This window comes from Methylorubrum salsuginis, from assembly GCF_900114375.1.
Classification (GTDB): Bacteria; Pseudomonadota; Alphaproteobacteria; order Rhizobiales; family Beijerinckiaceae; genus Methylobacterium; species Methylobacterium salsuginis.
The window spans coordinates 1-112060 of sequence record NZ_FOSV01000012.1 but is presented as its reverse complement, the minus strand read 5'-3'; the positions used below and the strand labels follow the sequence as shown (position 1 = coordinate 112060).

Here is a 112060-nt window from a genome sequence, read left to right as displayed (position 1 = left end):
CGGCCTTGAAGCGCGGATCGTCGATGTCGAGGGTGATCGGGAAGGTCTGCTTCGAGATCTCCGAGGTGATGCGGAAGACCTTGAAGTCGTACTCGCTCGGATCGACGCCGAGCGCCTTGTGGAAGGCGGGGCGGCAATGGTCGCGCACGTACATCGTCGCGTAGACGGCGAGCAGGAAGAAGCGGATCCAGTAGCGGTTGACGCCCGAGGTCAGCTTCGGGTTGGCCCGCATGAGGAGCGCGAAGGCCTCGCCGTGGCGGAACTCGTCGTTGCACCACTTCTCGAACCACTTGAAGATCGGATGGATGCGCCGGTCGGGATTGCGCTCCAACTCGCGATAGATGGTGATGTAGCGCGCATAGCCGATTTTTTCGGACAAATACGTCGCGTAAAAAATGAACTTGGGCTTGAAGAATGTGTACTTCTTGGCCTTCGTCAAAAACCCTAAGTCCACGCCAATACCAAAGTCCTTGAGCGTGTCGTTGATGAAGCCGGCGTGGCGCGCCTCGTCACGGCTCATGAAGCCGAACAGCTCCTTGATGTCCTTGTTCTTGGCGCGCTTCCTCATCTCGGCATAGAGCACGCAGCCGGAGAACTCCGCGGTGATCGACGAGACGAGGAAGTCCAGGAACTCCTTCCGCAATTCGGGATCGAGATGCGACAGGTCGCAATCGAATTCCTCGTTGCGGACGAAGTGGCGCTTGTTCGGGTCGGAGCGCAGCTCCTCGATCAGGATGTCCCACTCCTTGCGCACCGGCTCGACGTCGGTGCGGTCGAGTTCCTCGAAATCCGTCGTGTAGAAGCGCGGGCTAAGGAAGGTGGTCTCCTGGGCGGCCTTGGTCGATTCGTTGACCGGATGGCGCGGGACCGGGGTGCCCGCCGGGGGCTGGACGTTGGCGTTCACAGCGACCTCCGTTCGGAAAAGCTCACCTCGTAGAGCTCGGTCAGCTCGAGATGGGCGATCAGCTTGGTCCAAGCCCGCTCCAGGCGGCCGGCGCGGGTGACGGTGGCGGTGCGGCGCACGGTGAGGCGCTCGCCGTAGGGCACCTCGGTGGGTGCGTCGTGGACCTGCACCTCGTCGCCGGGCTCGATGTCGAATCCGGCATCCAGAGTCACGTGGGCGTGCAGGCTTTCGGGCGTCTGCTCGATCTCGACGGTGCAGGGCACCTCGACGATTCGCTTGCCGATCCAGGTCATGGACGGCCCTCCCCTATTTCGTTTCGTTGCCGGGCAGGAGGCGGGCGAAGGCGGCGGCGTTGGTGGCGCCGAAAGCCTCCAGCGCGACATGGCGCCCGGTGGCCGCATCCTCCAACGCCAGGGTGCCGTTGTCGAATCGTGTGAGCGTGAAGGGCTGCTCCGGTCCGAGCCCCTCGCGCTGCCGGGCCTGCGCCAGACCCCGCAGCGTCCCGCGCATGAAACCGCCCTCGCCCGGGTTGATGCGGGCGACGAGCCGGTTGTCCGCGGCACCCATCAGCTCGACCGCGCCGTCCGGCCGGTCCTCGGCGCGAAAGCCCAGGCTCGCGACCGGGCGGCCGGGGGGCAGTTCGGTGAGGCCGACGCCCTCCCGGCGACCGACGAACACCGCCAGCATCACGACGCCGAGCAGCGCGCCGATGCCGATCACGGCGAGCGACTGGGGCGAGCGGCGCGGGGGCGGCGGGCTCGACGGGCGACGGGCGGGGAGTTCGACGGGCATGGCTCACGCTCCTCGATGTCAGCCGGCGGCTGCGAGACGGCCCGATTGCGGGGTGTGGCGCGGACGCTCGCTCGGCACGGCCAAGACGCCTTCCGCGATCCGCGGACCTCGGGCGGCGAGCGCGCCGGCGAGCGTTTCGGCGACCGCGCGGGCGTCGGGCACCGAGCGCAGCATCGGCTCGGGGCGGCTCACGCGCCAGGGCCGGGCATGGGGCCACAGATGCAGGTAGGCGATCCGCTCGCCCGCCGGCAGTTGCAGCGGGATGTCGCCGCTGCCGTCGCCGAAGAGATGCAGACCCGCGCCCTCGATCTGGGCATGGGGGAGATTGAGCGTGATCGGCAGGGCGATGCCGACATGCATGACCACGCGCCGGTCGGTGACCGTGTAGACGGTCGTGCGGTGCACGAGCCAGGCCAGCACGGTCAGCAGCGCGATGCCGCCCACCCCGATCAGCAGCGTCGGTGCGACGACGCTGAGGGCGCTCACCATGCCGCCCTGCGCCGCGGCGGCGATGCCGAACAGCGTCGCGGTGCCGGCGAACCACGCCACCACCGGCCGGAGATGGAAGACCTGCACCAGCACGCCGCGCCAGGTCGGCGCGCCGCGCCACAGGATGCGTTCGCCCGCAGGCAAGGGGCCGGGCATCCCGCGCAGGGTGCCCTCGGGGAGGAATTCCGACTCGCTCACAGCAGCGGCTCCGCACGGGCGGGCGTGGCGTAGAGGGTGCCGGCGCCGAAATAGGCCATGATCCGCTCCTCCTCGAGGAGCGTCACCGAATCCGGGTCCTTGTGGTCGGGGATGTCGGCGAACTGCGCCGCCAGCAGCGCCTCGGTCGTGACCGTCTTGGTGAACAGGCTGGTGGAGCAGAAGGTCGCCGGCATCAGCACCCGGCGCCCGCCCGCACCGAGCTCGACCTCGTAGTAGCGCACGAAGGATTCACCGCGATCGACCCAGAGGTCCGTGACGGTGCCGGCGACGTTGCGGTCGGCGCCCAGCACCGACATGCCGATGGGGTTCGGCCCGGCCTCGTGCACCACGAAGGTGTCGGCGACGCGCAGCGGCACGATGCGGTAATGGCCGTCCCAAGTGCGGTCGTGCTCGTCGTGGCGCGGCGTCCACGAGCCGGGACCGACGCCCGCCTGCAGGGAGGTGTCGGTGCGGAAATAGGGCGCGCCGGGCCAGGGCTCGCGCTTGGCCGCCGGGATGCCGGTCTCGTAGGCGACGTCGGTGCGCGGCGCGTACATGGTGTGGCCGCTCGACAGGGGGAACGCCTTGGGCGTCGGGATCAGCACCGGATCGTAGGCCTTGAGGCGGCCGGCGGCCTCGTTCTCGAGGGGGTAGCCCTCACGGCGGTCCTCGCGGCGCAGGTAGAACACCAGCCCCGCGAAGAAGAGCCAGAACGCGTAGAGCGTGACCTGTGCGACGTCGATGTAACCGGTGATCTCGCCTCTGGGCATGACGCGCCTCCGATCAGGTGGGACGGTTGACGAGGGGGTCGAAGGTGCGCGCGCGTCCCTCGTCCGGGCGCGCGGGGTCGGCGGAATCGATGCGAACCAGCGGGCCGATCGCCACCAGGGTTGCGAACAGCAGCGCGATCTCGACGTGGTAGACGATGAGGTAGCCGATGGCCGGCTCGTTCATGCCCTCGCCGAGCACGCCGGATTGCGCCACCGCCGCGCCGACATCGCGCAGGATGCCGCTCGCCGCGATGGCCGCGCCGGCGGCGGTGGCCTGCACCGCGCCCCAGGCACCGAGCGCGAGGCCGGTATCCTCGGGCGTCGCCTTGGCCATCGACGCGGTGAGCGTGCCGTGGGCGAACAGGCCGCCGCCGATGCCGATCAGGGTCACGCCCGCGGCGAACAGCCGGGCCGAGGCCAGGGGGGCGGCGAAGATCACCGCCGAGAAGGCCAGGATGCCGATGACCGAGCCCACGGCCGCGACGCGGTAGGGATCGCCGCCGCGGGCGAGCCAGCGCGCCGCCGCGACGAGCCCGAGGCCGCCGCCCGCCGCGAGCATGGCGGTGAGCGCGGTGGTCTGGCCGACGCTGAGATTGAGGATCTGCCCGCCATAGGGTTCGAGCAGGATGTCCTGCATGGAGAAGCCGGCGGTGCCGAGACCGATGGCGACGAGGCGGCGCCGCGCCGTCGGCTCGCCGGCATAGCCGTGCCAGGATTCGGCAAAAGTCGGGCGCGGGGCGTCGCGAGCGGTCAGCGCCGAATTGCGCGGCTCCTGCTTCCACAGGGCGATGCCGTTGAGCACGATGGTGACCAGCGCCGCGCCCTGGATCACCTGGATCAGCCGGATGGCGGAGAAGTTGGCGAGCGCGAGGCCGAACAGCAGCGCGCTGCCCATCATGCCGACGAGCAGCATGGCGCAGAGCAGGGCCACCACCTTCGGCCGGGCATGGGCGGGCGCGAGGTCGGTGGCGAGCGCAAGTCCGACGGTTTGGGTGGTGTGAAGGCCCGCGCCCACGAGCAGGAAGGCGAGCGCGGCGGCGACATGCCCGACCCAGGCCGGGCCGGTGGTGTCGCCCGACAGGATCAGCAGGGCGAACGGCATGATCGCCAGCCCGCCGAATTGCAGCAGCGTGCCGAACCAGATGTAGGGCACCCGCCGCCAGCCCAGCACCGAGCGGTGCGTGTCGGAGCGGAAGCCGACGAGGGCGCGCAAGGGGGCGAACAGCAGCGGCAGGGACAGCATCACCGCCACGATCCAGGCCGGGACCGCCAACTCGACGATCATGACACGGTTGAGCGTGCCGATCAGCAGCACGGCGGCCATGCCGACCGTGACCTGAAACAGCGACAGCCGCATCAGCCGCCCGAGCGGCAGCTCCTTCGTCGCGGCGTCGGCGAAGGGAAGGATCGCCGGGCCGAGGCGCAGGAGGGCCTGCGTGAGGGCGAGGCCGGATTTCATCGGCGCTCCCCGGCGGGGGAGGATCGGCCGTTCGTCAGCTCGATCGCGTTCGACAGATAGAAGCCGCTGTTGATGCGCCGGGTGCGGCCGACGGCGAAGCGCTCCAGCGCCGGCGCGCGCGCGATCCGGCGGCGCAGGCCGCCCTCGGTGATCGGGACGATGGCCGGCGCCCGGTCGGCTTTCGGAAAAAGCTTCCCGGCGGCGTGCATCAGCGTCAGCAGCGCGGTGCGGGGCGCCACCGTGAAAACCACGCTGCCGTCGGTGCGCGCGCCGAGTTCGGCCAAGGCGCGAACGATGTCGGCGGGCTGATAGTGGATCAGCGAGTCCATCGCGACGACGTGGTCGAAGCGGCCGAGCCCGGCATCGAGCATGTCGCCGACGCGGAAATCGATGGAGCCGGCGCCCGCGATCTCCGGCAGGCGCTCGCGGGCAAGCCCGATCAGGGTCGGCGAGACGTCGATGGCCGTCACCGTGGCGCCGCGGCGCGCCGCTTCCACCGCCAGCGCGCCGGTGCCGCAGCCGGCGTCGAGGAGGCGCAGGCCGGTCATGTCGGCCGGCAGCCAGTCGAGGAGCGTCGCCCGCATGGCGTCGCGCCCGGCCCGGACGGTCGCGCGGATCTTCGAGACCGGGGCGTCGGAGGTCAGCCGCGACCACGCCTCGACCGCGGTGCGGTCGAAATAGGTCTCAAGCTGCGAGCGGCGGGTGACGTAGCTGCTCATCAATCGAATCCCAAAAATTCGAACAGGTCGCGGTCCTTCATCGGCACCGCCTCGCAGGGGTCTTCCCCGGCCCAGAGCGTCTCGGCGAGCCGCATGTACTCGTCGGTGACGGCCCGCAGCTCGGGCGAATCCTCCATCTCGAACAGGGTCGACTTCTTGAGGCGCGAGCGGCGCACCACGTCGAGATCGGGAAAATGGGCCAGGCGGCGCAGGCCCACCGCCTCGTTGAAGCGGTCGATCTCGTCGGTCTTGGCCGAGCGGTTGGCGATGACGCCGCCGAGCCGCACGCCGTAATTCTTCGACTTGGCGTGGATCGCCGCGACGATGCGGTTCATCGCGAAGATCGAATCGAAGTCGTTGGCGGTGACGATGAGCGCGCGATCCGCGTGCTGGAGCGGCGAGGCGAAGCCGCCGCAGACCACGTCGCCGAGCACGTCGAACACGACGACGTCGGTGTCCTCCAGCAGGTGGTGCTCCTTCAGGAGCTTCACCGTCTGGCCGACGACGTAGCCGCCGCAGCCGGTGCCCGCGGGCGGCCCGCCGGCCTCGACGCACATGACGCCGTTATAGCCCTCGACCACGTAATCCTCGGGCCGCAGCTCCTCGGAATGGAAGTTCACCGATTCGAGGGCGTCGATGACGGTCGGCGCGAGGCGCTTCGTCAGGGTGAAGGTCGAATCGTGCTTCGGATCGCAGCCGATCTGAAGGACGCGTTTTCCCAGCCTCGAGAAGGCGACCGAGAGGTTCGACGAAGTCGTGGACTTGCCGATGCCGCCCTTGCCGTAGACCGCAAAAACCTTCGCGGTCTCGATCTTGTCGGTCGGGTCGAGGGCGACCTGGACGCTGCCCTCCTCGCGGCGCAGCGGCACGGGATTCCGGATGGCGATGTTCATGCCGCGACTCCTGCGGTGATACCGGGTGTCACGCCTTCGAGCCGGTCTTCCAGCTCCTCCTCGGCGCGGTCGAGCGCGTCGCGGGTGGCGGCGTCGGGGGTCCAGAAGCCCCGGCGATGGGCTTCGATCAGGCGGCTCGCCACCTTGGCGCAGGCCGTGGGATTCAGCGCCGCCATGCGCTCGCGCATGGCCGGGTCGAGCACGTAGGTCTCGGTGATGCGCTCGTAGATCCAGGGCTGCACGGCGCCGGCGGTGGCCGACCAGCCGACCGTGTTGGTCAGCGTCGCCTCGATCTGGCGCACGCCCTCGTAGCCGTGGCCGAGCAGGCCCTCGTACCATTTCGGGTTGAGCATGCGGGTGCGCGTCTCCAGCGCCACCTGCTCGTCGAGGGACCGCACCCGGCCCTCGCCCCGCGTCTGGTCGCTGATATAGACCGGCACCGCCGTGCCGCGGGCACGGGCCACCGCGCGGCTCACGCCGCCGAGACCGTCGAAGTAGTGATCGACGCTCGTCACGCCGAGTTCGACCGAGTCGAGGTTCTGATAGGCGAGATCGACCTTGGCGAGGACCGCCCGCATCAGCTCGCGCTGCGGCGCCGGGCGGCCGTTGCGGCCGTAGGCGAAGGACTTGCGCTTCGAGAACGTCTCGCAGAGTTCGTCCGCATCGTCCCAGCGGCCCGACTCGACGAGGTGGTTGACGTTGGCGCCGTAAGCGCCCTCGGCGTTGGAGAACACGCGGAGCGCCGCGGTTTCCATGTCGCAGCCCTGCTCGGCCTGGATCGCCAGGGCGTGCTTGCGCACGAAGTTTTTGTCTTCGGGCTCATCGGCGGTGGCCGCGAGATAGCTGGCCTCCGCGAGCAGCTTCGTTTGAAGCGGCAGCAAATCCCGAAAAATGCCGGAGAGGGTGACGACCGCGTCGATGCGGGGACGGCCCAGGGTTTCGAGCGGGATCAGTTCGGCACCGGCGAGCCGGCCGTAACCGTCGAAGCGGGGGGCGGCACCGATCAGTGCGAGCGCCTGGGCGATGGGGCCGCCCTCGCTCTTGAGGTTGTCGGTGCCCCACAGGACGATGGCGACGCTCTCCGGCAGGGGCTGCCCCTCGGAGGTGTAGCGCTCCAGCACGCGGGCGACCTGCCGGGCGCCGTCGGCCACCGCGAAGGCGGAGGGCAGGCGGTAGGGGTCGAAGCCGTGCAGGTTGCGCCCCGTCGGCAGGATCGCCGGGTTGCGCAACAGGTCGCCGCCGGCCACCGGGGGCACGAAGCGGCCGTCCAGCGCCCGCAGCAGCGCCGGAATCTCGTGGTCGCGCGACAGTTCGCGGTCGATGCGGGCAAGATCGGCGAAGGCGGCGCGGCCGGTCTCGTCGAGGGGCAGGCCCGCGGCCGTCAGCGCCTCGTTGAAGGCCGCGCCCGCGATCAGCCGCTCGATGCCGGCGCGCGCGGGCTTGAGGCCGTGCGAGGCCTCCGCCAGGGCGGTGAGCAGATCGATGCGCTCTTCCGCCGGCATCGCCTCGCCGACGACGTGGAGGCCGTGCGGGATCAGGGTCTGTTCCAGTTCCGCGAGCGCGGCTGCGAGCGCGCCGACCTGAGCAGCCACGTCGCCGTGCCACGCCGGCTCGGCCGCGGTGAGGTCGAGGGCGGCGCCCTGCGACTGGATCACCTCGGCGAGCGTCGCCCGCTCAGCGACGGCCTCCGGCTCCAGGGCGCGCCAGCGCTCGACCGAGGCCTTGAGATCGATCAGCCCGCGATAGAGGCCGGCGGCGGCGAGACTGGGCGTGAGGTAGCTCACCAGCGTCGCGGCGGAGCGGCGCTTGGCCAGCGTCCCCTCGGACGGGTTGTTGGCGGCGTAGAGATAGACGTTCGGCAGCGCGCCGATCAGCCGCTCGGGCCAGCAGCGCTCGGACAGGCCGGTCTGCTTGCCGGGCATGAATTCGAGCGCGCCGTGGGTGCCGAAATGCAGCACCGCGTCGGCGCAGAAATCCTCGCGCAGGTAGCGGTAGAACGCGCTGAAGGCATGCGTCGGCGCGAAGCCGTGCTCGAACAGCAGCCGCATCGGGTCGCCCTCGTAGCCGAAGGCGGGCTGCACCCCGACGAAGACGTTTCCGAGTTGGACGCCGAGCACGAGGAGGTCGGCGCCGTTGCTCTGGTGGCGGCCCGGCGCCGGCCCCCACTGCGCTTCGATCTCGGCGAGATGCGGCTCGCGGCGGACATGGTCCTCGGCCGAGATGCGGGCGTGGACGTTGGCCTGCGTGCCGAAGCGGGCGGCGTTGCCGTTCAGAATCTTGTCGCGGAGCGCATCGATGCTGTCGGGCACCTCGACGGCGTAGCCGTCGGCGGCGAGCCCCTTCAGGGTGTTGAGGAGCGAGGCGTAGACCGAGAGGAACGCGGCGGTGCCGGTGGCACCGGCATTCGGCGGAAAGTTGAACAGGACGATGGCGAGCCGTCGCTCGGCTTTCGCTCTGCGCCGCAGCGCCACCATGCGCTCGACCCGCTCGGCGAGCCGCGCGGCGCGCTCGGGATGGACGCGCATGTCGCGGGCGTTGTCCGGGCCCGAGGCCGAGGAGCGGCCGCCGAACACCATCGGCGCGGTGGCACCGTCGAGTTCGGGGATCGCGACCATCATGGTCGCCTCGACCGGCGAGAGGCCGCGGTCCCCCTCCTGCCATTGCTCGATGGTCTGGAATTCGAGGGCCTGCGCCGCGAGGTAGGGCACGTCGAGGCGGGCCAGCAGACCTTCAGCGGCCGCCGCGTCGTTGTAGGCGGGACCGCCGACGAGCGAGAAGCCGGTGAGCGAGACCAGCGCGTCGATTGCCGGCCGCCCGTCGCGCATGAAAAAGGCTTCGACCGCCGGGCGGTTGTCGAGCCCCGCGGCGAAAGCCGGCACCACCGAGAGGCCGCGGGCCTCGAGCGCGGCGATGACGCCGTCGTAGTGCGCGGTGTTTCCTGCGAGCACGTAGGAGCGCATCAGCAGCAGGCCGACCCGGCCCTTCGCGCCCGGCACCGTCGGCAGGCGCGAAACCGCCTCGCCGAAGCGGCCGGTCATGCGCGGGTGATACAGCCCGGTCTCGGGGTAGTGCTGCGGCGCGGGCGCGGCGGCGATCTCGCGCCAGACCGCACGGGGGCCGGCGGCGTAGCGCTGCACGAGGAAGCGCACGAGGCCGGCCACGTTCTCGTCGGAGCCGGCGAGCCAGTATTGCAGCGTCAGGAAATAGGCCCGCACGTCCTGGGCCGAGCCGGGGATGAAGCGCAGGATCTGCGGGAGCTTGCGCACCAAAGCTATCTGGCGGGCGGCGTTGCCCTCCGCACCCGGCTTGCCACGCAGCTTCTTGAGGAAATCCAGCGCCGAGCGCTTGGCACCGCTCATGTCGAAGCGATTCAACCGCGTCGTGCGAACAACCTCGGCGGCCGAGAGGCAGCCGACCATGGCGTCGCAATGCGGGCGGCGCGCGAGCAAAGCAGGCAGGATCGCGCGGACGTGCTCGTCGAGGAAAAGCATGGCCGAGACGATGATGTCGGCCCGGGCGATCTCCTCGCGGCAGGCGGCGAGCGCGGCCGGATCGGTCTCCCACTCCGCGGCGGCGTGGAAGCTGAGGGTCAGCCCCGGCATGTCCTGCGCGAGACGCAGGCGTGCCCGCTCCACCGCGCTCGCCAAGTGATTGTCGAGCGTGACGATGGCGATGCGGATGTCGGGCCTAGCGGCCGAAATGCGCTTTGGCATCGTACAGGGTCTCGAGGGTGATGAGCGGGAGCTGCCGCTCGCGGGCGAAACGCTCGGTGTTGGCGCGGGCCTTTCCGCGCACGAAGAACGGGATTTTTTTCAACTCTTTCTCGGCGTCCGGACTCCAGGGCGCCGGGGTGGGAAGTGGCGTGAGCGTGACCTGTGCGGCCTCGACGACGATCGGAGCGGGCGCCGGGGCGAGCGGTGAAGCCTCCGGCACCCGCCCCATGGCGGCCGGGCCTGCACTCGTGCGACCGAGATGCGAGGGGGCGGCGCCATCGTGGAACTCGGGGTCCTCGCGGAACATCCCGAGCAGGTGCTCCTCCAGGCCCATCATCAGCGGATGGACCAGAGTATCGAACAGGACGTTGGCGCCCTCGAAGCCCATCTGCGGCGAGTGGCGGGCCGGGAAGTCCTGCACGTGGACCGGGGCCGAGATCACCGCGCAGGGGATGCCCAGCCGCTTGGCGACGTGGCGCTCCATCTGCGTGCCGAGCACGAGTTCGGGCTGCGCCGCCTGGATCGCGGCTTCCACGTCGAGATAGTCGTCGGCGATGATCGCCTCAATGCCGAGGGAGGCGGCCTCGGCCCGGACCTCGCGGGCGAATTCGCGGCTATAGGTGCCGAGCCCGACGACGCGGAAGCCGAGTTCCTTGGCCGCCACGCGGGCGATGCCGAGCGCGTGGGTGGCGTCGCCGAAGATGAAGACGCGCTTGTCGGTGAGATAGGTCGAATCGACCGAGCGCGAGTACCAGGGCAGCCGCGAGGGCACGCCCGCCAGCACCGGGCCCGGATCGACGCCGGCGAGCGCGGCCACCGCCTCGACGAAACGGGTGGTCGCGCCGACGCCGATGGGCACGATGTCGATGAAGGGCTGGCGAAACGTCTTTTCGAGGTGCTGCGCCGCCGCGCGGGCAATCTCGGGATAGAGCACGACGTTGAAATCGGCCTCGCGCAGCCGTCCGAGATCGGCCGGGCTGGCGCCGAGCGGGGCCACCACGTTCACGTCGATCCCGAGGGCTTCGAGAATCTTTCTGATTTCGATCAGGTCGTCGCGGTGGCGGAAACCCAGCGCGGTCGGTCCGAGGATATTGCAGAGCGGGCGGCGGCCCTCGCGGGGGCTGCGCTCGACCGCGGGGCCGGAAAGGGCGCGGACCAACCGGTAGAAGGTTTCGGAGGCGCCCCAGTTCTCCTTCTTCTGGTAGGCCGGCAGTTCCAGCGGGATCACCGGGATCGGCAGGGCCAGCGCCTTGGCGAGCCCGCCCGGATCGTCCTGGATCAGTTCCGCCGTGCAGGAGGCACCGACGATCATCGCCTGCGGCTGGAAGCGGGCATGGGCCTGCGCCACCGCATCCTTAAACAGCAGCGCGGTGTCGCCGCCGAGGTCGCGCGCCTGGAAGGTGGTGTAGGTGACGGGCGGGCGCTTCTCGCGCCGCTCGATCATGGTGAAGAGCAGATCGGCATAGGTGTCGCCCTGGGGGGCGTGCAGCACGTAGTGCAGCCCCTCCATCGCGGTGGCGACCCGCATGGCGCCGATATGCGGCGGTCCCTCGTAGGTCCAGACGGTGAGTTGCATCGCTACACCTCGAGCTTCGCGCGGCGGTGGAGCGGGCGGGCGAACAATTCGGCGAGGTCGCCGGCTTGGTCGTAGCCCTGGATCGGGGTGAACAGCAGCTCGATCGACCACTTGGTCGAGAGCCCTTCCGCTTCGAGCGGATTGGCGAGGCCGAGCCCGCAGACGGTGAGGTCGGGCCGCGCCTCCCGACAGCGGTCGAGCCCGTCGTCGAGGCTCTGGCCCTCGACGATGGCCGTGCCGGCGGGCAGCAACTCCAGCTCGGCGGCCAGATGCGCGCGGTGCAGGTAGGGCGTTCCGACCTCGACGAGATCGGCGCCGACCTCGCGGGCGAGGAAGCGCGCCAGCGGCACTTCGAGCTGCGAATCGGGGAAGAAAAACACCCGCTTGCCGGACAGCCGCTCGCGGTAGCGCTCGAGCGCCCGGTCGGCCCGCGCGCGGCCCGGCGCGGTCACCGCCTCGAACCGGGCCGGATCGACACCGAAGGCCTCGGCGGCAGCCTTGAGCCAGAGGGTGGTGCCCTCGGCGCCCAGCGGGAACGGGGCCGGGATGCGCCGCGCGCCGCGCTCGTCGAGCGCCCGCGCCGTCGCCGTCAGGAACGGCTGGGCCAGCAGGTAGGGCGTGCCGCGGGCGACCGCCGGCATCTCGCCCGAGCGCCGCGCCGGCAGGAAGCGGGCCTGGATGCCGAGTTCCGAGAACAGCCGCCCGAACTGATCCTCGACCACGTCGGCGAGCGCGCCGACGACCAACAGCTCGTTCGAGGCGGCTTCCACCTGCGGCAGGCCGGGCACCAGGGCGTCGAGGCAGGCATCCTCGCCCTCCGTGAAGGTCGTCTCGATGCCCGAACCCGAATAGTTCAGCACGCGCACGGCCGGCGAGAGCCGCTGCGACAGTCGGAGGGCTGCCCGCGACAGGTCGAGCTTGATCACCTCGGACGGGCAGGAGCCGACGAGGAACAGCAGCTTGATGTCCGGGCGCCGCTCGATCAGCCGGGTCACGACCCGGTCGAGTTCCTCGTTCATGTCGGCGAGGCCGGCCAGATCGCGCTCGTCGATGATCGCGGTGGCGAAGCGCGGCTCGGCGAAGATCATCACGCCCGCCGCCGACTGGATCAGGTGGGCGCAGGTGCGCGAGCCGACCACGAGGAAGAACGCGTCCTGAATCTTGCGGTGCAGCCAGACGATGCCGGTGAGGCCGCAGAAGACGGCGCGCTGGCCGCGCTCGACCCGGATGTCGGGGCCGCAATCGGCGGCGGTGACGGGCGCGTGAGCGTTCATCGGGCGCCCTCCCCGACGAGCGCCATCGCGGTCGGCGATTCGAGACGGGCCGCCCGCAGCTTCAGGAGGAACTGCCCGGCATTGATCAGGTAGGTGCCGTAGGCGGCGAGCGCGAGGACGAGCAGGCCGTGCGTGTCGAGCACGCCGAAGGTCAGCGCCGCGAGATAGGCCGTGTGCAGCGCCAGCACGAGCATGCTGAACACGTCCTCCCAGTAGAAGGCCGGGGCGAACAGGTAGCGGCCGAACACGGCCTTCTCCCAGATCGAGCCCGTGACCATGATGGCGTAGAGGACCAGCGTCTTGATCACGATCGAGACGTGGGCGGCTTCCGCGCCGGCGCCGGTCGCCAGCGTCCGCACCACCAGGGCGACGCTGACCAGGAAAACCAGGAATTGCAGCGGGGCGAGCAGGCCCTGGACGAGGGTCCACGGGGAAGCGTCACGCCGGCTGCGCTCTTCGCTCGTGTAGAGTGGTCTCTGCTGGCCCTGGCGTTGCCGCATGGCGTCCGCCTCCGCTCTGCCTCGGACCCCGTCTGTGCAGGGCCTCGTCCCGAACGAAACCTAGGCCCAGCCCCGCAGAAGTGTCAATCCAGCTTGACGCTCCGGCGCGCTGACAATTGTTGGCATTGTATTCATTCGAAGGCATTGCCAACGCACGGAAGAGGCGTATCGTGAAGCCGAACACGTCCGATAAAGGGGCGCGACAGGGCATCCTGCACTAACCTGCTTGATCCGCTGCTGCCTGGGGAGAGACCCATGGGAGGCTGGAGGCATTTCGGCGAGCGCCTGGAGGTGCCTTCCGCGGCGCGGGAATGCGGCGTGGCGGAAGAGACGCTTCCGGCCTCCGCCTTCGACATCCAGCCCGATGCCGAGCGCATGCGCCGCCGGCTGGCCGGTGTCGTCGAGGCCGAGATCCTGCCTCGGCTGATGCTGGTCCACCGGGGCCGCATGGCCCCGTCGCCCGCGACCCAGGACCGCCAACCCAGCCCGGACGACATCGCTCGGCTCTGCGACCTGCTTCTGTCGCGCACCGATGGCGACCTCACCCTCCACCTGCTCCGCTTCCTCGACGAGGGCCTCTCGCTCGAAAGCGTGCTGGTCGAACTTCTGACGCCCGCCGCGCGCCATATCGGGCGCCTTTGGGAAGACGATGCCTGCGACTTCATCGAGGTCACGGTGGCGCTCGGGCGGCTCCAGGCCGTCGCCCGCGACCTGTGCGCCCGATACGGCGACGACCACGTGGAGCCGCGTGGGCGCAGCATCCTGATGCTGCCCTGCCCCGGCGAGACCCACGTGTTCTGCCTCGCGGTGCTGGCCGGCATCTTTCGCGAGTCGGGCTGGGACGTCACCACGGCCGGACAGGAAGCCGGCGTCGATCCGGCCGAGCTCGTCGCCGGCGAATGGTTCGACGTGGTCGGCCTGACGCTGTCCTGCGACGTACTTTTCCCCAGGCTTTCGCAAACCATCGCGGCGTTGCGCCAAGCTTCGCGCAATCCGTCTCTGCGAATCCTCGTCGGCGGACCGTATTTCGTGCGCCATCCCGACCACGTGAGTGTCGTCGGCGCCGACGCGACCGCCGAGGATGGGCGCCTCGCCCCCTTGATTTCCGAAAGCTTGCTTGAAATGCGGTCCCGAGCCTGTTGAAAGGACCTCTTTTCGCGCCATCACGAAGTGGTGATCTTGAGCAGCTTGGCGAGCCATCCCCCGCAGCGGCCCTCTCCGGCCCTGCAACAGGCGGCCGGCCTCCTCGACAGCGAGGCGGCCGGGCTCCTGCTTGCGGCCACGAGCGACATCTCGCTGATCGTCGGCGAGGACGGGGTGATCCAGGAGACCGCCGCCGGGGCGCTCGATCTCGAATCGGAGGACATCGCCTCCTGGCGCGGGCGCCCGTGGGTCGACACCGTCACCGTCGAGAGCCGGCCGAAGATCGACGCCCTGCTGCGTGACGCCGCCGCCGGGACGATGACCCGCTGGCGTCAGGTCAACCATCCCTCCCGCAACGGCCCGGACGTGCCCATCCGCTACGCGGGCCTGCGCCCGCGCCAGGGCGGGCCGATCATCGTCGTGGGGCAGGATCTGCGGGCGCTGGCCGGGCTGCAGCGGCGGCTCGCCGACACGCAGCAGGCGCTGGAGCGCGACTACGACCGGCTGCGCGCCGCCGAAACCCGCTACAAGCTTCTGTTCCAGCTCTCCGGCGAGCCGGTGCTGGTGGCCGATGCCGGAACGCGGCGCGTCACCGAGGCGAACCCCGCCGCCGCGCGCCTTCTCGGGCGGCCGCAGAAGCGCATCCTCGGGCAGGACGTCGCCGACCTGTTCGAGGTCTCGACCACCCGCGACATCGCCGTTCTGTTCGCGGGGCTTCGCAACGCGGGCCAGGCCGCCGATCTCGTCGTCCGACTCAGCGGGGGGCGCGGCGAGGCACGGCTCTCGGCCTCGCTGTTTCGCGGCGAAGGCTCCACCTCGATCCTGCTGCGCCTCTCGCCCCTGGCCTCGGCGCAGGCCGGCCAGCACGCGGTCGATGGCGGCGCCCTCGACGTGATTCGGCGGATGCCGGAAGCCTTCGTCGTGACCGATCCGGGCCGGCGCATCCTCACCGCCAACACCGCCTTCCTCGACCTCGTGCAGCTCGCCACCGAGGAGCAGGTGCGCGGCCAGACCATCGACCGCTGGCTCGGGCGCGAGGAAACCGAAGCGCTCGCCCTGTTCGCGACGCTCCGCGAGCACGGCTCCGTGCGCCATTTCTCCACGGTGATGCGGGGCCAATACGGGTCCGTCGAGGATGTTGAGGTCGCCGCCGTCTCGGCGCCGACGGCCGAGCAGCCCTGCCTCGGCTTCACGATCCGGGCGACGCCGCGCCGGGCCGCCCCGGTCCATGCCGGCGGGCACGATCTGCCCCGCTCCGTCGAGCAGATGACCGAACTCGTCGGCCGCGTCTCGATGAAGGCGCTGGTGCGCGAGACCACCGACCTGATCGAGAAGCTGTGCATCGAGGCGGCGCTCCGCATCACCCGGGACAACCGCGCTTCGGCCGCCGAGATGCTGGGGCTCAGCCGCCAGGGCCTCTACGCCAAGATGCGTCGCTACGGCATCGGCGACCTCGACGCCGGCGATCCGGAGCTGACCGCCGACCGCGAACCGTAGGGCGCGTCCGTAGAATTATGTTGCGTGCCGGCAAACCAAGCAGGTGTCAAGCAAAGTTGACGACCTTGGTGTAAAGTTCGCTTGACATAGGCGGGCGCGAATCCGAAGCTCCCAGCATGGCCACGCCCGCACCCAGCGCTGTCGTCGAGCTTCTCAAGCCGATCACGTGGTTCGCGCCGATGTGGGCCTTCGCCTGCGGCGTCGTATCGTCGGGTCAGGCGCCCTCGGGGCAATGGCCGGTGATCGCCGCGGGGGTTGTGCTCGCGGGGCCTCTCGTTTGCGCCACCAGTCAGGCGGCCAACGATTGGTTCGACCGCCACGTCGACGCCATCAACGAGCCGGACCGGCCGATTCCCTCCGGGCGCATCCCCGGCCGTTGGGGGTTGTACCTCGCGGCGGGCTGGACGGTGCTGTCGCTCCTCGTCGCGGCGATGCTCGGGCCGTGGATCCTCGGCGCCGCCCTGTTCGGCCTCGTGCTGGCCTGGATCTATTCCGCGCCGCCGATCCGGCTCAAGCGCAACGGCTGGTGGGGCAACGCCGCCTGCGGGCTTTGCTACGAGGGCCTGCCCTGGTTCACCGGTGCGGCCGTGATGGCCGCCGCGATGCCGGACAGCCGCGTCGTGGCGATCGCGCTCCTCTACGCCATCGGCGCCCACGGCATCATGACCCTCAACGACTTCAAGTCGATCGAGGGGGACCGGGCGCTCGGTCTGCGCTCCATTCCCGTCCAGATGGGTCCCCGCTACGCCGCCCTGTTCGCCTGCCTCGTGATGGCGCTGCCGCAGACCGTCGTGGTCTCGCTGCTGCTGAATTGGGACCGTCCCTGGCACGCCGGCGCCGTCGGCCTGCTGCTCGCCGGCCAGCTCGCCCTGATGGCCCGCTTCCTCAAGGACCCGCGGGAGCGCGCCGCCTGGTACAACGGCACCGGCACGACCCTCTACGTGGTCGGGATGCTGGTGGCGGCTTTCGCCCTGCGGCCCCTCGTGCAAGGCATCGGGCCATGAGCAGAGCCCCCGCCGCCGCCCGCCCGTCTTCGTACTCCTGGCTCCAGATCGTCCGCCTCGGCCTCGTCCAGACGGCTCTGGGTGCCGTCGTCGTGCTGATGACCTCGACGATCAACCGGGTGATGGTGGTGGAGCTGGCGCTGCCCGCGATGGTGCCGGGCGCCCTGGTGGCGCTCCACTACGCCGCTCAGGTGCTGCGCCCGCGCTGGGGCTACGGCTCGGATGTCGGGGGGCGGCGCACGAGCTGGATCGTCGGCGGCATGGCCGCGCTCTGCCTCGGCGGCTTCGGCGCCGCGGTCGCCACGGCCCTAGCCGCGACGTCGTTGACGGCCGGGCTGACGCTCGCGGTCGCCTCCTTCCTCCTCGTCGGCATGGGGGCGGGCGCGGCCGGCACCAATCTCCTCGTCCTGCTCGCCACCGGCGTCGAATCGAGCCGGCGGGGCGCGGCGGCGACCATCGTCTGGGTGATGATGATCGCGGGTTTCGCGGTCACCGCCCCGCTCGCGGGCCATTTCCTCGATCCGTTCTCGGGGCTCCGGCTGATGGCGGTCTCGGGGACGGTCTCGGCCATCGCCTTCACGGTGGCGGCACTCGCGGTGGTCGGGCTCGAACCGCGCCGCCCTCCGTCGAGCGCGCCGCAAACGCCCAGAAAGCCGTTCCGAGAGGTGCTGACACAAGTCCTCGCGGAGCCTGCGGCGCGGCGCTTCACGCTGTTCATCTTCGTCTCGATGCTCGCCTACAGCGCGCAGGAATTGATCCTCGAACCCTATGCCGGCCTCGTCTTCGCGATGACGCCCGGCGCCACCACCAAGCTCGCCGGGCTCCAGCACGGCGGCGTTCTGGCCGGCATGCTGTTCGTGGCCGGCATCACCGTCTTCATCGGCGGGCCGATTCTCGGTTCGCTCAAGCTCTGGACGGCCATCGGCTGCGGGCTCTCGGCGCTGGCGCTGGCGGCCATCGCCCTCGGCGGCCCGATCGGGCCCGACTTTCCGCTCCGGGCCGCGGTCGGAGCCCTCGGCTTCGGCAACGGCGTCTACGCGGTCGCCGCCATCGGCTCGATGATGGCGCTGGCGGGCCGCGGCGGCGAGGCCGAGCGCGGCACCCGCATGGGTGTCTGGGGCGCGGCCCAAGGCGTCGCCTTCGGCGCGGGCGGCTTCTTGGGAACACTGGCGGTCGATTGCGCCCGGCTCGTCGCGAGCGAGCCCGTCTATGCCTACGCCGCGGTCTTCGCCTGCGAGGCGGTTCTCTTCGTCGTCGCCCTGCTGATCGCGCTCCGGGTCGAGCACGCCTCCGTCGGGCGGCGCATCAACCCGCTGGCGCAGGCGGCCTCCTTCCAGCTCAATCCCGGATTCGACGCGAGGTAGCCCCATGACCCACCACGGCGCTCCCGAGACCTTCGACGTCGTGGTGGTGGGCGGCGGCCCCGCAGGCGCCACCGCGGCGACCGATCTGGCCCGCGCCGGCCGCCGCGTGCTGCTCCTCGACCGGGCGGGCCGGATCAAGCCCTGCGGCGGCGCGATCCCGCCGCGCCTGATCCGCGACTTCGCGATCCCCGACGATCTGCTGCTCGCGCGCATCCGCAGCGCCCGGATGATCGCGCCGAGCGCGCGCCACGTCGACATGCCGGTGGGCGACGGCTTCGTCGGCATGGTCGACCGGGCCCAGTTCGATCCCTGGCTGCGCGACCGCGCCCGGCTCGCCGGGGCGGCGTGCCGCGACGGCCTGTTCGAGCGCATCACCCGCGCGGAGACCGGCCTTGCTACGGTGCATTTCCGCGAGGGCAAGGACGGGCCGGAGACGCAGGTGAAGACCCGCCTCGTCATCGGCGCCGATGGCGCCGGCTCGCCGGTCGGCCGGGCCGAGATTCCGGGCCATGCTAAGATGCGGCAGGTCTTCGCCTATCACGAGATCGTCCGCAGCCCCCCGGCTGAGACCCATGACGGCACGCGCTGCGACGTCTACTATCAGGGCCGCCTCTCACCGGATTTCTACGCCTGGATCTTCCCCCACGGCGACACGATGAGCATCGGCACCGGCAGCATGCGGAAAGGGTTCTCGCTGCGCTCGGCGATCCGGGATCTCCGCGCCTCGACCGGTCTCGACGCCTGCGAGACGGTGCGCCGCGAGGGCGCGCCGATCCCGCTGAAACCCCTGAAGCGCTGGGACAACGGCCGCGACGTGCTGCTGGCGGGCGACGCGGCGGGCGTGGTCGCCCCGGCCTCGGGCGAGGGCATCTATTACGCGATGCTCGGCGGGCGGCTTTCGGCGGAAGCGGCGGAAAGCTTCCTTGCCACCGGCGACGCCAAGGCCCTGACCATGGCCCGCAAAAAGTTCATGCGGCTGCACGGGCGCGTGTTCTGGATCCTCGGGATGATGCAGTGGGTCTGGTACCGCAGCGACGGGCTGCGGGAGCGCTTCGTCTCGATCTGCAAGGACAAGGACGTCCAGCAACTCACCTGGGACGCCTACATGAACAAGGAACTGGTCCGCGCCAAACCGGCCGCGCACGCAAAAATCTTCTTCAAGGATCTGGCCCACCTGTTCCGCTGGGTCTCGCCGTGACGGAACTGCTCGCGGGCGATTGGGGCCCGCCGCTCGTCACCGCCTTCGCGGCCCTCGTCGTTGCCGTCGCCGGCGGAATGGCGACGCGCACCGACGCTTGGTACTTCGCGCTGCGCTTCCCCGCCTGGAAGCCGCCGGACTGGGCCTTCGGCCCGATCTGGACCGTCATCATCGTGCTGACGGCCACGTCCGCGGTCATGGCCTGGAACGCCGACGCGGATCCGGCCGCCCGCGCCCGGCTGGTGGTGGCGTTCGCGGTCAACAGCGTCCTCAACATCGCCTGGAGCTGGATCTTCTTCCGCCTGCGCCGGCCGGACTGGGCGCTCGCCGAAGTCGGCCTGCTATGGCTCTCCATCGTCGCGCTGGCGCTCACCGTCAGCCAAGCGTCGCTCGTCGCGGGATTGCTGAACCTGCCCTACCTCGCCTGGGTCAGCGTCGCGGCCTGCCTCAACCTCACCATCGTGCGGCTCAACCCGCCCGCCAGGGGGACTTGGGATGGGGCGTGAGATGGCCGAATGGTTCGCCAGCGGGCGCATCGTCGATGTCATCGTGTCCCTGGTGGCGCTCGAAGCGCTGCTGCTCGTGGGCGTGCGGCTGCGGTTCGGCCGTGGCCCCAGGCCCGCCGCGCTGCTCTCGAACCTCGCCTCGGGCGCGGCGCTGATGCTGGCGGTGCGGGCGGCGCTCACCGGCGCGGACTGGCCCGTCGTGGCGGCGTGGCTCCTTGCCGCGCTTTTTGCCCATCTTACGGAAATGATGATCAGATTTCGTTGAATCATCCCGCGCGGGACGGGCGGGCGTGTGTGCGAGGACTGGAACAACCGGGGCTTTGTCGCGTTGCGAGCCCGTTCCACGAACAAGAATAAGACCAAACGGGTCCGGGGTCGTCACCTTTCGGGAGACCGGGTTTATGACACGACGTACCGCACGCGGCTCCGCTTGGCTCGCCCTGGCCGCCCTGTTCACGGCCGGGCCGGCGCTGGCCCAAGGCTCCGATGCGGATCTGATCAAGCGCGGCCAATACCTCGCGACGAGCGGCGATTGCGTCGCCTGCCACACCGCGCCGGGCGGCAAACCCTATGCCGGCAATTACGGCCTCAACACCCCGATCGGCCTCATCTTCACGCCGAACCTCACGCCGGACCCCGAGACCGGCATCGGCAAGTGGAGCTACGAGACCTTCGAGAAGGCGTTCCGCCACGGCATCGGCGACGAAGGCGAATACCTGTATCCGGCCTTCCCGTTCGCTTGGTACACCAAGGTCAGCGACGAGGACACCAAGGCGATCTTCGCCTTCCTCAAGTCGCTCGATCCGGTAAACGAGAAGCGGAAGGAGAGCCAGATCCCCTTCCCGTTCAACATCCGCACCGCGCTGATCACGTGGCGCACCGCCTTCTTCTCGGAAGGCCGCTTCAAGCCCGATCCGAACGCGAGCGCCGAGGTCAATCGCGGCGCCTACCTCGTCGAGGGGCTCGGCCACTGCGGCATGTGCCACAACGAGAATAAGATCGTCGGCAATTCGAGCCTCGCGGGCAAGCTCGGCGGCGGCGTCATCGACGGGTGGTATGCCCCCAACATCACGCCGGACGGCCACCAGGGCATCGGCGCGTGGAAGGACGAGGAGGTCGTCACCTACCTCAAGACCGGCACGGCCCCGGGCAACCGCCCCGGCGTCGCCGCGGGTCCGATGCGCCAAGCCATCGAGGAATCGACCTCGAAGATGACCGACGCCGACCTCAAAGCGATCGTCGCTTACTTGCGCACGGTGCCGGCCAAGGAGACCTACAAGGCCAAGGACCTCCAGGCCTTCAACCAGCCCGGTGCGCCGGGGGCGGACGTCTACCTTACCTATTGCTCGTCCTGCCACCGGCCCGACGGCACGGGCGTACCGGGCGCGATCCCGGCGCTCGCCGGCAACACCTCGGTGCAGTCGGAAGGGCCGCAGACGGTGCTGCGGGTGATCTATGGCGGGCTCGCCGCGCAGAGCGGCCTCGCGCCGATGCCGGCGATCGGCCAGGACATGACCGAGCAGCAGGTGCGTGACGTGACCGACTACATCCGCAATTCCTGGGGCAACAAGGCGCCGGTGATGAATTCGGGCAGCGCCGTCTCCGAGGCCAAGGCCGCCACGCAGACCATGCTGTCGGGCACCGCGCCCTGCGACGCGATCGCGGATGAGGGGGTCAAGAAGGCGATCGAGAGCAACAACATCGTCGCCGACCTGAAAGGCCTGACCTCCGTCGACTTCATCCCCAAGCTCGTCACCATCGTGCCGAAGGTGAAGTCGGGCGCACCCAAGGCCAGCGACGACGACATCGTCAACGGCCTCACCACCGCCTATTGTCAGGCGGCCCGCGACGAGCCCGGCGAGCCCAAGCTGAGCTGGGCAGCCCGGATCGGGTCCTTCGCCAACCTGACCTACAGCCAGCTCAAGCATCCGGAGAAGCAGGCGAGCGCGACGCCCGGCCAGCCGCCGGCCACCGGCGCCAGCCCGATGAAGCCGCAATAGGCTCTCGTCGAGGGGAGCGATCGGCTCCGGAAAAGTTCGGATCGGGCGGAGACTCAACGGGTCTCCGCCCGATTCGTTTGGGGCACCCCCACGGGACAAGGCGGAACCGCCGGACACCGTTTCAGCGCAGCCGTGCGGGCGATGCATGGACGGCACCGGAACGCCGGCTTGGCCGATGCGTTCGAACCGGCAACGACCGTCTCTCGGGGGCGGCGCGCCGCCCCGCAACGGGACCGCCGCCGCGGGGGGCGGCCTGCTGACGGGAGTGCGTGCGATGCGAATCGGGATGATCGGCCTCGGCCGGATGGGCGGCAACATCGTCCGCCGCCTTCTGCGGGACGGCCACGAAGCCGTGGTGTTCGACCGCGATCCGGCGGCCGTGAAAGCGCTGGCCGACGAGGGCGCGACGCCCGCCGACAGCCTGGACGATCTGGTCCGAAAACTCGACGCCCCCCGCACCGCCTGGGTGATGCTCCCGGCAGGGCCCATCACCGAAGAGACGGTGGGCAAGCTCGGCGGACTGATGCAGGCCGACGACTGCATCATCGACGGTGGCAACTCCTTCTATCAGGACGACGTGCGCCGGGCCCGCGACCTCGACGCCAAGGGCATCCACTACGTCGATGTCGGCACCTCCGGCGGCGTCTGGGGGCTGGAGCGCGGCTATTGCATGATGATCGGCGGCCACAAGGAGGCCGTCGACCGGCTCGACCCGATCTTCCGCACCCTGGCGCCAGGGCTGGGCGACATCCCCCGCACCGTCGGCCGCGACGGGCGCGATCCGCGCGCCGAACTCGGCTACATCCATGCGGGACCGAGCGGGGCCGGTCACTTCGTCAAGATGATCCACAACGGCATCGAGTACGGCCTGATGCAGGCCTATGCCGAGGGCTTCGACATCCTCAAGCACGCCAATTCCGAGCAGGTACCGGAGGAGCGCCGCTTCGATCTCAATCTCGGCGACATCGCCGAGGTGTGGCGGCGCGGCAGCGTGGTCTCGTCCTGGCTGCTCGATCTGACCGCGACGGCGCTCGCGGGCAGCGAGATGCTCGAGGAGTATTCGGGCTACGTCGAGGATTCCGGCGAGGGCCGCTGGACCATCAACGCCGCCGTCGAGGAGGCGGTGCCGGCCACCGTCCTGTCGAGCGCACTCTACCGCCGCTTCCGCTCCCGCGAGGAGGCGAGCTACGCCGACAAGCTGCTCTCGGCGATGCGGCAGGGGTTCGGCGGGCACAAGGAGCCGCCGCGCCGGGGCCCGACGCCGTGATCGCCCTTCCGGCCAACACGCAGTTGATGCCCGATGCCGAGGCCACCGCCCGCGCGGCGGCCGAGCATCTCATCGACATGGTGACGACCAGCGCGGGCGAGCGCGCCGCCGTGTGTCTTTCCGGCGGCTCGACGCCCAAGCGCCTCTACGCGCTGCTCGCCTCCCCCGGCTTCGTCGAAAGGGTGCCGTGGGAGCGGGTGCACTGGTTCTTCGGCGACGACCGGGTCGTGCCGTGGAACGATCCCCTCAGCAACGTCCGCATGGTCCGCGAAGCGTTCGGCCACGCCTCACCCGTGCCGCCGACCCACTTGCATTTCATGCCCTCCGACGAGGGCGCGCAGGCCGGTGCCCACGCCTACGAGGCGACGCTGAAGGACTTTTACGGCGCCGACCGGCTCGATCCGGCCCGCCCCCTGTTCGACCTCGTCCTGCTCGGCCTCGGCAGCGACGGCCACACCGCCTCGCTGTTTCCGGGCAAGTCCGCCTTGCAGGAGCGCGAAGCCTGGGTGGCCCCGGTGGCGGAAGCCGGGATGGAACCCTTCGTGCCCCGCATCACCCTCACCTTCCCGACCTTGGCTTCTGCCCGCTCGGTGCTGTTCCTCGTCAACGGCGCGGGCAAGCGCGATCCGCTGACACGACTCGCTTCCGGCGAAGAACTCCCGGCGGCACGCGCGACCAGCGCCGGCAGCCTGACCTGGTTCATCGACCGCGAGGCGGCGGACGCCTGATGGCGCCGACGCGGTCGAGACGGAAGACGGCAGATCATCCGCTTTCCCGCGCAAAGACTGCGATCGCGACGGCAAAAGGTTGCCCTCGCCGCAATTTCGCCGCAGCCTTTTCCGGTGTGTTAAGGTCGTGGCCGACGGAGCGGGAGGGGGTGTCGTGTCGGGAAGTGAGTTCGTCGTCGAGCCGGATCGGTGGTCGCTGACGCGGCGCCAGACCTCTGCGGTGCGCGGCCCTCTCAAGATCCTGCCGCACCGTCGCACCCTGCCGCTCTGGCCGCTCGGCCTCGGTGTCGCCGGCCTGTCCCTGGCGCTCGCCTTCACCCTGGCCTCTCGCCCGGCCCCGGCCCCCGCTCCCGCCGAACCCGCTCCATCGTCGAGAGTCGAGGCGCTGCCGATGCCGCGTGTGGTGGGCGCGGCCCAAGTTCCGGTTCCGGTCGCCGTCCCCTCTCCGACGGAAACCCCGACCGCGGAGCCGCGGGTGACGGCCGAGGCGGCGACGCCGCCTTCACCCGCTCCGCAGCCCGCAGCCCCGGCTCTGGATGTCGGCCAGATCCCTGTGCTGCAACTCGACGCCGCCGCCTTCGAGGCACCGCTCGTCCCCGAGACGACGCCGCGCGGGCCGGCCAAGCCGCCCGCGCGCCACCCCGCGCCCCACCTCGCCGGCCAGCCTTGAGGCCGATCCTTTCGCCTCGTCACCGATGGGCCGTAGGTTCCCTCCCTGAGATCCGCACGGCAAACGATTGAAGCGTTCAGACCGATCGTGGATCGCCGCGCCGCTCAAGCGAGGCGGACTTCGAGGATGGCGGTCGCGGTCGCATCCGGAACAACGAACGGGAAGCATCCGCCCGAAAGGTGGGACCCGGCTTTCGGAAAAAGCCGATTTGGCCCCGCAGCCTAGCGAACTTTCGAAAAGAACGCGCCGTTCTGCGAAACGCTCTCGCCGTCCGGCTCCAGCGCTTGCCAGCGGGTCAGCAATCCGGCGCCATCGGCCCGCGAGAGCGTGAACAGCGGCTCGCCCGGCTTGTAGACCGCCACCCCGTATTTGTTGACCGTGCGGCCGTCCTCGTAGCGGTGGAAGTTCACCGTGAGGTTCGGGCCCTCGGCCCTCGTCTGGCAGACGATCCGCTCGTCGGTCTGGAAGCCGCGGGCCGTGAACAGGCAACCGCCGCGGGCCCCTGCCGGACCGAGGGCGAGTTCGTAGGTGACGTGGACGGAGGAGCCGCCTTCGGTGAGGCCGGCATCGTGCTCGTAGCGGTAGCGTCCCTGCCACTCCGGGGCCATCGCCTGGGCCGGCAGCGTCGCCAGCAGCGGCATGGCCGCGAGGCAAGCCTGGATTGTCGTGATCCGCAAAAGCGCCTCCCTGGTGCCGGGACCATGACCAGGGACGGCCGCACACGCAACCGGCACGCCGTGTTGAATATCGTATACGGGAGGTGGTGCCGGTTCAGCGGATCGCATCGGCTTTTCGGAACGCCGGAGGCCGCCGTGCGAGGGGATTCGCGAGTCCGCTTGCATCGAGCCGCGCGGGCCGTCATATACGGCGTCGGGAGGTTGGCGAGGGACGTTTCACTCGCCAACCGGGTCAGGTCCGGAAGGAAGCAGCCCTAACGAGACCGAGCGGGTCTTTGTCCAGCCTCCCACCTTCGCCGCCTCCGCGTCCCGCGGGGGCTTGGCGGCCGGCCTTCCCAAAAATCCGATTGGCGGCATGGACGAGACGCACGGCACGCTCCCCGACGCGCCGGGCCTGCCCGGCATGCCCGCTTCTGCCGCGCCCTACCGGGTGCTGGCGCGCAAATACCGCCCCCAGACCTTCGACGACCTGATCGGCCAGGGCGCCATGGTGCGCACGCTGGCCAATGCGTTCGCGGCCAACCGTATCCCCCAGGCCTGGATGCTCACCGGCGTGCGCGGCGTCGGCAAGACCACGACCGCCCGCATCCTGGCCCGCGGCCTCAACTACGTCCGCGACGGCCATCCCGATACGGGGCCGACCGTGTCGATGCCCGAACTCGGGCGCCATTGCCGGGCGATCATGGAATCCCGGCACATGGACGTGCTGGAGATGGACGCCGCCTCGCATACCGGCATCGACGACGTGCGCGGCATCATCGACGGCATCCGCTATTCGCCCACGGAGGCCCGCTACAAGGTCTACATCGTCGACGAGGTCCACATGCTCTCGGAGAAGGCGTTCAACGCCTTCCTGAAGACGCTGGAGGAGCCGCCGCCCCATGCCAAATTCGTGTTCGCGACGACCGAGATCCGGAAAGTGCCGGTCACGATCCTGTCGCGCTGCCAGCGGTTCGACCTGCGTCGGGTCGAGGCCGAGACGCTCTCGGCCCATCTGAAGAAGATCTGCGCGGCGGAAGGCGTGAACGCCGAGGCCGAGGCGCTCGCCGCCGTCACCCGGGCGGCGGAAGGCTCGGTGCGCGACGCGCTCTCGTTGCTCGATCAGGCCATCGCCCACGGTGCCGGCACGGTGAGCGCGCAAAGCGTGCGCGACATGCTGGGGCTCGCCGACCGCGCCCGCATCGTCGATCTGTTCGAGGCGGTGATGCGCGGCGACGTGCCCGCCGCCTTCGCCGAGTTGCGGGCGCAATACGATGCCGGCGCCGACCCGGCGGTGGTGCTCTCGGATCTCGCCGGCTTCACGCATCTCGTCACCCGCCTGAAGATCGTGCCGGACGCCGCCGCCGACCCGACCCTGAGCGAGGCCGAGCGGGTGCGCGGTGGAGAGTTCGCCGCGCGTCTGCCGGTGCGGGCCCTGTCGCGGGCGTGGCAGATTCTGCTGAAAGCGCTCCCCGAGGTGCAGGCCGCGCCCCGGCCGCTGCCGGCGGCCGAGATGGTCATCGTGCGCCTCGCCTACGCCGCCGACCTGCCGACACCGGACGAGGCGCTGCGCCGTCTGCGCAGCGACGAGTCTTCTTCTTCCGTCGGCTCAGGCCCGCAGGGCTCCGGCGGCTCGTTCTCCGGCGGCTCGGGCGCGCGGGGCTCCGCGGCGCTCGCCCGCGAGAGCGCGCCGCTTGCCGCATCGCCGGCCCCCGCGCTTCCGCGCCCGGTGCTCGCCTCGGCCAACCCTGCCCCGGAAGCCGCCCGCCCGACGGCCGCCGCAGCGCCCCCCGGCCCGCGGCTCGGGCGGTTCGAGGACGTGGTGGCCCAGGCCGAAGCGCGGCGCGACATCGCCCTGAAGGTGGCGCTGGAGCGCGACGTCCATCTCGTGCGTTTCGAGGAGGGTCGGATCGAGTTCCGCCTCGCCGCCGGCGGCCGGCCGAGCCTCGCCAACGACCTCGCCCGGGCGCTCGACGAGTGGACCGGCCGGCGCTGGATCGTGGCGCTCTCGAAGGACGAGGGCGGGCCGACCCTGGAGCAGACCTCCCGGGCCGCCGAGCAGACCCGTCACGACAACGCCGCCGCCCATCCGCTGGTGCGGGAGGTGATGGCGCGCTTCCCCGGCGCGCAGATCGTCGACGTGCGCGACAAGGCGGCGGCCGATGTGGGCCCCGCGACGGGCGTAGCGGCCGCCACCGGCCCGGTCGAGGCGGTGCCCGAGGAGCCCGAGGACGAGGCGTAGCCCTGGCGGCAGCGCACCGCGGCACCTAAGTCAGAGAGCGACATTCTTCCAAAAATACGACCGGAGCGGACCCGTCATGCGCGACCTCATGGGCATCATGAAGCAGGCCCAGGCCATGCAGGAGAAGATGGCTTCGCTCCAAACCGAGCTCGATTCGGTCGAGGTCCGCGGCGCCTTGGGGGGCGACGCCGTGAGCGTGCGGATGACCGCCAAGGGACAGGTGCTCGGCGTCACGATCGACCCGAGCCTGATGATCGCCGACGAGCGCGAGATCCTCGAAGACCTGATCGTCGCCGCCTGCAACGACGCCCGCGCCAAAGCCGAGGCGACCGCGCAGGAGCGCATGGCCGAACTGACCAAGGGCCTGCCGCTGCCGCCCGGCATGAAGCTGCCGTTTTAAGGGCAGGCCGAGGGCAGCTTTCCCCAGCCTCGGCGACCGGAATCCAAACCATGTTAAGGCGTGGGCGCGCGCTTGGCGGCATGGTCCGCTCCGCCGGGCCGACCTTGCCCCCCATTGCGGTCCGGCAGGTCCCGTCGGCCTGAATCCTGGCCGGCGGGACCGTCCTTGCGGACTCTTGCGGATGCCCGTCCGTCGCGAGCCAAGCCCTGCCCGCCGAGAGGAGCGGCAGGGCTTCGTTTTTTTAGTCTCAGGCCGCGATCGGAGCCGCCACCGGCTCGGCGGCGCGCACGTCGGCATCGACGTGGCTCTCGAAGCGCTTGAAGTTCTCGCGGAACATCGTGACCAGCCGGGTCGCCGTCTCGGCGAAGGCAGTCTTGTTGGTCCAGGTCTCGACCGGCGAGAGCACCTGCGCCTCGACGCCCGGCACCTCCACCGGCACCGCGAAGCCGAAATACGGGTCGCGGCGGAATTCGACCTGCGACAGCGACCCGTCCAGCGCCGCCGACAGCAGGCGGCGCGTCACCCGGATCGGCATGCGCCGCCCGGTGCCGACCCCGCCGCCGGTCCAGCCGGTGTTGACGAGCCAGCAATCGACGCCGTGCTCGGCGATCAGGTCGCGCAGCAGGTTGCCGTAGACGCTCGGATGGCGCGGCATGAACGGCGCCCCGAAGCAGGTAGAGAAGGTCGCCTCCGGCGCGGTGAGCCCGCGCTCGGTGCCGGCCACCTTAGCGGTGTAGCCCGACAGGAAATGGTACATCGCCTCGGCGCCCGAGAGCTTGGCGATCGGCGGCATCACGCCGAAGGCGTCGCAGGTCAGCATCACGATGTTCTTCGGATGGCCCGCCCGGCCCGTGGCGCTGGCATTGGCGATGAAGTCGAGCGGATAGGCGCAGCGGGTGTTCTCGGTGAGCGAGGCGTCGTCGAAATCCGGCGCGCGGGTCTGCGGATCGATCACCACGTTCTCCATCACCGTGCCGAAGCGTTCGGTGGTGGCGTAGATCTCCGGCTCGGCATTGCGCGAGAGGCGGATGGTCTTGGCGTAGCAGCCGCCCTCGAAGTTGAAGATGCCGTCCTTGCCCCAGCCGTGCTCGTCGTCGCCGATCAGTTTTCGCGATGAATCGTTCGAGAGCGTCGTCTTGCCGGTGCCCGAGAGGCCGAAGAACAGGGCCGAGTCGCCCGTCTCGTCGAGCGCCGCGTTGGCCGAGCAGTGCATCGGCATCACGCCCGCGCCGGGGAGCACGTAGTTCAGGTACGTGAAGACCGACTTCTTCATCTCGCCGGCATAGGCCGAGCCGCCGATCAGCACGATCTTCTGGGCGAAATCGATGGCGATCACGGTCTTGGAGCGGCAGCCGTGGCGGGCCGGGTCGGCCTGGAAGCTCGGCAGGTCGATGATGGTCAGTTCAGGCACGTAAGAGGCCAGCGCGTCGCGCTCGGGCCGGATCAGCAGGTTGCGGATGAACAGCGAATGCCACGCGAACTCGGTGTAGACGCGGGCGCGCACTCGGTGGGCCGGATCGGCGCCGCCGAAGAGGTCCTGGGCGAACAGCTCCTTGCCTTTCGCGTGGGCGCGAAAATCTTCCAACAGGGTGGTGAACTGCTCGCGGGTGATCGAGCCGTTGTTGTCCCACCAGATCTCGTTCTCGGTGGTGGCGTCGCGGACCACGTACTTGTCCTTGGGCGAGCGGCCGGTGTGGCTGCCGGTGGTGGCCACCAGCGCGCCGCCGCGAGCGAGCTGCGCCTCGCCGCGCTTCAGCGATTCCTCATAGAGGCGCGGCGCCTCGAGGTTCCAGTGCACCGCCTTGAGGTCGGTGAGGCCGATCGCCTCCGGGCCGTGGGCCGCGTTGAACTCGCCGATATGGGTCACGGTCTGTCTCCTGGAGCGGCCCTGATCGCGGTCGACGGCGCCGTTGCCGGTGCCGGAAGTCTCGTCTCGCGGGGCCGTCCGTGCGGTCGTTCAGGGCCGCCGCACGCCGGTTCGCCGGCCCGCCCCTGCAAATGGGCCGATCACCGGCTTGGCCGTCAACTAAACTTTAGGTCAGAACCAAATTTTTCTTGTGTCCAGGCCTCGGCACGGCAGATCCGTCCTGTGGCTTCGCCGAACGGGCAAAACCGGCCGAGAAGGATTATGTGAGGGTCGGCGCCCGCCGCTTTTCCTCGGACACCTTCGAAGCACCGCATGCCCCAAGCCGTCGCCGGCCCGGAGATCGAGCGCCTGATCCAGCTTCTCGGGCGCATGCCGGGCCTCGGCCCCCGCTCGGCCCGGCGAGCCGCGTTGCAGCTGATCAAGAAGCGCGAGACGCTTCTGGCGCCGCTGGCCGACGCCATGCGGGTCGCCGCCGAGCGGATCGTCGTCTGCCAGTCTTGCGGCAACGTCGATACCCGCGATCCCTGCACGATCTGCGCCGATCACAGCCGCGACCCGACCCTGCTGGTCGTGGTCGAGGACGTGTCCGACCTCTGGGCGCTGGAGCGCTCCGGCGCGGTCAAGGCCCGCTACCATGTCCTCGGGGGCGTGCTCTCGGCACTGGACGGCGTGCGCCCGGAGCACCTGAACATCGCACGCCTCGTCGAGCGGGCGGCCGAACCGGAGGTGAAGGAGATCATCCTGGCGCTCAACGCCACCGTCGATGGCCAGACCACGGCGCATTACGTCACCGAATCGCTCAAACCCCTCGGGCTCACGATCACGCGGCTCGCCCACGGCGTGCCGGTGGGCGGCGAACTCGATTATCTCGACGAGGGCACGCTCACGGCGGCGATCCGCAGCCGCACCGCCTTCTGACGGTCATTTGACCGCCCCCGCGCCGCCGCCTATCTGCGGAAGGGCGCACCGCTTTTCCCGTTCCCGACCCCGACCGAGCCCATGACCGTCCGCCCCCTCGTCATCCTACCCGACGCGCAGCTTCGCCTCGTCTCCGAGCCGGTCACCGCGGTGACGGACGAGATCCGGACGCTCGCCGCCGACATGATCGAGACGATGTACGACGCCCCCGGCGTCGGGCTCGCGGCGGTGCAGATCGGCGTGCTGAAGCGCGTCGTTACCATCGACGCCTCGAAGGACGAGAACGCCAAGAACCCGACCGTCTATCTCAACCCGGAGATCGTCTGGTCGTCGGAAGAGAAGCGGGTCTACGACGAGGGCTGCCTGTCGATCCCCGACTTCTACGGCGAGGTCGAGCGGCCGGACCGCGTGCGGGTGCGCTACATGAATCTCGACGGCGCGACCGTGGAGCAGGAGGCCGACGGGCTGCTGGCCACCTGCCTCCAGCACGAGATCGACCATCTCAACGGCGTGCTGTTCATCGACCACCTCTCGAAGCTCAAGCGCGACCGGGTGATGAAGAAGTTCGTCAAGGCCGCCAAGCGCGACGCGGCTTAGGGTTTTACCGATGCGCGTCGTCTTCATGGGCACGCCGGACTTCGCCGTGCCGACGCTGGCGCGCCTCCACGCCGACGGGCACGCGATCGTCGCGGTCTACACCCGCGCGCCTGCCAAGGCCGGACGCGGCATGGCTTTGCGGCCCTCCCCGGTCCATGCCCGCGCCGAGGGCTTGGGCCTACCGGTGCTGACGCCCGCGACGCTCAAAAGCGACGAGGCCGCCGAGACGTTTGCCGCACACGGGGCGGATGTGGCGGTCGTCGTCGCCTACGGGATGCTGCTCCCCCAACGCATCCTCGACCTGCCGCGCCACGGCTGCCTCAACCTCCACGGCTCGCTTCTGCCGCGCTGGCGCGGTGCGGCGCCGATCCAGCGGGCCGTGATGGCCGGCGACTCGATGAGCGGCGTCGGGGTGATGCGGATGGAAGCCGGGCTCGATACCGGCCCCGTGGCGACGGAAGCGCGGGTGCCGATCCCGGAGGGCATGACCGCGGGCGAGTTGCACGATGCGCTGATGCCGGTGGGCGCCGACCTGATGGGGCAGGCCCTGACCCGGCTCGAGGCCGAGGGCCTCACCTTCCTGCCGCAGGCTGCCGACGGGGTGGTCTACGCCCACAAGATCACCAACGAGGAAGCCCGTATCGACTGGTCGCGGCCCGCCGCGGAGGTGGCGCGCCACATCAACGGGTTGTCGCCTTTCCCGGGCGCGTACTTTGAGGCCGATCTCGGCAAGGGCGTGGAGCGGGTGAAGGTCTTGCGCGCGCTCGCTGCCGAAGGTTTTTTCGGGGTTCCGGGCACGCTGCTCGACGCAGCCTGCACCGTTGCCTGCGGGTCGGGCGCGGTGCGCCTGCTCGAACTGCGCCGGGCCGGCAAGGGCGGCGTTGCCAGCGGCGAGGAGTTTTTACGCGGGGCTCGGCTGCAAGTCGGGGCGACCTTCGCGTGAAGACCGCGCGGCCCTTCCCTCCCCCCTCCGCGGGAGAGGGTGGCCCCCGAAGGGGGTCGGGAGAGGGGAGCGACGGCGCCGCTTGGCCTCAATCGACAGTGAAATCTCCGGCACCGTCGCTCCCCTCTCCCGCCTGCTCCGCAGGCACCCTCCCCCGCGGAGGGGGGAGGGTTATGGCGGCGCGGCACCTCTGACATGCCCCGCTACAAACTGGTCATCGAATACGACGGCGCGCCGTTCTGCGGCTGGCAGCGTCAGGCCGACGATCCGACGGTGCAGGCCGCCATCGAAACCGCCGTGCAACGCTTCTCCGGCGAGGCGGCGCGGCTCACCTGTGCGGGACGCACCGATGCCGGCGTCCACGCGATCCATCAGGTCGCCCATCTCGATCTCGCCAAGGACTGGCGCACCGACACCGTGCGCGATGCGTTGAACGCCCATCTGCGCCCGCAGCCGATCTCGGTGATCTCGGCCGAGGTGGTGCCGGAGACGTTCGACGCGCGCCACTCGGCGATCCGGCGACACTACCGCTACCGCATCCTCAACCGCCGCAGCCCGGCGGCGCTGACCCGCGCCCATGTCTGGCACGTGCCCTGGCCCCTCGATGCCGACCTGATGCACGCCGCCGCGCAGCGCCTCATCGGCCGCCACGACTTTTCGGCGTTCCGCGCCGCGGAGTGCCAAGCGAAAAGCCCGGTGCGGACCCTCGAACAGCTCGACGTCACCCGCGCGCGGATGGGCCTCTTCGAGGAAATCGTGATCGCGACCGCGGCCCGCTCGTTCCTGCACCATCAGGTCCGCGCCATGGCCGGCACGCTGATGCTCGCGGGCTGCGGGCGCCTGTCGGCCGACGATGTGGCGGAAATTCTGGCCACAAGGGCCAAGCACCGCTGCGGCCCGCTGGCGCCGGCCTGCGGACTGACGTTCGTCGGCGTCGATTACGGCTGACTCATTCGAGCGGTCTCACGGACGCGCGCCTAAATCACGCAATTTGAGGTTGACAGAGATATAACTTCAGATGCTAATCCGATGCATATTTGCATTGGGAGCATATTTCATGTCTTTCGAAACCGTTCCCTTGGTGATCGCGTGTGCCTTGAGTCTCCTGCCGCCAATCGTATTCGTTGGCATCCGTCAGGCCGTAAAAATCAACCGACAAGAGATCGTTCGTGACCTTGCTGCAATTTTCTCGATCCCAGCATCCAAAGACGAAAACCTGATACCGTCGTTCGAATTCGTCAAATACAAATACTTTTTCCACAGACTGGGAAGCTCCGAAAAAGATACGCCCCGCGACCATTCCTATTCTTCTTGGATATTGGGCGCGATACCGCTCGTCCTGCTTCTGTTTGTAGTTTCATACTTGGTCGCCGTCATCATATGGCCCGTCGTTGCCCAAGGTGTCTTCGGCCTTGCTATCGCAGTGGAAGCCAATCGCTTCGGTACCGGGCTGGGATCGACGTGGATTTGGAGTCTCTGCTCCGCATTTGCCGGCGGATATGTTTTCATGATCCGCAGCTTCTATCGAGCCATCAACAACTTCGATTTGAGCCCTCTCTCTTTTGCCGGGGCGTGCAACAATCTACTGGTTGGAATCGTCGGCGCCGAAATACTATCTCATGTTTTGATATTACCCATTATGCAGGGCGCAAATTTCGAAGCCGGATCCATATTTCCCATAGTGCTTTTGTCGTTCGCTATCGGATATCTACCGGAGAGCGCGACACGCACGATTCTCTGGCGCAGCGATCTCATCAATTTCAAGCGCGAAAACCGCGATATTTACAAACAGTCCTTTACGACGCCGATTGAAATCATCGATGGTATCGACACGGAAATCCGTGATCGCTTGGCAGACTATCATATCAGCTCGACACAGAACTTGGCGACCGCCAATCCCTTGATGCTTTTCGTCGAAACCCCCTTCGGCGTCTATCAGATCATGGACTGGGTGGCACAGGCACAGCTCTGCTGCTCGGTCGGCCCGAACGCCCTGACGAAGTTTTGGAAGCTGGGCATCCGCACTCTATTCGATCTCGAAAGGATAGCCCTCGATGCAGACTGCTACGACGAGCATCTTCTAAGTAAGATTGGCGACATACTCATCGGATCCCCATCGCGCCCGAGCGATGCAATGCCGGAAACTCCGGACGATATGTCTTCGACACGCACCGAAAGCACGATCATTGCCAATATTGTCGTCCGACTTGACGACCCGCACGTTCATCGCCTCAGGCAAATTTACATCAAGGTTGGCGATCGGCTTGGCATGGAGAATCGGCGCTTCCGCTACAGGAATCGAAAATTTTCGGGACGCTGCGACCAACCCGAATGCCCGATGGCGCCTATTTGGGGGAGTTGAAATACGCAACGAGCACACGCTCGTAAATCCGCGTCAACCGGTCGAGGTCCTCCACCGCCACCCGCTCGTCCACCTCGTGCATGGTTTGCCCGACGAGGCCGAACTCGATCACCGGGCAGGCATCCTTGATGAAGCGGGCATCCGAGGTGCCGCCCGTGGTCGAGAGCGCCGGGCGCCGGCCGGTCTCGGCCTGGATCGCGTCGGCGGCGAGATCCACGAAGGCGTCGGGCTTCGTCAGGAAGGCGGGCGAGTTCGAGGGCTGGAGGTCGAGGCTGAAGCGCACGGCGTCGCCCGCGGCCTCTTCCAGCCGGCGGCGAATTTCGTCGCCCAGCGTCTGCGCGGTCCATTCGTCGTTGAAGCGCACGTTGAACACGGCCCGCGCAGTGGCCGGGATCACGTTGGTGGCCGGGTTGCCGACATCGATCGTCGTGAATTCGAGGTTCGAGGCATCGAAATGCGCGGTGCCACCGTCGAGCGGCGCGGCCAGCAGCGCCGAGGCGAGCCGCAGCAGGCCGGGGATCGGATTGTCGGCCCGGTGCGGATAGGCGACGTGGCCCTGGCGCCCGTGCACCGTGATGCGCCCGGTGAGCGAGCCGCGCCGGCCGATCTTGATCATGTCGCCGAGCGCGTCCGGGTTGGTGGGCTCGCCGAGCAGGCAATGGTCGAACCGCTCGCCCCGCTCGCGCGCCCAGTCCAGCAGCTTGACGGTGCCGTTGACCGCCGGCCCCTCTTCGTCGCCCGTGATCAGGAAGGCGATGGAGCCGCCGAATGCAGGTCCGCGCGCCTCGAGGAAACGGAGCGTCGCCGCCAGCATGCAGGCGATGCCGCCCTTCATGTCCACGGCACCGCGGCCGTAGAGCATCCCGTCGGCGACCACGCCGGAAAACGGGTCGTGCGTCCAGGCAATCGCCTCGCCCGGCGGCACCACGTCGGTATGGCCGGCAAAGAGCAGGACGGGCGAGCCGGTGCCGATGCGGGCGTAAAGGTTTTGGATGTCCGGCGTGCCGGGCTCGGAAAAAACCGGGCGCTCGACCGTGAAGCCGGCTTCCGTGAGGATACGGGCGAGGAAGGACAGCGCGCCGCCCTCCTCCGGGGTGACCGAGGGGCAGCGGATCAGCGCCTGGGCGAGGGCGAGGGGGGCGGTGTCGGACATACGGGCCGATCTCGTGCGGGCTATCGGGCTGGCGCGGGGGCTCCCCTCCCTTGCGGGGAGGGGTGGGTGTGGTGCCGGATAGGGCCCGGTGATCCATCCTGAACCACCCCACCCTCGGTCCCCCCCCGCAAGGGGGAGAAAGAGCGTCGGTTCATCCCCATGCCGTAGGGCAAACCTGATGGCCGATGCAACGCCGCTTCCGCCGCGCGCGCCTCACGCTTACATGGCCCCCATGGCTCTCTCGTCGGACGAACTCGAACGCTATGCCCGCCACATCGTCCTGCGGGAGGTCGGCGGGCCGGGACAGGCGCGGCTGAAGGCGGCGCGCGTGCTCGTGATCGGGGCGGGCGGCCTTGGGGCACCGCTGATCCAGTATCTCGCCGCCGCCGGCATCGGCACGATCGGAATCGTCGACGACGACGCGGTCTCGCTGTCGAATCTGCAACGGCAGGTCATCCACGGTACGCCGGATGTCGGGCGACCCAAGGTCGAGAGCGCGGCGGATGCGGTCGCCCGGCTCAACCCGCATGTGCGCGTGGTGATGCATCCGTGCCGGATCACGCCGGAGAACGCCGCCGGACTGATGGCGGCCTACGACCTCGTCGCCGACGGCTCGGACAATTTTTCGACGCGCTACGCCGTCTCGGATGCGTGCTTCCACGCGAAAAAGCCGTTGGTGACGGCGGCGCTCGGCGCGTTCGACGGCTCCCTCACCACGATCCGCGCCCACGAGACCGGCCCCACGGGCGAGCCGAACCCGACCTATCGCTGCCTGTTCCCGAACCCGCCGCCGCCCGGCACGGTCGCGCCCTGCGCCGAGGCCGGGGTGCTCGGGGCGCTCGCCGGCGTCATGGGCTCGCTGATGGCGATGGAGGTGATCCGCGCGGTGGCCGATTTCGGCGAGCCGCTGGTCGGGCGCCTCTTGATGGTGGACGCCCGCTCGATGCGGTTCGAAACGTTGGGCTATGCCTGGGACCCGGACAACCCGTTGAACGGCGTCACGACAGACCCGGCAGCTTCAGGCCCGAGCCGCCCTCCGGCCGAATCTCCTGCTCCTGGGCATTGAGGCAGCACTTCTTGAATTTTTTCCCCGAGCCGCAGGGGCAGGGATCGTTGCGGCCGACATCCTTGTAGGGGTTCGTGACCGGCTGGCCGTAGGATTCCTCGGTCCAGTCGAGCGCCACGACCGGATCGTCCAGGGTGCCGTAGCCGTCGCCGAACTCGGACAGGTCCGGCGGCTCGGCGCTGGCTTGGCGCAGCGCCTTGCGGAACCACGCCGCATCGCTGAACTCGTCGGTGAGGCGCCCGTCGCGGCGCGCCGCCTCGGCCTTCGGCGCAAGGTCGGTCAGCCCGAGATAGGCGATCGCCTCCTCCCAGCCGACCCAGGCCATGTCGCCCTCGACCGCGGCCTGGGCGGCGTCGAACCGCAAGAGGAGAGTGCGGGCGTCGTCCAGCGGCAGGCGGCCCTGGCGCGTCAGGAAGGCGAACGCCTTGAAGCCCTCGTAGCGCAGGAAGCCGTCGGCGGCGCTGTCGAGGATCAGCGCGTGGAGCGGAGCGGGATCGCCGTCGAACACGCTCGCGAGGATCGGCGCCGTGGTGATGGTGGCGGCGTCGCCCAAGAGCGAATCGACCGTGTCGCCGTCCTGCCGCAGCAGCCGCATCAACGGCTGATAGACCCGCGTGTCGCGGGCCGCCGCCAGGGCATGCAGGCCCCAGAACAGCAGGTTGGCCTCGTTGTCGCTCACCGTGTCGGGCGCCTGCGCCGCGGTGGCGAGAACCCGCAGCACGGGCTCGGCCACCGTCTCCGGTTCTGCCAACGCCCGGCGCAGGGCCTGCTTCGGCATATGATCGGCGACCGAGAGTTGCTCGACCAGATCGGCGTCCATCGCGGCTCTCCCTCGATCACTTTCGTCGGGCGTCACGCGCGCAGCGTGGCCCCGGTCTTCTTGCCCACCTCGGCGACGATCTTGGCGCTCACCGCCTCGATCTCCGCATCGGTCAAGGTGCGCTCCGTCGGCTGGAGCCGCACCGCGACGGCGACCGACTTCGAGCCCTCCGGGATGCCGATGCCCTCGTAGAGGTCGAACACGTCGATTGCAGCGATCAGCTTGCGCTCGGCGCCCTGAGCCGCCTTGAGGATGTCGGCGGAGGAGACATCGCGGGCGACCACGAAGGCGAAGTCGCGGGAGATCGCCTGAAGGCCGGAGAGCGTCAGCGCGGGCTTGGCCTTGGTCGGGCGCTGGCGCGGCAGCGGCAGAGCGTCGAGGACGATCTCGAAGGCGACCTGAGTCCCCTTCAGGTCCATCGCCTTGAGAAGGCGCGGATGCAGCTCGCCGAAATGACCCACCACGTTCTTGGGTCCGAACTGGAGCGTGCCCGAGCGGCCGGGATGCAGCCAGGCGGGGCCGCCGGCCACCACCTGCAGCCCGCCGGTCGGCACGCCGAGCGCCGTCAGCAGCGCCAGCGCGTCGGCCTTGGCCTCGAACGCATCGACGGGCGCCGCCGCGCCGGCCCAGTGGCGTCCGCCGCCGCCATGGCGGGCGGTGCCGCGGCGGATGCCGGCGGCGCGGACCGACTGGCCCTCGGGCTCGTCGCTGGCGAAGCACTGGCCGACCTCGAACAAGGCGACGTCGGCGAAGCCCCGGTCGGCGTTGCGCTGGGCGGCGCGCAGCAGGCCGGGCACGAGGCTCGGGCGCATGTCCGAGAGGTCGGCGGCGATCGGGTTGGCGAGCGCCAGATCGCCCCCGCCGCCGCCGAACAGCCGCGCATCCTCGGCGGCGATGAACGAGTAGGTCACCGCCTCCATCAGGCCGCGGCTCGCCAAGGCACGACGGGCGAGCCGGGTGCGCCGCTGCAGCACGGTGAGCATCGGCTCGTGCGCCACCGTCTCGACGCGGGGCAAGGGCTTGGGCTCGATCCGGTCGAGGCCGGCGATGCGGACGATCTCCTCGACGAGATCGGCCTTGCCCTCGACATCGGCGCGCCAGGACGGCGGCAGCACCTTCACGCGGTCGCCGGAGCCGGCGACGTGGAAGCCGAGCGTCTCCAGCGTCACCTTCATCTCGGCGCGCGACAGCTCGATGCCGGCGAGCCGCCGCACCTCGGTCCAGGGAAAGTCGATGACCTGGGAGAGTTCCGGCACCTCGCCCGCGATGGTCGCTTGCGTCGGCGTACCGCCGCACAAATCCATCACGAGGCGGGTGGCGAGATCGAGCCCCGGCAGGGCGAAGGCCGGATCGACGCCGCGCTCGAAGCGGTAGCGGGCATCCGTGATGATGCCGAGCCGCCGCCCGGTGCGGGCGATGTTGCGCGGATCCCAGAGCGCGGATTCGATGAGCACGTCGGTGGTGCCCTCGTCGCAGCCCGAGGCCTGACCGCCCATGATGCCGCCGATCGACTCGACGCCGTTGCCGTCGGCGATCACGATCGCGTCGTCGTCGAGCCGATAGGTCTTGCCGTCGAGCGCGACGAGACTCTCGCCGTCCTCGGCCCGGCGCACCACAAGGCCGCCCGCGACCTTGTTGGCGTCGAACACGTGGAGCGGACGACCACGGTCGAAGGTGAGGTAGTTGGTGATGTCGACGAGCGCGTTGATCGGGCGCAGGCCGATGGCGCGCAGCCGCTTCTGCATCCACTCGGGCGAGGGGCCGTTCCTGACGCCGCGCACGAGGCGGAGCGCGAAGAGCGGGCACAGACCCTTGTCGTGTGCGTCGAACCGGAGCGTCACCTCGGTCGGGCAGGCGCCTTCGCCACGGACCGGCGGCAACGGCTCGCGCTTGAGGGTCCCGATGCCGGTGGCGGCGAGATCGCGGGCGATGCCGTGGATCGAGGCGCAATCGGCGCGGTTCGGCGTCAGGTTGATCTCGATCACCGGATCGTCGAGTCCGGCCCACACGGCGTAGGGCGTCCCCACCGGCGCGTCCTGCGGCAGGTCGAGGATGCCGTCATGGTCCTCGCTCAGGCCGAGTTCCGCGCCCGAGCAGAGCATGCCGCGGCTCTCGACGCCGCGGATCGTGCCGACCGACAGGGTGATGTCCTTGCCCGGCACGTAGGTGCCGGGCGGCGCGAACACCGAGAGCATGCCGGCGCGCGCGTTCGGCGCCCCGCACACCACCTGCAACGGCTGCCCGTCGCCCGCATCGACCTGACAGACGCGCAGGCGGTCGGCATTCGGGTGCTGCTCGGCGGAGACCACCCGCGCGATCACGTAGGGCTTGAGCGCGGCGGCCTTGTCCTCGATGCCCTCGACCTCGAGACCGATGCGCGTGAGCGTCTCGGCGATCGTGTCGAGCGAAGCCTCGGTGTCGAGGTGGTCCTTGAGCCAGGAGAGGGTGAATTTCATCTCAGAACATCCTCGCGGCCGCCGGGGCGCGCCGAGCCGGGATCGAAAATCGTTGCGATGGGGTCAGGCCGTCAGCCCGCCGACAAGGCTCGGCACGTCGATCGGCCGGAAGCCGTAATGGTCGAGCCAGCGCACGTCCGCCTCGAAGAACGGGCGCAGGTCCGGCATGCCGTATTTGAGCATGGCGAGGCGATCGATGCCCATGCCGAAGGCGAAGCCCTGCACCTGATCCGGATCGAGCCCGCCGTTGCGCAGCACGTTCGGGTGGACCATGCCGCAGCCCAGCACCTCCAGCCAGTCGGTGCCCTCGCCGAAGCGCAGCTCGCCGCCTTTGCGCGAGCATTGGATGTCGACCTCGGCCGACGGCTCGGTGAAGGGGAAGAACGAGGGGCGGAAGCGCATCGTCACGCTGTCGACCTCGAAGAAGGCGCGGCAGAACGATTCCAGCACCCATTTCAGGTTGGCGATGTTGGCCGAGCGGTCGATGACGAGGCCCTCGACCTGATGGAACATCGGCGTGTGGGTCTGGTCGGAATCGTGCCGGTAGGTGCGGCCGGGCATGATCACGCGGATCGGCGGCTGCTTGGCCCGCATGGTCCGCACCTGCACCGGCGAGGTGTGGGTGCGCAGCAGCTTGCGCTTCCCGCTCCGGTCGGGCCGCAGAAAGAACGTGTCGTGCATCTCGCGGGCCGGATGGCCCTCGGGGAAGTTGAGCGCGGTGAAGTTCAGCTCGTCCGTCTCGATGTCGGGCCCTTCCGCCACCGAGAAGCCGAGATCGGCGAAGATCGCGGTGATCTCCTCGATCACTTGGCTGATCGGGTGAATGCGCCCGCGGGTCTCCGGAGACTCGCGCAGGGGGAGCGTCACGTCGATCCGCTCGGCGGCGAGGCGCGCGTCGAGGGCGGCCTCGGCCAGGGTCTCGCGCTTGGCGAGAATCGCGCCCTGCACCCGGTCGCGCAGGCCGTTGATGAGGGGACCGCGCTCACGCCTCTCGTCCGGCGTCATCGCGCCCAGCGTCTTGAGCAGCTCGGAGACGCTGCCCTTCTTGCCGAGCGCGGCGACGCGCAGGGCTTCGAGGGCCGCCTCGTCACCGGCCTGCTCGACCTGGCCGAGGAGGTCGCGTTCGAGAGCGTCGAGATCCATCACGCTTCACTGTCCCTGAATGCGGCCGCAATGCAGCCTTCCTGGGCCGCGGGCCGCTTGTTTCGCGTTGCCCGCGATCCCGCAAGGGGCCGCCAGCGCCCTTGGTGCCAAAACGAAAAGGCGCGGCGCTCATGGAAGCGCCGCGCCTTGGATGGAAGGGTCGCGTTCCGCCTTGTGAAAGGCGGTCTGCGGATCAGGCGGCCTTCGGCAGGGCCGACTTCGCCTTCTCGACGACGGCGGCGAAGGCGGCCGGCTCGTGGATGGCTAGTTCGGACAGGGCCTTGCGGTCCACCTCGATGCCGGACTGAGCCAGCGCGTTGATGAAGCGGGAATAGGTCAGGCCGTGCTCGCGGACGGCGGCGTTGAGGCGCTGGATCCAGAGGGCGCGGAAGGTGCGCTTCTTGTTCTTCCGGTCGCGGTAGGCGTACTGGAGACCCTTCTCCACTGCCTGCTTGGCGATGCGGATCGTATTCTTACGCCGGCCGTAATAGCCCTTAGCGGCCTTCAGGACTTTCTTGTGCTTTGCGTGACTGGTCACGCCGCGCTTGACGCGGGCCATGGGAGATCTCCTCGGATTCTAGAAAGACAGATTCGGCTGAACGTGAAGGCTTACCGCTGGTTCGGCAGGAAGTACTTCTTCACGTTGGCGGCATCGCCCTCGAACAGGGTCGTGGTGCCGCGCAGGTTGCGGATCTGCTTCGTGGTCCGCTTGATCATCCCGTGGCGCTTGCCGGCCTGGGCGTACATCACCTTGCCGGTGCCGGTGATCTTGAAGCGCTTCTTGGCGCCCGATTTCGTCTTCAGCTTGGGCATTTGGCTCTCCTGACGCAACGACGATCCGGCCGGAGAGCCGGTGCCTTGCGCTGTGATGCTGCTGGAGCAACGGGAACCGCCACGGCAGCCCTAATCGGCCGGGCGGTTCGACGCGGGCGGCTTATGACAGAAACCGTTTCCGGTTTCAATCGATCGGTTTGCGGGCAACCGATGCGCCCCGCCGACGCTTATCGCCGGTCAAGGCTTTGTTCGCCGACGGGCGCGAAGACTGTGGAAAGCCGGCATTCGGTGGGGTTGCAAAGAATCCCTGTCGCGCCATGGGCCGGGCGGAACCATAAACCTTGGCTGTCGGTTTCGTTCATGTCCCGCTCAGACCGCGTCGTCCATTACTCTCTCCAACATCCCATACCCGGTCACAGGAGACGTCTTCGTGCGCATTGCCCAGGTAGCCCCGCTCGCGGAAGCTGTTCCTCCGAAGTTCTACGGCGGCACCGAGCGCGTCGTGTCGTGGATCACGGAAGAATTGGTCCGCCAGGGCCATGACGTGACCTTGTTCGCCAGCGGCGATTCGCAGACTTCGGCCAAGCTCGCGGCCTGTCACCCGGAGGGCCTGCGCCTTCTCGGCTACCGCGACCACACCGCTGGCCACCTCGCCATGCTGCACCACGTGCATCGCCGGGCGCACGAGTTCGACGTGATCCACTTCCACATCGATCTCTTGCAGTACCCGATGTTCGAAGATCTGTACCACAAGTGCCTGACGACCATGCACGGTCGCCTCGACGTGCCGGACTTCATGCCGGTCTATAACACCTTCACCGGCATGCCGCTGGTCTCGATCTCGGACAACCAGCGCGAGCCGATGCCGGAGAACTCCAACTGGCTGGCCACGATCCATCACGGCCTGCCGAAGGAGAACTGCCCGTTCTATCCGGAAGCCAAGGGCGGTTATCTTGCCTTCCTCGGCCGCATCTCGCCCGAGAAGCGCCCCGACCGCGCGATCGAGATGGCGATCCGCTCCGGCACGCCGTTGAAGATCGCCGCCAAGGTCGACAAGGCTGATCAGGATTACTGGGACGAGAAGATCGAGCCGATGATCCACCACCCGCTGGTGGAGTATATCGGTGAGATCAACGAGGAGCAGAAGAAGGACTTCCTCGGCAACGCCCTGGCGCTCGCCTTCCCGATCGACTGGCCGGAGCCCTTCGGCCTGGTGATGATCGAGGCGATGTCGGCCGGTACCCCGGTGATCGCCTTCGGCAACGGCTCGGTCCCCGAGGTGATCAAGGACGGCGTGTCGGGCTACATCGTCAACTCGATGGACGAGGCGGTCGAGGCCTGCCGCAAGGTGCGTGATCTGCCGCGCACCGGCGTCCGCAGCCACTTCGAAGGCCGCTTCACCGCCGAGGTGATGGTCCGCAAGTACGTCTCGGCCTACGAGCAGCTGCTGGCCGGCCAAGCCAACGTCATCAAGATGCCGTCGGCGGGCGCCTTCTCGCCCCAGTACGGCGAGCTGAACGGCAAGGCCGGCGCGCCGCTCCACGTCGCCGCGATGCCCGCCTAAAAAGCCGGACCGAAAAGCTTTGGCCGGGCCCCTCGCCGGGGCCGGCCCGGCGCCTAACTGAACGATCCTCACCGCACCGCCGGTCGTGCCACACGACCGGCGGTTTTCGATTCGAAGGTCCGGACCTTGCGAGGATACGGACCCGAGAACTCGCACGGATCATCGGCAGGAGGCGCTTCGCATGGCGGCACAGGACGACGCGGCAAAGGCCAGGCACGCCGAACACGAGAGCAGACAGGCGGCGAAGGCGGGCTTTCAGGACGCGGACGAGGCGCTGCCCCAGTACCATATCGAGGCCCAGGCCTCGCTCGTCGAGCGCCCCCTGCGCGCGCTCAAATACGGCGAGGCCTTCGCCGTCCTCGACAGCTACGGCGACATCGGCTGGTATCCCGGCGCCGACGGCCTCTACTTCCAGGACACGCGCTACCTCTCGCGCCTCGCGCTGACCGTCGAGGACGAGCGGCCGATGATGCTGTCCTCGGCGATGCAGGACGACAACGGCGCGCTGTCGGTCGATCTGACCACGCCGGACATCCGGCTGGATGCGGGCGACGAGACGTCGATCCCGCGCGAGCTGATCGCGCTGGAGCGCACCAAGTTCCTGTTCAAGGGCACCTGCTACGACCGGATCGGCCTGCGCAATTACGACACCCGCCGCCGGAAGCTCCGCATCGGGGTAACCTTCGACGCCGATTTCCGCGATCTGTTCGAGGTGCGCGGCTCGGACCGGCTGAAGCGCGGCAAGCGTACGGTGGAGCGGCGCTCGGACACCGAGGTGCAGTTCCGCTACGCCGGCCTCGACGACATCGTGCGCACCACCTCGGTGCATCTGGGCCCCAAGCCTCACCTGCTGGAGCCCGGCAAGGCCGAGTTCGTGGTCGAACTCGCGCCCGGCGCCCATACCTCGCTGTTCATCCGCGTCGCGTTCGAATCGCACCGCGCCTTCACCAAGGCGCCGGGCCCCGAGAAGGCCGGTGAAGCCGCTGCTGCGGCGCTCTCGCGGGCCGCGGGTAGCCTCGCCGACCGGCCGGACCGCTCCCTAAGCGAGGGCCGCATCTTCGCCCGCGCCTATCGCGACAACCGCCGCGATCTCCGCGGGCTCACGGCGGGCATCACCACGATCATCTCCTCGAACGACCAGTTCAACGAGGGCCTCTGCCGCGCCACCGCCGACCTCTACATGCTGGCGACCCGCACGCAGGAGGGCGTCTATCCCTTCGCCGGCATCCCCTGGTACTCGACCGTGTTCGGGCGCGACGGGATCATCACGGCGATGATGGCGCTTTGGATCGACCCGAATTTCGGCAAGGGCGTGCTGCGCTTCCTCGCGGCGACCCAGGCCAAAGAGGTCGATCCGGCCGCCGACGCCCAGCCCGGCAAGGTCCTGCACGAGACCCGGCGCGGCGAAATGGCGATGCTCGGCGAGGTGCCGTTCCGCCACTATTACGGCACCATCGACGGCACGCCGCTCTTCGTGATGCTGGCGGCGCAGTATCACGAGGTGACGGGCGACCTCGACACGATCCGTTCGATCTGGCCCCAGTTGAAGCTCTCGCTCGACTGGATCGACCAATACGGTGACCGCGACGGCGACGGCTTCGTGGAATATGCCCGCGAGACCGAGCAGGGCTTGGCGAACCAGGGCTGGAAGGACAGCCACGATTCGATCTTTCACGCCGACGGCGCCATGGCCAAGGGCCCGATCGCGCTGTGCGAGGTGCAGGGCTACGTCTATGCGGCCAAGCAGGGCGCGGCGAAGCTCGCGCGACTGCTGGGCGAGGACGATCTGGCGACCCGCCTCACGGCGGACGCCGAAAAACTGCAAAAAAAGTTCGACGAGGCCTTCTGGTGCGAGGAGATCGGCACCTACGCGCTGGCGCTCGACGGCGCGAAGCGTCCCTGCGTCGTGCGCTCCTCCAACACCGGCCACGCCCTGTTCACCGGCATCGCCCTGCCGGAGCGGGCGGCGCAGGTGGCGGCGCAACTTCTGTCGAAGGAGGGCTTCAACGGTTGGGGCATCCGCACCGTCGCCAAGGGCGAGGCGCGCTACAATCCGATGTCGTATCACAACGGCTCGATCTGGCCGCACGACAACGCGATCTGTGCCATGGGGCTCGCCCGCTACGGACTGAAGGACGAAGCCGCGCGGGTGTTCGAGGGCATGTTCGACACCAGCCTCTACTACGACCAGAAGCGGCTGCCGGAACTGTTCTGCGGCTTCATGCGGCGGCGCCAGCGCGGGCCGGTGAGCTATCCGGTCGCCTGCTCGCCGCAGGCCTGGGCGGCAGCGGCCCCCTTCGCCTTCCTGGCGGCAAGCCTCGGCTTGGAGCTCGACCACGCTCGCAACCGCATCCGCTTCCGCAACCCGGTGCTGCCGAAATTCCTGGAAGCGGTTGAGCTGTTCAACCTCAAGCTCGGAGCCTCGCGGGCCGATATCCGCCTGCACCGCCACGGCCACGACGTGACGGTGGCGGTGACCCGCCGCGTCGGAGACGTGCAGATCTCGATGCTGAAATAGTTTTTTTGGCCTTAAGCCGCTTCGCCTCCCCGGCGGGGCGGCCACACTCCGCCGTCATTCCGGGGCCGCGAAGCGGAACCCGGAATCCACCCGTGACGGGGGATGCCCGACTGCAGACGGACCGTCGCGGCCGGTCGTGGATTCCGGGTTCTCGCCTGCGGCGAACCCCGGAATGACGGGGTGTCGCGAGACATAAAAAATGCGCCGCCCCCTTTCAGGGACAGCGCATTGGTCCGACCGGGCCGGACGAATCTCTTTTAGCGGGGTGCCAGGATCATGATCATCTGGCGGCCTTCGAGCATCGGCTCGCTCTCGACCTTCGCGATCTCGGCCGTCTCGACCTTGACCCGCTCGAGCAGACGCAGACCGATGTCCTGGTGGGCCATCTCGCGACCGCGGAAGCGCAGGGTGACCTTCACCTTGTCGCCTTCCTCGAAGAAGCGGTGCACCGCCTTCATCTTCACGTCGTAATCGTGCTTGTCGATGCCGGGGCGGAGCTTGATCTCCTTGACCTCGACGGTCTTCTGGCGCTTGCGAGCCTCGTTCTGCTTCTTCTGCTCGTTGAAGCGGAAGCGCCCGTAATCGAGGAACTTGCAGACGGGGGGGACCGAATTCGGGGCGATCTCCACGAGATCGAGGCCGATTTCCTCGGCCATCGCCAGGGCATCGAAGAAGGGCACGACGCCCTTGTTCTGGCCGTCCTGGTCGATGAGCTGGACGTCGCGGACGCCGCGGATGTCCCGGTTGGCGCGCGGCCCGTCCTTCTGCGGGGCCGGCATGGCTCTCATTGGTCTGCGAATGGCTTGGTTCTCCTGTATCAACGACGAAACGGCAGCCTGAAGACCCCGCATCGAGCGAGCCCCGGCCACCGATCGATCCGGCTCGGCCGGACGGCACTAACTTGGCAAATCTTCTTGGCAAGTCAACTCATGGGAGCGCGTTCGGTTCAACCGCCTCATCCGTTCCCGCGACCCAGAAGACCGGAATAGACGCCGAGCGTCGCCGAAATCATCCGATCCAGCGAGAAATGCGCCTCGACATGGGCCTGCGCCCGGCGGCTCATCGCCTCCCGGGCACTCGCCCGCAGGGTCAGCGCCTCGGCCAGGGCGTCGGCGAGGGCGGCCACGTCGCCCGCCGGCACCCGCCAGCCGGTGCGCTGGCCCGGATCGACATCGGGCGGGGCCAGAACGGTCTCGGGGACGGCGCCGAGATCAGAGACCACCACGGGAATGCCGAGCGCCTGCGCCTCCACCGCCGAGCGGCCGAACGCCTCGGGCTCGACGGAGGGCACCGCCACCACGGAGGCGGCGCGGAAGGCGGCGGGCATGTCGGTGCAATGCCCGGTCCGCCGCACGATGCCGGTGAGGCCGCGCGCCTCGATCAGGGCGTCGAGTTCGCGCTCGTAATTCGTGCGGCCCTGTGGGTCGCCCGCCAGAACCACGGCGAGGTCGGCGAGCCCGAGATCGCGCATGCGGGCGGCGGCCTCGATCAGCACGCGCTGGCCCTTCCAGGCGGTGAGGCGGGCGGCGAGCAGCACCACCCGCTCGTGCGGGGCGACCCCCCAGGCCCGGCGCAGGGCCTCGACGCGGGCCGGTGCGACCGCCGACGGTGTAAAGGCCGAGAGATCGGTACCGCGGTGGATCACCACGATCCGGTCGCCCGCCTGCTCGGGATGCGCCCGGCGGATCAGGTCGGCGGTGTAGTGCGAGTTGGCGATGACGACATCGCCCCGCGCCATCACCGAATTGTAGAGCAGCTTGACGCTGGTACGGCCCGAATAGCTGCCGTGATAGGTCGTCACGAACGGAATCTTGAGTCGCCGCGCGGCTCCGAGCGCGACCCAGGCGGGGGCGCGGGAACGGGCGTGGAGGATCTGCACGCCCTCGCGGCGGCAGAGCCGCGCGAGGCGCTCGACGTTGAGCGCCATGGCGAGCGGGTTCTTCGTGTTGGCCGGAAACGGCACCCAGATGCCGCCCTTGGCCTGCAACTCGCCGACGAGCCGCCCGCCCTCGGTGGCGACCAGCGCCCGGGCGCCCGCCTCGGTCAAGGCGGCGGCGACATCGACGGTGGTGCGCTCGGCGCCCCCCGCTTCGAGGGCCGGGATGATCTGCAGCACCGTGGCGCCGGCGAGCGGCGACGGCTCGCCCGACTGCACCGGGCCCCCGGACAAGCCGACCCCGTTCATCGCCGGCCCCGCGGCCGCGGGAGGGTCGCTCGATACGCACTCATCCCTTAAGAATCCTCCAAGCGCTTTACGGTTCGGTAAACGCCATCTCACCGGACTTTCTCGAATTGCGAGGTTTTTCGCGGTCGTGACGATAACGCCCCCCTCCCCCGCCGACCTGCCCGTCACCCGTCTGAGCATCGGCGGCGAGCGGCCCCGCCAGCTCGCCCTGCGGATCCGCGAGGGCGAAGGCCCGGCGGTGGTCTGGCTCGGCGGCTTCCGCTCCGACATGCGCGCCACCAAGGCCGCCGCCCTCGATGCCTGGGCGGCCGACACGGGCCGGCGCATGGTGCGATTCGATTATTCAGGCCACGGCGAGTCCGACGGGCGCTTCGAGGACGGCACGATCTCCGACTGGCTCGCCGACGCGGAAGCCGTGATCGCGGCCCATGCGGGCGAGCGCCCGATCCTCGTCGGCTCGTCCATGGGCGGCTGGATCGCCTGCCTCGCGGCGCGCAACCGGGCGCGGCAGGGCGGGCGCATCGGCGGCATGGTGCTGATCGCCCCGGCCCTCGATTTCACCGAGGAACTGATGTGGGCCTCGTTCACGCCGGAGATCCGGGAGACGCTCGCCCGCGACGGCGTCTGGTATCGCCCGACCGATTACGCCTCCGAGCCGGACCCGATCCGCATGGCGCTGATCGAGGACGGGCGGCGCCATCTGCTGCTCGGCGAGAACCTCGAACCGGGCGGCCCGGTCCACATCCTGCAGGGGATGCGCGACCCGGACGTGCCCTATGCCCACGCGCTCCGCATCCTCGAACGCCTGCCGGCCGAGGGCACGCGCCTCACCCTCGTGAAGGATGCCGACCACCGGCTGTCGCGCCCTCAGGACATCGAGTTGCTGGTCCGCACCGTCGAGGCGATGGCGCGAGAAGCGTGAGCGACCGTCTCGAGCTCGGGTCATCGGCTGACCACCGCCGTCATTCCGGGGCTGCGCAGCGGAACCCGTAATGACGGGCGTTCAGGATTGAAGGGTGCCCTCCCCCCGGCTCACGCCGGAAGAACGACGACCTTCGTCTTCACCGGCGTCCGCGAATACAAATGAATCATGTCCTGGCTGAGCAGGCCGACGCAGCCGCTGGTGATGCCGGAGCCGATCGATTCGGGGTCGCTGCTCGCGTAGATCGTGTAGAGCGTGTAGGCGCCGTTCTGGTAGAGGTGGAGCGTACGGGCGCCCAGCGGGTTGTCGAGGCCGCCGGGCATGCCGCGAGCGTATTTCGCCGCCTCGGGCTGGCGCTTGATCATTTCCTTGGGCGGGGTCCAGGTCGCCCATTCGGATTTGCGGCCGACATAGGCGTCGCCGCTCCAAAGGAACCCGTCGCGCCCGACATTGGCGCCGTAGCGGGTCGCCACGCCGTCGCCCTCGATCCGGTAGACGTAGTACTGGCCGGGATCGACCACGATGGTGCCCGGCACCTCCTTGGAGGCGTATGGGACCGTCCGGCGATAGTATTTCGGGTTGACCTTCTTGATGTCGACCGCGGGGATCGCGAACTTCTCGTCCGGCATCGGCCCGTAGATCGTCGCCGCCTCGGCCATCAGCGCACTGTCGGCCGTGACGCAGCCACCGAGGCTGAGGGCACCGAGACCGGCAGCGGACCCGGCCAGGAACCCGCGGCGGCTGAGAAAGGGGGCCCGAGGCGCGAAGCCGCCGAGCGCGGCGTCCTTACGATCGATCGTCATGATCCCGGACCTTTCGTGTCCTGCCATCCGCCGTGACCCGAAACGGCCAAGCTTGGATTGTCAAGACACACTCCGTCCGAAAACCGTATCCGCCGCGATGTCCGGCCCGAGCCTCGTCCCGGATATCGATTCCGGGACCCTTGAGGTCGTTGTGCCGCATCGGCTTTTGCCGAAAGCCGGTTCCCATCTTCCGGGCCGTTGCTCTCGATTCTTGTGCCGCATCGGCTTTCCCCGAAAGCCGGTTCCCACCTTTCGGGCCGATGCTCTAGCGCCGCCGACGTCGGTGGCGCGAGCGGGGCGCGTCGGAGTCGGCCTCGGCGACACTCCCGCTGTCATCGACGGTGCCGACGGTGAAGGCCGCATTCATCCGGCCGTTGCGGCGGCTGTATCGGCTGCGGCGGCCGCGCCGCCCCTCCTGCACCTCCGGCTCCTCGACCGCGGGGATTCCGGGAATCGTCGCCGTGGACGCGACCGGCGCGGGCGCGCTCAGAGCGGAGGAACCGTCGCCGCCGCCGACATTGCGGGCTGGCGGGCCGAACATCGCGAGGCACTGGTTGTAGGCGAGGTCGTTCTTGAGCCGCTCGCACTCCGCCATCGAGCGCGGCGCGCCCTGCGCCGCGGCCGGGCCGACGAGGGCCAGCAGGCAAGCGGCCGAAAGGAGCGGTGAGCGGAACGGAGGGCGCATGATGCGGCGGGCGACCCTGGGTGAAGCGGCGGGAAAGCTTGAGCGTGGCAGGCGTCAGGCCTTCTCGCCGGGGAGTGCGGCGAAAAAAGGTGCGCGCCGCGTCCCTCCCGCGTCGCCCGTTAGAATTAATTTTTCGTTTCTTCCGCGTTCGCGCCGGCCGCACGCCGAGAGCCGCATCAGACCCAATTGCATCGGGCCGGCTGCTCCCGTTCCTCGCTTTGCCGTGCCTTCTCTCGACGAATCGGTGTCCGCTTCGTCGGACTGCACCTTGTCCCAAGCGGCACGCAACAGGACCGATGGTGCTGTTGCGTGCATCCGGCGGACGCCCGCCGCCCCGCCGTCGCGGGGGCCATCGGCGATGCGTCGGGATCAGCGCCGGTTGGTCTTAGCTGTCCGGCCGTTCCATCCACCGGATCAGCGGCATCAGCGGGAAGATCCAGGCGATGCCGAGGATGCAGTAGGCGACCGTCTGGATCGCCGGATGCGCCTCGGCGATCCGGCTGTCGGCCAGCGCCATGGCGAGCGGCGCGTAGACGATCACGAAGGCCAGGATGCCGAAGGTGCCGAGGAAGGTGCGCGTGCGGCGGCGCATGGGTGCGGGGTACCGTGTCGTTCGAGGTGGCCGTCGGTGGTACCGGCCAGGAGCGCAGGCCGCAACGCCGGGATGCTGCGTCAAACCGGGCCCCGATCATCCGCCGCGTTGCGCCCCGCCCACCGCTTCCCGTAAGGCACGGGCCGTATCCGGCCGTTCCGGCGAGAACCCGCAAAAGATCATGCGACTGTCCCAAGCCTCGTCCGACCTCGCTGCCGCGCCCGTGAAGGCGCGCCCCGGCCAGCGCGCGGTCCGCGCCTGGCTCTACCTGCTGGCGGCCCTGGTGGTCGCGATGGTCGCCGTCGGCGGCGCGACGCGGATGACGGGCTCAGGGCTCTCGATCACCGAGTGGCGGCCCGTGACCGGCGTGGTGCCGCCGCTGAGCGAGGCCGATTGGGCGGCGGAGTTCGGCAAGTACCGCGACACGCCGCAATTCCGCATCCTCAACCAGGGCATCGCGCTGTCCGACTTCAAGACGCTCTACTGGTGGGAATGGGGCCACCGCTTGCTCGGACGCGTAGTCGGCCTCGTGTTCTTCCTGCCGTTCCTGTTCTTCTGGGCCCGCGGCTTCCTTTCGCGCCGCCTGCTCCTCGGGCTCCTCGGCCTGGGCGTGCTGGGCGGACTCCAGGGCGCCATCGGCTGGATCATGGTCGCCTCGGGGCTCCAGCCGGGCATGACCGCGGTGGCCCCGCTCAAGCTCGCCCTGCACCTCACCACCGCGAGCCTGATCCTCACCGGCCTCGTCTGGCTCGCGGCCGGTACGCGGCCCGGCGCGCTCGATCCCGCTCCCGGCCCGGTGCGGGCGCTGGCCTGCCTGCTGCCGGCCCTGGTGCTGATGCAGATCTGGCTGGGCGGGCTGGTGGCCGGCTCCAAGGCCGGGCTCGTCCACAACACATGGCCGGACATGGACGGCGTGTTCGTGCCCCCGGCGCAGGCCCTGTTCGCCCAGGTGCCCTGGATCGAGAACTTCGTCGACAACCTCACCCTGGTGCAGCTCAACCACCGCCTGTTTGCCTATCTCGTCGTGCTGGTGGCCGTGATCCATGCCGTCGATGCCGTGCGCCGCTCGGCCGGGTCCGCCGCGGGTCGCGCCATCGGCGTGGCGGCGCTGGCAACGGCACAGATGGGTCTCGGCATCGTCACCCTGCTGCTGCAGGTGCCGCTCTGGGCCGGGCTCGCCCATCAGGTCTTCGCCATGGCGGTTCTGGTGATGGCGACCGTCCACGCCCGGCTGAGCCTCGGCACCGTCTCGACCCCGGCCCCGGTCGCGCCCGAGCCGGTCGTCCCGATCGGCTTCGAGGCCCTGGCCGGGCGCTGAACCGGTGGCGCGGCAGCGCCCGCGCCTCCGGCCCTGCGGGACGCTGTGGGGCACCTGCGAGCGGCACGACACCCTGCCCGGCTGGCGCCGGCTGGCCCGGGCGGATTTCCACCCGCTCGCCGGCGAGGCCCCCTGGGGTCTCTTCGCTCGGGACGGGAGCCTCCTCGGCGGTGGGCGGCCGCCCGCCCCCGGCCTGCGACTGGCCGAACCGGAGCCGGTCGCGGCCGGACCGCTGCTCTACGTGGGCCTGCTGGCCCTCCATTACGGGCACTTCCTGATCAACACCCTGCCTCATCTCTGGCCGCTGGTCGGCTGGACCGGCGCCCGGCCGAAGCTGCTCTGCCACGCCTGGCCGGGGAGCTGGGACCGCGCGCCGTTCCTGAACGACATCCTCGGACGGCTCGGCTACGGCCTCGACGATCTCGTCACCTTCGAGCGCCCGGTGCGCCTCGCCGACGTGCTGGTGCCGGAGCCGGCGCTGCGCGAGCAGGCGGGCGTCCACGCCGTCTACGGCGATCTTTGCCGCGGTATCGGCGAAGGTTTCTGGCGCCCGGATGAGGTCGATACCGTCGCGCGCCCGGCCTATCTCGCGAAGACGCGCCTCACCGCGGGCATCACCCGCCTGGTCAACGAGGAGGAGATCGCCGACGAGCTGGAACGCTGCGGCGTCGACATCGTCCATCCCGAGACCCTCGACCTGCCGGCGCAGGTCCGCCTGCTGTCGTCGCGGCGGGTCATCCTCGGCACGGTGGGCTCGGCCTTCCACACCACCGTCTTCGCGGCCCCGGGCCGGCGCCTCGTCGGCCTGAATTGGCAACCGGCGCTCAACGCCAACTTCGCGCTGCTCGACGGCCTCAATCGCAGCCAAGCGCGCTATTTCCACGCCCCCGGCACGCTCTACCCCGACCGCGGCGCCTTCGAGGTGGCCTGGGCGGTGCCCGATCCACGGGGCATCGCCCGCGAGATGCTGGCGCGGGCCGAAGAGCTCGACCGCGGCGTTCGATCCTGAGACGGATGCGCCGCCTCGCCTTGGCTCGAAACCTGCTGCGCCGTCGGCGGCGGTTCACGAAGCCGTCCCGATCCTGCCCCAGGCCAGCACGGCAATGCAACATGAACAGCCTCTCTTCTTGCATCGCACAAGGTGGGAACAGTCGTTATTCGTTCACGACTCGCATGCGACACTGAGGAAGACACTTGGGGATACGTATTTTTCGGATGGAACGACTCGTGACTTGAAGACTTGAGACACACCAACACGGGAGCAGAGGATGTTCGTGGCAGAGGACGGCCGGCCCCTGGCCCTGACCTGGAACTATACGCCGAGCGAGATGCGCGCGGACGGCGCGGTCCACGTCGCGGGCGTCGTGCTCGGTGTTCTCGGCGCGGTCTGCCTGATCGTGACCGCGGCCCTGACCCATCTCGGCTGGTTGGAGCGGGCCTCTCTGCTGATCTACGCCACCGCGATGGTGGCGATGCTCGGCGCATCCGCCGCCTACAACATGTGGCCGATCTCGCCGCGCAAATGGATCCTGCGCCGCTTCGACCACGCCTTCATCTACCTGATGATCGCCGGCACCTACACGCCGGTCGTGGCGCTGGTCGGCTCGGGTCTCGTGGCCTGGAGCCTGCTCGCCCTGGTCTGGACCGTGGCGCTCGCCGGCATCGCCATCAAGATCCTGATGCCGGGCCGCTGGGACCGGGTCTCGATCGTGCTCTACCTGATGCTCGGCTGGAGCGGCGTGCTGGCCTACGAATCGGTGATCTCGGGGCTCAGCCCCTCGGCCTTCTGGCTGCTCGCCACTGGCGGCCTGCTCTATTCGGTCGGCGTTGTGTTCCACGTCTGGCGCAGCCTGCCGTTCCAGAACGCCATCTGGCACGGCTTCGTACTCGCCGCCACCGCGTGCCATTATGGCACGATCATCACCAGCGTGCTCGCCGCCGGCGCGTGACCTCGCGGGCCGCCGGCTCCCGAGCGCGTTACGCGCTGCCGGGCCCGCAGCCCTCGCCGATCGTGTCGGAGGCGCGCTCCACCGCGCCGATCGCGTCGAGCAGGTGCTGGACGCTGCGCTCCACCTCCAAAGCCGGGCGGTCCATGGCGGCGGCCCGTTCCACCAGCCCTTCGAGCTGATCGAGGATGCCCAGAAGATCGCTCGCCACGGCGGCGGCGTCGCTGGCGGCGCGGGAGCGCGCGGCGGATTGGGGTCTGCGGAAGGGGACGACCGTGCTCATCGAGAGTCTGTGTCGCGGATGGAGGGCCTTCGCGCCACCCCGGAACCCGTGTCCATCCACATTTGCGACCCGGCGACGGGCATCGACACGGGAATTGGTGAGTTTTGGGTGAGGCACTTCTCCGGGATGCGCCGCAAACCGGCAAGGATCGAGGCAGGTGTCCCGCCTTTCGCGACTTCCGGTAAAATCGAACACTCCGATTTGCCTGTTTGTCGGTACGGATTGACAAGGATGGCGCGGCGGCAGAGGTTGGAATCGTTCCGAGGGGGGCCCTAACCGGGCTGAGAGTGGGCAACACGCCCTGACCCTTGAACCTGATCCGGTTCGTACCGGCGGAGGGACGGGAACCTGTGGCCGGCGCGCGAGGCGTCGGCCTTCCGCACCATCGTCGGGACCAACGGGTCGCCTCCCACGCCAGGAGCGACAGCGATGAACGCACCCGTCCGTCCCAAAGACTTCCCCCAAGGCAATCCCGCCAGCGTGACCACCGGGCCGATCCAGGGCTCGTGCAAGGTCTACGACGCGGTCCCCGGCCATCCCGACATCCGTGTACCCTACCGCGAAATCGGCTTGTCCGATCCCAAGGAGGCACCGGTGCGGGTCTACGACCCGTCCGGCCCCTACACCGAGACCGATGCCGGCATCGATCTGGAGAAGGGCCTGCCGACGGCCCGCGAGCCCTGGATCGCGAAGCGCGGCTACGCGGCGGTGAAGCCCCGAGAGGTCAAGCCCGAGGACAACGGCTTCGCCTCGGCCGACAAGCTCGTCGCCCCCTGCCCGGCCGAGCGCACGATCCGCCGCGCGGAAGCGGGCCAGATGGTGACGCAATACGAGTTCGCGAAAGCCGGCATCGTCACCGAGGAGATGATCTACGTCGCGCACCGCGAGAACGCGTGCCGCGCCGAGATGCTGAAGACGGCGGAAGCCGCGCTCGCCGACGGCCAGAACTTCGGCGCCTCGATCCCGCCCTTCATCACGCCCGAATTCGTGCGCGACGAGATCGCCCGCGGCCGGGCCATCATCCCGGCCAACATCAACCACCTCGAACTCGAGCCGATGGCGATCGGCCGCAATTTCCTGGTGAAGATCAACGCCAACATCGGCAACTCGGCCGTCACCTCCTCGGCGGCGGAAGAGGTCGAGAAGCTGGTCTGGTCGATCCGCTGGGGCGCGGACACCGTCATGGACCTCTCGACCGGCCGCAACATCCACAACATCCGCTCGTGGATCGTGCGCAACTCCCCCGTGCCGATCGGGACCGTGCCGATCTATCAGGCGCTGGAGAAGGTCGGCGGCGATCCGCTCAAGCTCGATTGGGAGGTCTTCAAGGACACCCTCATCGAGCAGGCCGAGCAGGGCATCGACTACTTCACCATCCATGCGGGCGTGCGGCTGGCCCATGTGCCGCTCACTGCGCGGCGCACCACCGGCATCGTCTCGCGCGGCGGCTCGATCATGGCGCGCTGGTGCCTCGCCGGGCACCGCGAATCGTTCCTCTACGAGCGGTTCGACGAGATCTGCGACATCATGCGGGCCTACGACGTGTCGTTCTCGCTCGGCGACGGCCTGCGCCCCGGCTCGATCGCGGATGCCAACGACGCGGCCCAGTTCGCCGAGTTGGAGACGCTCGGCGAGCTCACCCAGATCGCCTGGGAGAAGGGCTGCCAGACCATGATTGAGGGCCCAGGCCACGTGCCGATGCACAAGATCAAGGTCAACATGGAGAAGCAGTTGCGCGAATGCGGCGAGGCGCCGTTCTATACGCTCGGCCCGCTGACGACCGACATCGCGCCCGGCTACGATCACATCACGTCGGGCATCGGCGCGGCGATGATCGGCTGGTTCGGCTGCGCCATGCTCTGCTACGTCACGCCGAAGGAGCATCTGGGGCTCCCCAACCGCGACGACGTGAAGACCGGCGTCATCACCTACAAGATCGCGGCGCATGCCGCCGACCTCGCCAAGGGCCACCCCGCCGCGCAGCTGCGCGACGACGCGCTGTCCCGCGCCCGGTTCGACTTCCGCTGGGAGGACCAGTTCAACCTCTCGCTGGACCCGGACACGGCCCGCTCGTTCCACGACGAGACCCTGCCGAAGGACGCCCACAAGGTCGCCCATTTCTGCTCGATGTGCGGGCCGAAATTCTGCTCGATGAAGATCACGCAGGACCTGCGCGCCGACGTGCTCGCCATGGAGGAGGCCGGCATCGTGCTGGGCGAGGCCAAGCCCCTCTCCGAGGAGGAGCGCAAGGCCGGCATGGAAGCGAAGTCGCAGGAGTTCTTGGCCGAGGGCGGCAAGCTCTACGTCGAAGCGGCGGAATGAGCGTTCGGGGGCGGCCGGATCAGCCCGGCCGCCTCCTTTCATCGCCGCGAAGATTCGATCGAATTGTTGGTGAAATCTTCACACGTCATCGACTCCGTCCCATGGCAGCGGGGGACAAGAGGCGTTTCTTAACACTCCGCTTATCGCCCGCGCGGTGTTCTGGGGTTCATGGTTCGTCCCTGAACTCGAAAAGGACATCAGCCATGGACGCGATCCGTCCAGCACCGCCGACGCCGCCCGTTGCGCAGGCCTCCGGCATCACCCCGATCCGCCCCGTGGCGGGCCCGTCGAACGGCCCCGATTCCCGGGTGCTCGACCCGGCGGTCTCCATCGACGTGCGTCCCGAGGCGAGCGAGGCCAAGCCGGCCCAGCCCGAGCAGCGCGCCTATGTGCGCGATCAGGACAGCGCCTCCCTCGTCTTCCGCGTCACGGACCCGAAGACCGGAGACGTGGTGATGCAGATCCCGACGGAAGTGGTCCTACGGGCCCGCGCCTATGCCCGCGAGACCACCACGGCCTTCAGCGGCGAGCGCCTCGTCAAGACGGCGTGACGCCATCGAGCGTGCGTGTGCCGCGTCACGAGCCGGACCGTGGCGGCATCCGGCCTCCGGGAGCACGCCTTGACTCTGCGGACCTTGCGCCAATCTTCGGCGTCGAGCGGGGCCATGCCCCACCCTGGACAGCCGGACCCGACGCCATGCGCCTGCCGATTCTCGCCACCTGCCTTTCCGCCGTCGTCACCGTGGCGGCCCTGGGGCCGGCGGACGCCGCCAAGCGCAAGGTGCAGGTGCCGAACCGCTACGACGGGCGCTGGAGCATCGAGGTCGTCACCCAGGACGGCCCGTGCGACCGGGCCTACCGCTACGGCGTCCAGATCCAGCGGGGCGAGGCGGTCTATGGCGGCGGCGAGGTCAACATCCAGGGCCGGGTGTCGCCGAACGGCGCGGTGCGCGGCATCATCTCCCGCGGCCAGGATGCGGCTCAGGTGACCGGTCGCCTCACGCCCGGCGGCAGCGGCTCGGGCACGTGGCAGACGGTCGGCAACGGCCTCGTCAGCTGCAGCGGAAGCTGGAACGCCATGCGCCGGGGCTGAGCCGCCCCTGTGGCGGCGGAGAGACAACCGAACTTTGTGTCGCGCTGCGGCACGAAGACGGCCCAGGTGCCCTAGATCTGTCGGTTTGTTCAGCGAAGAATGCGGGCGTTCGACACCGGTTCGAGACGCCCCATGAAAGCCGTGCTGCTCTGCGGTCTTGCCGTCGCCCTCGCCACCTCAGCGGCAGAGGCGCGCCCCGCCCGCCAGCACGTGCCCGGCACACCTCACGCCGTGCTGGCCCCCCTCGAAGAGGCGGCCACCGCCTGCTTCGCCGAGACGGTGCTCTCCAACCCGAGAGCGATGCGCTTTGCCCGTGAGGCTCGCTGGTTCGAGGCCGCCGGCGTCATCGGCTTCCTCTGCCGCCCCGAGGTGCAGCGCATGGCGGTCGCCCACGATCAGCTCTACGGCCGCGGCACCGGCGAGCGCTTCTTCAAGGGCGCCTATGCCCGCCATCTCGACAAGCAGCTCGCCGCCCGGCTGCAGCCGCTGCTGGAGCCGAAATCCGTCGCCAGCGCCGAACCTCCGGCGGAAAAGGCGGCCTTGACGGACGTCACCGAGACCGGATCGACCCCCGACGAGCATTGACGCCGGCTGTCGTGAGGGAGGGCGGCCCGCCTGCGCCGTGATCGTCGCCCGGTTTCCACCGAGGACGGCGGTCTGCGGCCCCACGCGGCGAGGGGCCGTCGATGCGATCGGTCGGAGGGGTCGAGCGCATCGCAGGGCCGCGCCCGCGGCCCGGTGAGGCCCAACCGGCGTCGGCGCTATTTCAGATGCGCGAAGTACACGTCGCCCGCGGCGCGCTTCAGTTCGGCGCCGGCTTCCCGCCCGATCGCGGCGGCGTCGGCAGCGGCGCCCTCGCGATGGACCGCCCAATGGCGTGAGCCGTCCGGCAGGAACAGCAGGCCGTCGAGGCTGATGCGATCCCCCTGCACCTGGGCCAGCGCGGCGATCGGCGTGCGGCAGGAGCCGTCGAGTTCGGCGAGCAGGCCCCGCTCCGCGTCGAGGGCCGTCGTGGTCGTGGAACAGGCGACCGGCGCCAGCAGCGCGCGGATCGCCTCGTCCCCCGCCCGACACTCGATGCCGAGCGCACCCTGGGCCACGGCGGGAAGCATCTCCTCGACGGAGAGGACGGAGCGGGCCACGCTCTCCATGCCGAGCCGCTGCAGGCCCGCGAGCGCCAGCAGCGTCGCGTCGCACTCCCCCGCCTCCAGCTTGCGCATGCGGGTGTTGGCGTTGCCGCGCAGGGGAACGATCGTCAGATCCGGCCGATGCATCAGCACCTGCGCCCCGCGGCGCAGCGACGAGGTGCCGACCCGCGATCCCGCCGGCAGATCCGCGAGGCAAGTGGCCGCGCCCGCCGTGAGAAACGCGTCGCGCGGGTCGTCCCGCTCCAGGATGCAGGCGATGACGAGACCGTCCGGCAGCCAGGTCTCCACGTCCTTCATGGAATGGACCGCGACATCGATCGCGTCGGCGAACAGCGCCTGCTCCAGTTCCTTGGTGAACAGACCCTTGCCGCCGATCTCGGAGAGCGGGCGGTCGAGGATGCGGTCGGCCACCGTCGAGACGACGACGATCTCGGTCTCCAGGCCGGGATTGGCCGCAACGATCCGGTCACGGACCATTCCGGTCTGCGCCAGCGCCATGGGGCTGCCGCGGGTTCCGATTCGCAAGGGACGTACGCTCATCCTTCGCCTCTAGCCGAGACTGCGCCCCCCGTCACGCGGGCGCGTGCGACTCCTCCCCGTCTCCCCGAAATCCTGTCCGTCTCCCTGAAGTCCTGCGGCCCGTGCAACCGCCCCATGCCTCCGGCCCTCCGGCAAAGGTTCCCGGCAAAATCTTCGAACCACCGGGTAGACAGCCGTCCCGGGCGTTGCTAGTAGCCCGTCACCGCAGGGGATTGGTGGCCCGGCGGGACGGCTTCGGAAGCGAAGCCGAGGGGCGCATAGCTCAGTTGGTAGAGCAGCTGACTCTTAATCAGCGGGTCCTAGGTTCGAACCCTAGTGCGCCCACCAAACACTCCTCAGATGCCGATCGGTCAGACCCCCTCCTTAGCGGAGTCGTTGGGTCGCGAGCGCATCTCCTGACATCCCGTTCTTCATCGGTAGGGCTGGTGACGGCGCCTGCCGGCCATGCGGCCGACTTTGGCATTCAGCCTGTTGCGATTGCTGTGCTGAAGGTGCGGCGGGCCCGACCCGTGATGGTCGCCGACGCCCGCCACCGGCCCCTTCGAGAGGCCGATCCGCAGCAGGCATGAGCGTGTGGGAATCGGTGTCGCCCGGCAAGCGCCGCCGTTCCTCCGACCGACGCATCGGCGTGGATGCCCCCTACGGCCCACGGCGGCGCGCTCGTCGTACTGGCCCGGCCTATCGATACCCGGCACGAAGCTCTGAGCGTTGCCGGGGGCGGCTTGGCCGCAATGCGCCGAGGAACGCTCGGACATCGAACAAGATGCCGCCGCGACGACGGTCATCCCGAAGTCGCCCACCGAGACGACGGCGCCGTTACGGCTCTCGGGGGGCCGGCTGCCGTTCTGGTTGGGTCGCAACCTCTGCCGCGAGGCTCCGGGTCCGCAGGAAGGCGATGAGGTCCGCCCGGTCGAGCGCGTCGGGCAGCCCCGAAAAGTGCATGCTCGTGCCCGGCACCATCGCGGCCGGCGCGGTGAGCCAAGCGTCCATACGCTCCGGCGTCCAGACGCCGCCGAGGGACCGGAGCGAGGCGGTGTAGCCGAACCGTCGGCTGTTTCCGGCGACGGGCTTGCCCATCACGTCGAACAGGCCCGGACCGTTCCGGTCGCCCGCGCCCCGCTCGATCGTGTGGCAGGCGGCGCAGCGGCCGAACAGGCGCCCGCCCCGCTCGGCATCCGCCACCCGCATGAGGTCGTCGAAACGCGGCGCCTCGCCGAGGGACCGGCGACGCTCGCCGCCCTCGTCGGAGCACGCGCCGAGGAAGACGGCGAGCGTTGGCAACAGGAGGGGGAACAGGGGCGGCAGCCGGTGGATCATGGGTCCGAACCTCATAGCCGCCTCGGGTTCGAAACGCATGCGCCCCGGTGTCGATGCGCACGCCGGATGCGGTACGCCCCGCCTCTCGTTCTGCTAGAAGCGCCCTGTCCTCGACGAAATGCCCGCAAAACCGCCGATTCCGGCGGCGAGCGGGGTTGCGCGAGGCGTTGCGACCCCGATGGATGACGGCGCCGCCCGGAAAAGGCGGCGCCCGGACCCGCGAGCCTCGTTCTTTGCCCTCAGCCTCGACGCCTCAGCTGCTCGTCGCGCTCGCCGCGATCCTGCCCTTCCTCGGCAGCCTCGTGGCGGTTTGCCTGCCGGGCTCGGCGCGCAACGCGGCCGCCACGGTGGCGGGGGGCGTGATGCTGGTGAGCCTCGCCTGCGTGGCCAGCCTCTATCCGCTGATCGGCGACACCCCCGTCACCGTGGCGGTAGACTGGCTGCCGACGCTGGGCGTCCGCCTGATCCTGCGGCTCGACCGCTTGGCGTGGCTCTTCGCCATGCTGGTGCTCGGCATCGGCGCGCTGGTGGTGCTCTATGCCCGCTACTACATGGCCGCCGCCGATCCGGTGCCGCGGCTGTTCTGCTACTTCCTCGCCTTCGTCGGTGCGATGCTCGGCATCGTGCTCTCGGGCAACCTGATCCAGCTCGTCGTCTTCTGGGAGCTGACCTCGGTCGTCTCGTTCCTGCTGATCGGCTATTGGTCGGACAACGCCTCCGCCCGCGACGGCGCCCGCATGGCGCTCACCGTCACCGCCGCCGGCGGCCTGTGCCTGCTCGTCGGCATGATCCTGATCGGCCGGATCGTCGGCAGCTACGATCTCGACACGGTGCTGGCGTCGGGCGACGCGATCCGCAACAGCCCGCTCTACTTGCCCGCGCTGATCCTCGTGCTCGCCGGCGCGCTCACCAAGTCGGCGCAGTTCCCGTTCCATATCTGGCTGCCCCGCGCCATGGCGGCGCCGACGCCGATCAGCGCCTACCTCCACTCCGCCACCATGGTGAAGGCCGGCATCTTCCTGATGATCCGGCTCTGGCCGGTCCTGGCCGGCACCGAGGCCTGGTACTGGATCGTCGGCGGGCTGGGCATGGCGACGATGCTGGTCGGCGCGTGGTCGGCGATCTTCCAGCACGACCTGAAGGGCCTGCTCGCCTACTCGACCATCAGCCATCTCGGCCTGATCACGCTGCTGCTCGGGCTCGATTCGCCGCTCGCCGTGGTCGCCGCGATCTTCCACGTCGTGAACCACGCGACCTTCAAGGCCTCGCTGTTCATGGCGGCCGGCATCATCGACCACGAGACCGGCACCCGCGACATGCGCCGCCTCTCGGGCCTGTGGCGGGCGATGCCTTACACCGCGACGCTCGCCATGGTGGCCGCCGCCGCGATGGCCGGCGTGCCGCTGCTCAACGGCTTCCTGTCGAAGGAGATGTTCCTGTCGGAGGCCGTCGACAACGCCGGCGACCACCCGCTCCACTTGGCGCTCCCCGTGCTGGCGACGGTGGCCTCCGCGTTCACCATGCTCTACTCGCTGCGCTTCATCCGCCAGACCTTCTTCGGGCCGCCCCCGCACGACCTGCCGCACGCACCGCACGAGCCGGTGCGCTGGATGCGCATCCCGATCGAAGCCTTGGTGCTCACCTGCATTGCCATCGGCCTCGTGCCGAACCTCACCATCGGCCCGGTTCTGGCGGGCGCGGTGCGGGCGGTGCTGGGCGAGCGCACCCCCGATTACAGCCTCGCCATCTGGCACGGCTTCAACGCGCCGCTCGCCATGAGCGTCGCGGCCCTCGTCGGCGGCGTGGCGCTCTATTTCGTCTTCGGCAAGCGCATCAACACCAATCCCCGCGGCGGCCCCTGGCTGATGGACCGGCTCGACGGCGGCTGGCTGTTCGAGCGCTCGATGACCGGCCTCGTGCGCGGCGCCCGCTGGCTGGAAGCGCGTCTCGGCACCGAGCGGCTCCAGCCGCAACTGCGCATCCTGTTCCTGACGGCACTGACGGCGGCCCTCGCCGCGGGCGCTGCCCGCGGGCTCGACCTGACGGCGCCGGGGCGCCTCACCCCCTTCGATCCGGCCTTCGCCCTGATGTGGCTGGTGGGTGCGGCCTGCGCCATCGGCGCGGCGGAACGGGCGAAGTACCACCGGCTCTCGGCGGCGATCTTCGTGGGCGGCGCCGGCCTCGTCAGCAGCCTCACCTTCCTCTGGCTGTCGGCCCCCGACCTCGCGGTGACACAGATCCTCGTCGAGATCGTCACCACCGTGATGCTGCTGCTAGGGCTGCGCTGGTTGCCGAAGCGCGACGAGGCGATTCCCGTTCCGGCCTCGGAGGAGGCACGGGGCAGGCGCCGCCGCCTGATCGATCTCTGCATCGCCGGCCTCGTCGGCTTCGGCCTCGCCGGGCTCGCCTATGCCGTGATGACCCGTCCGGCGGTGGACGGCATCAGCCGCTGGTTCGTCGAGGAGGCCTATCCGCAGGCGGGCGGGCGCAACGTCGTCAACGTGCTGCTGGTCGATTTCCGCGCCTTCGACACGCTCGGCGAGATCTGCGTGCTCGGCGTCGTCGGCCTCACGGTGTTCGCCCTGCTGCGCCGGTTCCGCCCCGCCCCCGACAGCCTGGAGCGCCCGGCGCAACAGGTCCGCTACGACGCCTATGACCACGCCCGCGAGGGCCGCGAGCCCGGCCACACCACCGCCGACGCATTGCTCGTGCCCCGCGTGGTGACGACGTGGCTGTTCCCGTTCATCGTGCTCCTCGCGCTGCACCTGTTCCTGCGCGGCCACGACCTGCCTGGAGGCGGCTTCGCGGCGGGCATCGCCATGACGGTCGCCTTCATGCTGCAATACATGGCGAACGGCGCCCAATGGGTGGAAGAGCGCCTGCGCATCCAGCCGATCGCCTGGATCGGCGCCGGCATGCTGATCGCGGTGCTGGCGGGGGCGGGCTCCTGGCTGTTCGGGCGCCCCTACCTCACCGCCTTCTTCACCTATTGGAAGCCGCCGGTGCTCGGGAAGGTGCCGGTGGCGAGCGCGCTGGTGTTCGATCTCGGCATCATGGTCCTCGTCGTCGGCGCCAGCGCCCTGATGCTGGTGGCGCTGGCCCACCAGTCGCTGCGCCGCACCCGCGCCGCGGAAGCCGAGGCCGAAGCGAGAGCGGATGCCGGGAAGGAGCCCGCCTGATGGAGTTCGTCCTGTCGGCCGGGATCGGCATCTTCGCCGCCTCCGGCGTGTGGCTGATGCTGCGCCCGCGCACCTTCCAAGTCGTGCTGGGCCTCTCGCTGCTGAGCTACGCCGTCAACCTGTTCATCTTCGCCATGGGCCGCCTCACCGTCGGCGCGCCGCCGGTGCTCGGCGCCATACCGGAGATCGTCTCCGTCGACGATCCGGTGCCTCAGGCGCTGGTGCTCACCGCTCTCGTCATCGGCTTCGCGCTCACCGCCCTGTTCCTCGTCGTCCTGCTGGCCGCCCGCGGCGTCACCGGCAGCGACCACGTCGACGGCCACGAGCCGCATCGCGCGGAACCGCATCCGGGAAACCCCCATCCATGACCGGCCCCGTCGCCATCACACAGGCGAGCACGTGGTCCGACCACCTCGTCGTCCTGCCGATCGTGCTGCCGATCGCGGTCGCGGGCGCGATGTTCCTGATGGACGAGCGCCGCCGCGAGCTGAAGGCGGGCTTGAGCCTCGTCACGATGCTGGTGCTGCTCGGCATCGCCCTCGTCCTCCTCGGCCGCGCGAGCGAGGCGGCGGACGTCTACCGCCTCGGCAACTGGGCCGCGCCCTACGGCATCGTGCTGGTGGCCGACCGGCTCTCGGCGATGATGCTGGTGCTCGCCGCGATCCTCGGCCTCTGCGCCCTCGTCTTCTCCTTCGCCCGCTGGGGCCGGGCGGGTCCACGCTTCCACGGCCTGTTTTTGCTGCTGGTGATGGGCGTGAACGGCGCCTTCCTCACCGGCGACCTGTTCAACCTGTTCGTGTTCTTCGAGGTGATGCTGGCGGCTTCCTACGGCCTCGTCCTGCACGGCTCGGGCGAGACGCGCATCCGCGCCGGCCTCGGCTACATCGCGGTCAACCTCGTCGCCTCGCTGTTCTTCCTCGTCGGCGTCAGCCTGATTTACGGCACGACCGGCACCCTCAACATGGCCGATCTCGCCCGGCGCCTCGCGGCGCCTCACTTAAGCGAACTCGGCCTGTTCGAGGTCGGCTGCGCCGTGCTCGGGCTTGCCTTCCTGATCAAGTGCAGCGCGTGGCCCCTCGGTTTCTGGCTGCCGACCACCTATGCGGCGGCCAGCGCCCCGGCCGCGGCGATCCTCGCCATCCTCAGCAAGGTCGGCGTCTACGTCGTGGTGCGCCTCAGCCTGCTGCTGTTCGGCGAGGGGCTGTCGGCCGGCTTCGGCCAGACGATCCTGTTCGCCGCGGGGCTCGCCACCATCGCCTTCGGCACCGTGGGCATCCTGGCGGCGCGCGATCTGACCCGCGCGGCGGGCTACGCCGTGATGATCTCGTCCGGCACGGTGCTGGCCGCCCTCGGGACGGGAAGCGAGCGGGCCTTGTCGGGGGCGCTCTACTACCTCGTCGGCTCGACGCTGGCCGCCGGCGCCCTGTTCCTCCTGGCCGAAATCCTCCAGCGCGGCCGCGACCCGGCGGAAGCCGGAAAACCGGTCTTCGCCGACGAGTACCGCGACCCGTTCGACGATCCCGAGGCGACCGAGGTCGGCCGGGCGATCCCCTCGGCGGTGGCGATTCTCGGCATCGGTTTCCTGGTCGCGACGCTGATGCTGGCGGGCGTCCCCCCGCTGGCCGGCTTCGTGGGCAAGCTCGCGATCTTCTCCGGGCTGACCGGCGGGGCGATGACGGCCTCGACCTGGGGGCTGATCGCGGCGCTGACGCTGTCGAGCTTCGGCACGCTGATGCCGCTCGTGCGGCTCGGCATCTTCAGCCTGTGGGTGCCGAGCGACGACCCCGCGCCGGTCCTGCGCGCCCCCGAACTTTTGGGAATTGCCGGCCTGCTCCTCACCTGCATGGCGCTCGCCCTGTGGGGCGGCCCGGTATTGGCCTATGCCGACGCCACCGTGGCGTGGCTGTCCCAGCCGCAGGACTACGTCCGGGCCGTGCTCGGCGAAGGAGGTGTCCGGTGAGCCGCCTTCTGCCCCATCCGCTGCTCTCGTTGGCCCTGACGCTGACATGGCTGCTGCTCAACGCGCCGCCGACCCCCGGCAACGTCCTCCTGGCCCTCGCCGTCGGCCTCGCGGTGCCGGCGGTGATGCGGGCGCTGGAACCCCGCCCCGTGCGGCTGCGCGCGCCCTCCGCCATCGCCCGGCTGATCGGCATCTTCCTCTACGACATGGTCCGCTCGAACATCGACGTGGCCCGCGTCGTCCTCAATCCCCGTCCGTGCGAGCGCCGCACCGGCTTCATCACCGTGCCGCTGGAACTGCGCGAGCCCGCCGGCCTCACGGTGCTGGCGGTGATCCTCACGGCGACCCCCGGCACGCTCTGGGTGCAGTACGATTCCGACACCGGCTGCCTGCTCCTACACGTCCTCGACTTCACCGAGGACAGCGACTGGGAGGCTCGGATCAAGGACCGCTACGAGCGCCCCCTTCTGGAAATCTTTGCGGGAGTTTCGGCATGACCAGCGTGACGATCCTCGATTGGGGCCTCGGCCTCGCCCAGGGCATGCTGGTCCTGGCGATGGCGCTCGCCGCGTGGCGGATGCTGCGCGGCCCCCGCGCCCAGGACCGGATCCTCGGTCTCGATACGTTCTACCTCAACGGCATGCTGGCGATCGTCGTCCACGGCATGCGCACCGGCAGCGGCCTGTATTTCGAGGCGGCGCTGATCATCGGCATGATCGGTTTCACCGCCACCGTAGCCCTGGCGAAGTTCCTGATGCAGGGCGAGGTGATCCAGTGAACGGCGCCGAACTCCCGATCTGGGCCGCTTGCCTCGTCGTGCTGCTGACGGTCACCGGCGCAGGCTTCGCGCTCGTCGGCGCGCTCGGCCTGATCCGCCTGAAGACCTTCTACGAGCGCGTCCACGCCCCATCGCTCGGCGCGACGCTGGGGATGGCCCTGATCCTGTGCGGCTCGATGCTGCTGCTCTCGCTGATCGAGGACCGCCTCGTCCTGCGCGATGCGCTGATCGGCCTGTTCTTCACCGTGACGACCCCGGTGACGCTCCTACTGCTGGCCCGCACCGCCGCCCACCGCGACCGCTTCGAGGGCAATCCTGACGCGCCGCCGGAGGTTTGAGGCGTCACACGCTCTCGTAGACGAACCGCCCTCCCCCCGCGGGCGCCCGCTCGAGCCGCTCCATCCCCAGCGTCATGTCCCGCCGCCCGGCCTCCCACCGGTCCCGGATCGACGACGGCGAGAAGTCGAAGCTCTTGGCCGCCAGCTGGTCCGCCCCGGCCTTGTAGGTGACGTGCAGCAGCCGCACCGCGGGCCCGTCCGGCTCCAAGCGCTCCCGTAGCGCGTATTCCCGCGCGAGCCCGGCGATGGCCCGCCGCCCGGCGCTGGCAAAGATCAGATCGTTGGCCCGCTCCAGCACCGCATCGAGGGATTGGGGCCGCGGCGCGCTCAGGCTGAACAGGTCTGAGGCGATGCACAGCAGGTCGCGCTCCGGCTCGGGCGCGAACAGCGGATCGAGCGGCAGGTTGTTGGTATAGCCTGCATCGCACAGCAGCCGCCCCTCCACCTCGACCGGCGGGAAGGCCGGCAGGATCGCCGCGCTCGCCAGGATGTGCTCGGGCACGACCCGTTGGCGCTGGGTGTCGAAAAACACCTCCTCCCCGGTCGTGACGTCGACGGCGCCGACCGTCAGCCGGGTCTCGCCGCCGTTCAGCCGCTCGAAATCGACGAGGCGGTTCAGCGTGGCGCGCAGCGGCGCGTGGTCGAACAGCGCGACGTCGTTCGGCATCCACGGCAGCGCCGACCACAGGCCGGGCAACCGGTGCCGGAAGATCGCCGGTCGGCCCCAGGCCAGCGCCAGCAGGGCGTGCAGGGCATTGGAATATTGCCGCGGCTTGAGCATCGGCTCGCCGCTCAGGCCCGTGTGCTGGGTCGCCTCGTCCCAGAACTCCCGCAGCCGCGCCACGCGCCGCTCCGGCGGGTTGCCCACAATGATCGCGGCGGTGATCGCCCCCATCGAGGCGCCGACCAGCCAGCCCGGACGAAGCCCGCGCGCCTCCACCACCTCGAACACGCCGGCATGATACGCCCCGAGCGCGTTGCCGCCGCTGAGAACGAGCGCGACGTCGCGCAGGCGTGGGATGTCGTGCATGCGAAGCGTCGTGCCTTCCGTGGGCGGGGTCGCGACGGGGAAGGCCGTGAGGACGCTCGAGGTTTCCCAGGGCTCTGCCCTGGACCCGCGAAAGGACTTGTCCTTTCGAAACCCGAACTCTCGATCTGGACGATTGTGGACTGAGGTAAAGACCCTCTAAGTCCTTGCCACCTTTGGTCTCTCGCCGAGCGAGGAACCTGGTGGAGCTGAGGGGATTCGAACCCCTGACCTCCGCAGTGCGATTGCGGCGCTCTCCCATCTGAGCTACAGCCCCGTCCCGAGGCGGGTGCCTTTTAGGCTTGTCCGCTTCGCTCTGTCAATTCCGGAAATGACCCGCGAGCCCCGCGCATCCCGCGCCGGGTCGGAACGCGGGCGGCGAGGACCGGTACAGCCCGCATGAACGCCCTTCTCTGGCTCATCAACACCGTCATCCAGCTCTACATCTACATCCTCATCGCGAGTGCCGTGCTGAGTTGGCTCGTGGCGTTCAACGTCGTGAACGTGCGCAATCCGATCGTCTCGCAGATCGGCGAATTCCTCTACCGGGTCACCGAGCCGGTGCTGCGGCCGATCCGCAACCTCCTGCCCAACCTCGGCGGCGTCGACATCTCGCCGATCATCCTGATCCTGCTGCTGCTGTTCGTGCAGAAGCTCATCACCGACCTCTACATCCAGATGGTCCTCTGACCGCTCGGCTGGGAATCGGCCCGAGCGTGGCATTGCGCTGCGCCCGGACCCGTTGCTAGAGCGTCAGTCCGAAGGGTGGTCGCTGGCCGCAAAAAGCCGAGGCGCCACAAGGGCCTGAACCTCGGTTCTGGATACGATATCCAGAAGCGGGGCTCGGGCGGCGGACAACGGACGACGAGGGCTGAGGACGCGAGAATGAAGACCAATCCGGGCCGCTTCTTCGAGGATTTCCGCCTCGGCGAAACCATCCGCCACGCCACCCCCCGCACCGTCACCACCGGCGACGTGGCGCTCTACACCGCCCTCTACGGGCCGCGCTTCGCCGTGCAGTCCTCGGACGCCTTCGCCAAGGCCCTCGGCTATCCGGCGAGCCCGCTCGACGACCTGCTCACCTTCCACGTCGTGTTCGGCAAGACCGTGCCCGACGTCTCGCTCAACGCGCTGGCCAATCTCGGCTATGCCGAGGGCGGCTTCCACCGCCCGGTCTATCCGGGCGAGACGCTCTCGACCGTCTCCGAGGTGATCGGCCTCAAGGAGAGCTCCAACCGCCAGACCGGCGTGGTCTACGTGCGCTCCACCGGCTCCGATGCCTCGGGCCGGACCGTGCTGAGCTATTGCCGCTGGGTGCTCGTGCGCAAGCGCGATCCCGAAGCGAAGATCGCCGAGGAGCATGTGCCGACGCTCGCCAAGGTCGTCGATCCGGCCGACCTCGCCAAGGCCCTGCCGCCGCTCGACGCCTCCGCCTACGACACGGCGCTCGCCGGCAGCCCGCATCTCTTCGGGGATTACGCGGTCGGCGAAAAAATCGACCACGTCGACGGCATGACCGTCGAGGAGGCCGAGCACCAGATCGCCACGCGCCTGTTCCAGAACACCGCCAAGGTCCATTTCGACGCCGTCGCGACGAAGGAGACCAAGTTCGGCAAGCGGCTGATCTACGGCGGCCACGTCATTTCGCTCGCCCGCGCGCTCAGCTTCAACGGGCTCGCCAACGCGTTCGCCATCGGCGGCATCAATGCCGGGCGCCACGTCGCCCCGCTGTTTGCCGGCGACACCGTCTACGCGTGGTCCGAGGTGCTGGAGACGGCGGAACTCCCCGGCCGCACCGATATCGGGGCGCTGCGCCTGCGCACCATCGCGGCCAAGAACCAGCCCTGCGGCAACCATCCGGGCCGCCAGGGCGACGGCTACGACCCGTCGGTGATCCTCGATCTCGACTACTGGGCGTTCATTCCGCGCTGAAGCAGGCACGGCACGGCGCTCGACGCCGTGCCGCTTTCATCGTGAGGCGATCCGCCGAAAGGCGGATCACTCCATCACCGCGGCCTTCATGATGACCACCATGGTGGCCCGGCCCGGCCCCTCGCTCACGCAGCGCACGCTGTGGGGCCGGTCGCAGCGGTAGCGCAGGGTTTCGCCGGGCCCCGCCCGCTGCACCTCGCCCGCGACCTCGACGGCGAAGGTGCCCTCCGTCACCGAGAGCGACTCGACCGAGCCGCGCTGATGCGCATCGGAATCGAGCACGCCGCCGGGATCGGCGGTGACGTCGTACCATTGCAGCCACTCGACCGTTTTGATCCAGCCGATGATGGCGAGCCGCACCTTGCCGTCCTCGGAGACGAGGCGCGGAGTGTCGGCGCGGGAGAAGCGCTCGATGAACGGCTCCTCGTCGGAGGTGGCCAGCACCCGCTCGATCGACACGTCGAGCGCCTGGCTCAGGCGCCAGATGGTGGCGAGCGTCGGGTTGGTCTCGTTGCGCTCGATCTGGGAGATGATCGACTTCGCCACGCCGGATTGCTCGGCGAGTTCGGAGAGCGAGAGGTTGTAGGCCTTGCGCAGGCGCTGGATCGTCTTGCCGAGCTGACCCGAGAGCACCTGCGCGCCGCTCGCCAGATCCTTCGGCCGTCCGCGCTCGAGGCTTGCCGTGATGTGCTGCATCCTGCCGATCCGCCGATGCGGGGCCTGCCGGGGCGATAAGCCGATCCGGCGCTCGGGCCCACGCGTCACTTCAAGGAGATCGTTCCTTTATCCGAACGGACGTTTGCTTTGTCAAACGCAATCGGCGCGGCAACACCTAACGTTTCGACCCCGACGGCTTCGCCCAATCCGGCCGCAGGATCATCCGGCCCTCGTAGCCGTCATAGCCGCCGCTATAGGTGAAGCGGCTCAGCGCCAGCCGATTGCGGGTCTCGGTCGAGGGTTCGCCGGTCCGCGGCGCGTGGCGGCCCGCGCCGTGGTGGCGGCGGCCGTGCTGTCCGTCCCTCGTCGGCGGTTTCACCATTCCTCTGCTCCGTTCCGGCTCACTTCCACAGGGCGTAGAAGTGGTGCAGCGGTCCGTGGCCGTGGCCGACCGGTATGCTGTCGGCGGCGCGGATCGCCTCGGTGACGTAAGTTTTGGCGTGCCCCACGGCTTCGACAAGGCCGAGCCCGCGGGCAAGGCCAGCCGCGACCGCCGCCGACAGGGTGCAGCCGGTGCCGTGGTTGTTGCGGGTCTCGATCCGCGGAGCGGCGAAGCGGCGGACCGTTCCGTCGCGGCCGAGCAGGTGATCGACGCTCTCGCGGCCCTCGCCGTGGCCGCCCTTGATCAGCACCGCCCGCGCCCCCCGCTCCAGCAGGCGCCGGGCCTGCCCGACCGCCTCGTTCTCGTGTTCGGCCTCAGGCTCGCCGAGCAGCGTCGCGGCCTCGGGAAGGTTCGGGGTGACGACGTCGGCGAGCGGCATCAACTCGGCCCGCAGCGTCTCGACCGCCTCTTCCGAGATCAACCGGTCGCCCGAGGCCGCGATCATCACCGGATCGAGGACCACGGGGACGGTGGGGGCGTGGCGGCGCAGGCTCTCGGCCACCGCGCGGATGACCTCGGGGCTCGGCAGCATGCCGATCTTCACCGCACCGACCTTGAGGTCGGAGAAGACCGAGTCGATCTGCGCGGCGATGAAGTCGGGCGGCACCGCGTGGACGCCCTGTACGCCGGTCGTGTTCTGCGCGGTCAGCGCGGTGACGACGCTGGCGCCGTAGACGCGCAACGCCGCGAAGCTCTTGAGGTCGGCCTGGATGCCGGCACCGCCGCTCGAGTCCGATCCGGCGATGGTCAAGGCGATGGCGGTCATCCGAGGGCCTCCCTGTTCTTGGCGAGTTCTTGGCGAGTGTTTGGCGAGTCCTTGCCGGTGCTGTAGCCACGCCCGCTCCTCACATCGGTCCCCATGCCGGTCCGGCCAGGGGGGCCGCGGAGTCAGGCCGTGCGCGCGGACAGAGCCTCGTCGATCCGGGCGCGCAGGTCGCGCGCCCGCCCTTCGGTGTCGCCGCCCTTGAACAGGGCGCCGATCAGCGCCACGCCGTCGGCGCCCGCGCGGATCACCGAGGCCGCGTTGCCGGCATCGATCCCGGCGATGGCGCCGAGCGGCAGCCCCTGGCCCCGGGCGAGGCGGGCGCGGAACACGATCCGCTGCAGGCCGTCGAGCCCGACCGGCGGGTCGGGGTTGTCCTTGCTCGTGGTGGCGAAGACGCCGCCGATGCAGGCATAGTCGATCGGCAGGCGATAGAGTTCGTCCGCCTGGGCGCCGTTCTTAACCGTCAGCCCGATGATCGCCTGCGGCCCGAGGAGCCGGCGCGCCTCTTCCGGGTGGAGATCGGACTGGCCGAGATGCACCCCCTCGGCGCCCGCCGCCAGCGCGAGGTCGACCCGGTCGTTGATCAGAACCGGCACGCGGCCCGCCACCGCCGCGCGGATCGCGCGGATGCGGGCGAGCGCGGCGCGGGCATCCGCGATGTCCTTCTCGCGATACTGCAGAAGGGTCGCCCCGCCCGCGACCGAGGCCGCGGCGAGGTCGGCCAGAACCGCGCCGTCGCCGCCCAACACGCCGACATCGAGGAGGCCGTAGAGGCGTAGATCGACCGCGACCGGCGCGGCCGGGCGCCCGAGGCCGAGCCCCGCGCCGGTTCCGCTAGCGATCCCCAGGCTCATGCCTTCCGTCCCCACTGTCTCGTCCCGGATGTCCGGTCTTCCATGGGTCTAGAGCATCGGCCCGAAAGGTGGCTACCGGCTTTCGAAAAAAGCCGATGGGCACGGAAACGGAAAGGATCGAGCGTCCGCCGCCTCATTCGGCCTGGGCGGTCACATGCGCCAGGGCCGGCTCGGGGAAGAGCAGCGGGTGCAGGGCCGCCGCCGCATCGTCGGCCGGAAGGGCCAGAGCCGCGGCGAGCGCGCGGCGCAGGCCGGCGCAGTCGCGGGTGGCGCGTGACGCCGGGATCGAATCGTCCGGCATCGCCTCGGCGAACGATGCGTTCGACAGGGCGGCGCGGGCGGACGCGCGTTCGGCCTCGCCGATTCCGCTCCGGGTCAGCACGGCGCCGATCCCCTCGCCGGCCGCCGCGCAGGCCGGGGCCCGGTCCGGCTCGAACCGGTCCAGCAACCGGAGGGTCAGCTGGCCCAGGGCGACGAGGGTGGCGGGCTCGGCCGGTCGCAGGGCGCCCGCGACGGCGCGCGCCGCCATGCGCCGTATGCCGTCGTAAGCCGCGCCCTCGGAGCGGCCCTGGGCGTAGCCGTCGAGATACCACGCGGAGATCGCGCGGATCAGAGCCGGCGCCCGCGCCTCGACATCCGCGAGCAGCGGCACGTCGCGCAGGACGACCGCCCGAGCGTGGTCCGGGTCGGAGCTCTCGTCGAGGGTGGAATCGGGAAAGCGATAGGCATCGACCACCCCGGTGGCGACGCGGGCGGCCACGAGGCGGGCGGTGTCGGGAATCATCAGGTCGTCCGGCCGCACCTTCAGAGCGGCATCGACGAAGGCGGGTTCGAGCCCGGCCTCGAGATAGGCGGCGCGCTCCGGCGTGCTGTCGGCCGCGACCTCGATCCCGAAGGGACCAGTCTCGTAGGGCGCATGGAAGCCGAGCCGCGCGCCCTCCAGAACCAAGCGCTCGCGTCCGCGCACGAAGGCCAGGGTGCAGGCGGAGACGCAGTAATCCGGCACGTAGGTGACGAGGCCGCGCCGGGCGATCAGCGCGCCGATGGCCGCGCCCTCGTCCACGAGCCCGCCCTCGCTCGTCAGATGGATGCGCTCGACGCTCCCATGCGCGTCGAGGAGCCGGGCCAGGCGTTCGGCCACGCCTTCGGTGAGTTCGCCGGCCAGCCGCACATCGCGGCCTCCCGGCCCGAGGACGATGCGGGTGGGCGCCGATTCGGGCGGGGCGCCCCCTGATTCGGAGATCGGCGCCCGCGACACGATCCCGGTGGGATCGATCGCGCCGTGCACCGGCCCGTGCCCGCCGGGCAGGGCGACGAGGGCCAAGGCCAAAGCGCAGGCCAGACCGGCGGCGCGGCCTGCGGCAGCCCCCCACGGGATCGGTTTCGAGCCGCGCGAGAAAAGCCGCGAGCCAGCCGCCATCGTCGCCCCCACACGTCCGGATCGTTGTCCGACCCGGCCAGTGTCCCTTGTGGATTCGGCGAAGCAAGGCCCCTGCCACGACCGAATCGCGGCCGGGGTCAGGCCGTATCGCGACGGCCACAGCGGGAAGAAGGAAAGGCCTGCCGCGGGTCGGAAATGGCGGCGATGTTTCCCAGGGCCGACACTCTGTCGCAGGCTGGCGGCCTCACGCCTCCGGCGGCATCAGCAGGTAGATGTCCATGATCCAGCCGTGGCGCGCCCGCGCCTCCCGGCGCAGGCGACGGATTTCGTCCGCCACGTCGCCGAGACGGCCGCTGAGGAGAAGTTCGTCCGGCGTGCCGAGATAGGCGCCCCAGTAGATCGCGAGATCGGGCGCGAGCCCCTCGAAGCGCGGGTCGCCGTCGAGCATCACCACCGTGGCGCCGTCGATGCCGCCGGCCTCGCGCAGGCGGCGGCCGGTGGTGATCCGCACCGGCTCGCCGATCCGGTGGAGCGGGATGCGGTGGCCGGCGGCGAGCGCCTGGACGCTGGTGATGCCCGGCACGACCGAGACGTCGAAATCGAGACGGCCGCGGGCGCGCACGCGATCGAGGATGCGCAGGGTCGAGTCGTAGAGAGCCGGGTCGCCCCAGACCAGGAAGGCGCCCTGCTCGCCCTCGCCGAGATGCGTCGCGATCAGGTCTTCGTACAGGCCCGCGCGGGCGGCGTGCCAATCGTCGACCGCGACGCCGTAATCGTCGGGGCGGCGGTCGCGCTCCGGGTCGGGCGCCTCGACGAAACGGAGGCCGGGCCGCTCGCGGTAGCGCTCGCAGATCGTCCGGCGCACGGCGTTGAGGCCGGACTTGGCCTCGCCCTTGTCGAGGGCGAAGACGACGTCGGCCGCGTTGAGCGCCCGGATGCCCTGAAGCGTCAGGTGCTCCGGATTGCCCGTGCCGATGCCGATGAGATGGATTGTTGTCCGCACGATCGCCGCGTCCCGACCGGGGTGCGTCGACCCCGAAGATGGCTCCCCGGAAACGGGAGCGATGGAAGCGGCTTCTTAAACGTTCGGGGTCAGAAAGGGAGGGTCGGCGGGGATCAGCCGACCAGGGCGGTCAGGCAGACGCCGAACAGGGTGACGAAGGACATCGTCGCCATGAACTTGATGTCTTCGATGCGCTGGCTCATCGTTCTCTCCATCCGCCGGCCCGCTGGCCGCCACATCCGTTAAGTAACTCCTAATCTGTCCCGTCGGGATGGTGCGGTGCGTTTCGTCACCGTGACTCACACAATCCCGGGCTCTCGCCGACGAAACATCCTTAACGGTTTATGAACAGTCCCGAGACTTGCCCATCGCCGTTCCGGGACTGGCGAACGCGCGATCGTGCGTCGTGGTTTCAGCTCGGCGGTTGCGGCCGCCGGTGACACGCGCCCTTGCGTCCCGGCGAGCCGGCGCGCAGGAAGGCGCCGTCCCGGGCACGAGGCCCCTGCCGAACACATCCATGGCGCATCTCGCCTTCGTCGCGCCGCCCTTCCTCGGCCATCTCAACCCGATGCTGGCGCTCGCCGCGGAGCTGGAGCGGCGCGGCCACCGGGCGACCTTCCTGCACATGGCCGACGCCGCCCGCCTCGTGGAGCCGCGCGGCCTCGCCTTCCGGCCGCTCGGCGCGTCGAGCCATCCGCCCGGCTTCCTCGCCGAGATGACCCGCGGCCTCGGGCGCCTCAACGGGCCGTTCGGGGTGCGCCGCACGGTGCGACGGGTCGCCGGCATCACCGACATGCTGTGCCGCGAACTGCCCGCCGCGCTGCGCGAGATCGGCGCCGACCTCGTGGTGTGCGATCAGGTCGAGGCGGCGGGGGGGCTCGTCGCGATGCATCTCGGCCTGCCGCACGTCTCGCTGGCGAGCGCCCTGCCGATCAATTGGGAGGCGGCGGTGCCGCCGATCTTCACGCCCTGGCGGCCCGCTCCGTCCGTCCTGCCCGCGTCCTGGGCGGTGACGCGCAACCGCGTCGGTTATCGCGCCAGCGCCTACCTCATGCGCCCGATCGGATCGGTTGTGATCGAGTACGCCGATCGGTGGAATCTCGGGCCCCGGCGGCGGGTCGATCACGCGCTGTCGGCGTTCCTGCAAATCTCGCAGACGGTCGCGGGCCTCGAATTTTCGCGCGAGCGGCTGCCGCCGGTCTTCCACTATGTCGGGCCGATCCGCGGCCCCGCGCCGCCCGGGCCCGCGCTGCCCCGCGACGGGCGCCCCCTCGCCTACGCGTCCCTCGGCTCGCTCCAGGGCGGACGGTTCAGCCTCTTCCGCCGCTTCGCCGAGGCGACCGAGCGGGCCGGCATGCAGCTCGTCCTCACCCATGCCGGAGGCCTGACCGAGGCGCAGGTCGCCCGCCTGCCGGGACAGCCGCTGGCTTACGACTTCCTCCCGCAGGCGCCGATCCTGCGCGAGGCGTCGGTCGCGATCCTGCATGGTGGGCTCAACACCGTGCTCGATGCCTGCGCCGCGGGCGTGCCGGTGGTCGTCGTGCCGATCGCCTTCGAGCAGGGCGCCATCGCGGCGCGGGTGGAACAGGCCGGCGTCGGCATCGCCCTGCCGCGCTGGCGGCTCTCGGCGGGTTCGCTGGCCGATGCGGTCCGCCGCCTGCGCGACGAGCCCGGCCACCGCGCCGCGGCGGGTCGGCTGCGCGACGAGATCGCCGGGGCGGGCGGTGTCGCGCGCGCCGCCGACCTCACCGAGACGCTGCTGCGCACCGGCCAGCCGGTTCCGGCCTGAGCCCGGCCTTTCGCCGCCTGGGTCTGGCGGCTACAGCAAGGCGGGGCAGGCAGGATATTTTGAAGGTGGATGACCGGGCAAGCGAGGCGGGGCGCACACCTCGCGCCGTCCTCGTCACCTTCGGCACGCGCGGCGACGTGCTGCCGTTCTGCGTGCTGGGCCGGGCACTGGCCGAGCGCGGCCACGCGGTCCGCCTCGTCACCACCAGCGACTATCACCGGAGCGTTCGCGGCTTCGGCCTGGAGCCGGTGGAGACCGGGGAGGGTTTCGAGGCCATCCTGAAGGACCCGCGCTTCGAGCCGCTTTTTCGCAACTACCTCGCCGCCGGCCTCTCGACCCTGCCGCTGATCGGACAGCTGCGCCGTGCCCTCCAGGACCGGCTGACGGCGTTGATCGAGACGAGTCTGGCCGAGATGCGCGGCGCCGACATCGTCGTGTTCAATCCCTTCGCCTTCTTCGCCGGGCCGCTGGCGCGGGAACTCGGGATTCCCGCCGTGCGGGTGATGTGCCAGCCGCTCCTGCCGACCCGCACCATGTCGGCCTCGCTGTTCGGCGGCGCCGACCGCGGCCGCATCGAGAATCGCCTCAGCTACGAAGCCTTCCGGCTGCTGTCGCTGTTCGGACGCCGCTCCTTCGCCGAGATCCGCCGCCGTCACGGCCTCGGCCGCGGCCTGCGGGCGCTCGCCAACCCGCTGACCCGGAATCTCGGCGACCTGCACCACATCGCCGCCTGGAGCCCGGCGCTCAGCCCCGACCCCGGCGACTGGCCGATACCCGCGCTCCTGACCGGCCCGTGGCAGGCGCCGCCCGATCCGAGCGCGCGGCTGGGCGAGCATGTCGAGGTCTTCCTCGGCGCCGGCCCGCCGCCGGTCTATATCGGCTTCGGCTCGATGTTCTGGGGCGCCAAGCGCAACACCGAAGTGGTGCTGCGCGCCCTCGAAATCTGGGGCGGCCGGGCGATCCTCCAGACCGGGCCGGGGGGCTTGCAACCGCCGCCGGACCTGCCGCCGACCATCGCCCATACCCGCCACGCGGACCACGGCCTGCTCTTTCCCCGCGTCGCCGCCGTCGTCCATCACGGCGGCGCCGGCACCACCGCGGCGGCGCTCCGCGCCGGGCGCCCGAGCGTGATCCTGCCGCTGCTGGGCGATCAACTGTTCTGGGGCCGGCGCGTCGCGGCCCTCGGGGCGGCCGAGGAGCCGGTGCCGCTGCGTCAGGTCAAGCCGGAGGAGCTGGCCGCGCGCATCGCCCGCGCGGTGTCCGATGCCGACATGGCGCGGGCCGCGGCGGAGATCGGCCGGCGTCTGGCCGCCGAACCCGGTGTCGCCATGGCCGCCGACCGGATCGACGCGATCGCCCGCGAGAGGATGCACCCATGAGCGAGCCCGCTCCCCCCCTGTGTCCCGTGACCGGCGAACCGGCCGTGCGGCGGGTGCAGACCGTCGATGCCCGGTTGCTGGCCGCGCTCTGGCGCATCGTCCACCGCGCCGATCCGCGCCCGAGCTTCCGCGGCGCCACCCGCTTCGGCCTGTGGGAATCGCCGACGGGCCTGACCTTCTTCGATCCCATGCGCGCCGGGGATGCGGGCTTCTATGCCGGCTTCTACCGCAGCCGTTTCATGCGGGGGTATCTGCACGATCCCGCCCGGGCCGAGTTCGGGCTCGCGGCGGAGCGCATCGCGCCGGGGGCTCGGGTGCTCGATGTCGGCTGCGGTTTCGGCACCTTCCGCCACCGCGTACCGCAGGCCGAATATACCGGCCTCGATCCGCATTTCTCCGGCGATCTCGCCAAGAACCCTTGGGCGCGGGCTCAGACGCTCGCCGCGCATCTGACGGAACGCTCCGGGGTCTATGACGCGGCCTGCGCCTTCCAAGTGATGGAGCATGTCGAGGACCCGCTCGCGCTGATGCGCGAGATGGCGGCTGCCTTGCGCCCCGGCGGCCTCGCCTTCGTCGGCGTGCCGCACGTGCCCTCGGCCCAGACCCGCATCCCCAACTGGCTCACCAACGCCGTGCCCCACCACCTGACATGGTGGACGGAACGCGCGCTGCGCGCCCTCGCCGAGCGGGCCGGGCTGACGGAGGCCGAGGTGCTGGTTTCGCCCTGGTCGCGGGGCGACGTGTTCGTGCATTGGCTCGCCCGCCTCTCCCCGGTGAAGGCGGACACGCACCATTATCGCCACGCCGCCGCCTGGCACCTCGCGCCGCTCGTAGCCGCGCTCCCGGCCTATCTGGCGAGCCGGGTCATGCCGCTGCCGAAGCCGGGGAGCGACGAGGGCGTCTCGCTGCTGCTGGTCGCGCGCAAGCCGGGCCTCGCTTGACGGGAGGCCGGGGGCTCGGGGAAAAGCCGCCGGGAATGGCGGCAGGATCGGGGACGCGGGGAATGACGATCCGGACGGGCACGATCTTCTGCGTGATCGGCCTCCTCGGCGGCCCGGCGCTCGCCGCCCCCTGCACGCCGCCCGCCCCTCCCCCCGCGGAGGCGCGCCCGGACAAGCCCAAGCGCCCGGAAAAGCCCGCCTGCCTCGACGCCAAGGGCGGCTGCCCCGGCTGGGAGGCCTACAGCTTCAACGACGCCGTGAAGGCCTACAACGCGCAGATCCAGACCTACCGGCCGCTGGCCGAGGCCTATCTGCAGACGCTGAACGCCTACGTAAAGGCCGCGAGCGACTACGCGCAATGCGAGGCGAAGGCGCTGCAGCCGTAGCGGCGTCCTCTTGGCTGCGGTAGGCTCGCGCTCATGAGCGTCCAGGCCAAGCCCGGCATGACTGTCGATGCGTTCCTGGCCTGGGCCGAGGGGCGACCGGGACGCTACGAACTCATCGACGGCGAAGTCGTGGCGATGTCGCCGCAGCGAGCCCGGCACGCCGAGACGAAGTTTTCCGTGCAGACGGCCCTCCGCGCGGCGCTCCGAGCCGGCGATCTGCCTTGTCGCATGTTGCCTGACGGAATGTCCGTGAAGATCGATGCCGGGACGGTCTTCGAACCGGATGCCTTGGTCTATTGCGGCGCGGGTCTCGACCCGGATGCCATCGTGGTCCCGAAGCCGATGATCGTGGTCGAGGTCCTGTCACCCGGCACGAAGCGGATCGATACGGGTCGCAAGCTTCAGGGCTACTTCCGGCTGCCGAGCGTAATGCACTACCTCATCGTCGATGCGGAGCGGCACACCGTCATCCACCACCGTCGCGGGGACGGCGACCTGATCGAGACCCGCATCGCCTCCTCCGGCGAGCTGCGTCTCGATCCGCCCGACCTGACGCTCCCGGTCGCCGCCCTCTTCGACGCTTAGAAGTCATCTTGGATACCGGATCCAGGGCGATCCGCTCGGCTTCTTGTGCCGCATCGGCTTTTTTCCGAAAGCCGGTTCACACCTTTCAGGCCGATGCTTTAACGCCGCTCCGCAAAGGCCAGCGCCTTCGCCCGCATCACCTCGGCCGCCCGCGCGATGCCGGCCGAATCCACGTCGAGATGGGTGGTGGCGCGGATGTGGTGGGTGCCGAGCGCGCGGACCCGCACCCCTTCCTCCAGACAGGCGGCGGCGAAATCCGCCGCGGTGATGCCGAGGCCGGCGACCGAGAAGTAGAGGATGTTCGACTGTCCCGCCGTCGCATCGAGGTCGAGGCCCGGCAGGCCGGCGACCGCGCGGTGGAGCTCGGCGGCGTGGGCGTTGTCGCGGGCGAGCTGCGCGATGTGGTGATCGAGCGCGTAGAGCCCGGCCGCGGCCAGGACGCCCGACTGACGCATCGCGCCGCCGAGCCGGTACTTCCACTGCCATGCGGCCTCCACGAAGGCGGCCGAACCGCACAGGACCGCGCCCACCGGGCAGCCGAGCCCCTTGCTCAGATCGATCCAGGCGCTGTCGAACCCTTGCGCGTAGTCGGAGGCCGGAATGCCGGTGGCGGCGACTGCGTTGAGGAGGCGGGCGCCGTCGATATGCGCCACAAGCCCGCGCGCCTGCGCCACGTCGCGGATGCGGCGCATCTCGGCCAGATCCCAGACGGTGCCGCCGGAGAAGCTCGTGGTCTGCTCGATCGAGACCAGCGCCGAGCGCGGCGCGGTGCGCTGGGGCGTGCGGATCGCCGCCGCGACGGCGTCGGCCGTGAACAGCCCGACCCGCGTCGGCAGCGCCCGCACCGACACGCCGCCGAGCGCCGCCGCGCCCGCGGCTTCGGTGTTGTAGATGTGGGACTGATCGTCGACGACGATCTCGTCGCCGCGCCGCGTATGGACGAGGATCGAGGCGAGGTTGCACAGCGTGCCCGACGGCATGAACACCCCGGCCTCCATCCCGAGGAGGGCCGCCACCCGCTCGCACAGGGCGTTGGTCGAGGGGTCCGAGCCCGATTGTTCGTCGCCGACCTCCGCCCGCGCCATGGCCTCGCGCATGCCGGGCGTGGGCCGGGTCTGGGTGTCGCTGAACAGGTCGATCATCGCGGATTCGTGTTTCGCCGCCGGAAGCCGGCCCGCCGGAAGCCGGCCCGCCGGGGGCGATATTGCATGAAAAATACAAACCGTGCCAAGCTCGATCCAAGGCCCTGTGGGTGCGCATAGCTCCCCTGTCAATCAAGGTTTTCAACCGGCTCGCGAAGTTGGAGGGCGGACCCCACCTCGACATCGGGCGAGCCTAACCCTAGACATCGAATCACCAAGTCTCGCGTTCAAGAATGATTTGACTGCTCGATGAATAGAATTGAGCCCAGTATCGGCATCAGCCGCCGCTACCTCCATGACGAGGTGGCCGACCGCATGCGCGAACTCATCAACGAGGGTGAGCTCGAGCCGCGGGCGCGGGTCAACGAGAGCGAGTTGACCGAGCGCTTCGGCATCTCGCGCACGCCGTTGCGTGAGGCAATCAAGATCCTGGCGACGGAAGGTCTGCTCGAACTTCTGCCGAACCGCGGCGCGCGGGTCGCCAGCATCTCGCGCACCGAACTCGAGGAGATGATCGAGATCATCGCCGGACTGGAGGCGACCGCCTGCGACTGTGCCTGCCGCGTCATCACCGATGCGGAGATCGAGGCCATCGCGGACAAGCACGCGGCGATGGTCGAGGCCTGGAAGGCACGCGACGAGGCGACCTATTTCCGGCTCAACCGCGAGATCCACGAAGCGATCATGCTGGGCAGCCGCAACACCAAGCTGCGCAGCCTCTATCTCGGTCTCACCGGCCGCATCCAGCGCTCGCGCTACACCGCCCATCAGACCGACGAGCAATGGGCCAACGCGGTGGACGAGCACGAGCGGATGATCCCGCTCCTGCGCGCCCGTGACGGCGAGGCTCTGGCCTCGCTGATGCGCCACCATATCCGCTCGAAGAAGCCGGTGATCGCCGCGATGTACGGCGAGGAGGAGGGCTGAGGGTCCGCCCTCGAGCCTCTTCGCCTCACCGCCCCTTGAACGCCGGCGGGCGCTTGGACAGGAACGCATCCATGCCCTCGCGGAAATCCTCGCTGGTGTAGCAGAGCACGATCAGGTCCTCGCCGGCCTGCTCCGGCCCATCGCCGGCCGTTCCTTCAGAGAGACGGCGCAGCCCCTCCTTCGTCGCCTGGAGCGTCAGCGGCGCGTGGCTCGCGAGCAGGGTGGCGAGTTCGCCGGCCCGGGCCTGCACGGCGGCGGCATCCGCCACCACCTCGTTGGCGAAGCCGATGGCGCGGGCCTCCTCGGCACCGACGAGGCGGGCGGTGAACAGGATGTCCTTCACCCGCGACGCGCCGATCAGGGCGGACAGCCGCCGCAGCGTCGATTGCGACAGGCAGTTGCCGAGGGTCCGCGCGATCGGGATGCCGAAGCGGGCATCCTGAGAGGCGATGCGCAGGTCGCAAGCCGCGGCGATGGCCATGCCGCCGCCGGTGCAGGCCCCCGCCACCGCGGCGATGGTCGGCACCCGCAGCCGCTCCAGGCTGCCCAGCACCCTGTCCATGAAGCGCTCGTAGCCCAGAGCCTCCTCGGCGGTGCGGAAATCGCGGAACTGGCCGATATCGGTACCGGCGGCGAACGCCTTGTCGCCCGCGCCGGTGACGATCACCGCCTTGACCGAACGGTCCGCCTCGATCCGCCCGCACAGCTCGACCAACCGCTCGTACATCGCGAAGGTGAGCGCGTTGCGGGCCTGGGGCCGGTTGAGGGTGATGCGGGCGATGCCGCCTTCGTCGACCGCGTAGAGCAGTTCGTCGGTCGGCGCAGCCTCAGAGGTCATCGGTCGGACTCCGGTCATTCGGTCAGGCTGTCGTCTCGCCCACGATGCCGCGGGCGATCAAGTCCTCGATCTGCCCGGCATCGTAGCCGACCTCGGCGAGGATCGCGCGGCTGTGCTCGCCGAGCAGCGGCGCCGGGCCGTGGACGCGGCCGGGCGTGCGCGAGAATTTGACGGGCAGGCCCAGCGTCTCCATCCGCCCGGCGCGGGCGTGATCGACCGCGACCACCATCTCGCGGGCCCGCGCCTGCGGGTCGGCCTGCATCGCCAGCACGTCGAGCACCGGCCCGGCGGGCACGCCGCCCACTTCCAGCCGGGCCAGCCAGTCGGCGGAGGGCGCGCGGCGGAAATGCGGGGCCAGCGCCTCGGCGAGGGCGCTACGATTGACCATCCGGTCGCGGTTGGCGGCAAAGCGCGGGTCGCCCGCCAGATCCTCGGCGCCGAGAACGCCGAGGAGGCGCAGCCAGTTGGTCTGGTTGGCCGCGCCGATGGTGATCCAGCCGTCGGCCGTCTCGAACGCCTCGTAGGGTGCGTTGAGCGGGTGGGCCGAGCCCATCGGCCCCGGCGCGATCCCGGTGGCGAGGGCGATGGCCGATTGCCAGTAGGTCAGGGTGATGCCGGCTTCGAACAGCGAGGTGTCGACCACCTGCCCCTCGCCGGTCCTGAGGCGGTGGGCATAGGCGGCCAGCACCCCCATCGCGGCGAGGATGCCCGCGGTGATGTCGGTGACCGGCGGGCCGCACTTCATCGGCGGGCGGCCCGGCCCCTCGCCGGTGACGCTCATGAGGCCGCTCATGCCCTGCGCCACGAGATCGAACCCGGCCCGCTCGGCATAGGGCCCGGAGCGGCCGAAGCCCGAGAGCGAACAGTAGATCAGCGCCGGAAACTCGGCCTTCAGCACCTCGTAGCCGAGGCCGAGGCGTTCCATCGTGCCGGCGCGGTAATTCTCGATCAGCACGTCGGCGTCGGCCAAGAGCCGGCGCAACACCGCCTTGCCGTCTTCGCTCTTGAGGTCGAGACTGATCCCGCGCTTGCCGCGGTTCATCATCATGTAGGCGGCGCTCTCGCCTTCGATGGCGGGGGGCACCGAGCGGCGGGTGTCGTCACCGCCGTCGATCTTCTCGACCTTGATGACCTCGGCGCCCATGTCGCCGAGCATCAGCCCGCAGACCGGCCCGGCCATGATGTGGGCGAGTTCGACGACGCGCAGGCCCGCGAGCGGCCCGGAACGGGGGAGCTCGCCCATCAGTCGTCCCGGCGCGCCCGGCACGACGCGCGACATCGGCTCCGGCTTCGGCGCATCGCGCTCCCTTCCTCTCCTCGCGGCGCCCGGTGACGGACGCGCTGCCCATCGAACCCGTGGGCATTTGAATTATGAATCAATTTTAAGCAGGCCATTGCCGGCAGGGCAACCGGGATTGCATGCGATCGGACCGGCTCGGCGAGAGCGGCGGCTCGTCCCGCCGATCGGTATTCGGCCGACGTGATCCGCGGGAACGCGCAGAGCGGCCAAGCGGTTATCGAGGCGAGCGTGGCCGTTTGGCACGGGCCGGGCGATCGGGAGAGACGGGATGCACGGGGTGAGAACGGCGATCGGCCTGGCGGCCCTCCTCGGTGGGTTCGTGGGGGCCACGGCGGCGGAAGCCGGCTGCACCCGGCAGATCATCAACCGCTCCGGCTACACCGCGCTCGTCAGCCGCGACGGCGGCCCCTGGGTCGCGGTGCGCCCGCATCGCGCGCAGGCGATCCGCTTCAACCAGTCCGGCCGCATCGACGTGGCCCTGACCTGCGGCCCCGGCGCCGGCCCCGAGACGGCGGCATTCCGGGCGAGCTACGGCACGGTCGCGGTGATCGACCGCTGCTACATCGCATTCGGCGACGGCTTCTTCGAGGAGCAGCTCGGCGGCGGCTTCTGGGGCCGGAAGGACACGGGCCCGCTCGCCCTCAACAACCCGCGCCAGGGCGACCTCGTGGTCGGGCCGGCGGCGGGCGCCTGCGTGGCGGAGCGCGCCGCCCTCAGCGCGCGGTACTGAAGGTTAGGCGCAAGCATCTCCGGCAGCGCAAAAATTCGCCTTCGGCGCGTCGGCGTGGTAACCCGCCGGCCCGTCGTCGTGAACGACGCATCGAGAAGAGATCCATGCGTTCGATCCTTCCCATCGCCGGAGCCATCGTCCTCGCCATGACCGCAGCCGCTTCCGCCCAGCCCGTCACGCTGCCCTCGGGCCTGTCCTACGTCGACGAGGTGGTCGGCACCGGCCCCGAGCCGAAGGCCGGCCAGCAGGTCACGGTGCATTACACCGGCTGGCTCGACGAGGGCGGCGGCAAGAAGGGCAAGAAGTTCGATTCCTCCCGCGACCGCGGCCAGCCCTTCAGCTTCAAGATCGGCGCCGGTCAGGTGATCCGCGGCTGGGACGAGGGCGTCGCCACGATGAAGGCCGGCGGTCGCCGCATCCTGACGATCCCGCCGGATCTCGGCTACGGCGCCCGCGGCGCCGGCGGCGTCATCCCGCCGAACGCCACGCTGATCTTCGACGTCGAGCTGATCGGCTCCCGCTGATCCTCACGGTTCTCGTGCCGCATCGTCCCCAAGGCGTGAAACCACCTCTCGGGACGATGCGCTCAATCGCCTACGCCGCCTTGGCGTAGGCGCAGGCCGCCATCGCGGAGCGGGCACGCTCCGCAGCGGCGCGCAGCTCGGTGGCCCGCAGCCGCCCATCCGCGCCCATGGTCCGTCTCTCCAGGTCGCGGCACAGCTCCGACAGCTCGACGAAGCCGAGCTGGCCGCTGAGCGAGACCAGGGCATGCGCCTCGGTGGCGAAGTCCGTCGCGCCGATCCCGACCGTGCAGAGCAGGCCGACCCGCCGGTCGATCTCCCGCATCGCCGCCGCCAACAGGTCGCCGATGCGCTCGCGGCCGACGACGCCGGCCATCATCTCCAGCATCGCCTCGTCGAGCACGCGGACCGGCATCCCGGTCTCCGTCCGGCACAGCCGTTCGATCGCCGCGAACAGGTCGGGCCAATGCACCGGCTTGGCGATATGCGCGTCGGTGCCCGCCGAGCGGCAGCGCTCGACCTCGTCGATCATGGCGTTGGCGGTGAGCGCGATGATCGGGATTCGGGCGCCGCCGCCCTCGCGCTCGAAGGCGCGGATCGCGGCGGTCGCCTCCAACCCGTCCATCTCGGGCATCTGCACGTCCATCAGGATCACGTCGAACCCCGAGCCGGCCTTCACCGCCTCCAAGGCGTCCCGGCCGTTGCCGACGAGCGTGACGGCGTGGCCCTTGCGTTCGAGGACGGTAGTCAGGATCTCCTGATTGATGCGGTTGTCCTCGGCGAGCAGGATGCGGCGCAGGCTGGGCGCCGCGCCGAGCAGTTCCGGCCGTGCCGCCTGCGGGCGCTCGGCTGCGGCCAGCGGCAGGGGCAGGGCGAACCAGAAGGTCGAGCCCTCGCCGAGCCGGCTCTCGACGCCGATCTCGCCGCCCATCAGCGCCGCGAGCCGCTTGCAGATGGCGAGCCCCAGGCCGGTGCCGCCGTAGCGGCGCGCCGTCGAGCCGTCGGCCTGGCTGAAGCGCTCGAACAGGCGCGGCAGGGCCTCCTCGGCGATGCCGATGCCGGTGTCGGAGACCGCGATCCGCACCAGCGGCACGCCGTCGCGCAGGCCGGCACGGGTGACCGCGACGGCAATCCGTCCCCGCTCCGTGAACTTGACCGCGTTGGTGGCGAGGTTGAGCAGGATCTGGCGGATGCGCGTGGGATCGCCCTTGAGCCAGTCGGGCAGATCGGGGGCGATCGAGACGGTGAGCGAAAGCTCCTTGTCCCGGGCGGCCTCGGTGGCGAGCCGGCGGCAGCTCTCGACCAGTTCGGACAGGCTGAACGGCACGCTCTCGACGATCAGCTCGCCGGCCTCGATCTTGGAGAAGTCGAGGATGTCGTTGACGATGGTCAGGAGCGAGCGGCTCGATTCTTGGGCCAGGCCGACGAGGCGGCGTTGGGCCGGGCTCAAGGTCGGGTCGCTCTGGAGCAGATCGTGGGTGCCGAGCATGCCGGCGAGCGGCGTGCGTAGCTCGTGGCTCATGTTGGCCAGGAACTCGGCCTTGATGCGCGCGCCGGCTTCCGCCTGCGCCTTGGCCTGCTCCAGATGGCGGGCCTGCCGCTGGCGCTCGGTGACGTCGCGGATCGCCGTGACGATCTGCACGTCGCCCGCCTCGCCCGGCACCCGGCGGAAGGCGGCCTCGGCCCAGATGTAGTGTCCGGCCTTGTGGCGCAGGCGGTAGATGACGTTCGCGGTGGGGTGCTGGTCGCCGAGGGCCAGGGTGCTAGCGAACACCGTGGCGATGTCGTCGGGGTGGATCCAGTCGTGCATGCCGACGGAATGCGCTTCCTCGACGGTGTAGCCGAGCATCACGGTGACGGCGGGGGAAATGTAGCTGCGCCGCCCGTCGGCATGGCCGAGCACGATCAGGTCGGAAGCGTTGTCGGCGAGCAGGCGGTAGCGTGCCTCGCTCTCGCGGCGGGCCTCGTCGGCGCGGCGGCGCTCGTCGATGTTGCGCACCGAGACGACGAAACCGCCGCTGCGTCCGCCGGGCAGGCGCAGCGCCTTGAGCGAGGCCTCGACCCAGATCCAGCGCCCCCGGCTGTGGCGCAGGCGGTTGACGCTGACGGCCCGGTCGTCGTCCCCCGCCACGAGCCCGGCGAGGATCGCCGCGAAGCCGGGCGCGTCGTCGGGATGGATCAGATCGGCGAAGGCGCTTCCCGTCAGCATCTCGGGCTCGCGGCCGAGGAGGTCGCGCACCGCGGGCGAGACGTAGAGGCAGCGCCCGTCGGGGCCGGTCTGCACCACCATGTCGGTGGCCGCGTCGGCCAGCATACGGTAGCGTGCCTCGCTCGACACCACCGAGGCCTCGGCCCGGATACGCTGGGTGATGTCGGAGAAGACACCGAACAGGCCGGTCACGACCGGCGCGCCGCCCTCGGTCGCCGGTCCAAGCATGCAGATCCCGCGGGACTGGACGTGGCGCACCTCGCCATCGGGCCGCAGGAGGCGCTTGGTGAACTCGAAGCTGCCTCGGCGCTCCACCGCCTCGGCGACCATCGCGGCGACGCTGTCGCGGTCGTCGGGATGATACGCGTCGATGCCGTCCTCCAGGGTCGGCTGGAAGTCCGCCGGGTCGCGGCCGTGAATGCGGTAGACCTCGTCCGACCAGCGCACGCGCCCGCTCGCCACATCGAGATGCCAGTGGCCGACATGGGCCATCTGCTCGGCCATGAGCAGCAAGCGGTTGGAATCGAGCGCCGCGGCCTCCGCCTCGCGCAGATGGGTGATGTCGCGGGCGCTCGCGAAGACGCGTCCGATCGATCCGTCCGGGCGGTGCAGCGGGACGTGGACGATCTCCCAGACGCGGCCCCCCTCCCCGTCGCCCTCGCTCCGCTCGAACGCCCGCGGCCCGCCGGCCCGGATCGTGACCTCGAGATCGGCGGCGACGGGGACGTAGAGGTCCGGGTCCAGGATGTTGTGCAGGGACCGGCCCACGATATCGGCGGCCCGGCGTCCGAGCATCGCCGCGGCCTGGCCGTTCAAAGTCTCCAGGCGCGCCGTGCCGTCGGGCTCGATCCGGTGGACGAACAGGCCGTCGGTGGAGTGGTCGAACAGGGCGCGGAACAGCGATTGCGCCTCGACCGCATCGCGCTCGGCGGCGCGGATACGGCGCTCGCGCCGCTCCAGGCCGATGCCGAGGCCGATGAGGGCCAGCACCGCGAGCCCGAGGGCAACGGCCTGGATCAGCGCCTCGCGGCGCCACGCGGCGACGATGTCGTCCAGGCTGATGCCGACGGACACGATGAGGGAGGGATGGCGGGCGAGGCGCTCGAAGCCGGTGAGCCTCCGCACGCCGTCGACGGCGCCGGGCATGACGGGCAGCTGAAGCCGAAGCGGGCGCCCCCCGGCATCCATCGCCCGGAAGAAGTCGGTGTCGGCGAAATTCCGGTCCGTCAGCGCCACCGCGGGGCGGCGCACCAGCAGGCGCCCGTCCTCGCGCCACAGGGCGATGGCGCTGCGGGAATCGAGCCGCACGCCGTCGTAGACGTCCTGCAGCACCTTCGGATCGAGGGCGGCCAGCACGATGCCGCCGAAGCTGCCGTCCGGCCGGGTCAGCCGTCGGGAGATCGGGATGATCGGGCCGACATGTCCCCGATCCGGCCGCGGCGGGCCGACATAGAGGTCCGTCCCCGGATGTTCGCGATGCCAGCGCAGGTCGTCGCGGCCCGGCTCCGGCGCCCGGCCGGCCTCCGACGGACGGGTCGCGGCCTCGAGATCGCGGGAATCCGCCAGCCAACGCCCGTCGGCATCGAGGATGGCGAGGTTGCGAAGATGGGCCATGCCTTCGGCGCGGCGGCGGATGAAGTTCGAGAGCGCCGCGCGGTCGTCGTTGCCGACGCGTTCGGCCATGCCGGACAGCGTCATCTCGATGCCGTCGAGGAGACCGGTGGCATGCTGGGCCAGCGAACGGCTGATGTTGGTGACGTCGTCGCGCGCGCCCCGCATCGCCGCATCCCACGCCCGCGACATCTGCCAGGCGCCCATCACGACGATCAGGAGCGCGCAGGCGAAGGCCGTCACCACGCCGGGGCCGGAACGGAACGAGGGCAAGCGCGGGGCCGGCTGCTCGGTGCGCACGTCTCAGGCGGCCTTCCGTGGGACCGCCCACGGGCGGCCGGCATCGCGACAGCGCCGAATCAGGGGTCGGCGTGCCGCAGATTTCACCGGACCGTAAAAACAATGGTTAACGCGCCGGTAACGATGCCGTCCTTCCGCGCGGCTGCACCGAAAAAGCGAAGACGGACAAGCCCTTGCCAGGGCCTGCCCGCCTCTTCACGATGCCGTTATCTTGGCGAGACGAAAACGGTTCGGCAACCGCGGCGCGGCCGACGACCCGCTTCGAGGATCTGTCAGATCAGGCGCTGCTCCCGCGCGAGCGCCAGGAGGTCGCGCTGCGGCCGGGCGCCGATATGCTCAATCACCTCGGCTGCCGCGAGCGCGCCGAGGCGGGCGCTCGCCACGTAGTCCAGCCCGCGGGCATGGCCGGCGAGGAAGCCCGCGGCGAAGAGGTCTCCCGCGCCGGTGGTGTCCACCACCTCGCGCACCGGCGAGGCCTCGACCGAGCGAACCTCGCCGCCGCGCACCACGAGCGCGCCGTCCGCCGAGCGGGTGACGAGGCCGAGCAGGTGCTTGCCGTGGCCGCCACGCTCGTCGCGGAGCGCCGCGATGGCCTTGTCCGGGTCGTCGGTGGAATAGAGGCTCTGCAACTCGCCGATATTGGCGAACAGGATGTCGATGCTGCCCTCGCGGATCAGGCCCAGGAACTCGTCGCGGTAGCGATCGACGCAGAAGGCGTCCGACAGCGTCAGGGCGACGGCGTTGCCGGCGCCGTGGGCGATGCCGACCGCCTTGCGGAACGCGTCCTTGGCGGCGGGCGGATCCCACAGATAGCCTTCGAGATAGGTGACGCGGGCCGCCCGCACCGCGGCCTCGTCCACGTCGTCGAAGGAGAGCTTCTGGCAGGCGCCGAGATAGGTGTTCATGGTGCGCTCGCCGTCCGGCGTCACCAGGATGAAGCAGCGGGCGGTGGCCGGGCCCTCGGCGGCCGGGGCGGTCTCGAAGCTCACGCCGGTGGCTTTGAGGTCGTGGCTGAACAGGCGGCCGAGCTCGTCGTCGCGGACCTTGCCGACGAAGCCGGTCTTGGCCCCCAGCAGCGCCGCGCCGACCGCGGTGTTGGCGCCCGAACCGCCGGAGACGACGGTCGCCGGGCCCATCACCGAAAAGAGCGCCTCGGCCCGCGCCTCGTCGATGAGCTGCATCGCCCCCTTGGCTACGCCCTGGTCGGCCAGGAACGCGTCGTCGGCATGGGCGATGAGATCGACGATGGCGTTGCCGAGGACGAGGAGATCGAGGGGTTGCGACATCGGTCGGTCCAGTCTCGCGGGGTCAGATGATCCCGCGGCTGTCGCACCGTGCCGATGGGGCGTCAAGCAACGCGCCGACGGGGACCTGCGCCGCGCGCTACTTCTTATCCAGCTCCTGGGCCATCTTCAGGTGCTCGTCGATATGCGGCTTGTTCTTCGTCGCGAAGGCCTTCAGCTCGGCATTGTCGCCGCCCTCGGCGTAGCGCTTGTAGAGGTCGGCGGCGTTCTTGTGCCCGCGCACCTGATCGTCGTGATACTGCTTGGTGAAGTCGGGCCCGGTCAGGCCCTTGAGCGTGTCGAGCTTGGACTGGTGGCTCGAATCGAGCGCCTTGGGCACCTCGGCCTGCACCTTGCCACTCTGAAGGATCATCTTCATCTCGTCCGAGATCTTGCGGTGATCCTCGATCATCTTGCGGGCGAAGGCCTTGGTCGGCTCGTCGGCGCGCTCCAGGGCGAGCTCGCTGGTCTGGATCTCGAACAGGTCGCTGATCGCGGCTTGCGTGACGAAGTCCTGGGTCGAGGGGCTGACGCCGATGAGCGAATTCACCCCGGTCTTCTCGCCGACCGATTGGGCCGCGGCAGGTCCGGCGGCGGCGATCAGAAGGCAGGCGACGGCGGTCGTGGCTCTCATGACGGGCACTCCTGTGGCGGCTCCCTCTCGGGCTGTGGGAACCGGGGGCCGGGCCCTCGGTTCCAGCCGCCGCCTCCGGCCTACCCGCCGCAATCCGCCGTCTCGCGGGCGAGCCAGTCGATGACGCGCGACAGCGCCTTGCGCTTGCCGGCGCCCTTTTCGAGCGCCTTCTCGTAGGCCGCGATCTGACCGTCGGCGCTCGAGCCGCAGGCGGCGATGGTGAGCGCGTGGGCGACCTGGGAGGCGCAGCCGAGGGCCGCCGCATCCTCCGCCGTGAGGTCGAGCAGGCGCTCGACGAGGCGGCGCACCGGCACGATCTCCTCGGCGGCCTCGTCGATGAGGGCGGCGTTGACGCCGTCGCGCTCGGCCCGCCACAGATTCTCCTGGGCGATGCCCCGGCTGGCGCCGGTCAGCGGCACGGCGAGCTCGGGCCGGCGCACGTGGAGCCGCACGAGGCAGCGGTAGAGCGCCGCGATCGCCAGCGAATCCTTCAGCCGCGTGCAGCTGTCTGCGACGCGCAGTTCCAGGGTCGGGTACCGCACCGAGGGGCGGATGTGCCACCAGAGATGGGTCGCGTCCTCGACCGCCCCCGCCCGCGTCATCACCCGGACGTAGCGGTCGAAATCGGCGGCATCGGCAAAGAGTTCGGGCAGGCCGGTGCGGGGCAGCTCGGCATAGGCGCGCAGACGGTAGCCGGCGAGCCCCGTGCGGTGCCGGTCGTAGAAGGGCGAAGAGGTCGAGAGCGCGAGCAGCACCGGCAGGTGCGGCATCAGCCGGTTGATCAGGGCGATGCGCGCGTCCGGGTCCGGCACCTCGACATGAACGTGCAGCCCGCAGACGACGGAGCGGCGCCCGACGATCTGCAGATTGTCGATCATCTTGCGGTAGCGCAGCTTCGAGGTCTCGCGCTGCTGGGCCCAGATCGCGGTCGGATGGGTGCCGGCGGCGAAAACCTTCAGGCCGTGCTCGCGCCCGATCCGGCACAGTCCGGTGCGCAGGGACGCCAGCGCGTCTTCGGCCTCGGCGAAACTGTCGGAGGGTTTCGACGAGATTTCCGCCTGGTTTTCGAGCAGTTCGCGCTCGACGCCCTCCAGCCGATGGCCCGCGGCCTTGTGGAAGTCGGCCATCGAGTCCTGGGGCGCCGCCCGCGTCCGGGCATCCGCCAGAAACAACTCTTCCTCGATCCCGAACCGGTAGAGGTGGGCCATCGCGTCTGTTTGCCTTCCCTGACCGGACGGAGTGCCGGGCTCATCCGCGGCGCAAGCAATCTGGCGTCCAGTTTATCGAAGGCCTTAACGCACGATGCGGTCGAGTCGATTGTTCACGAAGAAATACAGCTCCTTGGCGCCGGGCTCGGCGTAGAGCACCTGCACCTCGCGGCCCGCGCGGCCCTCGCCGACCAGCACGTCGGTCGGCGGGCGGCCCTTGAGGCGCACGAGGTCGCATTCGCCGATGCCGGGCTCGATCGCCGCCGCCGTGCCGGGCGCCGGGCCGGTGCAGGCGCCGCCCGCGTCGAGGACGGGGCCGGCGAAGGCTGCGGGGGCCTTGGGCAGCACGGCGCTCGGCGGCGGGGGCGCGGGAAGGGGCGCGGCCCGCTCCGTCGCCGTGCAGGCGGAAAGCGCGGCGAGCACGAAAAAACTCACAAGAAATCTCACGGCGTCGGCCTCATGCGGTCCGCCTCGCCCCCTCCCCCCGCGCTGCCGTCGGACCGGCTTCGCACCGCGCGCGCAAAGAGGTCGGCGGCGTCCTCGTGGAACGCTTTTCGCGAGTCGGGCCGCGTGTAGAACATGTGCCCGCCGGGATAGACCGAGAGCTTGAGCCGGTCGGCTGCGCCGTAGACCGGCATCTGGTCGATCAGCAGTTTCGAAGTGAAGTAGGGCGTCACCAGATCGGTGAAGCCGTGGACGACGAGAACGCGCAACGCGCCGTCGAGCGCCATGGCGTCCTTGAGCGCGCCCATCGCCTCAGGCGGGGAGCGGCCCGAGCCCCAGCTCCAGCCGCGGTTGACCGCATCGGACAGGAGTTCGTAGCGCATGTTCTCGACGCGCCAGCCGAGCTTTTCCGTGTAGAGCCGCACCATGGCCCCCGTCAGCGGCGCCTTGAGCGCGGTCAGCACCGGGTCCTCGAAGCCCGAATGCGGCGCGTTCGGATCGGGGTCCCAGCCGGTCACCCCGGTGTCGTAGGCCGAGGCGACGCGGCCGGAATCGCGCCCGATCTCGCGCTGGTAGCTCCCCGCCGAGATGCGCCCGGCCTGACGCCGCACGGTCTCGGGATCGAGCCCGGTCAGAGCCGCCACCCTTTCGGAGAGACGCACCACGGCCTCGCGGTCGGCCGGGCCCTTCAGCAGGTCGGCGAGGTAGTCGCCCGACGCGTAAGCCTCGGCCTCCTTCATGGTGGCGCGCGTCGGCGTCGCGCCTGTACGCTCCAGGGCGGCCGCCGCGAAGGAGGGCAGCCGGGTGACGTAGCCCCAGGGCGTGGTGCGGGGGGATTGCAGCCACGCGAAGTCGAGCACCGGCGAGAGCAGCACGAGGCCCGACAGGCCGACACCCACGTCGTCCTGAAGCTTCTGGGCGATCAGGGGCCCGCGGAAGCCGCCATAGCTCTCCCCGACGAAGAATTTCGGTGACGCCAGCCGGTCGTTCTGGCGCAGATACCGCGCGATGGTCGCGGCCAGGATCGAGGCGTCGGACTCGATGGTCCAGTACTTCTTGCCGTCGCCATCCGCGGCGCGGCTGTAGCCGGTTCCGACGGGGTCGAGGAAGACGAGGTCGGTGAAATCGAGCCAGGTCGAGGGGTTGGGCTGAAGGTCGAGCCGCTGCGACGGGCTGATCGTCCCGCCATCGGTCGGCAGCCGCCAGGGGCCGATGGCGCCGATGTTGAGATAGGCCGAGGCCGCACCCGGCCCGCCGTTCACCGCGAAGGTGATCGGGCGGGTGGCCGTCTCCTCCGGCGTGCCGGGCTTGAGATAGGCGATGAAGGCGATCTCGGCCTGAAGCTTGCCGTCCTCATCGACGAGGCCGAGGCTGCCGGCGGTGGCCTTGAAGCTCAAGGCGCGCCCCTCGCCGAGGTCGACCCTCTGGTCCGTCGTGGAATCGGGCGGCAGGCGCCGGCCCTCGCGCGGCTCGGGCGCCTTGCGGGCCTGTCCCTGCGGCGGACCGTGCTGGGCCGATGCGGCAACCGGTGCGAAGCCGATGCCGAGCGCCAGCACGGCGGTGAGGCAGGCTCGAACCGCCCCGGCAGGGACGCGCGTGGTCGGATGCATCATGCGCTCGTGTCCATCTTGGCCGTCGTTCGGGGAGGGCGTCACGCCTTCTTGTTCCAGCGGCCGGTTTCGTCCTGCTGCCAGTAGGCGACCGTGTGGCCGGCTTCCCTGGCGCCGCGCCATTGCTCGCGGGCGCGCAGCAGCGCGTCGGTGTCGGTGCCGTCGAACAGGATGCAGATGCGCGCGTAGCCGCCCGCATCCTCGGGCAGGTCGGCGCCCTCCACGAGGAAGCGGATCGAGGCGCCGTTGGGGTTGTCCGGCCGCAGGGTCAGCACCACCGGCTGGGTCGCGGCATCGGTGTCGCGGTCGGTGCCGTGGGGCAGGAAGCTTTCGTCGGTGTAGGTCCACAGGCCGTCGTCGAGGGCCTGGAGCCGCTCCTCGCTCACCGCCTGGATGGCCGCCTGCCAGCCGCGCTCCAGCGACTTCTCGAGGAGGCTCGGCAGCACCTTTTCGAGGGGCTGGCGCTGGAGGTGGTAGAACAGAATCTCGGTCACGGCCGCCCTGATATAGGGTCGCCGCTCGTCGGCACAGCGCGGACGGAGCGTCGCGGGTGCGGGAAAGCCGGTTCTGAACATCGCCGATGGTCGTGGGGTTCACCTCTCAAGACGAACATTAGGGATGGATGACATGCGAACCACATCGATCGCCCTCGCCGCCACGCTCAGCCTCGCCCTCTCCGGGGCCGCCCTCGCCCAGGCGGGCGCGGGTGCCGGAACCACGGGTACCGGCTCCGGCAGCGCCCAGGGCAACATGAACAACCCCGGCAGCGTGAAGAGCAATTCCGAGAAGATGCAGGGATCGACCACCGGCTCGACCGGCGTCGGCGCCGCGTCGCCGACCGGCCCCGGTGGCAACACCATGGGCACCGGAACCGGCGGTCCGGGCGCCGGGCCAGGCGCCGGCGGCGCGGGAGCGGCCGGCGGAGCAGGCGGTCGCTGATCGTCGAATGCAGGGAAGGGCCGGAGCGCATTCGGCCCTCCCCGACGGAGCCTCACTCCGGCTCGATCCAGTGCGGCACGAACAGGGCATCGTTGCCGGTGATCGGGCCAGCCGATTCGCGGATGCACAGGCCCGACGCCTCGTCTCCGACCATCCAGGCGCCGACGAGGGGGCGCCGTCCGTCGAAATCGGGCAATGCGGCGAGCGCCTGCCGTACGAAGCCTTCCGCGCCGTAGGGGCCCGTCTCCCCGGCCACTCTCAGCCCGTCTGAGAGAATCTCGACATTGGCGCCCTCGCGGGAGAGCAGCGGCTTGCGGACGTAGCTGTCGCCGAGGGCACGGCAGGCCGGATCGTCCTCGAAGAAGCAGGGCAGCAGGTTCGGATGGCCCGGCTCGCGGGCCCAGAGATGGGCGAGCAATCCCTTGTTGGACAGCACCATTTTCCAGGGCGGCTCGAGGAAGCGCGTGGGTGAGGCGGCGACCGCCGCGCCGAACGGATCGGCGAAGGCCCATTCCCACGGATAAAGCTTGAACAGGGTGGCGAGCGGCTGCCCGTCCGGCCCGCAGAAGGCGCCGTCGGGGCGCAATCCGATCTGCGACAGGTCGAGGAGCAGCGTGGCGCAGCCCGCCTGCACGGCGCAGTCCTGAAGGTAGGCGGCGGTGCCGAGATCCTCCGGCGCCTCGGCTTCCGCGGCAAAGCCCGTAAGACCGGTCGAGGCGATGCTGCGCAGCCGCTCGATCAACCGCTCGTGGACCGCGTTGAACTGGTCGCTGCCCGGTTTCAGGCGCCGATCCTGAAGGCTTTCCTCCAGCCAGAGCCACTGGAACACCGCGGTCTCGTAGAGGGCGGTCGGGGTGTCGGCATTGTATTCGAGGAGCTTGGCCGGACCGGCCCCGCCATAGGAGAAGTCGAGCCGGCCGTAGAGACCCGGATCGCCCCGGCGCCAGCTGTCGCGGACCGCATCCCAGGCGGTTTCGGGGATGCGCAGGCTCGTGAGGATGCGCTCGTCCTCCACGGCCTGCGCCGCGAAGGCGCGGCAGAGGGCATGCAGTTCGCCCGCCGGACCTTCGATGTCCTCCTCGATCTCGCGGAGCGTGAAGGCGTAGGCGTGGCTCTCGTCCCAGTAGGGCGCGCCGTCGAAGGTGTGGAAGGTGAAGCCCGCGGCCTTCGCCCGCTCGCGCCAGTCCGGACGCTCGCCGATGGGAACGCGGCGCATCAGGAGCCGAACGAGGAGAAGCTCTTGCCGCTCCCGCCGAAGCCGCCGAACTTCGCGGATGAGCTGGACCTCGCGGATTTCAGCATCCCGGACGAAGCGCGGCCGCCGTACCCGGTCGAGATCCTGCCGCCTGATCCCGTGCAGTAGCCCGCATGGCCATCGCCGTGCCCGCCGCCATGCTCGTAGACCGGTTCGGGCGTTACGCCGTCGGAGGCGCGGCGGCCGAGGACATAGCCGGCCATGCGCGGCACATACCGCCCCACGGTCGGGGCTGCCGCCGGGTCTGTCTGACAGTGGAAGTTGCCGTGATGGCTCTCGCAGGCGACTTCCCACTGATAATGCGGCGCGCTCGACGGATAGGCAGAGCGGGCGATGTCGTAGGCGCTGCGACAATCCTCGGCTGAGCGGATGCCCTCGGCGGCGCAGGCCGTGGCATCGCGGTAGACCAGAACATTGCCCGACCAATCGACGAACGTGAGGCTGCCGAGGCCGAAGGCGGCGAGGCCGGCGCTCGCGACCAGAGCGGTCGAGACGGTCTGCGATCGCTTGGTCGCGACCTTCCGGTCGGCTCCCAGGCGCGGCAGGTCTCGCTCCGCCATCGCCTCAATAGCTCATGCAGGCGGCGTTCAGCAGGCCGCCCGCGAGCGAAGCGGCGCCGAGGAGCACCGCGGGGGCGGTCTCGCCCTCGTCGATCCGCCGCGACAGGTTCGGCAGGAGCGGCCGCATCAGCCAGTAGATGACGACCTGCACCACGAGCGCCACGAGGCCCCAGACCACCGCGTCGAGGAGCGAGCCGGAATAGCGGATCGCCGCCGAGAGCGGGATGGCGTAGCCGAGCAGGCTGCCGCCGAGCGCGAGCGCCGCGGCGAGGTTGCCCGCCCGAACGAGGGCGATCTCGCGGTGTGCCGTCGCGGTCAGATAGGTCGCGAGATAGAGGGCCGTCAGCACCAGCGCGACGGCGAAGTAGGCGAGGAAGGCGGGCAGGCCCGCGAGCGTGGTCACGGGCCGAGCCGTCCTAGACCAGGCGGCTCTGCTCGACGGCCGCCGCCACGAAGCCCTTGAACAGCGGGTGCGGTTCGAACGGACGCGACTTCAGCTCCGGATGGAACTGCACGCCGATGAACCAGGGGTGCCCCTCGTGCTCGACGGTTTCGGGCAGGAGCCCGTCCGGCGAGGTGCCGGAGAAGCGCAGGCCCTTGGCCTCCAGACACTCGCGATAGGCCATGTTGACCTCGTAGCGGTGGCGGTGGCGCTCCGAGATTTCGGTGTCGCCGTACATTTCGGCGATCTTGGTGCCGGCCTTCAGCGTCGCCCCGTAGGCGCCGAGCCGCATGGTGCCGCCGAGATTGCCCTCGGCCGCGCGCCGCTCCAGCTCGTTGCCGCGCATCCACTCGGTGAGCAGGCCGACCACCGGCTCCTTGGTCTCGCCGAACTCGGTGGAGTTGGCGTCCGCGATGCCGGCGAGCGAGCGCGCGGCCTCGATCACCGCCATCTGCATGCCGAAGCAGATGCCGAAATACGGGATGCGCCGCTCGCGGGCGTAGCGCGCCGCGCGGATCTTGCCCTCGGCGCCGCGCTGGCCGAAGCCGCCGGGCACGAGGATGCCGTGCAGGCCCTCGAGGAAGGGCGCCGGGTCCTCCCGCTCGAACACCTCCGCCTCGATCCATTCGAGGTTGACGCGCACGTTGTTGGCGATGCCGCCGTGGGTGAGCGCCTCGGTCAGCGACTTGTAGGCGTCCTTGAGCCCCGTATACTTGCCGACGATGGCGATGGTGACCTCGCCCTCGGGATTGCGCACGCGCTCCAGAATCTTCTGCCAGCGGTCGAGCTTCGGCTCCTGGGGCGGCTCCATGTCGAAATGCGCCAGGATTTCGCGATCGAGCCCGGCCTCGCGGTAGGAGAGCGGCACGGCGTAGATCGTGTCGACGTCGCGCGCCTCGATGACCGCGCTTTCCCGCACGTTGCAGAACAGGCCGAGCTTGCGCCGCTCGTCTTCCGGGATCGGCCGGTCGCAGCGGCAGAGCAGGATGTCGGGCTGGATGCCGATGGAGCGCAGTTCCTTGACGGAGTGCTGCGTCGGCTTGGTCTTCAGTTCGCCGGCGGACGGGATGTAGGGCAGCAGCGTCAGGTGCAGGTAGCAGACGCTGCCGCGCGGGCGCTCCTGGCCGATCTGGCGGATCGCCTCGAAGAAGGGCAGCCCCTCGATGTCGCCGACCGTCCCGCCGATCTCGACGAGGACGAAGTCGTAATCGTCGTTGCCGTCGAGGACGAACGCCTTGATGGCGTTGGTGACGTGCGGGATCACCTGGATGGTCGCGCCGAGATAGTCGCCGCGGCGCTCCTTGGTGATGATGTCGAGATAGATGCGGCCCGTGGTGACGTTGTCGGCCCGCGAGGCCGGCAGGCCGGTGAAGCGCTCGTAGTGGCCGAGGTCGAGATCGGTCTCGGCGCCGTCGTCGGTGACGAACACCTCGCCGTGCTGGGTCGGGCTCATCGTGCCCGGATCGACGTTGAGGTAGGGGTCGAGCTTGCGCAGCCGCACCCGGTATCCGCGCGCCTGGAGCAGCGCCGCAAGCGCAGCGGAAGCGAGACCCTTGCCCAGCGAGGAGACCACGCCGCCGGTGATGAAGACGTACCGCGTCATGGGCTTGGGTCCATAAAGGGGCTCGAGCGATTCGCCAAACCGCAACGGTCGCCGCATCCCGTCGGCCGAACGGGGCGCGGCGCAGGCCTCAAGGCCCCGCGCCGATGCGAGATTCTGTTTGTCGTGAGGGTCGAGATGCCGCCGACGGGAGCCGACGGCATCTTGAGGATCAGCGCGACTGCGGCGCTTCGGGGGCCGACGGGGCGGCAGGCGGCGCGCTCTCGGCCGGGGCGGCCGGCGCAGCGGGAGCCGGAGCCGACGGGGCCGGCGCGGCGGGCTGGTTCGTCGGCGCGTTCTGGCTGCCCTGACGGAGCGTGTCGAGCAGGTTGTCGGCGTTCACCGGCTTGTCGGGCTGCTGGGTCTGGCCCTGGGTCTGGCCGGCGCCGTCGAGGATGGAGCGCGGGGCCGCCGAGCGGTGGGCCATGATCGCCAGCGCCATGCTGGTGGTGAAGAACAGGGCCGCCAGGATCGCGGTGGCGCGGGTGAGCGCGTTCGCCTGACCGCGGCCGGTCATGAAGCCCGACACGCCGCCGCTGCCGCCGCCGCCCAGGCCCAGGCCGCCTTCCGAGCGCTGCAGCAGCACCACGGCGATGAGCGCCAGCACGATGATGAGGTGGACGACGATCAGGAGGGTCTGCATGGTGATTCCGGTGTCCGCCCGTCGGCGGGCCTGTCGGTGCCTTCGTCCCCAAAGAGCGCGCGGAAGAGCGCGCTCGCGGGGGCCGCTGCACGAAGTGGGGGCTCCTACACCGTTTGCCCAGCCGCGCCAACCGGGCTCGGCTGCATGGGCGGGCCCGGCGCACCCCTTTCTGCCGCATCGCCCCTCGCCAGGGGGCATCGTCCGTGCGAGGAACGGACATGAGCGAATACGCACAAGACGCCGCGCGCCTGCGCGCCTTCATCGACCGCGCCGACCGCGACGAACTCGGCGCGGTGCAGACCGATCTCCTGCGCATCGCCCTCGAGAAACCCGATCCGGCGGGCCGGGCCGCCGCGATGGACGGGGTGCAGGCGGCTTTGTCCGACACGATCCGGCCGGACCAGATGAGCCCGCTGCATCAGGCGTTCTATGTGGCGGTGCTGTCGATGATCGAGCGGACGAAGGAGGCCGTTGCGAAGACGCCGGCCTGATACTCCGTTTCGCGATGACGCGCGAATCCTCGAAAATGTCGGCGGGAGAGGCCGGGTCGGCCCCTCCCCTCGAAACTTACTTCGTGTAAGCTCGGCAAATTCCCAAGAAGTCCTCGGCCACGAGGCTCGCGCCGCCCACCAGCGCCCCGTCCACGTTCTCGACCGTCATCAGCTCGCGGGCGTTGCCGGGCTTGACCGAGCCGCCGTAGAGGATGCGGATTTTGGCGCCCTCGGTACCGGCCATCTTGTCCAGCATCTCGCGTAAGGAGGCGTGGACCTCGGCGATCTCCTTCGGGGTCGGGGTGCGGCCGGAGCCGATGGCCCAGACCGGCTCGTAGGCGATCACCGTGTCCTCGCCGGTGGCGCCCTTCGGAATGCCGATGGCGAGCTGCGCGCGGACGATGTCGAGCGCCCGTCCCTGCTGGCGCTCCTCCATGGTCTCGCCGACGCAGATGATGCCGCGCAGGCCGGCGCGGCGGGCGCCCAGCGCCTTGGCGTGGACGCCATCGTCGGTCTCGTAATGGTAGGCGCGCCGCTCGGAATGGCCGACGATGACGTAGGAGGCACCGAGATCGGCGAACATCTCCGCCGAGATCGAGCCGGTGAAGGCGCCGTTCGGCCGGGCATGCAGGTTCTGGCCGCCGATGGCGATGGGCGAGCCCTTCACCGCCTCGACGCAATCCGAGATCAACGTCGCGGGCGGGCAGATCAGGACGTCGATGTCGTCGAGCAACTGGGGCGACAACCCGTCCCGGATCGCCGCGACGGTGGCGATCGACGAGCGCAGGCCGTTCATCTTCCAGTTGCCGGCAACCAGTGGACGTCGTCCCTCGCTCGCCATGGCGTCCCGGTCCCTCCACACGTGTCAATCGCTGTGCGGCGGACCTAGCAGTTCAAGCTTGGGCGCGCAAACAGCGCAAGCGCCGATTTGTTGCTCGGCCTCAGTCGCCGGCGCCTGCCTCCGCGGGCTTAGGCTTCTCGCTCCGCTCGACGCCTCGGCTGGAAGCCGAGGCCGCTGCGCGGGGCGCTCTGCCGCCCGGCCATACGGATTCCTTTGCGTGGGCGTTCTGACGGAGTCCTTTGCGGCAGGCGTCGTGATCGTCTATCGCGAGGCCAGACAAGGCCTCGCGTGCCATGCGCCGGGGCGATCAGGGTTTGCAGGTCCGGCCGTCCGATGCTCCAGTCCATCCGCAGCGCCAGCCAGCACTGGCTCGGCAAGATCGTGCTCAGCGTGATCTTCACCTTCCTCATCGCGGGCGTGGCGATCTTCGGCGTGGAGGAGTTTTTCCGCGGTGGGTCGAGCACGACCGTCGCCACCGTCGGCAAGACGCCGATCACGGCCGAAGAGGTCCGCACCGCCTATCAGAACCAGCTCCAGCGCTATCAGCAGCAGCTCAAGCGGACCCTGACGCCGGATCAGGCGCGCGCCCTGGGCCTGGAGCGGCAGGTGCTGTCACAGCTCATCACCGAGGCGGCGCTGGACCAGAAGACCGCCGATCTCGGCCTCGCGGTGTCGGATGCCACGGTGCTGAAGGCGATCCAGGACGAGCCGAGCTTCAAGGGCGCCAACGGCAGCTTCGACCGGACCCTGTTCTACCAGACGCTCCAGCGCGCGGGCCTCAACGAGGCGCTGTTCGTGCGGGAGCAGCGCTCGGTCATCGCAAGGCTCCAGCTCGCCGACGCCACCGTCGCCGACCTGCCGGTGCCGCAGGCGATGCGCGAGGCGGTCCACCGCTATTCGACCGAGCGGCGCTCGGCGACCGTGCTGGCCCTGACGCCCGCTGCGGCCGGAGAGATCCCGGCGCCGAGCGACGACGACCTGAAGGGGTACTACGAGGCCAACAAGGCGAGCTTTCGCGCGCCGGAATACCGCAGCCTGAACCTGCTGGTGCTGGAGCCCGAGACGCTGGCCAAGCCCGACGCCGTGAGCGAGGCCGACGCCAAGACCGCCTACGAGGCCAACAAGAGCCGCTTCGGCCAGCCCGAGCGCCGCACAATCCAGCAGATCAGCTTCCCCGACGAGGCCGCGGCCCAGGAGGCGCGGGCCAAGATCGAGAGCGGCGAGCAGCCGTTCGAGGCGGTCGCCGTCGCCCGCGGGGCCGATCCCAAGGAACTCACCCTCGGCACGCTGGCCAAGTCCGAGCTGTTCGATCCGGCGGTGGCGGATGCGGCCTTCGGCCTGGAGCAGGGCAAGGTGAGCCAGCCGGTCAAGGGCCGCTTCGGCACGGTGCTCCTGCGCGTCACCGCCATCGAGCCCGGCAACGTGAAGCCGTTCGACGCGGTGAAGGACGAGGTCCGCAAGGAGGTCGCTCTGATCCGCGCCCGCCAGGATCTCGACAAGACCCAGGACGCCATCGAGGACGCCCGCGCCTCCGCCAAGCCGCTCGCCGACATCGCCAAGGAGCGGGGCCTCACCGTGCTGTCGATCCCCGCGGTCGATGCCCGCGGGCTCGATCCGGCCGGCAACCCGGTCGAGGGCATTCCGGACAAGGACACGACGATGGCCGCGGCCTTCCGTGCCGATGTCGGCAACGACACCGAGGCGCTGCGCACCAAGGACGGCGGCTCGATCTGGTACGACGTGGTGAAGGTCACGCCGCCGCGGGAGAAGCCGCTGGACGAGGTGCGCGACGAGGTCGTGAAGGGCTGGACGAAGGCCGAGACCGACAAGCGGCTGGTCGCCAAGTCGAAGGAACTGGTCGAGCGGCTGGAGAAGGGCGACGCGGTCGCGACCGTGGCGCAGGAGGCCGGAATTTCCGTCAAGGAGGTGACCGATCTCGGCCGCAACCAGAGCAAGGACGACCTCTCGAACGAGACCGTCGAGCGCATCTTCGTCACGCCGGTCGGCAAGGCGGCCTCGGCGCCGTCGGGCGAGGGCCGCGCGGTGTTCAAGGTGACGGCGGCGACGATGCCGGCCTTCGTGCCCGGCACGCCCACCGACACGCAGCTGGTGAATTCGCTGCGCACGGCGCTCTCCGACGACGTGCTCGGCGAGTTCCTCACCGAGGTGCAGAAGAGCGCGGGCGTGAGCGTCAACCAAGCGGCGTTCCGGCGCGCGCTCGGCGGCGAGTATTGAGGCGTCGATGACCGAACCTGCCCACGATGCGGTGCGGCGCGCCTACGAGGCGGGCCGGCCGAGCCTGCTCGGCCTCACCCTCGTCGCCGACCTTGAGACGCCGGTCGCCGCCTTCCTCAAGCTGAAGGGCGGGCATGCCGGCCCCGGCTTCCTGCTCGAATCGGTCGAGGGCGGCGCCGTGCGCGGGCGCTACTCGATGATCGGGCTCGACCCCGACCTGATCTGGCGCTGCAGCGACGGCCGCGCCGAAACCGCCCGCGACGCCGCTCTCTCGGATTTCGTAGCCGACGATCGCGCCCCGCTCGAATCGCTGCGCGCTTTGATCCGTGAAAGCGCCATCGGCGACGAGCCGGACGGCGCGGCCCTGCCGCCGATGGCGGCGGGCCTGTTCGGCTATCTCGGCTACGACATGGTCCGTGCCATGGAGCGGCTGCCGGAGCCGAACCCCGACCCGCTCGGCGTGCCGGACGCGATCCTCGTGCGCCCGCGGACCATGGTGGTGTTCGATGCGGTCGCCGACGCGCTGACCGTCGTCACCCCCGTGCGCCCGATCGAGGGCATGAGCGCGGGCGCGGCGCTCGAGGCGGCGCAGGACCGGCTCGACCGGGTGGCGGCGGCGCTGGAGAGCCCGCTGCCGATCGAGGCGCGGGTGGACGCCGCCGGCCTCGCCCTGCCCTCCCCGGTCTCGAACACCCCGCCGGACGAATTCTTGGGCATGGTGGCCAAGGCCAAGGAATACATCGTCGCGGGCGACATCTTTCAGGTGGTGCTGTCGCAGCGCTTCGAGGCGCCCTTCACCCTGCCGGCCTTCGCGCTCTATCGCTCGCTTCGCCGCACCAACCCGGCCCCGTTCCTGTGCTACCTCGATTTCGAGGAGTTTCAGGTCGTCTGCTCCAGCCCTGAGATCCTCGTGCGGGTGCGCGAGGGCACGGTGACGATCCGCCCGATCGCCGGCACGCGGCGGCGCGGCGCCACCCCCGCCGAGGACAAGGCGCTCTCGGAGGAGCTGCTCGCCGATCCGAAGGAGCGCTCCGAGCACCTGATGCTGCTCGACCTCGGCCGCAACGATGTCGGCCGCGTCTCGAAGATCGGCAGCGTGCGGGTCACCGGTTCGTTCTTCCTCGAATACTATTCCCAGGTCATGCACATCGTCTCGAACGTCGAGGGCGATCTGGACCCGCAGCACGACACGCTCGCCGCCCTCGCGGCGGGCTTCCCCGCCGGCACGGTCTCGGGCGCGCCGAAGGTTCGGGCGATGGAGATCATCGACGAGTTGGAGCGCGAGAAGCGCGGGCCCTACGGTGGTTGCATCGGCTATTTCGGCGCGCGCGGCGAGATGGACACCTGCATCGTGCTGCGCACCGCCATCGTGAAGGACGGCCGCATGCACGTGCAGGCCGGCGCCGGCATCGTCTACGATTCCGACCCGCATTCCGAGCAACAGGAATGCGTGAACAAGGCCAAGGCGTTGTTCCGGGCGGCGGAGGACGCGGTTCAGTTCGCGAGCCGGGCGCGGCGGGGGCAATAGGGTGGCGCTGCGCTAAAAGCGTCGTTCCGGAGCGCGTCGCGAACCCGGAAGCCACGACGGGCAGCGAGGTCTTCCGCGACGGCGCATCACGGGTGGATTGCACGCCTCCGGCGCGCCTCTCCGGGTCAGGGTTCCGCTACGCGACACTCGAACGTTGGCAGCGGGTCCGAAAGCTCGCTCCGTCTTGACTCCCGCCGACCGTCTCGCCACCCGATGAGAGACGGTGGGTCGGAAGAACCATCGATTTCGCCGTAAGGCTTAAGGCCCGATGTCCAACGTCCTCGTCATCGACAATTACGATTCCTTCACGTGGAATCTCGTCCACCTGATCGGCCCGCTCTGCGACCGCATCGACGTGGTGCGCAACGATCAGATCGATGTCGCCGGCATCCGCGCGCGGGCGCCGGACGCGCTGGTGCTGTCGCCGGGGCCGTGCACGCCGAACGAGGCGGGCGTCTGCCTCGACGTGGTGCGCGAACTCGGCGCGGAGGTGCCGATCTTCGGCGTCTGCCTCGGGCTCCAGACCATCGGGCAGGCCTATGGCGGCGACGTGGTGCGCGCGCCCGCCCCGATGCACGGCAAGGTTTCGACCATCCGCCACGAGGCGAAGGGCATCTTCCGCGGCATCAACGAGGGGTTCGACGCCACACGCTACCACTCGCTGGTGGTGGACCGTGCGAGCTGCCCGGACGATCTCACCGTCACGGCCGAGGCCGACGGCTTGATCATGGGGCTTCAGCACCGGGACTTGCCGGTGCACGGCGTGCAGTTCCACCCCGAGAGCATCCTGTCGAACCACGGCACGCAGATCCTGCGCAACTTCCTCGACCTCGCCGCGGCGTGGCGGGCGCAGGCGAAGCCTCGCGCGTGACAAGGGCAGGCTAGCCGTGCATTGACGGTCGCATCCCCCTCCCCCCTCCGCGGGGGAGGGTGGCCCTCGCGTCGGCGAGGGTCGGGAGAGGGGAGCGACGTTTCCGGACAGCGCGCGCCCCTCACCCGACCCGCTTCGCGGGCCACCCTCTCCCGTGGAGGGGAGAGGGTTCGAGCAGAGCCCGACCCATGGACGCCTTCAAGACCCATCTCGCCACCGTCGCGACCGGCGCTTCGCTCACCCGCGACCAAGCCCGCGCGGCCTTCGACGACCTGCTCTCGGGCGAGGTCACGCCGGTCCAGGCCGGGGCCTTCCTCACCGCGCTGGCCGTCCGCGGCGAGAGCGAGGACGAGATCCTGGGAGCCGTCTCGGCGATGCGCGCCCGGATGCTGCCCGTGACGGCGCCGGAGGGTGCCATCGACATCGTCGGCACCGGGGGGGATCATTCGGGCAGCTACAACGTCTCGACGCTCGCCGCGATCCTCACCGCCGCCTGCGGCGTGCCGGTGGCCAAGCACGGCAACCGCGCCGCCACCTCGCGCTCCGGGGCGGCCGACGTGCTCGCCGCGCTCGGCGTCACCATCGGTCTCGGCCCCGAGGCGCTGGCGCGCTGCCTGAGGCAAGCCGGCCTCTGCTTCATGTTCGCACAGACGCATCACGGCGCCATGCGCTACGTCGCGCCGACGCGCTCGGAGCTGCCGTTCCGCACGATCTTCAACATGCTGGGCCCGCTCTCGAACCCGGCCGGCGTCACCGCGCAGGTCTTCGGCGTGTCGCGCCCGGCCTGGGCCGAGCCGCTGACGCGGGTGCTGGGCGCCCTCGGCAGCCGGAAGGTCTGGACCGTCCACGGGTCCGATGGGCTCGACGAGATCACCACCACCGGCCCGACCGCCGTGGTCGCCCTGGAAGACGGGAAGCTCTCGCACTTCACCATCCACCCGGAAGAGGTCGGTCTGCCACTGGCGACCCTCGACGATCTGCGCGGCGGCGACCCCGACCACAACGCGGCTGCGCTCAACGCCGTGCTGGAGGGCACGCGCACCCCCTATCGCGACATCGCCGTGCTGAACGCGGGCGCCGGCCTCGTGGTGGCGGGCGCCGTCGGCACCCTCGCGGAGGGTGTCGCGCGGGCGCAAAGCGCGATCGATTCCGGTGCGGCGCGGGGCACGCTCGCCCGGCTCGTCGCCGCCTCGAAGGCGTGATAAGGCGCAGGCGGGCTTCAAGGACAGACCGATGGACGACATCGTGGCCGACGTGATCGCGAGCCCGCCGGCGTCGGAGCGCGCCAGCGTGCTCGCCCGGATCGAGGCCTACAAGCGCCGCGAAATCGCCGAGGCGAAGCTGCGCCTGCCGCTCGCGAAGTTGGAGAAGCTCGTCGCCAAGGCGGATGCGCCCCGCGGCTTCGCCTCCGCGATCGCGGCGCATATCGGCCAGGACCGACCGGCGCTGATCGCCGAGATCAAGAAGGCCTCGCCCTCCAAGGGACTGATCCGCGCCGATTTCGATCCCGAGACGCTGGCCAAGGCCTACGCGGCGGGCGGCGCAACCTGTCTTTCCGTGCTCACCGACACGCCCTCGTTCCAGGGCGCGCCGGAATTCCTCGTCGCGGCGAGAGCGGCGTGCGACCTGCCGGTCCTGCGAAAGGATTTCCTGTTCGAGCCGTATCAGGTGTTCGAGGCCAGGGCCTGGGGCGCCGATTGCATCCTCGTCATCATGGCCTGCCTCGACGACGCCGAGGCCAAGGCGCTGACCGATACCGCGCACGATCTCGGCATGGACGTTCTCGTCGAGGTCCACGACGCGCAGGAACTGGAACGGGCCCTGCCGCTCGGCACCCGCTTGGTCGGCGTCAACAACCGCAACCTCAAGACGTTCGAGGTCTCGTTCGAGACGGCGATCGACCTGAAGCCCGGCATCCCGGCGGACCGCATCGCGGTGGCCGAGAGCGGCATCGGCGGCCATGCCGACGTGCGGCGCCTGCGCGCGCACGGACTGGACACCATCCTCGTCGGCGAGAGCCTGATGCGCCAGGCCGATGTCACCGCCGCGACGCGCGCCCTCCTGTTCGGCGACGGCGTCAAGTGAGCGAAGGCCGCCTCACCCATATCGACGCGTCGGGCGCGGCCAACATGGTCGATGTCTCCGACAAGGCCGCAACCTCGCGCACCGCCGTTGCCGAAGGCGTCGTGGTGATGCTCCCCGAGACCCTGGCGCTGATCCGCGAGGGCGACGCCAAGAAGGGCGACGTCATCGGCACCGCGCGACTCGCCGGCATCATGGCGGCCAAGCGCACCCACGAATTGATCCCGCTCTGCCACCCGCTCCTGCTCACCAAGGTGAAGATCGCCTGCGAGCCCGACGACGCGCTTCCCGGCCTGCGCCTCACCGCGGAAGTGCGGGTGCAGGGACAGACCGGCGTCGAGATGGAAGCGCTGACCGCCGTCTCGGTCGCCTGCCTCACGGTCTACGACATGGTGAAGGCCGCCGATCGCGGCATGCGGATCGAGGGCATCCGCCTACTGTCGAAGGAAGGGGGCAAGTCGGGCGTCTGGCGGGCGGAGGACGGAGCGTGAGCCTCCTCCCCGTCGCCGACGCCCTCGCCAACATCCTCGCTGCGATCCCCGGCCCGGTCGAGGCCGAATCCATCCCCGTCGCCCGAGCCGCCGGCCGCACCCTGGCGGCCGATCTCGCCGCGCTTCGCACCCAGCCCCCCTTTCCGGCCTCGGCCATGGACGGCTACGCCGTGCGCGCCGCCGACGTGGCGCAGGTGCCGGCAACGCTGCGACTCGTCGGCACCAGCGCGGCCGGGCATGGCTATTCCGAGCGGGTCGGGCCGGGCGAGGCGGTGCGCATCTTCACCGGCGCTCCGGTCCCGGAAGGCGCCGACGCCATTCTGATTCAGGAGAACGCCGAGACCGAGGGCGACACCGTCACGGCCCGCGAGCCGGTCGCCGCAGGGCGATTCCTGCGCCGGGCCGGGCTCGACTTCGCGAAGGGCGAGACCCTGCTGCGGGCGGGTGAAACCCTCGACGCCCGCCGCCTCGCACTCGCCGCCGCCGCCGGCCATGCGGTTCTGCCCATGCGCCGCCGCCCGCGCGTCGCCGTCATCGCCACCGGCGACGAACTGGTGCGGCCGGGCGAGACGCCGGCCTGGGACCAGATCGTCGCCTCGAACGGGCTGGCGCTCGCCGCCCTCGCCACGGAGGCCGGGGCCGAGGCGATCGATCTCGGCATCGTCGCCGACGATCTCGCCGCCCTGCGCGACGCCATCGCCCGCGCCCGTGCGGCGGGGGCCGACCTCGTCGTCACCCTCGGCGGCGCCTCGGTCGGCGATCACGACCTCGTCCAGGCGGCCCTTCGCGAGGAAGGGCTCGAACTCGGTTTCTGGCGGGTGGCGCTTCGCCCCGGCAAGCCGCTGATGTTCGGCCGGCTCGGCCCCATGACGGTGATCGGGTTGCCGGGCAATCCGGTCTCCTCGATCGTCTGCGGCCTGCTCTTCGTGGTGCCGGCGATCCGGGCGCTGCTGGGCGATCCCCGTGCGGGGCAGGACCGGACCGAGCCGGCTGTGCTCGGTCGCGACATGCCCGAGAACGACCAGCGCCAGGATTACCTGCGCGCCCGGATCGAGACGGCGCCGGATCGGCTGCCGGTCGCCCATCCGGAGAACAGGCAGGATTCCTCGATGCTGTCGGTGCTCGGATCGAGCGAGGCGCTGCTGGTCCGCGCTCCGCACGCCCCCGCGGCCAAGGCGGGCGACCCGTGTCGCATCATTCGGCTGGACCGGCGCATCGTCTGACGCTTTTCTCGGTCGCGACATCCTGCGTCGGACGGGACGACATCTCGCAGGCCGTCCCGTAGGACGAGCGCATCGACCCGAAACGCGATTTCCGGCGTTCGGGACTGGCGCGGCAGCACAAGAACCGGAAGGCATCGTCCTGCATTCGACATCCGGAACGAGGCCGAGATCGACGAGGACAACCATGACGCTCTACCGGCTGGGCGAGCACGCCCCCACCATCGCCGACAGCGGCCGAATCTGGATCGCGCCCGGGGCGCACGTGATCGGCCGTGTTCGGCTCGGCTTAGAAGTCAGCATCTGGTTCGGCGCGGTGATCCGGGGCGACAACGAGCCGATCACCGTGGGGGACCGCACCAACATTCAGGACAATGCGGTGCTGCACTCGGATCCGGGCTTTCCCCTGACCATCGGCGAGGGCGTCACCGTCGGCCATGGCGCCATCGTTCACGGCTGCACCATCGGCCCCGACACGCTGATCGGCATGGGCGCCACCCTTCTCAACGGTGCCCGGATCGGACGCGGCTGCATCGTCGGCGCCAACGCGCTGGTGCGCGAGGGAGCGGAATTCCCCGACGGCAGCCTCATTGTCGGAGTGCCGGCCCGCCTCGTCGCCTCGGGCGACCCGGACTATGCCGCAGCGACCCGGGTGGCCGCCGCACAGTATGTCGACAATGGAAGGCGCTTCCTCGAGGGGCTGGAACCCATCGCATTTCGATCCTGAGGCGAAGCGCCGATGGCGAATGGCGTGCCTTGTGAGGCGGCCGGGCCGGCGGGCGGATCGTGCCGTCCCCCTCCCCTCCCCCGTTTCGCGTCATATCCGACCGGCGGAAGCGCGGTTTCCGTGTCTGTCGGGTGGTGTTGGGTTTGGGAACGACAGAACGCCCCGTGCGGGTGCACGGGGCTCGGTGTGATGGGGTTTGCTGTGTAGTGTGTTGTGTTTGGTTGCGGGGGCTGGATTTGAACCAGCGACCTTCAGGTTATGAGCCTGACGAGCTACCGGGCTGCTCCACCCCGCGCCGAGATGTGGGACCGTGTGGGTCAGTCGGATCAGCTGGTGTCGAGGGAATGGGGTTTGTGTGACGTCTTGTGCTGGGCAGGCCTGGCGGCGACCGACTCTCCCGTGTCTTGAGACACAGTACCATGGGCGCTGGTGCGTTTGACGGCCGAGTTCGAGATGGGATCGGGTCCTGGGCACACCGCTCAGGCCACCAGGCCGGCGCAGCACAAGTTTCTTGTCACTTGGGGTGTTCGGCAAGCGTTGGTCTTTGTCGTGCTGTTTGTGGTTTTGATCCGGACACGGATCATGAGAGCGATCAAGCCGATCGGGCGATTAGTACCGGTCAGCTCAGCGCGTTACCGCGCTTGCACTCCCGGCCTATCGACGTGGTCGTCTTCCACGGCCCTC

At 69.9% G+C, this 112060-nt stretch carries 106 protein-coding genes, 3 tRNA genes, 2 rRNA genes, 1 other RNA gene and 1 riboswitch (1 of these 113 cut by a window edge); of the genes, 57 read left to right on the top strand and 55 right to left on the bottom strand.

Annotation, left to right across the window (positions count from 1 at the left end):
* The 12 genes in view from acsF to bchF are tightly spaced (at most 18 nt apart) and all read right to left on the bottom strand, a layout consistent with a single transcriptional unit that may run on beyond the window.
* Positions 1 to 904 carry the 5' portion of a magnesium-protoporphyrin IX monomethyl ester (oxidative) cyclase gene (gene acsF, locus BM140_RS15270; RefSeq protein WP_091947974.1) on the bottom strand. It extends 185 nt beyond the left edge of the window, so 904 of the gene's 1089 nt are visible here — the first part of the coding sequence; its start codon is at positions 902 to 904; the stop codon falls past the left edge of the window.
* Positions 901 to 1197: a hypothetical protein gene (locus BM140_RS15265; RefSeq protein WP_091947971.1), complete on the bottom strand. Its 297-nt coding sequence runs from the start codon at positions 1195 to 1197 to the stop codon at positions 901 to 903. Before BM140_RS15265 ends, acsF begins: the two co-directional genes overlap by 4 nt.
* Positions 1198 to 1210: 13 nt before the next feature.
* On the bottom strand, positions 1211 to 1696 hold the full coding sequence (puhC, locus tag BM140_RS15260; RefSeq protein WP_091947968.1) for a photosynthetic complex assembly protein PuhC: 486 nt from the start codon (positions 1694 to 1696) through the stop codon (positions 1211 to 1213).
* An 18-nt stretch (positions 1697 to 1714) separates the two neighbouring features.
* Positions 1715 to 2383: a photosynthetic complex putative assembly protein PuhB gene (gene puhB, locus BM140_RS15255; RefSeq protein WP_091947965.1), complete on the bottom strand. Its 669-nt coding sequence runs from the start codon at positions 2381 to 2383 to the stop codon at positions 1715 to 1717.
* On the bottom strand, positions 2380 to 3153 hold the full coding sequence (gene puhA, locus BM140_RS15250) for a photosynthetic reaction center subunit H (protein ID WP_091947962.1): 774 nt from the start codon (positions 3151 to 3153) through the stop codon (positions 2380 to 2382). The genes puhB and puhA overlap by 4 nt, the downstream gene beginning before the upstream one ends.
* 13 nt (positions 3154 to 3166) lie before the next feature.
* Positions 3167 to 4612, bottom strand: coding sequence for a BCD family MFS transporter (locus BM140_RS15245; RefSeq protein WP_091947959.1), 1446 nt, complete (start codon positions 4610 to 4612; stop codon positions 3167 to 3169).
* On the bottom strand, positions 4609 to 5331 hold the full coding sequence (gene bchM / locus BM140_RS15240) for a magnesium protoporphyrin IX methyltransferase (RefSeq protein WP_425287066.1): 723 nt from the start codon (positions 5329 to 5331) through the stop codon (positions 4609 to 4611). The genes BM140_RS15245 and bchM overlap by 4 nt, the downstream gene beginning before the upstream one ends.
* The gene (gene bchL / locus BM140_RS15235; RefSeq protein ID WP_091947953.1) at positions 5331 to 6224 is read right to left on the bottom strand and encodes a ferredoxin:protochlorophyllide reductase (ATP-dependent) iron-sulfur ATP-binding protein; all 894 of its coding nucleotides are present in this window, start codon (positions 6222 to 6224) and stop codon (positions 5331 to 5333) included. The genes bchM and bchL overlap by 1 nt, the downstream gene beginning before the upstream one ends.
* A complete protein-coding gene (locus BM140_RS15230) occupies positions 6221 to 9937 on the bottom strand; it encodes a magnesium chelatase subunit H (RefSeq protein ID WP_091947950.1) in 3717 nt (1238 codons plus the stop codon). The genes bchL and BM140_RS15230 overlap by 4 nt, the downstream gene beginning before the upstream one ends.
* Positions 9912 to 11513: a ferredoxin:protochlorophyllide reductase (ATP-dependent) subunit B gene (gene bchB, locus BM140_RS15225; RefSeq protein WP_091947947.1), complete on the bottom strand. Its 1602-nt coding sequence runs from the start codon at positions 11511 to 11513 to the stop codon at positions 9912 to 9914. Before bchB ends, BM140_RS15230 begins: the two co-directional genes overlap by 26 nt.
* Positions 11514 to 11515: 2 nt before the next feature.
* Positions 11516 to 12787, bottom strand: coding sequence for a ferredoxin:protochlorophyllide reductase (ATP-dependent) subunit N (locus BM140_RS15220; RefSeq protein ID WP_091947944.1), 1272 nt, complete (start codon positions 12785 to 12787; stop codon positions 11516 to 11518).
* Positions 12784 to 13287 carry a 2-vinyl bacteriochlorophyllide hydratase gene (gene bchF / locus BM140_RS15215; protein WP_091947941.1) on the bottom strand — a complete coding sequence of 168 codons (504 nt, stop codon included), beginning with the start codon at positions 13285 to 13287 and terminating at the stop codon, positions 12784 to 12786. The genes BM140_RS15220 and bchF overlap by 4 nt, the downstream gene beginning before the upstream one ends.
* 255 nt (positions 13288 to 13542) lie before the next feature.
* Here bchF and BM140_RS15210 point away from each other — a divergent pair, with 255 nt between their 5' ends.
* The 11 genes from BM140_RS15210 to BM140_RS15160 all read left to right on the top strand — a co-directional run bounded on the left by BM140_RS15210 (position 13543) and on the right by BM140_RS15160 (position 24664).
* Complete coding sequence (locus tag BM140_RS15210; RefSeq protein ID WP_091947938.1) at positions 13543 to 14430, top strand: cobalamin B12-binding domain-containing protein; 888 nt, start codon at positions 13543 to 13545, stop codon at positions 14428 to 14430.
* A gap of 27 nt (positions 14431 to 14457) precedes the next feature.
* Positions 14458 to 15927 (top strand): transcriptional regulator PpsR, encoded by a 1470-nt coding sequence (ppsR, locus tag BM140_RS15205; protein ID WP_091947935.1) that lies wholly within the window; start codon positions 14458 to 14460, stop codon positions 15925 to 15927.
* Positions 15928 to 16043: 116 nt separating this feature from the next.
* Positions 16044 to 16931, top strand: coding sequence for a chlorophyll synthase ChlG (gene chlG, locus BM140_RS15200; protein ID WP_091947932.1), 888 nt, complete (start codon positions 16044 to 16046; stop codon positions 16929 to 16931).
* Positions 16928 to 18295 (top strand): BCD family MFS transporter, encoded by a 1368-nt coding sequence (locus BM140_RS15195; RefSeq protein WP_091947929.1) that lies wholly within the window; start codon positions 16928 to 16930, stop codon positions 18293 to 18295. Before chlG ends, BM140_RS15195 begins: the two co-directional genes overlap by 4 nt.
* Before the next feature lie 4 nt (positions 18296 to 18299).
* A complete protein-coding gene (locus tag BM140_RS15190; RefSeq protein WP_091947926.1) occupies positions 18300 to 19493 on the top strand; it encodes a geranylgeranyl diphosphate reductase in 1194 nt (397 codons plus the stop codon).
* Complete coding sequence (locus tag BM140_RS15185) at positions 19490 to 19999, top strand: TspO/MBR family protein (protein ID WP_091947922.1); 510 nt, start codon at positions 19490 to 19492, stop codon at positions 19997 to 19999. The genes BM140_RS15190 and BM140_RS15185 overlap by 4 nt, the downstream gene beginning before the upstream one ends.
* On the top strand, positions 19989 to 20264 hold the full coding sequence (locus BM140_RS15180) for a hypothetical protein (protein WP_091947919.1): 276 nt from the start codon (positions 19989 to 19991) through the stop codon (positions 20262 to 20264). Before BM140_RS15185 ends, BM140_RS15180 begins: the two co-directional genes overlap by 11 nt.
* Positions 20265 to 20400: 136 nt before the next feature.
* The gene (locus BM140_RS15175) at positions 20401 to 21999 is read left to right on the top strand and encodes a c-type cytochrome (RefSeq protein WP_091947915.1); all 1599 of its coding nucleotides are present in this window, start codon (positions 20401 to 20403) and stop codon (positions 21997 to 21999) included.
* A 274-nt stretch (positions 22000 to 22273) separates the two neighbouring features.
* Positions 22274 to 23266, top strand: a complete 993-nt coding sequence (gnd, locus tag BM140_RS15170; RefSeq protein WP_091947912.1) for a phosphogluconate dehydrogenase (NAD(+)-dependent, decarboxylating) — start codon at positions 22274 to 22276, stop codon at positions 23264 to 23266.
* Positions 23263 to 23994 (top strand): 6-phosphogluconolactonase, encoded by a 732-nt coding sequence (pgl, locus tag BM140_RS15165; RefSeq protein ID WP_091947909.1) that lies wholly within the window; start codon positions 23263 to 23265, stop codon positions 23992 to 23994. The genes gnd and pgl overlap by 4 nt, the downstream gene beginning before the upstream one ends.
* 154 nt (positions 23995 to 24148) lie before the next feature.
* Complete coding sequence (locus tag BM140_RS15160) at positions 24149 to 24664, top strand: hypothetical protein (RefSeq protein ID WP_091947906.1); 516 nt, start codon at positions 24149 to 24151, stop codon at positions 24662 to 24664.
* Between the two features lie 221 nt (positions 24665 to 24885).
* Here the strand turns inward: BM140_RS15160 and BM140_RS15155 are convergent, their stop codons facing one another.
* Positions 24886 to 25341 carry a DUF5991 domain-containing protein gene (locus BM140_RS15155; protein ID WP_091947903.1) on the bottom strand — a complete coding sequence of 152 codons (456 nt, stop codon included), beginning with the start codon at positions 25339 to 25341 and terminating at the stop codon, positions 24886 to 24888.
* Between the two features lie 195 nt (positions 25342 to 25536).
* Between BM140_RS15155 and ffs the strand changes: the two genes are divergently transcribed.
* The 3 genes from ffs (at position 25537) to BM140_RS15140 (ending at position 27962) form a co-directional block, all read left to right on the top strand.
* Positions 25537 to 25633, top strand: an RNA gene (ffs, locus tag BM140_RS15150) — signal recognition particle sRNA small type.
* A gap of 63 nt (positions 25634 to 25696) precedes the next feature.
* Positions 25697 to 27562: a DNA polymerase III subunit gamma/tau gene (locus tag BM140_RS15145; protein ID WP_091947897.1), complete on the top strand. Its 1866-nt coding sequence runs from the start codon at positions 25697 to 25699 to the stop codon at positions 27560 to 27562.
* A gap of 76 nt (positions 27563 to 27638) precedes the next feature.
* On the top strand, positions 27639 to 27962 hold the full coding sequence (locus BM140_RS15140) for a YbaB/EbfC family nucleoid-associated protein (protein WP_091947895.1): 324 nt from the start codon (positions 27639 to 27641) through the stop codon (positions 27960 to 27962).
* A 247-nt stretch (positions 27963 to 28209) separates the two neighbouring features.
* Here BM140_RS15140 and BM140_RS15135 read toward each other — a convergent pair whose 3' ends face one another.
* Positions 28210 to 29829, bottom strand: a complete 1620-nt coding sequence (locus BM140_RS15135) for a phosphoenolpyruvate carboxykinase (RefSeq protein ID WP_091947892.1) — start codon at positions 29827 to 29829, stop codon at positions 28210 to 28212.
* A 312-nt stretch (positions 29830 to 30141) separates the two neighbouring features.
* On the opposite strand from BM140_RS15135, the gene recR reads away from it, so the two are divergent.
* The 5 genes from recR to BM140_RS25430 all read left to right on the top strand — a co-directional run bounded on the left by recR (position 30142) and on the right by BM140_RS25430 (position 34649).
* Positions 30142 to 30747: a recombination mediator RecR gene (gene recR, locus BM140_RS15130; RefSeq protein ID WP_091947889.1), complete on the top strand. Its 606-nt coding sequence runs from the start codon at positions 30142 to 30144 to the stop codon at positions 30745 to 30747.
* 81 nt (positions 30748 to 30828) lie between these two features.
* Positions 30829 to 31344 (top strand): peptide deformylase, encoded by a 516-nt coding sequence (locus BM140_RS15125; RefSeq protein ID WP_091947885.1) that lies wholly within the window; start codon positions 30829 to 30831, stop codon positions 31342 to 31344.
* 10 nt (positions 31345 to 31354) lie between these two features.
* Positions 31355 to 32287, top strand: a complete 933-nt coding sequence (fmt, locus tag BM140_RS15120; protein ID WP_091947882.1) for a methionyl-tRNA formyltransferase — start codon at positions 31355 to 31357, stop codon at positions 32285 to 32287.
* A gap of 195 nt (positions 32288 to 32482) precedes the next feature.
* Positions 32483 to 33235, top strand: coding sequence for a tRNA pseudouridine(38-40) synthase TruA (truA, locus tag BM140_RS15110; protein WP_091947879.1), 753 nt, complete (start codon positions 32483 to 32485; stop codon positions 33233 to 33235).
* A 109-nt stretch (positions 33236 to 33344) separates the two neighbouring features.
* Positions 33345 to 34649: a hypothetical protein gene (locus BM140_RS25430; RefSeq protein WP_131803842.1), complete on the top strand. Its 1305-nt coding sequence runs from the start codon at positions 33345 to 33347 to the stop codon at positions 34647 to 34649.
* On the opposite strand, the gene dapE is transcribed toward BM140_RS25430, so the two are convergent.
* The gene (gene dapE, locus BM140_RS15105; protein WP_091947877.1) at positions 34633 to 35802 is read right to left on the bottom strand and encodes a succinyl-diaminopimelate desuccinylase; all 1170 of its coding nucleotides are present in this window, start codon (positions 35800 to 35802) and stop codon (positions 34633 to 34635) included. The genes BM140_RS25430 and dapE overlap by 17 nt on opposite strands.
* Before the next feature lie 232 nt (positions 35803 to 36034).
* Between dapE and BM140_RS15100 the strand changes: the two genes are divergently transcribed.
* A complete protein-coding gene (locus BM140_RS15100) occupies positions 36035 to 36868 on the top strand; it encodes a HesA/MoeB/ThiF family protein (RefSeq protein WP_114436003.1) in 834 nt (277 codons plus the stop codon).
* On the opposite strand, the gene BM140_RS15095 is transcribed toward BM140_RS15100, so the two are convergent.
* From BM140_RS15095 to rpmI, 5 genes are all read right to left on the bottom strand, one after another.
* On the bottom strand, positions 36801 to 37688 hold the full coding sequence (locus BM140_RS15095; protein WP_091947871.1) for a DUF1186 domain-containing protein: 888 nt from the start codon (positions 37686 to 37688) through the stop codon (positions 36801 to 36803). The two genes, BM140_RS15100 and BM140_RS15095, sit on opposite strands and share 68 nt — an antisense overlap.
* 32 nt (positions 37689 to 37720) lie before the next feature.
* A complete protein-coding gene (gene pheT, locus BM140_RS15090) occupies positions 37721 to 40144 on the bottom strand; it encodes a phenylalanine--tRNA ligase subunit beta (RefSeq protein WP_091947868.1) in 2424 nt (807 codons plus the stop codon).
* 63 nt (positions 40145 to 40207) lie between these two features.
* Positions 40208 to 41287, bottom strand: a complete 1080-nt coding sequence (gene pheS, locus BM140_RS15085; RefSeq protein ID WP_207549464.1) for a phenylalanine--tRNA ligase subunit alpha — start codon at positions 41285 to 41287, stop codon at positions 40208 to 40210.
* A gap of 193 nt (positions 41288 to 41480) precedes the next feature.
* Positions 41481 to 41846, bottom strand: coding sequence for a 50S ribosomal protein L20 (gene rplT / locus BM140_RS15080; protein WP_003602669.1), 366 nt, complete (start codon positions 41844 to 41846; stop codon positions 41481 to 41483).
* Positions 41847 to 41896: 50 nt separating this feature from the next.
* Positions 41897 to 42100: a 50S ribosomal protein L35 gene (rpmI, locus tag BM140_RS15075; RefSeq protein WP_056244427.1), complete on the bottom strand. Its 204-nt coding sequence runs from the start codon at positions 42098 to 42100 to the stop codon at positions 41897 to 41899.
* Positions 42101 to 42491: 391 nt separating this feature from the next.
* Here rpmI and BM140_RS15070 point away from each other — a divergent pair, with 391 nt between their 5' ends.
* Both BM140_RS15070 and BM140_RS15065 read left to right on the top strand, forming a co-directional pair.
* Positions 42492 to 43625 carry a glycosyltransferase family 4 protein gene (locus tag BM140_RS15070; protein WP_091947861.1) on the top strand — a complete coding sequence of 378 codons (1134 nt, stop codon included), beginning with the start codon at positions 42492 to 42494 and terminating at the stop codon, positions 43623 to 43625.
* A gap of 181 nt (positions 43626 to 43806) precedes the next feature.
* The gene (locus BM140_RS15065; protein ID WP_091947858.1) at positions 43807 to 46143 is read left to right on the top strand and encodes an amylo-alpha-1,6-glucosidase; all 2337 of its coding nucleotides are present in this window, start codon (positions 43807 to 43809) and stop codon (positions 46141 to 46143) included.
* 257 nt (positions 46144 to 46400) lie between these two features.
* On the opposite strand, the gene infC is transcribed toward BM140_RS15065, so the two are convergent.
* Both infC and BM140_RS15055 read right to left on the bottom strand, forming a co-directional pair.
* Positions 46401 to 46922: a translation initiation factor IF-3 gene (infC, locus tag BM140_RS15060; RefSeq protein WP_244535445.1), complete on the bottom strand. Its 522-nt coding sequence runs from the start codon at positions 46920 to 46922 to the stop codon at positions 46401 to 46403.
* 176 nt (positions 46923 to 47098) lie between these two features.
* Positions 47099 to 48328: a glycosyltransferase family 4 protein gene (locus BM140_RS15055; protein WP_091947854.1), complete on the bottom strand. Its 1230-nt coding sequence runs from the start codon at positions 48326 to 48328 to the stop codon at positions 47099 to 47101.
* Positions 48329 to 48455: 127 nt separating this feature from the next.
* Here BM140_RS15055 and BM140_RS15050 point away from each other — a divergent pair, with 127 nt between their 5' ends.
* Positions 48456 to 49250: an alpha/beta hydrolase gene (locus tag BM140_RS15050; RefSeq protein ID WP_091947852.1), complete on the top strand. Its 795-nt coding sequence runs from the start codon at positions 48456 to 48458 to the stop codon at positions 49248 to 49250.
* Positions 49251 to 49360: 110 nt separating this feature from the next.
* Here the strand turns inward: BM140_RS15050 and BM140_RS15045 are convergent, their stop codons facing one another.
* The 3 genes from BM140_RS15045 to BM140_RS15035 form a co-directional block, all read right to left on the bottom strand.
* Positions 49361 to 50053, bottom strand: coding sequence for a L,D-transpeptidase (locus tag BM140_RS15045; RefSeq protein WP_091947849.1), 693 nt, complete (start codon positions 50051 to 50053; stop codon positions 49361 to 49363).
* 265 nt (positions 50054 to 50318) lie between these two features.
* On the bottom strand, positions 50319 to 50738 hold the full coding sequence (locus BM140_RS15040) for a hypothetical protein (protein ID WP_091947846.1): 420 nt from the start codon (positions 50736 to 50738) through the stop codon (positions 50319 to 50321).
* A gap of 385 nt (positions 50739 to 51123) precedes the next feature.
* On the bottom strand, positions 51124 to 51330 hold the full coding sequence (locus BM140_RS15035; protein ID WP_091947843.1) for a DUF2842 domain-containing protein: 207 nt from the start codon (positions 51328 to 51330) through the stop codon (positions 51124 to 51126).
* A gap of 181 nt (positions 51331 to 51511) precedes the next feature.
* Here BM140_RS15035 and BM140_RS15030 point away from each other — a divergent pair, with 181 nt between their 5' ends.
* From BM140_RS15030 to trhA, 3 genes are all read left to right on the top strand, one after another.
* Entirely contained in the window at positions 51512 to 52648 is a 1137-nt protein-coding gene (locus BM140_RS15030; protein ID WP_091947840.1) for a COX15/CtaA family protein, read from the top strand.
* A 4-nt stretch (positions 52649 to 52652) separates the two neighbouring features.
* Complete coding sequence (locus BM140_RS15025) at positions 52653 to 53657, top strand: glycosyltransferase family 61 protein (protein WP_091947837.1); 1005 nt, start codon at positions 52653 to 52655, stop codon at positions 53655 to 53657.
* Positions 53658 to 53916: 259 nt separating this feature from the next.
* Entirely contained in the window at positions 53917 to 54597 is a 681-nt protein-coding gene (gene trhA, locus BM140_RS15020) for a PAQR family membrane homeostasis protein TrhA (protein ID WP_091947834.1), read from the top strand.
* Positions 54598 to 54625: 28 nt separating this feature from the next.
* Here the strand turns inward: trhA and BM140_RS15015 are convergent, their stop codons facing one another.
* Positions 54626 to 54877 carry a hypothetical protein gene (locus tag BM140_RS15015; protein WP_091947831.1) on the bottom strand — a complete coding sequence of 84 codons (252 nt, stop codon included), beginning with the start codon at positions 54875 to 54877 and terminating at the stop codon, positions 54626 to 54628.
* 253 nt (positions 54878 to 55130) lie between these two features.
* Positions 55131 to 55235: riboswitch (TPP riboswitch) on the top strand.
* Between the two features lie 71 nt (positions 55236 to 55306).
* Between BM140_RS15015 and thiC the strand changes: the two genes are divergently transcribed.
* The 4 genes from thiC (at position 55307) to BM140_RS14995 (ending at position 58877) form a co-directional block, all read left to right on the top strand.
* Positions 55307 to 57199 (top strand): phosphomethylpyrimidine synthase ThiC, encoded by a 1893-nt coding sequence (thiC, locus tag BM140_RS15010; protein ID WP_091947829.1) that lies wholly within the window; start codon positions 55307 to 55309, stop codon positions 57197 to 57199.
* 203 nt (positions 57200 to 57402) lie between these two features.
* Positions 57403 to 57750: a flagellar protein FlaG gene (locus BM140_RS15005; protein WP_091947826.1), complete on the top strand. Its 348-nt coding sequence runs from the start codon at positions 57403 to 57405 to the stop codon at positions 57748 to 57750.
* A gap of 146 nt (positions 57751 to 57896) precedes the next feature.
* The gene (locus tag BM140_RS15000; protein ID WP_091947822.1) at positions 57897 to 58292 is read left to right on the top strand and encodes a hypothetical protein; all 396 of its coding nucleotides are present in this window, start codon (positions 57897 to 57899) and stop codon (positions 58290 to 58292) included.
* Positions 58293 to 58424: 132 nt separating this feature from the next.
* Positions 58425 to 58877, top strand: coding sequence for a hypothetical protein (locus BM140_RS14995; RefSeq protein ID WP_091947818.1), 453 nt, complete (start codon positions 58425 to 58427; stop codon positions 58875 to 58877).
* 176 nt (positions 58878 to 59053) lie between these two features.
* Here BM140_RS14995 and hemC read toward each other — a convergent pair whose 3' ends face one another.
* Complete coding sequence (gene hemC, locus BM140_RS14990; protein WP_091947813.1) at positions 59054 to 59980, bottom strand: hydroxymethylbilane synthase; 927 nt, start codon at positions 59978 to 59980, stop codon at positions 59054 to 59056.
* A 251-nt stretch (positions 59981 to 60231) separates the two neighbouring features.
* On the opposite strand from hemC, the gene BM140_RS14985 reads away from it, so the two are divergent.
* Positions 60232 to 60307, top strand: a tRNA-Lys gene (locus BM140_RS14985).
* A 489-nt stretch (positions 60308 to 60796) separates the two neighbouring features.
* Here the strand turns inward: BM140_RS14985 and BM140_RS14980 are convergent.
* Positions 60797 to 61312 (bottom strand): c-type cytochrome, encoded by a 516-nt coding sequence (locus BM140_RS14980; RefSeq protein WP_207549463.1) that lies wholly within the window; start codon positions 61310 to 61312, stop codon positions 60797 to 60799.
* 218 nt (positions 61313 to 61530) lie between these two features.
* Between BM140_RS14980 and BM140_RS14975 the strand changes: the two genes are divergently transcribed.
* Genes BM140_RS14975 through mnhG form a run of 6 tightly spaced genes read left to right on the top strand, consistent with a single transcriptional unit; the run spans position 61531 to position 67552 of the window.
* Entirely contained in the window at positions 61531 to 64476 is a 2946-nt protein-coding gene (locus tag BM140_RS14975; protein ID WP_244535444.1) for a monovalent cation/H+ antiporter subunit A, read from the top strand.
* Positions 64476 to 64844 carry a Na+/H+ antiporter subunit C gene (locus BM140_RS14970; RefSeq protein ID WP_091947803.1) on the top strand — a complete coding sequence of 123 codons (369 nt, stop codon included), beginning with the start codon at positions 64476 to 64478 and terminating at the stop codon, positions 64842 to 64844. Before BM140_RS14975 ends, BM140_RS14970 begins: the two co-directional genes overlap by 1 nt.
* The gene (locus tag BM140_RS14965; RefSeq protein WP_091947800.1) at positions 64841 to 66436 is read left to right on the top strand and encodes a monovalent cation/H+ antiporter subunit D; all 1596 of its coding nucleotides are present in this window, start codon (positions 64841 to 64843) and stop codon (positions 66434 to 66436) included. The genes BM140_RS14970 and BM140_RS14965 overlap by 4 nt, the downstream gene beginning before the upstream one ends.
* Positions 66433 to 66933, top strand: coding sequence for a Na+/H+ antiporter subunit E (locus BM140_RS14960; RefSeq protein ID WP_091947797.1), 501 nt, complete (start codon positions 66433 to 66435; stop codon positions 66931 to 66933). Before BM140_RS14965 ends, BM140_RS14960 begins: the two co-directional genes overlap by 4 nt.
* On the top strand, positions 66930 to 67214 hold the full coding sequence (locus tag BM140_RS14955; RefSeq protein ID WP_056244093.1) for a K+/H+ antiporter subunit F: 285 nt from the start codon (positions 66930 to 66932) through the stop codon (positions 67212 to 67214). Before BM140_RS14960 ends, BM140_RS14955 begins: the two co-directional genes overlap by 4 nt.
* The gene (mnhG, locus tag BM140_RS14950; protein WP_091947793.1) at positions 67211 to 67552 is read left to right on the top strand and encodes a monovalent cation/H(+) antiporter subunit G; all 342 of its coding nucleotides are present in this window, start codon (positions 67211 to 67213) and stop codon (positions 67550 to 67552) included. Before BM140_RS14955 ends, mnhG begins: the two co-directional genes overlap by 4 nt.
* Positions 67553 to 67556: 4 nt before the next feature.
* Here the strand turns inward: mnhG and BM140_RS14945 are convergent, their stop codons facing one another.
* Both BM140_RS14945 and BM140_RS14940 read right to left on the bottom strand, forming a co-directional pair.
* On the bottom strand, positions 67557 to 68582 hold the full coding sequence (locus tag BM140_RS14945; RefSeq protein WP_091947791.1) for a patatin-like phospholipase family protein: 1026 nt from the start codon (positions 68580 to 68582) through the stop codon (positions 67557 to 67559).
* A 198-nt stretch (positions 68583 to 68780) separates the two neighbouring features.
* Positions 68781 to 68856 (bottom strand) — tRNA-Ala (locus BM140_RS14940).
* 122 nt (positions 68857 to 68978) lie between these two features.
* On the opposite strand from BM140_RS14940, the gene BM140_RS14935 reads away from it, so the two are divergent.
* Together BM140_RS14935 and BM140_RS14930 are read left to right on the top strand one after the other, a co-directional pair.
* The gene (locus tag BM140_RS14935; RefSeq protein ID WP_091947788.1) at positions 68979 to 69269 is read left to right on the top strand and encodes a YggT family protein; all 291 of its coding nucleotides are present in this window, start codon (positions 68979 to 68981) and stop codon (positions 69267 to 69269) included.
* A gap of 195 nt (positions 69270 to 69464) precedes the next feature.
* Complete coding sequence (locus BM140_RS14930; protein WP_091947785.1) at positions 69465 to 70511, top strand: MaoC family dehydratase; 1047 nt, start codon at positions 69465 to 69467, stop codon at positions 70509 to 70511.
* 66 nt (positions 70512 to 70577) lie between these two features.
* Here BM140_RS14930 and BM140_RS14925 read toward each other — a convergent pair whose 3' ends face one another.
* From BM140_RS14925 to cobF, 6 genes are all read right to left on the bottom strand, one after another.
* On the bottom strand, positions 70578 to 71207 hold the full coding sequence (locus BM140_RS14925) for a helix-turn-helix domain-containing protein (protein WP_091947781.1): 630 nt from the start codon (positions 71205 to 71207) through the stop codon (positions 70578 to 70580).
* 136 nt (positions 71208 to 71343) lie between these two features.
* Positions 71344 to 71550 (bottom strand): hypothetical protein, encoded by a 207-nt coding sequence (locus BM140_RS14920; RefSeq protein ID WP_091947778.1) that lies wholly within the window; start codon positions 71548 to 71550, stop codon positions 71344 to 71346.
* 19 nt (positions 71551 to 71569) lie between these two features.
* Positions 71570 to 72376 carry a bifunctional hydroxymethylpyrimidine kinase/phosphomethylpyrimidine kinase gene (thiD, locus tag BM140_RS14915; protein ID WP_091947774.1) on the bottom strand — a complete coding sequence of 269 codons (807 nt, stop codon included), beginning with the start codon at positions 72374 to 72376 and terminating at the stop codon, positions 71570 to 71572.
* Positions 72377 to 72498: 122 nt separating this feature from the next.
* A complete protein-coding gene (gene thiE, locus BM140_RS14910) occupies positions 72499 to 73230 on the bottom strand; it encodes a thiamine phosphate synthase (protein WP_091947771.1) in 732 nt (243 codons plus the stop codon).
* A gap of 133 nt (positions 73231 to 73363) precedes the next feature.
* On the bottom strand, positions 73364 to 74650 hold the full coding sequence (locus BM140_RS14905; RefSeq protein ID WP_091947766.1) for a COG3904 family protein: 1287 nt from the start codon (positions 74648 to 74650) through the stop codon (positions 73364 to 73366).
* Positions 74651 to 74855: 205 nt separating this feature from the next.
* Positions 74856 to 75614: a precorrin-6A synthase (deacetylating) gene (gene cobF / locus BM140_RS14900; RefSeq protein ID WP_091947763.1), complete on the bottom strand. Its 759-nt coding sequence runs from the start codon at positions 75612 to 75614 to the stop codon at positions 74856 to 74858.
* 517 nt (positions 75615 to 76131) lie between these two features.
* On the opposite strand from cobF, the gene BM140_RS14895 reads away from it, so the two are divergent.
* The 5 genes from BM140_RS14895 to BM140_RS14875 all read left to right on the top strand — a co-directional run bounded on the left by BM140_RS14895 (position 76132) and on the right by BM140_RS14875 (position 80694).
* The gene (locus tag BM140_RS14895) at positions 76132 to 77403 is read left to right on the top strand and encodes a nucleotide disphospho-sugar-binding domain-containing protein (RefSeq protein ID WP_091947760.1); all 1272 of its coding nucleotides are present in this window, start codon (positions 76132 to 76134) and stop codon (positions 77401 to 77403) included.
* Between the two features lie 65 nt (positions 77404 to 77468).
* Complete coding sequence (locus BM140_RS14890) at positions 77469 to 78782, top strand: glycosyltransferase (RefSeq protein ID WP_091948116.1); 1314 nt, start codon at positions 77469 to 77471, stop codon at positions 78780 to 78782.
* Positions 78779 to 79723: a class I SAM-dependent methyltransferase gene (locus BM140_RS14885; RefSeq protein ID WP_091947757.1), complete on the top strand. Its 945-nt coding sequence runs from the start codon at positions 78779 to 78781 to the stop codon at positions 79721 to 79723. Before BM140_RS14890 ends, BM140_RS14885 begins: the two co-directional genes overlap by 4 nt.
* Positions 79724 to 79785: 62 nt before the next feature.
* Entirely contained in the window at positions 79786 to 80109 is a 324-nt protein-coding gene (locus BM140_RS14880) for a hypothetical protein (RefSeq protein ID WP_091947753.1), read from the top strand.
* A gap of 33 nt (positions 80110 to 80142) precedes the next feature.
* Entirely contained in the window at positions 80143 to 80694 is a 552-nt protein-coding gene (locus BM140_RS14875; protein WP_091947750.1) for a Uma2 family endonuclease, read from the top strand.
* 98 nt (positions 80695 to 80792) lie between these two features.
* On the opposite strand, the gene BM140_RS14870 is transcribed toward BM140_RS14875, so the two are convergent.
* Positions 80793 to 81836 carry a threonine aldolase family protein gene (locus BM140_RS14870; protein ID WP_091947745.1) on the bottom strand — a complete coding sequence of 348 codons (1044 nt, stop codon included), beginning with the start codon at positions 81834 to 81836 and terminating at the stop codon, positions 80793 to 80795.
* A 249-nt stretch (positions 81837 to 82085) separates the two neighbouring features.
* Between BM140_RS14870 and BM140_RS14865 the strand changes: the two genes are divergently transcribed.
* Positions 82086 to 82763 (top strand): GntR family transcriptional regulator, encoded by a 678-nt coding sequence (locus BM140_RS14865; protein WP_091947742.1) that lies wholly within the window; start codon positions 82086 to 82088, stop codon positions 82761 to 82763.
* A gap of 25 nt (positions 82764 to 82788) precedes the next feature.
* Here the strand turns inward: BM140_RS14865 and BM140_RS14860 are convergent, their stop codons facing one another.
* Both BM140_RS14860 and BM140_RS14855 read right to left on the bottom strand, forming a co-directional pair.
* Complete coding sequence (locus BM140_RS14860) at positions 82789 to 83601, bottom strand: enoyl-CoA hydratase/isomerase family protein (RefSeq protein ID WP_091947739.1); 813 nt, start codon at positions 83599 to 83601, stop codon at positions 82789 to 82791.
* A gap of 22 nt (positions 83602 to 83623) precedes the next feature.
* Positions 83624 to 84844 carry a CaiB/BaiF CoA transferase family protein gene (locus BM140_RS14855; RefSeq protein ID WP_091948113.1) on the bottom strand — a complete coding sequence of 407 codons (1221 nt, stop codon included), beginning with the start codon at positions 84842 to 84844 and terminating at the stop codon, positions 83624 to 83626.
* A gap of 325 nt (positions 84845 to 85169) precedes the next feature.
* On the opposite strand from BM140_RS14855, the gene BM140_RS14850 reads away from it, so the two are divergent.
* Positions 85170 to 85631, top strand: coding sequence for a hypothetical protein (locus BM140_RS14850; protein WP_091947737.1), 462 nt, complete (start codon positions 85170 to 85172; stop codon positions 85629 to 85631).
* Between the two features lie 104 nt (positions 85632 to 85735).
* Positions 85736 to 86155 (top strand): FKBP-type peptidyl-prolyl cis-trans isomerase, encoded by a 420-nt coding sequence (locus BM140_RS14845; RefSeq protein WP_091947734.1) that lies wholly within the window; start codon positions 85736 to 85738, stop codon positions 86153 to 86155.
* A gap of 70 nt (positions 86156 to 86225) precedes the next feature.
* On the opposite strand, the gene BM140_RS14840 is transcribed toward BM140_RS14845, so the two are convergent.
* The 7 genes from BM140_RS14840 to BM140_RS14810 form a co-directional block, all read right to left on the bottom strand.
* Positions 86226 to 90272, bottom strand: a complete 4047-nt coding sequence (locus BM140_RS14840) for a PAS domain S-box protein (protein ID WP_091947731.1) — start codon at positions 90270 to 90272, stop codon at positions 86226 to 86228.
* 272 nt (positions 90273 to 90544) lie between these two features.
* Complete coding sequence (locus tag BM140_RS14835; RefSeq protein WP_091947727.1) at positions 90545 to 91558, bottom strand: adenosine kinase; 1014 nt, start codon at positions 91556 to 91558, stop codon at positions 90545 to 90547.
* Between the two features lie 97 nt (positions 91559 to 91655).
* A complete protein-coding gene (locus tag BM140_RS14830) occupies positions 91656 to 92189 on the bottom strand; it encodes a DUF4142 domain-containing protein (protein WP_091947724.1) in 534 nt (177 codons plus the stop codon).
* 80 nt (positions 92190 to 92269) lie between these two features.
* Entirely contained in the window at positions 92270 to 93397 is a 1128-nt protein-coding gene (locus BM140_RS14825; protein ID WP_091947721.1) for a carboxylate-amine ligase, read from the bottom strand.
* Positions 93398 to 93481: 84 nt separating this feature from the next.
* Positions 93482 to 93832, bottom strand: a complete 351-nt coding sequence (locus BM140_RS14820; protein ID WP_244535443.1) for a hypothetical protein — start codon at positions 93830 to 93832, stop codon at positions 93482 to 93484.
* A gap of 8 nt (positions 93833 to 93840) precedes the next feature.
* A complete protein-coding gene (locus BM140_RS14815) occupies positions 93841 to 95454 on the bottom strand; it encodes a S10 family peptidase (RefSeq protein ID WP_091947715.1) in 1614 nt (537 codons plus the stop codon).
* 38 nt (positions 95455 to 95492) lie between these two features.
* Positions 95493 to 95945: a DNA polymerase III subunit chi gene (locus BM140_RS14810; protein WP_091947712.1), complete on the bottom strand. Its 453-nt coding sequence runs from the start codon at positions 95943 to 95945 to the stop codon at positions 95493 to 95495.
* 133 nt (positions 95946 to 96078) lie between these two features.
* On the opposite strand from BM140_RS14810, the gene BM140_RS14805 reads away from it, so the two are divergent.
* Positions 96079 to 96390 carry a hypothetical protein gene (locus BM140_RS14805; RefSeq protein WP_091948110.1) on the top strand — a complete coding sequence of 104 codons (312 nt, stop codon included), beginning with the start codon at positions 96079 to 96081 and terminating at the stop codon, positions 96388 to 96390.
* A 52-nt stretch (positions 96391 to 96442) separates the two neighbouring features.
* Here BM140_RS14805 and BM140_RS14800 read toward each other — a convergent pair whose 3' ends face one another.
* The 5 genes from BM140_RS14800 to secG form a co-directional block, all read right to left on the bottom strand.
* Positions 96443 to 97606: a glutathionylspermidine synthase family protein gene (locus BM140_RS14800; protein WP_091947710.1), complete on the bottom strand. Its 1164-nt coding sequence runs from the start codon at positions 97604 to 97606 to the stop codon at positions 96443 to 96445.
* On the bottom strand, positions 97606 to 98205 hold the full coding sequence (locus BM140_RS14795) for a DUF1190 domain-containing protein (protein ID WP_091947707.1): 600 nt from the start codon (positions 98203 to 98205) through the stop codon (positions 97606 to 97608). Before BM140_RS14795 ends, BM140_RS14800 begins: the two co-directional genes overlap by 1 nt.
* Before the next feature lie 4 nt (positions 98206 to 98209).
* A complete protein-coding gene (locus BM140_RS14790) occupies positions 98210 to 98608 on the bottom strand; it encodes a DUF350 domain-containing protein (protein ID WP_091947705.1) in 399 nt (132 codons plus the stop codon).
* Positions 98609 to 98621: 13 nt separating this feature from the next.
* Positions 98622 to 100250: a CTP synthase gene (locus tag BM140_RS14785; protein ID WP_091947702.1), complete on the bottom strand. Its 1629-nt coding sequence runs from the start codon at positions 100248 to 100250 to the stop codon at positions 98622 to 98624.
* Positions 100251 to 100419: 169 nt separating this feature from the next.
* On the bottom strand, positions 100420 to 100890 hold the full coding sequence (secG, locus tag BM140_RS14780) for a preprotein translocase subunit SecG (RefSeq protein ID WP_091947699.1): 471 nt from the start codon (positions 100888 to 100890) through the stop codon (positions 100420 to 100422).
* 218 nt (positions 100891 to 101108) lie between these two features.
* On the opposite strand from secG, the gene BM140_RS14775 reads away from it, so the two are divergent.
* Positions 101109 to 101381 carry a hypothetical protein gene (locus BM140_RS14775; RefSeq protein WP_091947696.1) on the top strand — a complete coding sequence of 91 codons (273 nt, stop codon included), beginning with the start codon at positions 101109 to 101111 and terminating at the stop codon, positions 101379 to 101381.
* Between the two features lie 76 nt (positions 101382 to 101457).
* Here BM140_RS14775 and tpiA read toward each other — a convergent pair whose 3' ends face one another.
* Positions 101458 to 102222: a triose-phosphate isomerase gene (tpiA, locus tag BM140_RS14770; RefSeq protein ID WP_091947693.1), complete on the bottom strand. Its 765-nt coding sequence runs from the start codon at positions 102220 to 102222 to the stop codon at positions 101458 to 101460.
* A 333-nt stretch (positions 102223 to 102555) separates the two neighbouring features.
* Here tpiA and BM140_RS14765 point away from each other — a divergent pair, with 333 nt between their 5' ends.
* From BM140_RS14765 to BM140_RS14725, 8 genes are all read left to right on the top strand, one after another.
* Positions 102556 to 104457 carry a SurA N-terminal domain-containing protein gene (locus tag BM140_RS14765; RefSeq protein WP_091947690.1) on the top strand — a complete coding sequence of 634 codons (1902 nt, stop codon included), beginning with the start codon at positions 102556 to 102558 and terminating at the stop codon, positions 104455 to 104457.
* Between the two features lie 7 nt (positions 104458 to 104464).
* Positions 104465 to 105985, top strand: coding sequence for an anthranilate synthase component I (trpE, locus tag BM140_RS14760; RefSeq protein ID WP_091947687.1), 1521 nt, complete (start codon positions 104465 to 104467; stop codon positions 105983 to 105985).
* A gap of 268 nt (positions 105986 to 106253) precedes the next feature.
* On the top strand, positions 106254 to 106856 hold the full coding sequence (locus tag BM140_RS14755; protein WP_091947685.1) for an anthranilate synthase component II: 603 nt from the start codon (positions 106254 to 106256) through the stop codon (positions 106854 to 106856).
* A 188-nt stretch (positions 106857 to 107044) separates the two neighbouring features.
* Positions 107045 to 108058 (top strand): anthranilate phosphoribosyltransferase, encoded by a 1014-nt coding sequence (gene trpD, locus BM140_RS14745; protein WP_091947682.1) that lies wholly within the window; start codon positions 107045 to 107047, stop codon positions 108056 to 108058.
* Positions 108059 to 108089: 31 nt separating this feature from the next.
* Complete coding sequence (gene trpC / locus BM140_RS14740) at positions 108090 to 108941, top strand: indole-3-glycerol phosphate synthase TrpC (RefSeq protein ID WP_091947679.1); 852 nt, start codon at positions 108090 to 108092, stop codon at positions 108939 to 108941.
* Positions 108938 to 109429 carry a cyclic pyranopterin monophosphate synthase MoaC gene (gene moaC, locus BM140_RS14735; protein ID WP_091947676.1) on the top strand — a complete coding sequence of 164 codons (492 nt, stop codon included), beginning with the start codon at positions 108938 to 108940 and terminating at the stop codon, positions 109427 to 109429. The genes trpC and moaC overlap by 4 nt, the downstream gene beginning before the upstream one ends.
* On the top strand, positions 109426 to 110652 hold the full coding sequence (locus BM140_RS14730) for a molybdopterin molybdotransferase MoeA (RefSeq protein WP_091947673.1): 1227 nt from the start codon (positions 109426 to 109428) through the stop codon (positions 110650 to 110652). The genes moaC and BM140_RS14730 overlap by 4 nt, the downstream gene beginning before the upstream one ends.
* 184 nt (positions 110653 to 110836) lie before the next feature.
* A complete protein-coding gene (locus tag BM140_RS14725; protein WP_091947670.1) occupies positions 110837 to 111376 on the top strand; it encodes a gamma carbonic anhydrase family protein in 540 nt (179 codons plus the stop codon).
* A gap of 218 nt (positions 111377 to 111594) precedes the next feature.
* Here BM140_RS14725 and BM140_RS14720 read toward each other — a convergent pair.
* The 3 genes from BM140_RS14720 to BM140_RS14710 all read right to left on the bottom strand — a co-directional run.
* Positions 111595 to 111671 (bottom strand) — tRNA-Met (locus BM140_RS14720).
* Between the two features lie 81 nt (positions 111672 to 111752).
* A 5S ribosomal RNA gene (gene rrf / locus BM140_RS14715) occupies positions 111753 to 111868 on the bottom strand.
* A 96-nt stretch (positions 111869 to 111964) separates the two neighbouring features.
* A 23S ribosomal RNA gene (locus BM140_RS14710) occupies positions 111965 to 112060 on the bottom strand; the annotation flags it as partial.

Coding starts and splice junctions, on each gene's coding strand:
- BM140_RS15265 (WP_091947971.1), bottom strand. CDS start 1,197: ATGACCTGGATCGGCAAGCGAATCGTCGAGGTGCCCTGCACCGTCGAG.
- puhC (WP_091947968.1), bottom strand. CDS start 1,696: ATGCCCGTCGAACTCCCCGCCCGTCGCCCGTCGAGCCCGCCGCCCCCG.
- puhA (WP_091947962.1), bottom strand. CDS start 3,153: ATGCCCAGAGGCGAGATCACCGGTTACATCGACGTCGCACAGGTCACG.
- BM140_RS15245 (WP_091947959.1), bottom strand. CDS start 4,612: ATGAAATCCGGCCTCGCCCTCACGCAGGCCCTCCTGCGCCTCGGCCCG.
- bchM (WP_425287066.1), bottom strand. CDS start 5,331: ATGAGCAGCTACGTCACCCGCCGCTCGCAGCTTGAGACCTATTTCGAC.
- bchL (WP_091947953.1), bottom strand. CDS start 6,224: ATGAACATCGCCATCCGGAATCCCGTGCCGCTGCGCCGCGAGGAGGGC.
- BM140_RS15230 (WP_091947950.1), bottom strand. CDS start 9,937: ATGCCAAAGCGCATTTCGGCCGCTAGGCCCGACATCCGCATCGCCATC.
- bchB (WP_091947947.1), bottom strand. CDS start 11,513: ATGCAACTCACCGTCTGGACCTACGAGGGACCGCCGCATATCGGCGCC.
- BM140_RS15220 (WP_091947944.1), bottom strand. CDS start 12,787: ATGAACGCTCACGCGCCCGTCACCGCCGCCGATTGCGGCCCCGACATC.
- bchF (WP_091947941.1), bottom strand. CDS start 13,287: ATGCGGCAACGCCAGGGCCAGCAGAGACCACTCTACACGAGCGAAGAG.
- BM140_RS15210 (WP_091947938.1), top strand. CDS start 13,543: ATGGGAGGCTGGAGGCATTTCGGCGAGCGCCTGGAGGTGCCTTCCGCG.
- chlG (WP_091947932.1), top strand. CDS start 16,044: ATGGCCACGCCCGCACCCAGCGCTGTCGTCGAGCTTCTCAAGCCGATC.
- BM140_RS15195 (WP_091947929.1), top strand. CDS start 16,928: ATGAGCAGAGCCCCCGCCGCCGCCCGCCCGTCTTCGTACTCCTGGCTC.
- BM140_RS15190 (WP_091947926.1), top strand. CDS start 18,300: ATGACCCACCACGGCGCTCCCGAGACCTTCGACGTCGTGGTGGTGGGC.
- BM140_RS15180 (WP_091947919.1), top strand. CDS start 19,989: ATGGGGCGTGAGATGGCCGAATGGTTCGCCAGCGGGCGCATCGTCGAT.
- BM140_RS15175 (WP_091947915.1), top strand. CDS start 20,401: ATGACACGACGTACCGCACGCGGCTCCGCTTGGCTCGCCCTGGCCGCC.
- gnd (WP_091947912.1), top strand. CDS start 22,274: ATGCGAATCGGGATGATCGGCCTCGGCCGGATGGGCGGCAACATCGTC.
- BM140_RS15145 (WP_091947897.1), top strand. CDS start 25,697: ATGGACGAGACGCACGGCACGCTCCCCGACGCGCCGGGCCTGCCCGGC.
- BM140_RS15140 (WP_091947895.1), top strand. CDS start 27,639: ATGCGCGACCTCATGGGCATCATGAAGCAGGCCCAGGCCATGCAGGAG.
- recR (WP_091947889.1), top strand. CDS start 30,142: ATGCCCCAAGCCGTCGCCGGCCCGGAGATCGAGCGCCTGATCCAGCTT.
- BM140_RS15125 (WP_091947885.1), top strand. CDS start 30,829: ATGACCGTCCGCCCCCTCGTCATCCTACCCGACGCGCAGCTTCGCCTC.
- fmt (WP_091947882.1), top strand. CDS start 31,355: ATGCGCGTCGTCTTCATGGGCACGCCGGACTTCGCCGTGCCGACGCTG.
- truA (WP_091947879.1), top strand. CDS start 32,483: ATGCCCCGCTACAAACTGGTCATCGAATACGACGGCGCGCCGTTCTGC.
- BM140_RS25430 (WP_131803842.1), top strand. CDS start 33,345: ATGTCTTTCGAAACCGTTCCCTTGGTGATCGCGTGTGCCTTGAGTCTC.
- dapE (WP_091947877.1), bottom strand. CDS start 35,802: ATGTCCGACACCGCCCCCCTCGCCCTCGCCCAGGCGCTGATCCGCTGC.
- BM140_RS15100 (WP_114436003.1), top strand. CDS start 36,035: ATGGCTCTCTCGTCGGACGAACTCGAACGCTATGCCCGCCACATCGTC.
- BM140_RS15095 (WP_091947871.1), bottom strand. CDS start 37,688: ATGGACGCCGATCTGGTCGAGCAACTCTCGGTCGCCGATCATATGCCG.
- pheT (WP_091947868.1), bottom strand. CDS start 40,144: ATGAAATTCACCCTCTCCTGGCTCAAGGACCACCTCGACACCGAGGCT.
- pheS (WP_207549464.1), bottom strand. CDS start 41,287: ATGGATCTCGACGCTCTCGAACGCGACCTCCTCGGCCAGGTCGAGCAG.
- rplT (WP_003602669.1), bottom strand. CDS start 41,846: ATGGCCCGCGTCAAGCGCGGCGTGACCAGTCACGCAAAGCACAAGAAA.
- rpmI (WP_056244427.1), bottom strand. CDS start 42,100: ATGCCCAAGCTGAAGACGAAATCGGGCGCCAAGAAGCGCTTCAAGATC.
- BM140_RS15065 (WP_091947858.1), top strand. CDS start 43,807: ATGGCGGCACAGGACGACGCGGCAAAGGCCAGGCACGCCGAACACGAG.
- infC (WP_244535445.1), bottom strand. CDS start 46,922: ATGCCGGCCCCGCAGAAGGACGGGCCGCGCGCCAACCGGGACATCCGC.
- BM140_RS15055 (WP_091947854.1), bottom strand. CDS start 48,328: ATGAACGGGGTCGGCTTGTCCGGGGGCCCGGTGCAGTCGGGCGAGCCG.
- BM140_RS15045 (WP_091947849.1), bottom strand. CDS start 50,053: ATGACGATCGATCGTAAGGACGCCGCGCTCGGCGGCTTCGCGCCTCGG.
- BM140_RS15040 (WP_091947846.1), bottom strand. CDS start 50,738: ATGCGCCCTCCGTTCCGCTCACCGCTCCTTTCGGCCGCTTGCCTGCTG.
- BM140_RS15035 (WP_091947843.1), bottom strand. CDS start 51,330: ATGCGCCGCCGCACGCGCACCTTCCTCGGCACCTTCGGCATCCTGGCC.
- BM140_RS15030 (WP_091947840.1), top strand. CDS start 51,512: ATGCGACTGTCCCAAGCCTCGTCCGACCTCGCTGCCGCGCCCGTGAAG.
- trhA (WP_091947834.1), top strand. CDS start 53,917: ATGTTCGTGGCAGAGGACGGCCGGCCCCTGGCCCTGACCTGGAACTAT.
- BM140_RS15015 (WP_091947831.1), bottom strand. CDS start 54,877: ATGAGCACGGTCGTCCCCTTCCGCAGACCCCAATCCGCCGCGCGCTCC.
- thiC (WP_091947829.1), top strand. CDS start 55,307: ATGAACGCACCCGTCCGTCCCAAAGACTTCCCCCAAGGCAATCCCGCC.
- BM140_RS15005 (WP_091947826.1), top strand. CDS start 57,403: ATGGACGCGATCCGTCCAGCACCGCCGACGCCGCCCGTTGCGCAGGCC.
- BM140_RS15000 (WP_091947822.1), top strand. CDS start 57,897: ATGCGCCTGCCGATTCTCGCCACCTGCCTTTCCGCCGTCGTCACCGTG.
- BM140_RS14995 (WP_091947818.1), top strand. CDS start 58,425: ATGAAAGCCGTGCTGCTCTGCGGTCTTGCCGTCGCCCTCGCCACCTCA.
- hemC (WP_091947813.1), bottom strand. CDS start 59,980: ATGAGCGTACGTCCCTTGCGAATCGGAACCCGCGGCAGCCCCATGGCG.
- BM140_RS14980 (WP_207549463.1), bottom strand. CDS start 61,312: ATGAGGTTCGGACCCATGATCCACCGGCTGCCGCCCCTGTTCCCCCTC.
- BM140_RS14970 (WP_091947803.1), top strand. CDS start 64,476: ATGGAGTTCGTCCTGTCGGCCGGGATCGGCATCTTCGCCGCCTCCGGC.
- BM140_RS14965 (WP_091947800.1), top strand. CDS start 64,841: ATGACCGGCCCCGTCGCCATCACACAGGCGAGCACGTGGTCCGACCAC.
- BM140_RS14955 (WP_056244093.1), top strand. CDS start 66,930: ATGACCAGCGTGACGATCCTCGATTGGGGCCTCGGCCTCGCCCAGGGC.
- BM140_RS14945 (WP_091947791.1), bottom strand. CDS start 68,582: ATGCACGACATCCCACGCCTGCGCGACGTCGCGCTCGTTCTCAGCGGC.
- BM140_RS14935 (WP_091947788.1), top strand. CDS start 68,979: ATGAACGCCCTTCTCTGGCTCATCAACACCGTCATCCAGCTCTACATC.
- BM140_RS14930 (WP_091947785.1), top strand. CDS start 69,465: ATGAAGACCAATCCGGGCCGCTTCTTCGAGGATTTCCGCCTCGGCGAA.
- BM140_RS14925 (WP_091947781.1), bottom strand. CDS start 71,207: ATGCAGCACATCACGGCAAGCCTCGAGCGCGGACGGCCGAAGGATCTG.
- BM140_RS14920 (WP_091947778.1), bottom strand. CDS start 71,550: ATGGTGAAACCGCCGACGAGGGACGGACAGCACGGCCGCCGCCACCAC.
- thiD (WP_091947774.1), bottom strand. CDS start 72,376: ATGACCGCCATCGCCTTGACCATCGCCGGATCGGACTCGAGCGGCGGT.
- thiE (WP_091947771.1), bottom strand. CDS start 73,230: ATGAGCCTGGGGATCGCTAGCGGAACCGGCGCGGGGCTCGGCCTCGGG.
- BM140_RS14905 (WP_091947766.1), bottom strand. CDS start 74,650: ATGGCGGCTGGCTCGCGGCTTTTCTCGCGCGGCTCGAAACCGATCCCG.
- BM140_RS14895 (WP_091947760.1), top strand. CDS start 76,132: ATGGCGCATCTCGCCTTCGTCGCGCCGCCCTTCCTCGGCCATCTCAAC.
- BM140_RS14885 (WP_091947757.1), top strand. CDS start 78,779: ATGAGCGAGCCCGCTCCCCCCCTGTGTCCCGTGACCGGCGAACCGGCC.
- BM140_RS14880 (WP_091947753.1), top strand. CDS start 79,786: ATGACGATCCGGACGGGCACGATCTTCTGCGTGATCGGCCTCCTCGGC.
- BM140_RS14875 (WP_091947750.1), top strand. CDS start 80,143: ATGAGCGTCCAGGCCAAGCCCGGCATGACTGTCGATGCGTTCCTGGCC.
- BM140_RS14870 (WP_091947745.1), bottom strand. CDS start 81,836: ATGATCGACCTGTTCAGCGACACCCAGACCCGGCCCACGCCCGGCATG.
- BM140_RS14865 (WP_091947742.1), top strand. CDS start 82,086: ATGAATAGAATTGAGCCCAGTATCGGCATCAGCCGCCGCTACCTCCAT.
- BM140_RS14860 (WP_091947739.1), bottom strand. CDS start 83,601: ATGACCTCTGAGGCTGCGCCGACCGACGAACTGCTCTACGCGGTCGAC.
- BM140_RS14855 (WP_091948113.1), bottom strand. CDS start 84,844: ATGGGCGAGCTCCCCCGTTCCGGGCCGCTCGCGGGCCTGCGCGTCGTC.
- BM140_RS14850 (WP_091947737.1), top strand. CDS start 85,170: ATGCACGGGGTGAGAACGGCGATCGGCCTGGCGGCCCTCCTCGGTGGG.
- BM140_RS14845 (WP_091947734.1), top strand. CDS start 85,736: ATGCGTTCGATCCTTCCCATCGCCGGAGCCATCGTCCTCGCCATGACC.
- BM140_RS14835 (WP_091947727.1), bottom strand. CDS start 91,558: ATGTCGCAACCCCTCGATCTCCTCGTCCTCGGCAACGCCATCGTCGAT.
- BM140_RS14830 (WP_091947724.1), bottom strand. CDS start 92,189: ATGAGAGCCACGACCGCCGTCGCCTGCCTTCTGATCGCCGCCGCCGGA.
- BM140_RS14825 (WP_091947721.1), bottom strand. CDS start 93,397: ATGGCCCACCTCTACCGGTTCGGGATCGAGGAAGAGTTGTTTCTGGCG.
- BM140_RS14815 (WP_091947715.1), bottom strand. CDS start 95,454: ATGATGCATCCGACCACGCGCGTCCCTGCCGGGGCGGTTCGAGCCTGC.
- BM140_RS14805 (WP_091948110.1), top strand. CDS start 96,079: ATGCGAACCACATCGATCGCCCTCGCCGCCACGCTCAGCCTCGCCCTC.
- BM140_RS14800 (WP_091947710.1), bottom strand. CDS start 97,606: ATGCGCCGCGTTCCCATCGGCGAGCGTCCGGACTGGCGCGAGCGGGCG.
- BM140_RS14795 (WP_091947707.1), bottom strand. CDS start 98,205: ATGGCGGAGCGAGACCTGCCGCGCCTGGGAGCCGACCGGAAGGTCGCG.
- BM140_RS14785 (WP_091947702.1), bottom strand. CDS start 100,250: ATGACGCGGTACGTCTTCATCACCGGCGGCGTGGTCTCCTCGCTGGGC.
- secG (WP_091947699.1), bottom strand. CDS start 100,890: ATGCAGACCCTCCTGATCGTCGTCCACCTCATCATCGTGCTGGCGCTC.
- BM140_RS14775 (WP_091947696.1), top strand. CDS start 101,109: ATGAGCGAATACGCACAAGACGCCGCGCGCCTGCGCGCCTTCATCGAC.
- tpiA (WP_091947693.1), bottom strand. CDS start 102,222: ATGGCGAGCGAGGGACGACGTCCACTGGTTGCCGGCAACTGGAAGATG.
- BM140_RS14765 (WP_091947690.1), top strand. CDS start 102,556: ATGCTCCAGTCCATCCGCAGCGCCAGCCAGCACTGGCTCGGCAAGATC.
- trpE (WP_091947687.1), top strand. CDS start 104,465: ATGACCGAACCTGCCCACGATGCGGTGCGGCGCGCCTACGAGGCGGGC.
- BM140_RS14755 (WP_091947685.1), top strand. CDS start 106,254: ATGTCCAACGTCCTCGTCATCGACAATTACGATTCCTTCACGTGGAAT.
- trpD (WP_091947682.1), top strand. CDS start 107,045: ATGGACGCCTTCAAGACCCATCTCGCCACCGTCGCGACCGGCGCTTCG.
- trpC (WP_091947679.1), top strand. CDS start 108,090: ATGGACGACATCGTGGCCGACGTGATCGCGAGCCCGCCGGCGTCGGAG.
- BM140_RS14725 (WP_091947670.1), top strand. CDS start 110,837: ATGACGCTCTACCGGCTGGGCGAGCACGCCCCCACCATCGCCGACAGC.